This window comes from Virgibacillus salexigens (genome assembly GCF_014905415.1).
GTDB classification, from domain to species: domain Bacteria; phylum Bacillota; class Bacilli; order Bacillales; family Amphibacillaceae; genus Virgibacillus; species Virgibacillus salexigens.
The window spans coordinates 57,672-173,014 of the sequence record NZ_BNEO01000004.1 but is presented as its reverse complement, the minus strand read 5'-3'; the positions used below and the strand labels follow the sequence as shown (position 1 = coordinate 173,014).

97 protein-coding genes, 1 tRNA gene, 1 pseudogene, 2 riboswitches and 1 other annotated feature (2 of these 102 cut by a window edge) are annotated in these 115,343 nt (G+C 36.5%); of the genes and pseudogenes, 30 read left to right on the top strand and 69 right to left on the bottom strand.

Going from position 1 to position 115,343, the window contains the following annotated elements; translation table 11 throughout:
- The 4 genes from JKP73_RS16545 to JKP73_RS16530 form a co-directional block, all read right to left on the bottom strand.
- Positions 1–2,423, bottom strand: partial view of an ATP-binding protein gene (locus JKP73_RS16545; protein ID WP_200411555.1) — the 5' portion only. Its footprint begins 547 nt before the window's first position; only the first 2,423 of its 2,970 coding nucleotides appear in the window; it begins with the start codon at positions 2,421–2,423; its stop codon lies beyond the left edge, outside the window.
- A gap of 9 nt (positions 2,424–2,432) precedes the next feature.
- Positions 2,433–3,668 carry a metallophosphoesterase family protein gene (locus tag JKP73_RS16540; protein WP_231378705.1) on the bottom strand — a complete coding sequence of 412 codons (1,236 nt, stop codon included), beginning with the start codon at positions 3,666–3,668 and terminating at the stop codon, positions 2,433–2,435.
- Positions 3,669–3,838: 170 nt separating this feature from the next.
- A complete protein-coding gene (locus JKP73_RS16535) occupies positions 3,839–5,089 on the bottom strand; it encodes an ABC transporter permease (RefSeq protein WP_021292196.1) in 1,251 nt (416 codons plus the stop codon).
- The gene (locus tag JKP73_RS16530) at positions 5,082–5,978 is read right to left on the bottom strand and encodes an ABC transporter ATP-binding protein (protein ID WP_021292195.1); all 897 of its coding nucleotides are present in this window, start codon (positions 5,976–5,978) and stop codon (positions 5,082–5,084) included. Before JKP73_RS16530 ends, JKP73_RS16535 begins: the two co-directional genes overlap by 8 nt.
- Positions 5,979–6,162: 184 nt before the next feature.
- Here JKP73_RS16530 and JKP73_RS16525 point away from each other — a divergent pair, with 184 nt between their 5' ends.
- Entirely contained in the window at positions 6,163–6,348 is a 186-nt protein-coding gene (locus JKP73_RS16525) for a YhzD family protein (RefSeq protein ID WP_021292194.1), read from the top strand.
- 265 nt (positions 6,349–6,613) lie between these two features.
- On the opposite strand, the gene JKP73_RS16520 is transcribed toward JKP73_RS16525, so the two are convergent.
- A complete protein-coding gene (locus JKP73_RS16520; RefSeq protein ID WP_021292193.1) occupies positions 6,614–7,387 on the bottom strand; it encodes an enoyl-CoA hydratase in 774 nt (257 codons plus the stop codon).
- A 386-nt stretch (positions 7,388–7,773) separates the two neighbouring features.
- Between JKP73_RS16520 and JKP73_RS16515 the strand changes: the two genes are divergently transcribed.
- A complete protein-coding gene (locus JKP73_RS16515; RefSeq protein ID WP_021292192.1) occupies positions 7,774–8,226 on the top strand; it encodes an SgcJ/EcaC family oxidoreductase in 453 nt (150 codons plus the stop codon).
- A 147-nt stretch (positions 8,227–8,373) separates the two neighbouring features.
- Here JKP73_RS16515 and JKP73_RS16510 read toward each other — a convergent pair whose 3' ends face one another.
- Complete coding sequence (locus JKP73_RS16510; RefSeq protein ID WP_021292191.1) at positions 8,374–8,745, bottom strand: YlbF/YmcA family competence regulator; 372 nt, start codon at positions 8,743–8,745, stop codon at positions 8,374–8,376.
- A gap of 160 nt (positions 8,746–8,905) precedes the next feature.
- Here JKP73_RS16510 and JKP73_RS16505 point away from each other — a divergent pair, with 160 nt between their 5' ends.
- Positions 8,906–9,802, top strand: coding sequence for a PucR family transcriptional regulator (locus JKP73_RS16505; RefSeq protein ID WP_021292190.1), 897 nt, complete (start codon positions 8,906–8,908; stop codon positions 9,800–9,802).
- A gap of 91 nt (positions 9,803–9,893) precedes the next feature.
- Complete coding sequence (locus tag JKP73_RS16500) at positions 9,894–10,991, top strand: ABC transporter ATP-binding protein (RefSeq protein WP_021292189.1); 1,098 nt, start codon at positions 9,894–9,896, stop codon at positions 10,989–10,991.
- A 46-nt stretch (positions 10,992–11,037) separates the two neighbouring features.
- Here JKP73_RS16500 and JKP73_RS16495 read toward each other — a convergent pair whose 3' ends face one another.
- Positions 11,038–11,235, bottom strand: a complete 198-nt coding sequence (locus JKP73_RS16495) for an alpha/beta-type small acid-soluble spore protein (RefSeq protein WP_021292188.1) — start codon at positions 11,233–11,235, stop codon at positions 11,038–11,040.
- Positions 11,236–11,492: 257 nt separating this feature from the next.
- Positions 11,493–12,878, bottom strand: a complete 1,386-nt coding sequence (gene fumC, locus JKP73_RS16490) for a class II fumarate hydratase (RefSeq protein WP_021292187.1) — start codon at positions 12,876–12,878, stop codon at positions 11,493–11,495.
- Between the two features lie 256 nt (positions 12,879–13,134).
- Between fumC and JKP73_RS16485 the strand changes: the two genes are divergently transcribed.
- Positions 13,135–14,049 (top strand): zinc dependent phospholipase C family protein, encoded by a 915-nt coding sequence (locus tag JKP73_RS16485; RefSeq protein WP_021292186.1) that lies wholly within the window; start codon positions 13,135–13,137, stop codon positions 14,047–14,049.
- Positions 14,050–14,193: 144 nt separating this feature from the next.
- On the opposite strand, the gene JKP73_RS16480 is transcribed toward JKP73_RS16485, so the two are convergent.
- Both JKP73_RS16480 and JKP73_RS16475 read right to left on the bottom strand, forming a co-directional pair.
- Positions 14,194–15,489, bottom strand: coding sequence for an MFS transporter (locus JKP73_RS16480; protein ID WP_021292185.1), 1,296 nt, complete (start codon positions 15,487–15,489; stop codon positions 14,194–14,196).
- A 179-nt stretch (positions 15,490–15,668) separates the two neighbouring features.
- Positions 15,669–15,902: an IDEAL domain-containing protein gene (locus tag JKP73_RS16475; RefSeq protein ID WP_021292184.1), complete on the bottom strand. Its 234-nt coding sequence runs from the start codon at positions 15,900–15,902 to the stop codon at positions 15,669–15,671.
- Positions 15,903–16,136: 234 nt separating this feature from the next.
- Between JKP73_RS16475 and JKP73_RS16470 the strand changes: the two genes are divergently transcribed.
- Positions 16,137–17,012, top strand: coding sequence for a cation diffusion facilitator family transporter (locus JKP73_RS16470; RefSeq protein WP_031335764.1), 876 nt, complete (start codon positions 16,137–16,139; stop codon positions 17,010–17,012).
- Positions 17,013–17,049: 37 nt separating this feature from the next.
- Here the strand turns inward: JKP73_RS16470 and JKP73_RS16465 are convergent, their stop codons facing one another.
- On the bottom strand, positions 17,050–17,340 hold the full coding sequence (locus tag JKP73_RS16465) for an AzlD domain-containing protein (protein ID WP_021292182.1): 291 nt from the start codon (positions 17,338–17,340) through the stop codon (positions 17,050–17,052).
- On the bottom strand, positions 17,340–18,059 hold the full coding sequence (locus tag JKP73_RS16460) for an AzlC family ABC transporter permease (RefSeq protein WP_031335763.1): 720 nt from the start codon (positions 18,057–18,059) through the stop codon (positions 17,340–17,342). The genes JKP73_RS16465 and JKP73_RS16460 overlap by 1 nt, the downstream gene beginning before the upstream one ends.
- Positions 18,060–18,563: 504 nt before the next feature.
- Between JKP73_RS16460 and nhaC the strand changes: the two genes are divergently transcribed.
- Complete coding sequence (gene nhaC / locus JKP73_RS16455; protein ID WP_021292180.1) at positions 18,564–19,943, top strand: Na+/H+ antiporter NhaC; 1,380 nt, start codon at positions 18,564–18,566, stop codon at positions 19,941–19,943.
- Between the two features lie 59 nt (positions 19,944–20,002).
- Here the strand turns inward: nhaC and map are convergent, their stop codons facing one another.
- Positions 20,003–20,755: a type I methionyl aminopeptidase gene (map, locus tag JKP73_RS16450; protein ID WP_021292179.1), complete on the bottom strand. Its 753-nt coding sequence runs from the start codon at positions 20,753–20,755 to the stop codon at positions 20,003–20,005.
- Between the two features lie 141 nt (positions 20,756–20,896).
- Here map and JKP73_RS16445 point away from each other — a divergent pair, with 141 nt between their 5' ends.
- Together JKP73_RS16445 and JKP73_RS16440 are read left to right on the top strand one after the other, a co-directional pair.
- Positions 20,897–21,622: an ABC transporter ATP-binding protein gene (locus JKP73_RS16445; protein WP_021292178.1), complete on the top strand. Its 726-nt coding sequence runs from the start codon at positions 20,897–20,899 to the stop codon at positions 21,620–21,622.
- Positions 21,612–23,258 (top strand): putative ABC transporter permease subunit, encoded by a 1,647-nt coding sequence (locus JKP73_RS16440; RefSeq protein WP_021292177.1) that lies wholly within the window; start codon positions 21,612–21,614, stop codon positions 23,256–23,258. The genes JKP73_RS16445 and JKP73_RS16440 overlap by 11 nt, the downstream gene beginning before the upstream one ends.
- A 40-nt stretch (positions 23,259–23,298) precedes the next feature.
- Here the strand turns inward: JKP73_RS16440 and JKP73_RS16435 are convergent, their stop codons facing one another.
- The 8 genes from JKP73_RS16435 to JKP73_RS16400 form a co-directional block, all read right to left on the bottom strand.
- The gene (locus JKP73_RS16435) at positions 23,299–23,430 is read right to left on the bottom strand and encodes a YjcZ family sporulation protein (protein ID WP_021292176.1); all 132 of its coding nucleotides are present in this window, start codon (positions 23,428–23,430) and stop codon (positions 23,299–23,301) included.
- A gap of 273 nt (positions 23,431–23,703) precedes the next feature.
- Positions 23,704–24,462, bottom strand: a complete 759-nt coding sequence (locus tag JKP73_RS16430) for a (S)-benzoin forming benzil reductase (protein ID WP_038245666.1) — start codon at positions 24,460–24,462, stop codon at positions 23,704–23,706.
- 95 nt (positions 24,463–24,557) lie between these two features.
- On the bottom strand, positions 24,558–25,928 hold the full coding sequence (locus JKP73_RS16425; RefSeq protein WP_021292174.1) for a dipeptidase: 1,371 nt from the start codon (positions 25,926–25,928) through the stop codon (positions 24,558–24,560).
- A 119-nt stretch (positions 25,929–26,047) separates the two neighbouring features.
- On the bottom strand, positions 26,048–27,181 hold the full coding sequence (locus tag JKP73_RS16420; protein ID WP_021292173.1) for a bifunctional cystathionine gamma-lyase/homocysteine desulfhydrase: 1,134 nt from the start codon (positions 27,179–27,181) through the stop codon (positions 26,048–26,050).
- Positions 27,182–27,243: 62 nt separating this feature from the next.
- Positions 27,244–28,161, bottom strand: a complete 918-nt coding sequence (locus tag JKP73_RS16415; RefSeq protein ID WP_021292172.1) for a PLP-dependent cysteine synthase family protein — start codon at positions 28,159–28,161, stop codon at positions 27,244–27,246.
- Between the two features lie 15 nt (positions 28,162–28,176).
- The gene (locus JKP73_RS16410; protein ID WP_021292171.1) at positions 28,177–28,638 is read right to left on the bottom strand and encodes an S-ribosylhomocysteine lyase; all 462 of its coding nucleotides are present in this window, start codon (positions 28,636–28,638) and stop codon (positions 28,177–28,179) included.
- Positions 28,639–28,663: 25 nt separating this feature from the next.
- Positions 28,664–29,302, bottom strand: coding sequence for a class I SAM-dependent DNA methyltransferase (locus JKP73_RS16405; protein ID WP_021292170.1), 639 nt, complete (start codon positions 29,300–29,302; stop codon positions 28,664–28,666).
- 137 nt (positions 29,303–29,439) lie between these two features.
- Positions 29,440–30,060 (bottom strand): YhcN/YlaJ family sporulation lipoprotein, encoded by a 621-nt coding sequence (locus JKP73_RS16400; RefSeq protein WP_021292169.1) that lies wholly within the window; start codon positions 30,058–30,060, stop codon positions 29,440–29,442.
- 164 nt (positions 30,061–30,224) lie between these two features.
- Between JKP73_RS16400 and JKP73_RS16395 the strand changes: the two genes are divergently transcribed.
- On the top strand, positions 30,225–30,461 hold the full coding sequence (locus JKP73_RS16395) for a YhdB family protein (protein ID WP_021292168.1): 237 nt from the start codon (positions 30,225–30,227) through the stop codon (positions 30,459–30,461).
- A 67-nt stretch (positions 30,462–30,528) separates the two neighbouring features.
- Here JKP73_RS16395 and JKP73_RS16390 read toward each other — a convergent pair whose 3' ends face one another.
- From JKP73_RS16390 to JKP73_RS16370, 5 genes are all read right to left on the bottom strand, one after another.
- Complete coding sequence (locus tag JKP73_RS16390; RefSeq protein ID WP_021292167.1) at positions 30,529–31,755, bottom strand: anti-sigma factor domain-containing protein; 1,227 nt, start codon at positions 31,753–31,755, stop codon at positions 30,529–30,531.
- Positions 31,752–32,480, bottom strand: a complete 729-nt coding sequence (gene sigI, locus JKP73_RS16385) for an RNA polymerase sigma factor SigI (protein WP_021292166.1) — start codon at positions 32,478–32,480, stop codon at positions 31,752–31,754. The genes JKP73_RS16390 and sigI overlap by 4 nt, the downstream gene beginning before the upstream one ends.
- A 656-nt stretch (positions 32,481–33,136) precedes the next feature.
- Positions 33,137–33,607 (bottom strand): thioesterase family protein, encoded by a 471-nt coding sequence (locus JKP73_RS16380; protein WP_021292164.1) that lies wholly within the window; start codon positions 33,605–33,607, stop codon positions 33,137–33,139.
- Positions 33,608–33,622: 15 nt separating this feature from the next.
- Positions 33,623–34,606, bottom strand: a complete 984-nt coding sequence (locus JKP73_RS16375) for a 3-hydroxyacyl-CoA dehydrogenase NAD-binding domain-containing protein (protein WP_038245667.1) — start codon at positions 34,604–34,606, stop codon at positions 33,623–33,625.
- Between the two features lie 6 nt (positions 34,607–34,612).
- Entirely contained in the window at positions 34,613–35,509 is an 897-nt protein-coding gene (locus JKP73_RS16370) for a beta-keto acid cleavage family enzyme (protein WP_021292162.1), read from the bottom strand.
- Between the two features lie 476 nt (positions 35,510–35,985).
- On the opposite strand from JKP73_RS16370, the gene JKP73_RS16365 reads away from it, so the two are divergent.
- Positions 35,986–37,575, top strand: coding sequence for a BCCT family transporter (locus tag JKP73_RS16365; RefSeq protein WP_038245668.1), 1,590 nt, complete (start codon positions 35,986–35,988; stop codon positions 37,573–37,575).
- Between the two features lie 58 nt (positions 37,576–37,633).
- On the opposite strand, the gene JKP73_RS16360 is transcribed toward JKP73_RS16365, so the two are convergent.
- From JKP73_RS16360 to JKP73_RS16345, 4 genes are all read right to left on the bottom strand, one after another.
- Positions 37,634–38,341 carry a PRC-barrel domain-containing protein gene (locus JKP73_RS16360; protein WP_200411553.1) on the bottom strand — a complete coding sequence of 236 codons (708 nt, stop codon included), beginning with the start codon at positions 38,339–38,341 and terminating at the stop codon, positions 37,634–37,636.
- A 63-nt stretch (positions 38,342–38,404) separates the two neighbouring features.
- Complete coding sequence (locus tag JKP73_RS16355) at positions 38,405–39,226, bottom strand: S1C family serine protease (RefSeq protein WP_031335755.1); 822 nt, start codon at positions 39,224–39,226, stop codon at positions 38,405–38,407.
- A 21-nt stretch (positions 39,227–39,247) separates the two neighbouring features.
- Positions 39,248–41,275, bottom strand: coding sequence for an ABC transporter ATP-binding protein (locus JKP73_RS16350; protein ID WP_021292158.1), 2,028 nt, complete (start codon positions 41,273–41,275; stop codon positions 39,248–39,250).
- Complete coding sequence (locus JKP73_RS16345; RefSeq protein ID WP_038245673.1) at positions 41,254–43,023, bottom strand: ABC transporter ATP-binding protein; 1,770 nt, start codon at positions 43,021–43,023, stop codon at positions 41,254–41,256. The genes JKP73_RS16350 and JKP73_RS16345 overlap by 22 nt, the downstream gene beginning before the upstream one ends.
- A gap of 480 nt (positions 43,024–43,503) precedes the next feature.
- Here JKP73_RS16345 and JKP73_RS16340 point away from each other — a divergent pair, with 480 nt between their 5' ends.
- The 3 genes from JKP73_RS16340 to JKP73_RS16330 are packed head-to-tail and all read left to right on the top strand — an operon-like array spanning position 43,504 to position 47,268.
- Positions 43,504–45,009 carry a spore germination protein gene (locus JKP73_RS16340; RefSeq protein WP_021292156.1) on the top strand — a complete coding sequence of 502 codons (1,506 nt, stop codon included), beginning with the start codon at positions 43,504–43,506 and terminating at the stop codon, positions 45,007–45,009.
- Positions 45,010–45,017: 8 nt separating this feature from the next.
- Positions 45,018–46,139: a GerAB/ArcD/ProY family transporter gene (locus tag JKP73_RS16335; protein WP_021292155.1), complete on the top strand. Its 1,122-nt coding sequence runs from the start codon at positions 45,018–45,020 to the stop codon at positions 46,137–46,139.
- Positions 46,129–47,268, top strand: a complete 1,140-nt coding sequence (locus JKP73_RS16330; RefSeq protein ID WP_200411552.1) for a Ger(x)C family spore germination protein — start codon at positions 46,129–46,131, stop codon at positions 47,266–47,268. The genes JKP73_RS16335 and JKP73_RS16330 overlap by 11 nt, the downstream gene beginning before the upstream one ends.
- Before the next feature lie 61 nt (positions 47,269–47,329).
- On the opposite strand, the gene murG is transcribed toward JKP73_RS16330, so the two are convergent.
- Positions 47,330–48,403, bottom strand: a complete 1,074-nt coding sequence (gene murG / locus JKP73_RS16325) for an undecaprenyldiphospho-muramoylpentapeptide beta-N-acetylglucosaminyltransferase (protein WP_038245685.1) — start codon at positions 48,401–48,403, stop codon at positions 47,330–47,332.
- 101 nt (positions 48,404–48,504) lie between these two features.
- Here murG and JKP73_RS16320 point away from each other — a divergent pair, with 101 nt between their 5' ends.
- Positions 48,505–49,878, top strand: coding sequence for an MATE family efflux transporter (locus JKP73_RS16320; RefSeq protein ID WP_021292152.1), 1,374 nt, complete (start codon positions 48,505–48,507; stop codon positions 49,876–49,878).
- Between the two features lie 246 nt (positions 49,879–50,124).
- On the opposite strand, the gene JKP73_RS16315 is transcribed toward JKP73_RS16320, so the two are convergent.
- From JKP73_RS16315 to JKP73_RS16275, 9 genes are all read right to left on the bottom strand, one after another.
- Positions 50,125–51,312 carry a NupC/NupG family nucleoside CNT transporter gene (locus tag JKP73_RS16315; RefSeq protein ID WP_021292151.1) on the bottom strand — a complete coding sequence of 396 codons (1,188 nt, stop codon included), beginning with the start codon at positions 51,310–51,312 and terminating at the stop codon, positions 50,125–50,127.
- A 290-nt stretch (positions 51,313–51,602) separates the two neighbouring features.
- Complete coding sequence (locus JKP73_RS16310; RefSeq protein WP_021292150.1) at positions 51,603–52,895, bottom strand: NCS2 family permease; 1,293 nt, start codon at positions 52,893–52,895, stop codon at positions 51,603–51,605.
- Between the two features lie 182 nt (positions 52,896–53,077).
- A complete protein-coding gene (odhB, locus tag JKP73_RS16305; protein WP_160807365.1) occupies positions 53,078–54,337 on the bottom strand; it encodes a 2-oxoglutarate dehydrogenase complex dihydrolipoyllysine-residue succinyltransferase in 1,260 nt (419 codons plus the stop codon).
- On the bottom strand, positions 54,330–57,182 hold the full coding sequence (locus JKP73_RS16300; protein WP_160807366.1) for a 2-oxoglutarate dehydrogenase E1 component: 2,853 nt from the start codon (positions 57,180–57,182) through the stop codon (positions 54,330–54,332). The genes odhB and JKP73_RS16300 overlap by 8 nt, the downstream gene beginning before the upstream one ends.
- Before the next feature lie 498 nt (positions 57,183–57,680).
- Positions 57,681–58,154, bottom strand: a complete 474-nt coding sequence (locus tag JKP73_RS16295; protein WP_021292146.1) for a tRNA (cytidine(34)-2'-O)-methyltransferase — start codon at positions 58,152–58,154, stop codon at positions 57,681–57,683.
- A gap of 47 nt (positions 58,155–58,201) precedes the next feature.
- Positions 58,202–59,044: an amidase domain-containing protein gene (locus JKP73_RS16290; protein ID WP_200411551.1), complete on the bottom strand. Its 843-nt coding sequence runs from the start codon at positions 59,042–59,044 to the stop codon at positions 58,202–58,204.
- A gap of 60 nt (positions 59,045–59,104) precedes the next feature.
- Positions 59,105–60,235 carry a tRNA epoxyqueuosine(34) reductase QueG gene (queG, locus tag JKP73_RS16285; RefSeq protein WP_160807367.1) on the bottom strand — a complete coding sequence of 377 codons (1,131 nt, stop codon included), beginning with the start codon at positions 60,233–60,235 and terminating at the stop codon, positions 59,105–59,107.
- Positions 60,236–60,251: 16 nt separating this feature from the next.
- Positions 60,252–61,955, bottom strand: a complete 1,704-nt coding sequence (locus JKP73_RS16280) for an ABC-ATPase domain-containing protein (RefSeq protein ID WP_038245693.1) — start codon at positions 61,953–61,955, stop codon at positions 60,252–60,254.
- A gap of 165 nt (positions 61,956–62,120) precedes the next feature.
- Positions 62,121–62,194 (bottom strand) — tRNA-Gly (locus JKP73_RS16275).
- 290 nt (positions 62,195–62,484) lie between these two features.
- Here JKP73_RS16275 and dat point away from each other — a divergent pair.
- The 3 genes from dat to JKP73_RS16260 all read left to right on the top strand — a co-directional run bounded on the left by dat (position 62,485) and on the right by JKP73_RS16260 (position 66,071).
- Positions 62,485–63,360 (top strand): D-amino-acid transaminase, encoded by an 876-nt coding sequence (gene dat, locus JKP73_RS16270; RefSeq protein WP_038245694.1) that lies wholly within the window; start codon positions 62,485–62,487, stop codon positions 63,358–63,360.
- A 123-nt stretch (positions 63,361–63,483) separates the two neighbouring features.
- Entirely contained in the window at positions 63,484–64,005 is a 522-nt protein-coding gene (locus JKP73_RS16265) for a DNA topology modulation protein (RefSeq protein WP_021292076.1), read from the top strand.
- Between the two features lie 62 nt (positions 64,006–64,067).
- The gene (locus JKP73_RS16260) at positions 64,068–66,071 is read left to right on the top strand and encodes a S9 family peptidase (protein WP_160807368.1); all 2,004 of its coding nucleotides are present in this window, start codon (positions 64,068–64,070) and stop codon (positions 66,069–66,071) included.
- A 326-nt stretch (positions 66,072–66,397) separates the two neighbouring features.
- Here the strand turns inward: JKP73_RS16260 and carB are convergent, their stop codons facing one another.
- From carB to JKP73_RS16225, 7 genes are all read right to left on the bottom strand, one after another.
- A complete protein-coding gene (gene carB, locus JKP73_RS16255; RefSeq protein WP_200411550.1) occupies positions 66,398–69,622 on the bottom strand; it encodes a carbamoyl-phosphate synthase (glutamine-hydrolyzing) large subunit in 3,225 nt (1,074 codons plus the stop codon).
- Positions 69,601–70,698, bottom strand: coding sequence for a carbamoyl phosphate synthase small subunit (locus JKP73_RS16250; protein WP_021292073.1), 1,098 nt, complete (start codon positions 70,696–70,698; stop codon positions 69,601–69,603). Before JKP73_RS16250 ends, carB begins: the two co-directional genes overlap by 22 nt.
- Positions 70,699–70,973: 275 nt before the next feature.
- Complete coding sequence (locus tag JKP73_RS16245) at positions 70,974–71,930, bottom strand: alpha/beta hydrolase (protein ID WP_234447129.1); 957 nt, start codon at positions 71,928–71,930, stop codon at positions 70,974–70,976.
- 530 nt (positions 71,931–72,460) lie between these two features.
- A complete protein-coding gene (locus JKP73_RS16240) occupies positions 72,461–72,952 on the bottom strand; it encodes a DinB family protein (RefSeq protein WP_031335724.1) in 492 nt (163 codons plus the stop codon).
- 93 nt (positions 72,953–73,045) lie between these two features.
- The gene (locus tag JKP73_RS16235; RefSeq protein ID WP_160807370.1) at positions 73,046–75,229 is read right to left on the bottom strand and encodes a YhgE/Pip domain-containing protein; all 2,184 of its coding nucleotides are present in this window, start codon (positions 75,227–75,229) and stop codon (positions 73,046–73,048) included.
- 280 nt (positions 75,230–75,509) lie between these two features.
- Positions 75,510–76,352 carry an SAM hydrolase/SAM-dependent halogenase family protein gene (locus JKP73_RS16230; RefSeq protein WP_021292069.1) on the bottom strand — a complete coding sequence of 281 codons (843 nt, stop codon included), beginning with the start codon at positions 76,350–76,352 and terminating at the stop codon, positions 75,510–75,512.
- A gap of 52 nt (positions 76,353–76,404) precedes the next feature.
- Positions 76,405–76,674 (bottom strand) — a binding site (T-box leader).
- Between the two features lie 791 nt (positions 76,675–77,465).
- Positions 77,466–77,972 carry a DNA-deoxyinosine glycosylase gene (locus JKP73_RS16225; RefSeq protein ID WP_021292068.1) on the bottom strand — a complete coding sequence of 169 codons (507 nt, stop codon included), beginning with the start codon at positions 77,970–77,972 and terminating at the stop codon, positions 77,466–77,468.
- Positions 77,973–78,053: 81 nt separating this feature from the next.
- Between JKP73_RS16225 and JKP73_RS16220 the strand changes: the two genes are divergently transcribed.
- Positions 78,054–78,989, top strand: a complete 936-nt coding sequence (locus JKP73_RS16220) for an NADP-dependent oxidoreductase (RefSeq protein ID WP_160807371.1) — start codon at positions 78,054–78,056, stop codon at positions 78,987–78,989.
- Between the two features lie 709 nt (positions 78,990–79,698).
- Here the strand turns inward: JKP73_RS16220 and JKP73_RS16215 are convergent.
- Positions 79,699–80,679 (bottom strand): phosphotransferase, encoded by a 981-nt coding sequence (locus tag JKP73_RS16215; RefSeq protein ID WP_021292065.1) that lies wholly within the window; start codon positions 80,677–80,679, stop codon positions 79,699–79,701.
- Between the two features lie 169 nt (positions 80,680–80,848).
- On the opposite strand from JKP73_RS16215, the gene JKP73_RS16210 reads away from it, so the two are divergent.
- The gene (locus tag JKP73_RS16210) at positions 80,849–81,802 is read left to right on the top strand and encodes a DMT family transporter (protein ID WP_021292064.1); all 954 of its coding nucleotides are present in this window, start codon (positions 80,849–80,851) and stop codon (positions 81,800–81,802) included.
- A 37-nt stretch (positions 81,803–81,839) separates the two neighbouring features.
- On the opposite strand, the gene JKP73_RS16205 is transcribed toward JKP73_RS16210, so the two are convergent.
- The gene (locus JKP73_RS16205; protein ID WP_038245700.1) at positions 81,840–83,279 is read right to left on the bottom strand and encodes an MDR family MFS transporter; all 1,440 of its coding nucleotides are present in this window, start codon (positions 83,277–83,279) and stop codon (positions 81,840–81,842) included.
- A 211-nt stretch (positions 83,280–83,490) separates the two neighbouring features.
- Here JKP73_RS16205 and JKP73_RS16200 point away from each other — a divergent pair, with 211 nt between their 5' ends.
- On the top strand, positions 83,491–83,979 hold the full coding sequence (locus JKP73_RS16200; protein ID WP_021292062.1) for a superoxide dismutase family protein: 489 nt from the start codon (positions 83,491–83,493) through the stop codon (positions 83,977–83,979).
- 242 nt (positions 83,980–84,221) lie between these two features.
- On the opposite strand, the gene JKP73_RS16195 is transcribed toward JKP73_RS16200, so the two are convergent.
- From JKP73_RS16195 to JKP73_RS16185, 3 genes are all read right to left on the bottom strand, one after another.
- Positions 84,222–85,517 carry a nucleobase:cation symporter-2 family protein gene (locus tag JKP73_RS16195; RefSeq protein WP_021292061.1) on the bottom strand — a complete coding sequence of 432 codons (1,296 nt, stop codon included), beginning with the start codon at positions 85,515–85,517 and terminating at the stop codon, positions 84,222–84,224.
- Positions 85,514–86,101 carry a xanthine phosphoribosyltransferase gene (locus tag JKP73_RS16190; protein ID WP_160807373.1) on the bottom strand — a complete coding sequence of 196 codons (588 nt, stop codon included), beginning with the start codon at positions 86,099–86,101 and terminating at the stop codon, positions 85,514–85,516. The genes JKP73_RS16195 and JKP73_RS16190 overlap by 4 nt, the downstream gene beginning before the upstream one ends.
- Before the next feature lie 153 nt (positions 86,102–86,254).
- A riboswitch (purine riboswitch) is annotated at positions 86,255–86,356 on the bottom strand.
- 74 nt (positions 86,357–86,430) lie between these two features.
- A complete protein-coding gene (locus JKP73_RS16185) occupies positions 86,431–86,802 on the bottom strand; it encodes a VOC family protein (protein WP_160807374.1) in 372 nt (123 codons plus the stop codon).
- A gap of 155 nt (positions 86,803–86,957) precedes the next feature.
- Between JKP73_RS16185 and JKP73_RS16180 the strand changes: the two genes are divergently transcribed.
- Positions 86,958–87,716 (top strand): arylamine N-acetyltransferase family protein, encoded by a 759-nt coding sequence (locus JKP73_RS16180; RefSeq protein ID WP_021292058.1) that lies wholly within the window; start codon positions 86,958–86,960, stop codon positions 87,714–87,716.
- Positions 87,717–88,253: 537 nt separating this feature from the next.
- Here the strand turns inward: JKP73_RS16180 and JKP73_RS16170 are convergent.
- The 6 genes from JKP73_RS16170 to JKP73_RS16145 all read right to left on the bottom strand — a co-directional run bounded on the left by JKP73_RS16170 (position 88,254) and on the right by JKP73_RS16145 (position 93,048).
- Complete coding sequence (locus JKP73_RS16170; RefSeq protein ID WP_369759896.1) at positions 88,254–88,511, bottom strand: sporulation protein; 258 nt, start codon at positions 88,509–88,511, stop codon at positions 88,254–88,256.
- Positions 88,512–88,514: 3 nt separating this feature from the next.
- Positions 88,515–88,655: a small, acid-soluble spore protein L gene (gene sspL / locus JKP73_RS16165; protein ID WP_021292056.1), complete on the bottom strand. Its 141-nt coding sequence runs from the start codon at positions 88,653–88,655 to the stop codon at positions 88,515–88,517.
- 60 nt (positions 88,656–88,715) lie between these two features.
- Complete coding sequence (locus tag JKP73_RS16160) at positions 88,716–90,317, bottom strand: fatty acyl-CoA synthetase (RefSeq protein WP_021292055.1); 1,602 nt, start codon at positions 90,315–90,317, stop codon at positions 88,716–88,718.
- Positions 90,318–90,661: 344 nt separating this feature from the next.
- On the bottom strand, positions 90,662–91,273 hold the full coding sequence (locus JKP73_RS16155; protein WP_160807375.1) for a 3'-5' exonuclease: 612 nt from the start codon (positions 91,271–91,273) through the stop codon (positions 90,662–90,664).
- 29 nt (positions 91,274–91,302) lie between these two features.
- On the bottom strand, positions 91,303–92,001 hold the full coding sequence (locus JKP73_RS16150; protein WP_200411549.1) for a CBS domain-containing protein: 699 nt from the start codon (positions 91,999–92,001) through the stop codon (positions 91,303–91,305).
- Between the two features lie 129 nt (positions 92,002–92,130).
- On the bottom strand, positions 92,131–93,048 hold the full coding sequence (locus tag JKP73_RS16145) for an aldo/keto reductase (protein WP_160807376.1): 918 nt from the start codon (positions 93,046–93,048) through the stop codon (positions 92,131–92,133).
- A gap of 136 nt (positions 93,049–93,184) precedes the next feature.
- A riboswitch (SAM riboswitch) is annotated at positions 93,185–93,287 on the top strand.
- Between the two features lie 89 nt (positions 93,288–93,376).
- On the opposite strand from JKP73_RS16145, the gene JKP73_RS16140 reads away from it, so the two are divergent.
- On the top strand, positions 93,377–94,480 hold the full coding sequence (locus tag JKP73_RS16140; RefSeq protein ID WP_021292051.1) for a 5-methyltetrahydropteroyltriglutamate--homocysteine S-methyltransferase: 1,104 nt from the start codon (positions 93,377–93,379) through the stop codon (positions 94,478–94,480).
- A gap of 259 nt (positions 94,481–94,739) precedes the next feature.
- On the opposite strand, the gene rbsB is transcribed toward JKP73_RS16140, so the two are convergent.
- The 5 genes from rbsB to JKP73_RS16115 form a co-directional block, all read right to left on the bottom strand.
- Complete coding sequence (gene rbsB / locus JKP73_RS16135) at positions 94,740–95,684, bottom strand: ribose ABC transporter substrate-binding protein RbsB (protein ID WP_160807377.1); 945 nt, start codon at positions 95,682–95,684, stop codon at positions 94,740–94,742.
- A 36-nt stretch (positions 95,685–95,720) separates the two neighbouring features.
- Positions 95,721–96,656: an ABC transporter permease subunit gene (locus tag JKP73_RS16130; RefSeq protein WP_021292049.1), complete on the bottom strand. Its 936-nt coding sequence runs from the start codon at positions 96,654–96,656 to the stop codon at positions 95,721–95,723.
- On the bottom strand, positions 96,653–98,134 hold the full coding sequence (locus JKP73_RS16125) for a sugar ABC transporter ATP-binding protein (protein WP_160807403.1): 1,482 nt from the start codon (positions 98,132–98,134) through the stop codon (positions 96,653–96,655). The genes JKP73_RS16130 and JKP73_RS16125 overlap by 4 nt, the downstream gene beginning before the upstream one ends.
- A gap of 241 nt (positions 98,135–98,375) precedes the next feature.
- On the bottom strand, positions 98,376–99,350 hold the full coding sequence (locus tag JKP73_RS16120) for a LacI family DNA-binding transcriptional regulator (protein WP_021292047.1): 975 nt from the start codon (positions 99,348–99,350) through the stop codon (positions 98,376–98,378).
- A gap of 341 nt (positions 99,351–99,691) precedes the next feature.
- Positions 99,692–101,137 carry a carbon starvation CstA family protein gene (locus JKP73_RS16115; protein ID WP_021292046.1) on the bottom strand — a complete coding sequence of 482 codons (1,446 nt, stop codon included), beginning with the start codon at positions 101,135–101,137 and terminating at the stop codon, positions 99,692–99,694.
- A 303-nt stretch (positions 101,138–101,440) separates the two neighbouring features.
- Here JKP73_RS16115 and JKP73_RS16110 point away from each other — a divergent pair, with 303 nt between their 5' ends.
- Both JKP73_RS16110 and serA read left to right on the top strand, forming a co-directional pair.
- The gene (locus JKP73_RS16110) at positions 101,441–102,589 is read left to right on the top strand and encodes a pyridoxal-phosphate-dependent aminotransferase family protein (protein ID WP_021292045.1); all 1,149 of its coding nucleotides are present in this window, start codon (positions 101,441–101,443) and stop codon (positions 102,587–102,589) included.
- Between the two features lie 35 nt (positions 102,590–102,624).
- The gene (gene serA / locus JKP73_RS16105; protein WP_021292044.1) at positions 102,625–104,211 is read left to right on the top strand and encodes a phosphoglycerate dehydrogenase; all 1,587 of its coding nucleotides are present in this window, start codon (positions 102,625–102,627) and stop codon (positions 104,209–104,211) included.
- A 108-nt stretch (positions 104,212–104,319) separates the two neighbouring features.
- Here the strand turns inward: serA and JKP73_RS16100 are convergent, their stop codons facing one another.
- Complete coding sequence (locus JKP73_RS16100; protein ID WP_038245708.1) at positions 104,320–105,099, bottom strand: HAD family hydrolase; 780 nt, start codon at positions 105,097–105,099, stop codon at positions 104,320–104,322.
- Between the two features lie 147 nt (positions 105,100–105,246).
- Here JKP73_RS16100 and JKP73_RS16095 point away from each other — a divergent pair, with 147 nt between their 5' ends.
- Complete coding sequence (locus JKP73_RS16095) at positions 105,247–106,341, top strand: branched-chain amino acid aminotransferase (RefSeq protein WP_021292042.1); 1,095 nt, start codon at positions 105,247–105,249, stop codon at positions 106,339–106,341.
- A gap of 165 nt (positions 106,342–106,506) precedes the next feature.
- On the opposite strand, the pseudogene JKP73_RS16090 reads toward JKP73_RS16095, so the two are convergent.
- Positions 106,507–106,659: pseudogene (locus tag JKP73_RS16090) on the bottom strand (winged helix-turn-helix transcriptional regulator); the annotation flags it as partial.
- A gap of 127 nt (positions 106,660–106,786) precedes the next feature.
- Positions 106,787–107,689: an ectoine hydroxylase gene (gene thpD / locus JKP73_RS16085; protein WP_160807378.1), complete on the bottom strand. Its 903-nt coding sequence runs from the start codon at positions 107,687–107,689 to the stop codon at positions 106,787–106,789.
- Between the two features lie 257 nt (positions 107,690–107,946).
- Between thpD and JKP73_RS16080 the strand changes: the two genes are divergently transcribed.
- From JKP73_RS16080 to JKP73_RS16070, 3 genes are read left to right on the top strand one after another with little or no spacing between them, the layout of a single operon-like run.
- Positions 107,947–108,744, top strand: coding sequence for an ABC transporter ATP-binding protein (locus JKP73_RS16080; RefSeq protein WP_021292040.1), 798 nt, complete (start codon positions 107,947–107,949; stop codon positions 108,742–108,744).
- Positions 108,722–109,483 (top strand): ABC transporter permease, encoded by a 762-nt coding sequence (locus JKP73_RS16075; protein WP_021292039.1) that lies wholly within the window; start codon positions 108,722–108,724, stop codon positions 109,481–109,483. Before JKP73_RS16080 ends, JKP73_RS16075 begins: the two co-directional genes overlap by 23 nt.
- A 15-nt stretch (positions 109,484–109,498) precedes the next feature.
- Positions 109,499–110,491: an aliphatic sulfonate ABC transporter substrate-binding protein gene (locus JKP73_RS16070; RefSeq protein WP_200411548.1), complete on the top strand. Its 993-nt coding sequence runs from the start codon at positions 109,499–109,501 to the stop codon at positions 110,489–110,491.
- 480 nt (positions 110,492–110,971) lie between these two features.
- Here the strand turns inward: JKP73_RS16070 and JKP73_RS16065 are convergent, their stop codons facing one another.
- Together JKP73_RS16065 and htpG are read right to left on the bottom strand one after the other, a co-directional pair.
- A complete protein-coding gene (locus JKP73_RS16065) occupies positions 110,972–111,901 on the bottom strand; it encodes an MBL fold metallo-hydrolase (RefSeq protein WP_160807379.1) in 930 nt (309 codons plus the stop codon).
- A 140-nt stretch (positions 111,902–112,041) separates the two neighbouring features.
- On the bottom strand, positions 112,042–113,925 hold the full coding sequence (gene htpG / locus JKP73_RS16060) for a molecular chaperone HtpG (protein WP_038245711.1): 1,884 nt from the start codon (positions 113,923–113,925) through the stop codon (positions 112,042–112,044).
- Positions 113,926–114,140: 215 nt separating this feature from the next.
- Between htpG and JKP73_RS16055 the strand changes: the two genes are divergently transcribed.
- A complete protein-coding gene (locus JKP73_RS16055) occupies positions 114,141–114,518 on the top strand; it encodes a YndA family protein (protein WP_021292034.1) in 378 nt (125 codons plus the stop codon).
- A gap of 41 nt (positions 114,519–114,559) precedes the next feature.
- Here JKP73_RS16055 and JKP73_RS16050 read toward each other — a convergent pair whose 3' ends face one another.
- Positions 114,560–115,343, bottom strand: the 3' portion of a protein-coding gene (locus JKP73_RS16050) for a NupC/NupG family nucleoside CNT transporter (protein WP_021292033.1). The gene runs 428 nt beyond the window's last position; the window shows 784 of its 1,212 coding nt (coding positions 429–1,212); the start codon falls outside the window, past its right edge; the stop codon is at positions 114,560–114,562.

The window sequence follows — 115,343 nt, the reverse complement described above, 5'->3', positions numbered from 1 at the left end:
ATAGAGGTAATCTCAGCATTAATATCTGCTAAATCCTGTCTTTTTTTGTCAAGATCTGTAGTACACTGTTTCATTTTTTCTTGTACTTGGTCACGTTGAAGTTGTAATGTATGTTCATCCCTGACATTCTGTAGCATATGTTGCCAATCTTGTTCTGCATCAATGGCAGATAGCTGTTGATACAGCGAATCTTTTTTTTGTAAAAGATCTTGTTTTTCTTTTAATTCCCTGCTCTTCTCATAAAAAGCTTCCTCACTATTTACGCCAGCAAGCTTATATAATTTTTCTATTTCCATTTGATGAGGCTGCAGTTGCTGTTGGAGCTGTTGTTGTTTCTCAACAGCATCCTTTTTATACGTTGTTAAATACGTCATTTGCTTCGTTGTTTCATGATGATTATCTAATAGTTGATGAATCCACTCAAACTTTTGTTTAATTGATTTATTTTTCATTTCCCGATTTGCTTGCTCAAAAAACGTATTTACCTGTTCCTGGATTTGTTCTAATTCGCATATTATTTTATTGAAATTTGCAGCTATATCTTGAACTTGCTTATCCATTCGTATCACGGACTTTAAACGATAGTATAATTCTGGCCAAAATGAAGTTTCCATATTACTCAAAAAGGGGTACTCCAACTGTTGGTCCTGAACCTGCCTAGCTATTCGCTTTTCTCTCTCTGCTGTTTGATAGGTTTTTTCTTCCCATTTTAAGTATTGAATTTCTAGCCCCTTTAATTGTTCTTCAATGGCATCAATTTGATTTCTATATTGGTGTTGTTTCTCAAGATCAGCCATTATCATTTCCCGTTCGCTTTCATTTATCTCGTTCGTCCTTATGGGCATGTCATCTTCGTGCATGAACGCATGATCCATTTCATGTATGGAATGACGTTGAAAAAACCATTGACCCATACCTAAAAGCACTAGAAGTAGTGAACTAAAAATTGATACAGTATGTGTTCCTAGTATGCCAAACATACCAACTATCATTCCAATAAAAACTAACCCTATCAGTATGTAATTTGCTGCTTTTCGTTTGCGGACTCGTTGCTTAGCCCAATCATTTTGTTGTTGTTCTTTAAACGTTTTTAGATAATTTTTGGCAGCAAATTCATCTACAGCTTGCAGCTTTTCTTGCCACTCATGAATCTTATTATCTGAATGTAATTTTTCCTGTAGTACGGACTTTTGCTGCTGCAAATGGTGACGTTGCCGATCGATTTGATTTTGCTCTGTTTGTAATTGTTCTTTTTCCAAAGATATTTGTTCGGAATCGACCTTTATTTGCTTCCATGTTTTTTCTGTTTGAAAAGACAGGGCCATTGATACAAGCTCTTCCCTGCTAATATGGAGATCTAGTTCCTCTAACTCTTTATCCACTTGTATTTGCTGTTTATCCTTATCTGCTTTATGTTTATTCTGTTCACTTATTAAGTGATCGTATCTTTTCTCTGCTTCTATCATTTTCTCTGCTTGATCTAGAATACTCTTTTCGAGTTGATGCATTTGCAGGTTTTTAATTTTCTGATCATATTTCTTTTCATTATCTTGTAAGATAGCAAGTTCACTCTTTAATGGAAGCATTTTTTCTTTCCATTTTTCTAAACGGGTTATTCCATCTTCAGGGAATGGAATATGTTCAGGAAAATCTTCCAATTGTTTCGATATCGTTTTATACATTTGAATCGAAGGCTGGGCATGTTGCATTTTCCCCAAGAATAAACGGTCATTCGTTAACTTTTCCAACTTTTCTTTCGTAGCTGTAATTGCTGTTTTCATGTTATTGGCTTCTGTTTTCTTTTGATAATAACTTGCTTCCAATTGTTTGTATTGATCTAAACGGATTTGCATATCTTGTAACTTGGATAGCTGCTGATTAATCTTTGGTTTTTTTCCGTATGGCTTAAATAAATCACCCATTTTGTCATCTAATCGTCTTTCAATTGCATATAGATTCTTAGATCCCGTTAATCCAATCCCGAGAATAACTTCACCTAATTCATTTTCATTCATCTCGGAAACCTGTGACAGGTCGTTTGCAGAAAAGGAAAATACAGATTGATAAGAAGCATATGTCATTCCTTGCAATCGGTTCTTTAACCATTGTTCATCTTGTTGTATACCGTCAGATGTATAACATTTAGCTGCACCGTTATCAACTTCGTGAAATCGTTCAATTGTAAACCTAATCCCCTTATCTTGCACCGTCAGTCTGCCACCCAATTTGCCACTTGTTTTCGGTCGATAGAATTCTCTTTTTTTAGGAGGAAGACCGAACAACATAAATAAAATAAAGGTATGTAGGGTTGATTTTCCAGATTCATTCTCACCAAATATATAAATAGCATTGTCACTAGAAAAATCAATCGTGTAGTCAACCCACTTCCCAAAACCAAAGATCGTTGCTTGTTCAATAAACATCGGTTACCCTCATTCCTTAAAAAACTCATGAATCAATAATTCTTTTGCTTCTCTTTTTATCTGTTGTTCCTGTTCATCTGTTAAACGTTCGATAAACCTTCTAGCTCGCTTTTGCTGATATAGTTCTGTTACAAGCGATGAAATGGTTTGGTTATCTGCTTCATGTAATAATTCACTAATGAAATGTTCCCCTTTATACCATTCAGGGTTTATCGTAGTAGTTTTCAAGTGGATAGAATAACGAAATAGATATATCCAATGATCCTTCTGTATACATGATTCATTAATTAAATCTATTACTTCTTCTATTCTGCCTTCTTTATCCCACTCTACTACCTGGTTACCTGTACCTTCCAAGTGAATATCGATTAATTGAGGCACAGAAAATGATTGCTTTGTCAGTTCATCTAAGATCTTTTGTTCTATTTCTAATACTGATTTACATTCTGACACATTTATCGTTAGCGAATTTATTTGGAATGCTTGAAGTGGAATAAAAGACAGCTCTGCTTTTGCATGTGACAATACAACATGGTAACAGCCTTTAGCTCCAGTTTCTTTTCGATGACGCCCTTGGGTATTTCCTGGATATACAATAGGTGGATCTTCCTTTAAAATTTCTCGCTGATGAATATGTCCTAGTGCCCAATAATCAAAGTCCTTTCTTGATAAATCCCGTACTTGAAATGGAGCATATACATCATGATCTGTATTACTTTGCACACTACCATGGAGCATCGCAATATGAAATGGAATCGATTCGTTCTGTTTTTCGTATTCCGATGTTTTATTTGCATGTACACTTCGATTTACATAGCTAAAACCATATATAGCTGCCATGGCTTCACCATTTTTTTCATAGACGATTGAATCAACCGTGTCTTGGGAAAAGATGGTAACATTATCTGGATACGTTACTGGATGCTTATTCCCTTTTATGTAATCATGGTTACCATAGGATAAATAAACAAGTATTTGATGTTGTTGAAGCAATTCAAAAGCCTGCTTTAATCGTATTTGTGCTTTAATACTTTGTTTTTCATTATCAAATAGATCTCCCACCAGTAAAACAAAATCAACCTGATGATGAATTGCTGTTTGCACTAATTCATCCAATGCGGAAAATGTACTTTCTCGTATCATCTTAAATAAGTTGCTTGGTGTTTGAGATAATCCTTTAAAAGGGCTGTCCAAATGCAAATCTGCTGCATGGATAAATGATACTTGTTTTAACAATAACCACACCTCCATCTCCCATTATTTTATCAAACCCCATGACAGAATGCACGTTCGTACGCCTGGGGCCACTATTGGATCTGTTTCTGCATTAACATAAAGCTCTTCATAAAAAAGGACGTAGAAAACAGAATGTTTTCCTACGTCCTATCCATGTAGCTTAATACCATACTGCACTCTTATTCCTTCTTTGATAAAGCGAGTGCCTTTTTAAAATCTTTCAACGAGTTAGACTTGCCATACATTAATACGCCGCCTTTATAAACTCTAGCTCCTACAATAGCCAATAAAGTGATTGTAGCTACTAAAATACCGATAGATAGAGCAATTTCCCACACAGGAATATCTAACATACCTACACGTAAGAACATAATCATTGGAGCAAAAAAAGGTATAAATGAAGTGATTTTAACAAGATTGGATTCAGGTACACTTAATCCAAATATTGCAATGAAAAAGGCAATCATAACAAGAAATATCATCGGCATAATTAATTGCTGTACATCTTCAATTCGACTTACTAATGAACCTAACATAGCCGCAAGGGTAGCATATAATAAGTAGCCTAGGATAAAGAACACAATGGCATAAATGTAAACAGAAACGGAAGTGTCACCAATTCCAAAGGTAGAGAATATCCCTTCTGTCAGTTCATCCTGTTTTGTGGTAATTAATGTATACCCTACGATTAAAAACAGACTGATTTGTGTTAATCCGACAAATGCAGTACCGATAATTTTTGCAAACATATGGGTTACTGGAGAAGCACTTGAAACCAATATTTCCATCACACGTGATGACTTCTCCGTCGCGACATCTGTTGCGATCATATTTCCATAGGTAATTACAGCCATATATAGTAGGAATAGCATGATATATACAATGCCTCGGGCTTGATTTAACTCATCACTTGTTTTTGCTGATTTATCCAATGCAACGGTTTCAAATTGTACTGGTGCATTAATGTTTGCTAAGGTTTCAGTATCAATATCAGCCTGAGTTGTCGCATATGTAACTTTCAGTTGTTGGATATGCTGCTGAATGGCTGCTTGATTGCCTATTTCAGAAATATTATTTGCATAATAAATAGCCTCTGGTAATTGCTGTTCATTCATGTCTAACACAATCAGCGCCTGATATGTTTCATCTTTAACAGCTTGTTTTGCCTCTTCTTCCGAACCATCATATTCACTTAATTTCACTTCTTCACTTGACTGGTTCATGCTTTGCGATAAAGGATCATATAATTCGTTCGAATAATCAATTACAGCTACCTCATCATCTTCTTTACTGGAAAAAGTTTCTATAATTGATTGTATATTAACCAGCCCTACAATTAATAATAGTGTAATAACTGTACTAATAATAAATGATTTCGTCTTGATTCGAGTCATAAATGTATGCCCAAGAATAATCCAGAACTTATTCATACGAAGCACCTACCTTCGCAATAAAGATATCATTAAGAGACGGTTCTTCTAGTTCGAATTTGCGGATAAAGCCTTTATTCTGTAATTCCTGAAAAACCAGCTGTGATACATCCTCATTTTCAATTTCTAGGCGGCACCCCTCTGTTGTCTTACGAAACCCTACAACACCAGGAAGGCGTTCCAAAAATTCTAATGGAAATGCAGCATGCACAATTAGATTTTTCTTGCCATAGGAACGCTTGATGTCCTGTAATGAACCCTGCACAACTTGTTTCCCCTTTTGCAATATGCAAAGATGTTCACATAGTTCTTCCACATGTTCCATGCGGTGAGAAGAAAATACAATTGATGTTCCATACTCTTTCAAATCAACAACAGCTTCTTTAAGCATTTCTACATTAACTGGGTCAAGTCCAGAAAATGGTTCATCTAGAATTAATAATTTCGGTTGGTGAATAACAGCTGAGATAAATTGTATTTTCTGCTGATTCCCTTTCGATAACTCTTCTACCTTCTTGTTCAAGTATTCTGGAACTTTAAAACGGTCTAACCAGCTATTTAGCTCTTTTATAATCTCCGCTTTCTTCATACCACGAAGTTTTCCAAGATAGACAATCTGTTCTTTAACTGTTAACTTTGGATACAACCCCCTTTCTTCAGGTAAATAGCCAATTAAGTGACTTTTATCATAATGAATGGATTGTCCATTCCATGAAATGTCACCAGTTGTGCTATCCAACAGCCCTAATATCATACGAAAGGTTGTTGTTTTACCTGCTCCATTTCCTCCAAGAAAACCATACATTTCTTTTTCAGGGATCTCTAATGAAAGATGATCTACTGCGGTATGATTTCCAAACTGTTTTGTTACATTAGTCAATTTAAGCATGGTCTCTCCCCCTTTTCTATTTGTAGTACGTAAATGATTGGAATCATGTTTCGTACATTCTTTCTTTTCCCCAGCTTAACGTGCTGCGAAAGAAACAGAATATAACCATTTGATTAGGAAGGTTTTTGTTATTATATGTCGAATATATATAGTATTGAATTCACTTCAAGGAGGAGCGTAATATATGAGAAATTACACACTTACCGTTTTTGATCCATCTGGAAAAAAGCTCTTAGATGAAACAATTAATGCTGCAAATGATGAAGAAGCAAAGCAATTGGGAACAACCAAGCTAGAAGCGGAAGGCTACTTAGAACACACGCATCGATGTGTATCACCGGAAGCTAAGCTAGTTCTTTTTCATAGATGATATGAATACCTCCCCTTTTGCAGGAGTAATTCCTTCAAAAGACTGTAACAAACCATATGTAGATTACTTGCTTATCCGATAATTACAGAAGAAATGAATTCCATTGACCGGTTAACCAATCCTACCAAGCAAATGAAATAGACATAATTCCTACGAAGCAACTCGAGTCTTATTTAACGGAAATTACTGAAACCGTTCTCGTAGAAGCATACCTGTTTCAGGTTTTAAAATAGACAGAAAAATGGTTAACCGGCTTTAGATTTACTTATTTTCCTTGAAATACAGGTTCTCTTTTATCTAAAAAAGCCTGTACACCTTCTTGATGATCTTCTGTATTCTTTAAGCTCCACTGCGCTTGCTTTTCTTCTTCAATATAATATTTCAATTCATCCTTTTGCCTGGAATGGTAGATGCTTTTCGTCGCCAGCATAGCAGCTAGCGGGGTAGACAGTAGTTGATTCGCAAGCTTTATAGCATGCGTCAATACTCGTTCCTCCGTAACAATATCAACAAGCCCCATTTTTTTAGCCTTTACACCATCTACCTGTTTACGTCCCCAAATAAATTGTTTTGCTTGCTGTGTTCCGAGCCGTTCTTTTAGTAGAAAATGTCCTCCACCATCTGGAGCAAGCCCAATTCCAATAAATAGCATTCCTAGTTTTGCATCTTCTTGGGCAATCACAAAATCTGCTGTTAAAGCAATGCTTAATCCCAGTCCTGCAGCTGAACCGTGAATAGCTGAAATCACAATTTTGTTAAGCGTATATAGCTTTAAAGCTACCTTGCCTATGATATCCATTATTTCATTAAAGTTCTCTTTTGTAGCAGAATCTTTCATCATCGAAATATCTCCACCAGCACTAAAAGCATTTCCTTCTCCAGACAAAATGACAATTGCATCTTCACTTTGTTCTACTTTTTCAATCGTTTGTAATAATTCTTCCAGCATTTCTTTATTCATAGCATTATAACGGTCAGCACGATTAAAATGTATATATGATACACGGTCCTTGCTTTCATAAATGAGTGTATGGCCCATAATCCTCTCCCCTTCTTTTTTAAACTGTATATAAATTTCGAGATGAGTGAAACATTCTCCTGCCTATATAACAATAAGGTTAAAATGAAGATCTGCTATTATAGGTAAACTATTTATTCACTTCCGGTTAGGTTATACTTGCGTTTGATACAATGCAGTTATAATGGAGATTCATGAAAAAATTCAGCCATTAATAACCTTTATCTTTTGTTTCAGCCTACTCTATATCATAATCTGGTGTAACAAAAAAATTGAAATGGCTAATCATACTATTCATTATCCGTTCCCTAAAGCCAAAAAAAACTTGGTTACAAACATACACGCTTTGCTGTGGGATAAGTTTTAATTAAAATTAATGATATATCTGTTTTAGGAGGAATTAAAATATGGATACTTCTTTATACGATGAAGTTCAGGAAGTTTATCAAGAATTAATAAAAGCTTGGAATAACCGCGACGCTTCAAGAATGGCTGAATCGTTCGCAGAACAGGGAGTTCAAATTGGATTTGATGGGAGCAAGGTAATTGGAAAAACAGAAATCATAGCACATGTAAAACCTATCTTTGAAAATCATCCAACTGCTCCTTTTGTAACTAAAATTAAAAATATACGTCCAATAGGAAACCATGCTGCTATTCTACATGCTATTGCAGGGATGATCCCACCAGGAGAAGAAGATATTGAACCCAATTTAAATGCCCACCAAACGATGGTCGTATCTAAAGTAAATAGTGATTGGCATATTGAGCTCTTTCAAAATACTCCGGCTCAGTTTCATGGGAGACCTGAATTAGTTGAACAAATGACTGAAGAATTAAACAAGGTAAAGAAGGACTAGAATTATTTACAGACCTACATACCCATATGCTAACCTTCGACTATCCAATAACAGCTTATGAAGCTTAACTATATTAAATAGTATAATAAAGACAAAAAAGCTTGTAGAAAATTTTAATAATTTGTCTACAAGCTGTTCTTCTTTTATCTATTCAGTTGCTTGGCTATTTTGTTCTTCCTGTGTACCATAAAGCTCTTCTAATGGTTTTGTAATAATACGGCTCACATCATTGATCACAACATTTAAGCGTTGCTCTTCTTCCATCAATTTAGAGATATCTCCATGCTGTTGTACAAGTTCTACAACTTGTCTAGCCTTAGTTACCTCTTCTTCTGTGATTTCTTGTCCTTGCATTTGTTTTTCTTGCAAAGCCATTTGTGTATCTCGGAAATTATCAAACATCTGTTTTGCAGATGGATCATTCATTACCGCATCATAGGCAGTTTTCAAGTTTTTAAATTCTTCACTCTCGCGAATCGCTTTTTCTAAATCATAAGCACTATCATAAATGTTAGGCACGATTTATCCTCCTTCGTATTTCTTACTCCCATTTACTATATCAAACGATGGGAATTGTGTATAGCGATTCGAGATTGTCATGTTTTTGAATATATTATTTTTTTCATTAACCAGGATTGCTATAATTAAAAAAAGAACTTTTAAAAAAGAGGTTTTGCAGATGCTACATCAACTAAAAAAAATATTTCCATCACTTATAGTAAACGATGATAAAATCAAGCTCCCACAGCAAATGTATAAATGGTATATCACAGATAATGGGATTAAAATAGGTATTTCAAAAAATGAATTAACAAATAGAGATACCGCATTATTGGAAACATTTATGACTCCATATCATGCGCAAATACCGGTGCCCTCTGATAAAGAGTTGCAGTGGAAAGAAGTCATTGACCAAACCTCTTCCATGACACATCAAACAGCTTCTTCCCCTTTTCGATTCGTTTATTTTTCGATGAACGAACAACAAATTGAACCAATTACCTTTAAAGAGTCAATTCAAGCCTTGTTCAATTATAAAATCCCTATATTATGGGAGAATGAACAGGAAGGAATACTTATTGAAGAGCAATCCTCCATTACGGGTGAAAATATCCCTTACGAACAAATCATAGATGTGATCATGAGCGATCTTTATGTGAATATTCATTTTTTTGTTGGACCTTATTTAAATCAATATCAAGAGGCAAAATCTCAATACTTAACGATGTTTCGGTATGCCCCGATAGCTTTAACCTATTCCGATAAGCCAGTAACGAATTATCAAGAGGCAATTCCTTACATTTTACTTGAGCAAGTGGGTTCTCCCTTTCGAAACGAATTAGCAAATACGATACTACAAGAATTCACAGCTGATACAGAACTATTACAAACCATTCAAATGTTTTTGAAATGCAATCTCAATGTTTCTGTTACTGCAAAGGAATTATATATGCATCGTAATAGTCTCCAATATCGCTTAGATAAGTTTATTGAAAAGACAGGAATTGATATTCGCCAATTTCATCAAGCTGTCACAGTCTATTTGGCACTTCTAGCAAATATGCACAAAGACTAATTGAATATTTGTGCATGTTTACCGTTTCGATCAACCCAATCTTTTTTTATACTATAATTAATCAAACGCTTACAAATTGGGGGAATAGAAAATGGCAGAATTACGTATGGAGCATATTCAAAAATCCTATGATAAAAAAACAACGGCGGTAGATGACTTTAACTTACATATCCAAGATAAAGAATTTATTGTTTTCGTTGGTCCTTCTGGATGTGGTAAGTCGACTACATTACGTATGATCGCCGGTCTTGAAGAGATCACTGATGGGGAATTGCATATCGATGACAAAAAAATGAATGATGTAGCTCCAAAGGACCGGGATATTGCAATGGTTTTCCAAAACTATGCCTTGTATCCACACATGAATGTATACGATAATATGGCATTCGGTTTGAAACTACGTAAATTTAAGAAGGATGAAATTGAACAACGTGTTAAAAATGCTGCTAATATTCTTGGCCTAGAGGCTTACTTGGACCGTAAACCTAAAGCGCTTTCAGGCGGACAACGTCAACGTGTAGCCCTTGGCCGTGCCATCGTTCGAGATGCAAAAGTATTCCTAATGGATGAACCATTATCAAACTTGGATGCAAAACTCCGTGTGCAGATGCGTGCAGAAATCCAAAAACTTCATCAACGCCTACAAACTACTACCATTTACGTTACGCATGATCAGACAGAAGCAATGACAATGGCCACACGACTTGTTGTAATGAAAGATGGGGTAATTCAACAAATTGGGGCACCAAAGGATGTATATGATAATCCAGACAATGTCTTTGTTGGAGGCTTTATTGGATCTCCATCAATGAACTTTTTTACTGGAAAGTTAAATGGAAGTAATTTTGAAATAGGAGAAAAGAAAATTGCTATTCCAGAAGGTAAACTGAAGACATTACGAGAACAAGGTTATGAAGATAAAGAAATTACATTAGGAATAAGACCAGAGGATATTCATGATGAGCCTATATTCATCGAGTCTTCACCAAATACCAAAATCACTGCAGCAATTGAAGTAGCTGATTTAATGGGAGCAGAAACGTTTCTCTATTCAAAAATAGACGAACAAGATTTTATTGCACGTATTGATTCTCGTACAGATATTAATGTTGGCGAGAACATCGATTTAGCATTTGATATGAATAAAGCCCACTTTTTTGATATTGAAACAGAACTTCGCATACGTTAAACAATGAGGGGAAAAGCTGATCAGCTTTTCCCCTTATCCATCATTATTAAGCTTTTGGACCTAGTTGTTGTTGTGCAGTTTGAACAAGTCTTTTAGTGATTTCTCCACCAACAGACCCGTTAGAACGAGAAGTTGAATCAGGACCTAAGTTAACACCAAATTCTTGAGCAATTTCGTATTTCATTTGATCAAGAGCTTGTTGTACTCCAGGTACGACTAATTGGTTTGAACTGTTGTTAGCCATAATTATCACCTCCTGTACTACTAGTGTGAGCAGATTACGAAAACTTATCATAAGTTTTAACTGGTAAATTGTAGATGTTAGCTAAAGGGATTGTTTTTATGGAGTGTTTGTTTATAAAAACAATTTTTCAAACTATCGGTGTTCAAACTTCGCTTATGTAAGACTCGAGGAACAAACGAAATCCAAGCGTAAATAAATAAACACCTCAAAAGTTAGCGTTACGTTCGCTAACTTTTGAGGTTCATTACAAACTGAGTTTATTTTGGATATGTCATCTCTTTTGGATTTACATATTGATCGAATTCTTCTTCTGTAAGTAAACCAAGTTTTACAGCTGTATCTTTTAGAGTAGCATTATCATTAAATGCAGTTTTAGCAATTTTAGCAGCATTTTCATATCCTATGTGTGGATTTAAAGCGGTTACTAGCATTAAGGAATCTTTTAAGTTTTTCTCAATTTGTTCTAAATTCGGTTCAATCCCTTGAGCACAACGTTCATCAAATGACAGAATACTATCGGATAGCAACTGACATGATTGTAAGAAATTGTAGGCAATCACAGGCTTAAACACATTTAGCTCAAAATTACCTTGACTCGATGCAAAACCGATGGTGGCATCATTTCCCATTACCTGAGAAGCGACCATCGTGACAGCTTCACTTTGTGTTGGATTTACTTTTCCAGGCATGATCGAGCTACCTGGTTCATTAGCTGGAACAGTTATTTCCCCAATTCCACATCGCGGCCCACTAGCAAGCCAACGTACATCATTTGCAATTTTCATCAAATCTGCTGCTAACCCTTTTAGAGCCCCATGAGCGTAAACCGATTCATCATGACTCGTTAAAGCATGAAATTTATTCGGGGCAGATACAAAGTTTTTACCTGTATGTTCATTAATAGCTGCACAAACGCGCTCTGAAAACTCCGGATGTGCATTTAATCCTGTACCGACAGCAGTTCCTCCAATTGCTAGTTCTTTGATATAATGAATACTTCCCTCAATCATCGTTTCTGATTTTTCTAACATACGATGCCATCCGCTAATCTCCTGTCCAAGCGTTAATGGAGTTGCATCTTGTAGATGGGTTCGACCAATCTTAACGATGTCATTGAATTTTTCCATCTTGACTTTTAACGTATCTTTAAGCGTACGTACGGCTGGGAGAACTGTATCTTCTAGTTTAAGAACAAATGCAATATGCATCGCTGTTGGATAGGTGTCATTTGAACTCTGTGATTTATTGACATCATCATTTGGGTGTAAGGTTAAGTCACTTCCTTGGTCACGTAACCAATGATTACCTACATATGCAATTACTTCATTTACATTCATATTAGACTGTGTTCCACTTCCAGTTTGCCAAACAACTAAAGGAAAGTGGTCTGTTATTTCATCATTTATAATTTGCTCCACTGCTGCATGAATAGCTTCTGCTTTTTTGGCTTCCAGTAACCCGAGTTCTTTATTTGCATGTGCAGCACTTTTTTTAAGTATCGCAAACGCTTTAATTATCTCTACTGGCATTGTTTCATTTCCAATTGGAAAGTTCTGTTTACTTCGTTGTGTTTGCGCTCCCCAATATTTGTCAGCAGGTACATGTATTTCTCCGATTGTATCTCGTTCTACACGATAATCCATTTAGATTCCTCCCTATGTCCATCTTTCTTTATCTATTGTATCAGAAATTTGTCAGAATAAAATAATGAAAGCAATTTCATGTTATTGCTTGTTGATTGACACAAAATTGTACGTGCTGACCTATTCCTTTATTGATCAAATATCTTTTATAATATGTTAGAGAACCATGCACTTGTGGAAGACACTTATATAAATAGCAGTTATAATAATGCAAAACAGAAGTCTTCTTATAGAAGCACAGAAGGGGGATTTCGTTATGCCTAATATTTGGACACATATTCTTTTTTGTGAAGAAATTGTTGATGAGATAACACAGACAAAAACAATTTCTAACCATGAGACAATCATGAAACTTGGTGCACAAGGGCCTGATCCCTTTTTCTATTATAAATTTTGGCCATGGTTAAAAGATGAGTCTGTTCAAAAAGTTGGCACTGCACTGCACACACGATACTGTGGAGATTTTTTAATCGATTTAATTAAAGCGGCTAGTACGTTGAATGGAAGCGTAAAAGCTTATGTTTTTGGATTCATCACCCACCATATATTAGACCGCAACACGCATCCTTATATCCATTATCGTGCAGGATATGAAGGCAGCAAACATCAAAAATTAGAAGTGTTTATAGATACATTGATGATGGAAAAATACCAAAACCTTAAGACATGGAAAACTCCTGTCTATAAAGAAATTGATGTTGGTATTTCGATTGATGAAGATATTCGTCATCTTCTTCATCGATTGGTTACAAAGTATTTTCCAGAATTCAATTTTAGTACCACACGATATATTCAAAAATCATACCGTGATATGAAATTTGCATTAAAGCTGTTAGCGGACCCATATGGATGGAAAAATGCACTTCTAAAATCAACCATTGCTTCCTACTCTCATCAACCGATTAGAGATGAGAAAGACTATCTTAATTTACACAATACAACCTGGTTTCATCCTGCGACGAACAAACCTTGTACACACAGTTTTCTTGACCTCTATCACCAAGCAAAGGTTGAAGCCATAGAAATATTAACAACTGTTAACGAGTATTGGAATTCAAGCAACGAATCGCTTTTGACAAAATTAACTGGACAGATTGGCAATATCTCTTATGATACCGGTAAATCACTTCACTTAGAATTAGAAAATAGATACAGTGAACCGATTGTATAACATAAACAGATGTTACTCACAACTAGGAAGTGCCTGAGGGGATAAACACGCTCTGAATAACTAGACCCCGAATCTCGACAAAGAGGTTCGGGGTCTTAACTATGTCTATTCTCTAATGTTATCGTTACATTTCAAGCGCTTTATTTATTTTGAGATAATATTAATTTTCTCATTCACCGCTGTTTGTCTTTGGGCATCCTCTATACCTTTGTCTATATCAACAAACTTTAATAATAAAATGCCTCCAACAAAAAATACGACTAACGAAATAATCCCTAACCTGCTTGATCCAGTCAACTGCCCGACAAATGCAAATAAAAATGGACCAAATATCGCTGCAAACTTTGAGGAAATTCCGTAGAATCCATAGAATTCAGCATGTTTATTTTCAGGAACCATCCTGCCGAATATAGAACGACTAAGTGATTGAGCCCCACCTTGGACCATTCCAACACATATTGCTAATAAGTAAAAATGAATGGCGGATGTCATAAAATACCCTAATATAACGATTCCTATATAAATATATAAGGAGAGACTTAGAGCTTTCTTTGCACTTATTTTTGTTGCCAGCCATCCAAAGAAAAAGGTACAAGGAATACCAACAAATTGAGTAATCAGCAATGCTGCAATTAAACTATTCCCGTCAATTCCTATATCTCTTCCATAGATGGTTGCCATCTTAATTATTGTTGAAATGCCATCATTATACATCCAAAAAGCAAGTAGGAAAATTAATAATTGCTTATAGTGCTTTAAATCTTTTATAGTTGAAGCAACGCGTGAAAAACCAATTGCCGCATACGACCTTTCACGATTCACTCGCTGCTTTTTCTCCTCCTTGATATTTCGAAAAAGCGGTAGTGAGAACAAAAACCACCATAGACCAACTGTTGCAAATGAAACCTGACTAGCTATGGTTGCATTAGCTAAGCCGAACCATTCATATTTTAAAATCATTAAAATATTTATAGCTAATAATAAGCCGCCGCCAATATATCCCCAAGCAAATCCTGCTGAGGAAACTTTATCAATTTCTTCTTCTTTGGCAATCTCTGGTAAGAATGCATCATAAAATACATTACCACCAGAAAAGCCTATCGTACCTATAATTAATAATAATGAAGCAAATAGATAGTCCCCTTCTCCAACAAAGGCTAATAAAATGCTTGCTAACATCCCCATGTAAGCGAAAAACCGTAGAAATTTTTTCTTTGCTGCCGAATAATCACTAATGGCACCTAATATTGGTGCAAGTATTGCTACGATTAACACTGCAATCGATTGAGAATACCCCCAAAAGCTGGCAGCTAAATTTTCATCGACGCCAACTGCAGCGACATCATAGTAAAAGACAGGAAGTACAGCCGCCATGATCGTTGTAGCAAAAGCAGAATTACCAAAATCGTACAGTACCCAGCTTCTCGTTATCTTCCTCATAAAATCCCCCCCTGTTTATCTTAAGAATATCAAATTAAGGTACAATCAAGAACTACTTTACAAAAAGTTTAAAAACAGGTGTACTGATTTATCATAAGCGTACCGTTATGTAAAAAGTCCTACCCATACACTAAAAAAAGCACCTTACCAGATAGGCAAGGCACTATATCTGTTAATGCTTATTCCCAAATAAAGTGTCTATAATGCTCACTTAATTTCAAAAAGCTATCCTCGTTACCTTCATCAATGGAACGATTTATTCGTTCCTCCAAAAATGCTTTATTATAATTAAAGCATAATTCATCTAAAAGCAGCCGGGAGGAAAACCTTAGCTCAAACGGAATTTCTCGTTTAGCTTTAATTCCTTTTCCACTATACCGATAAAACTGATAAACTGTCTTCTGCTTTTTCATGGAACACTTCCCCCTTGTTCCTTTTTACTATTATCTTAAATTTTTAGAATAATTGCAATAGGTAAAAGCAAGAAAAGTTAAATTCTTTTTAAGTAATTTTTACCTAACGAAACATCCTTACCTCCACTCAATACATATTGCTCAACGCTTTATTGTTTCTCTAGACTTACCATAGCACGCTTTGGTAGACTGTTTAAGTACAAATAAGGCTGTTAGATGGAGGCCCTTTACATGGTGAATTACTCAGATAACTTAAAAAAAGGTGAAAAAGGTGCATGGATAAGTATTTTCGCTTATATTAGCTTAGCTATTGGAAAATTAACCATAGCATCGTCTGGAAACTCAGACGCCTTACGAGCAGACGGTTTAAATAATACAACTGATGTCATTGCATCAATTGCTGTTCTAATCGGATTAAAGATTTCTCGGAAACCACCCGATGAAGATCATCACTACGGACATTTCCGGGCAGAAACAATTGCCTCCTTATTTGCAGCTTTTATTATGATGTTTGTAGGTATTCAAGTTATAATTGAAACATGCAAGACAGTCCTAAGCGGAAGCTATGCTCAACCTAATATGATAACTGCATGGACAGCGTTAATCGCAGCTATCGTTATGTTTGCTGTCTATTTCTATAATTTACGACTTTCCAAAAAAATACAAAGCAGCTCCCTTTATGCAGCTGCCCAAGATAATCGATCCGATGCGCTGGTTAGTATCGGAGCATTTATTGGTATTATTGGTGCTCAATTTGGTATTTATTGGCTCGATCCACTGGCTGGACTAATTGTGGGGCTAATCATTTGCAAAACAGCGTGGGGCATCTTTAAAGATTCTACACATACGTTGACGGATGGTTTTGACGAAAAACAAATCGAAAAAATAAGTAAAACTATCGAAAAAGACCCTGACGTAAGAAAGCTTGTAGAAATTAAGGGAAGAATACATGGAAACCAAGCATTCATCGATATTACGATCCTAGTAGATCCTAATCTCAATGTAGAAGAAAGCCACGCAATTACAGAACGTCTCGAAAATTATCTATATAAGAAACATAGTATTTCAAGGGCGCATATTCACATTGAACCCTATGTAACAAAAAACTAACGCATGAGTAGTCTAAACTCATGCGTTTGGCATTTCATTAAGTCAATAAAAACACAGTTGTAATTGCTGCAGCAACAACCAATATAACATTAACACCGATATATGCCAGGATAATTGCAACAACTCCACCGATAACCCCTATTAATGGTTGCTCTGGCTTAACGGACATAATTCCTGGAAAAATAAGAGCGCCTAGCGCTGCATAAGGAATGGCATTCAACCAACGATTCACCCAATCTCTAAATTGTAATTTATCTACTATAAAGGCAGGAACCATTCGTGGTAGCATGGTCACCATTGCCATACCGATAATAATTAGCAAAATCATCAGCGCTCCTCCTTCCATAAGAATATCCCGCTCATCCCGCCAATTATCGTTCCAAACACAATGGACCATCCAGTGCCTAAGCCTAATTGCAGACATAATCCATTAATTAACATAGCTAAAATTGCAATCACGGCTACCCGTTTATCTTTTTTCACAGAAGGAACTAGTAAACCAATAAACATGGCATAAAGGGCAATCCCCATACTTTGACTCAATTTTTCAGGAATGACTTCCCCTAAAATACCACCAGCAAAAGATCCAAATACCCATGATAAATAGGCAGTTAAAATGATGGTTGTATAGAATAATGCCCCTTTATCCTTATTCGCCTCTTCCGGATGAAGAGAAGTGACAGCAAAGGTTTCATCCGTTAACCCCATAGACATAGGAAGTTTCCATCTTATATCCATCCCCCTTAATCGATTCATAAAAGAAAGGCTCATTACAAAATGCCTGAAATTAAGTACAAAGGTTGCAATAATTATTTCTACTGCACCCGCACCGACCGCTATCATATTTGCTCCCATAAATTGACTTGCTCCAGCAAATACAAGCACACTCATTAATGTTAACTCTGTAATTGACATTCCGGCTTGTTTAGCCAATACACCGTACGTTAAGGCTATTGGTAAATACCCAACCATAATAGGGAAGCCTTTTGCGAATCCTTTTTGAATGATATCAATGGTTCCGTTTGTTCTTCCGTCTGCAGCTTTTATGTTCAAGACCTTCCCTCCCTTATATAATTCCTGTAATTATATCCTATATTATCAATTTTAAAAAGATTCAATTCCCCATTTTTCATGTTGACAAATTGGAATTTCCCAGTTATATTCAATATTAATCTTTAAAATAATATAGTGAAGACCTTAGAATGCATAGTAAATAGCTTCTGAGCAGTAACGAGAGACAGAGTGCTTGGTGAAAACTCTGGCAGGAAAACTATTGAATTACACATTCTTTGTAATAGGTCATAAGATAACGAGAGGCTGGTAATATTTTTCCAGCAATCAGGGTGGTAACGCGGAGAAAGCTTCGTCCCTATAGGGGCGAAGCTTTTTTTATTTTAGTTCCTTTTACATTGTTTGCAGAATAAGTCACTTATCTATTCTGAAGCATTCCATTGTTGTTAAATCGCCCAATGAGAATACCGGAGTTAAAAAGCCAACCATTTTTTAGAAATCGTTCTCTATTTATATCTAATACATGAAGGAGGAAAATCGATGTTTCCAATTCAACCTAAACACCGTCCGTCATTATCAGAATCCATTATCTTTTTCGTTGTCATTATAGCTCTTATAAGCTATTTTATTATTAAATTGGGAACCAATCCTCATATTCCAATTTTACTTGGTATTTTCATACTAATGGCATATGGGATAATCAAAAAAATATCTTTTCAAGACCTTCAGAATGGATTAATTGAAGGTGCGCGAACAGGCATGGGTGCAGTATTCTTATTCTTTCTTATTGGTATCTTAATCAGCAGCTGGATGATAAGTGGAACGATACCTGCTTTAATTAATCTTGGTTTTTCTTTTATCGGTGGTACTTGGTTTTATGCGATTGTATTCGCCATCACTTCTATCATTGGTGTATCAATGGGAAGTTCTTTAACTACAACGGCGACAATAGGTGTTGCTTTTATTGGTATGGGGAGTGCATTAGATGCCTCTATAGCTATTACTGCAGGAGCAATTGTCTCCGGGGCATTCTTCGGTGACAAAATGTCCCCATTATCGGATACAACTAACCTCGCTTCTACAGTTGTCGGTGTTGATCTGTTTGATCACATTAAGCATATCAGTTTGACAACAATACCGGCGTTTATTATTTCGTTTATACTTTTTGCCCTTCTGTCACCAAATGAAACGGTGGGGATGCAGAATGGGGAAGCTTATCAACAAGCTTTAGCAGAAACGGGCCTCATCCATTGGACTTCCTGGCTACCACTTATGGTCTTAATTATATGTACGTACTTTCGAATACCAGCGTTTATATCGATTGCAATAAGTAGTTTATTTGCTACGATTTTCGCAGCTTTTACAAGTGGACTAGCCTTAAGTGAAATATGGGGAATTTGGTTTAATGGCTATTCAGCATCTACAAATTTCGAGCCTGTTAATGAACTATTAACAAAAGGCGGAATTAACAGTATGCTTTTTACAATTTCACTTGTTATTCTAGCCTTAGGCTTTGGCGGCCTATTATTTGTTACAGGGATTATCCCAAGTCTTTTAACTGCATTACAGGAGAAATTAAGAAATATTCGATCTATTATTGTTTCCACAGCAGCCACAGCAATAGGTGTAAATGTATTGATTGGGGAACAATACCTTTCTATCATGCTTACTGGTGAAACATTTAAAACAGTTTATGCAAAGTCAAAATTGCCTAAAAAAGTATTATCTCGTACGCTTGAAGATGCAGGAACGGTTATCAATCCACTCGTTCCCTGGAGCGTATGTGGTGTATTTATCGCAGATGTTCTAGGTGTTCCAGTTTTAACTTATTTACCGTTTGCCTTCTTCTGTCTATTAAGTCCAATAATTACGATGATCTTCAGTGGTAAATCATTTGAAACAAAATCAAAAAAAATATAAAAAAAAGGCAGTTTGGAGTAAAAGATGCTCTCCGAACTGCCTTTTCCTATCCTACAAAATTATTTATCCTGATCTGTAAGTAGTAATGGCCCTTCTTTCGTAATAACAATGGTATGTTCGTATTGTGCAGAACGCCCTTCGTCAATTGTTCTAGCCGTCCAATTATTACGATCCATTTGACTGTGCCAAGATCCTTCATTAATCATTGGTTCAATGGTTATCACCATTCCCTCTTTGAGACGTAAGCCTTTATTAGGCAGTCCAAAATGGGGAATATGTGGATCTTCATGAAGTGTCGGTCCGATTCCATGACCAGTAAAATCACGTACTACTGAAAAACCTTCTCCTTCAGCATATTGTTGAATGGCATGCCCAATATCTCCTAGGCGGTTTCCCGCTTGCGCCTGTTCCACACCTTTATCAAGTGCGGTTTTGGTTACCTTCATTAATCGAAGACCTTTTTCATCTACATTCCCAACCGCGTACGTCCAGGCTGAGTCTGCTAAACCACCATCTAAATTAACAACCATATCGATAGTAACAATATCTCCATCTTCTAACTTTTCTTCTCGAGGGAAACCATGGCAGATTTCATCATTAATTGATGCACAAATTGCATAAGGATATCCATTATAACCTTTCTGCTCAGGTGTTGCCCCATGTTCTTTTAAAAAGTTCTCCGTAAACTCGTTTATCTCCATTGTAGTAATACCAGGTTTAATTATTTTGGCAATTTCTTTATGACAGTTAACAAGAATATCTCCTGCTGCCTGCATTTTTTCAATCTCTCGTTTACTTTTTCTCGTTATCATCTAATACTTCCTCTCTTCATACAAAATCTCCAATATATATATGTTAGAATAGCTTTAACGTACATGAAAGAAACAATACCCAACATAAAGTGTACCATAGTTTAATCTATTCATAAAAGCAATTAGAAATGAGGCGTAATCATGATTGAATTAACAAATATTCGTAAAGGTTTTCCTGGCAATAGCCGTGCCATTGACAACCTTTCGTTTACTGTCCCAGATGGAAAAATCGTTGGCTTTCTCGGCCCTAATGGAGCAGGGAAATCTACTACCATCAAAATGATAACTGGGATTCTGCCTATTGACGAAGGAAGTATTACTTTAAATGGATACAACATTAACCACCATCCGATTGAAGCAAAAAAATTATTCGGTTATGTTCCTGACCAACCAGACATGTTCCTACGATTAAGAGGAATCGAATATTTAAATTTTATCGGTGATATTTATGAGGTACCTGAACAGTTAAGACAACAACGAATCGAAAAGCTTACAAAGCAATTTCAAATTGATAAATCACTACATGATTATATCCTAAATTATTCACATGGAATGCGTCAGAAAATCATTATTAGTGGCGTATTACTACATGAACCTGCTATTTGGATCCTAGACGAACCATTAACAGGACTAGATCCAAAGTCCGCATATGTACTAAAAGACTTGATGCGTCAACATGCTGACAAAGGAAATACTGTCTTCTTTTCAAGTCATGGACTAGAAGTTGTAGAGCAGATATGTGATGTAGTTGCGATTATTAATAATGGGGAACTGCTCTTCTATGGTGATATGGACCAATTACATAAAGAATATCAAACCGATCAATCACTCGAAAATGTATTTTTGGAGTTGACAAATGATGAGTAAAACCTGGCTTTTAATGCGGATCATGCTAAAAATGCAATACTCGAAAGCTGGTAAGAGCCATTCGCAAATGTGGATTTTATTAATTGCATTTATCTTTTGTATTCCATTTGTGTTCTTATATATTGGGTTAATTAGGAGTATTGTTACAGTTCTTTTCGAATCCTTACAGCCGATAGGGCAGGAAACCGTTATTCTTGGGTTATTGTTTATTAGTATCCATGCAATCCTATTCTTTATGAGTTTCTTCACCATAATGAATACATTTTACTTTACAGAGGATATTCAATCGTTCATTCCTTTTCCCTTTCAGCCATATCAATTATTATTAGGTAAGGCAACTAACCCATTTTTATATTTATATTTAACGAATGGATTCCTGTTTCTTCCTTTTTACTTCATTTATGGGGGGGTGAGCAGTGCCTCTATATTCTATTACATACATGGGATTTTGAACTTTATACTATTGCCGTTCGTCCCTTTTTGTTTTGCAGCCATTATACTTATGATTGTCATGCGTTTTGTAAATGTTGCTAAAAACAAAGATCGTTCAAAAGTAATTGCTGGAATTGTATCTTTAGCATTTATTATTTTTATAAATGTCCTCATCCGTCTAAACACGGATACAGATAAGATAACCAATAACTTTGCGGATTACATTCAAAAAAACGATGGCTTACTAAACCAAATTACTGCATACTATCCACCAGCTTACTTCCAAACGAAATCCTTAACTGGGGCTGGAACATGGGAAGGAATACTCTGTTTACTTGCTGTTATTGCATTTACAATTGGATTATTCAGTTTATTCCTATGGGTAGGTCAGCAAACCTATCTAAAAGGAATGTTTGGAGCAGGAAATTCGAAAAAGCAAATAGTTGCTAAAAATACATTTAAAAAAGCTATAACACAACGACCAATTTGGGTTTCATTTATAAGAAAAGAATTACGAACGATTTTTCGCACTCCTTCGTTTTTACTGCAATGTGTGATACAGAGCTTGTTTGGTCCGATTTTTATCTTAATTATCCTATTGATGGATTCATCCAATGAAGCTTTTGCTGCCTTTTTTGATAACTTGTCAAGCAAACAAACGATTTTACTTTTGTTTTTAGCATCAATTATTTTACTAGGTACGAACGCAACTTCTTTGTCTTCCATTTCAAGGGAAGGAAAGAATTGGTTTGTACATATGTATTTTCCGATAAGTATAAAACAAATACTGTTTTATAAAATAATGACAGCTTGGCTGCTTAACTTAATATTGATAGGATTATTGCTAATCATCGGAAGTTTTTTATTCCAATTGTCTCCCTTATATATTGGAAGTTGGGCCATTTTAATGTTCATTGCTAGCTGGTTAACAAGTACTTTTGGAACATATCTGGACTTCAGCAATCCAAAATTAACTTGGACAGACGAACAAGAAGTCTTTAAATCAAGATTTATTAGTTTGATTGCGCTCTTTATCTATTTTGGAATGTTTGGTGGGCTTGTATTAATTATTTGGAATTCAGCTAGTATTCATGGTCTATTTCTAACATTTCTTAGTATCATGATTGCCTTAGTCCTTGTCAATGGTTTGGTATTAAAGCTAATTCAATCAAAAATTCGAGCAAAACATCAACACTATATCTAGAAATAATAAAAAAATGCAGGGGAAAACCCTGCATTTTTTATTAGCAACAGCCGCCATAGCCACCGCCGTAGCCACCACCATCTGAATAGGCAGTACCAATAATGATTAGTAAAATAAACAATACTACAAGTAGCGCGAAACCGCCGCCATAGCCAAAACCGCCTTCACTCATGCATTTCGCCTCCTCTTTCACTGAATAATTCATTTTATGCTAAAGATAAAATAATGGGAGGGAAATTAGCTTATATGGGCTTTAAATTTTACATGCTCCATCTAAATATGCAAGCAGTAGCGTTACCTATCATTTCCCACTGTTGTAATGAATGAACGATGCGTTGACACCTAAATGTCTTCCCCTCTACTTGTCTTATTTGTTTACACAAAAAGGCTTCTCGTTAGCGAGGAATCAAACTTGAAAAAATTCTCTACCTAACTTTAAGAAATATTATAAGTATTGGTTCACGTGATATATTTTTCCATTCGTGATTTTAGACTCATCAACCATAATATCTACAAGCACTCCACCAACCTTCTCTGTATTTTTCAATTGGTTTTTGTCCTTGTATTCCTTAAACTTCTCCACTGCTGCAAAGGATTCTTTTGAGCTCGAGCGAATTGCTTCTTGCATAGCCGTATCCATTATACCTGGACTAAATGCAATAACTTTGTTTTTCGTTGCTAACTTTTCTTGCTCTAACGCGACGGTTTGCGTATACATATTAATACTAGCTTTTGAACTGCAATATGCACTCCATCCATATGATGGCTTTTCCGCTGCACCTGATGTAACGGTAAGTCCAATCATCGGTACATTTTCTGCATGCGCATATTTTAAAAATATGTTCGTAGTTGCCATAGGTGCTAATACATTTACTTGAAAATGATATGCCAAGTCAGATGAGGAAATATTCATTGCATGATCAATTGGTTCAATTGCTGCGGCATTGTTAACTAAATAGATACTCGTCGGTTTCTCTTGTGTAAGTTTCATTGCGAGAGATTCGATTGTTTCATTGACTGCTTCCATATCACCTAAATCACAGCTAATATTTGTGTAATTCACCTTTTTATCGGATGCATAGGCCTCTAAATTAGAGGATTTATTACGTGAAATACCAACAACATGAACTCCTTGATTCATAAATTTTTTTGCTACACTTTCCCCTAAACCTCTTGAGACTCCTGTTACTACCGCATATTTCATACGTTATCCTCCTTTTCATTAATAAACTACAGTTGGAAATAACGAAAAGGGTCCTTGCCGCTAGAGAAAGGACCCAAATATTTATAATCCTGCTTTTATTGATTACCTACTTCATTCCAATAATATATAAGGGTTTCCATCCCTTTATCAAAACTATCAATTGGAAAGCTTTCATTTGGCGAATGAAGCCGATCGTCTGGTGTTCCAAAACCTAACAATACAATTGGCATTTGATAGATTGCTTCGATCCACTCCACCACAGGAATGGATCCACCCATTCTAACAAAAACAGTCTCTTTATTAAATGCCTTCGTGTAGGCAGTTGCAGCTTTGGTAATTAATGGATGGTTTGGTTCTACTTTATAAGCTTTCGCAGATAACTTTTCCTTTTTAACATCTACTGTAACTCCTGCAGGGGCAACATTCATTACATGTTCCTCTAACAGCTGTTGAATTTTAACAGGATCTTGTCCAGGGACTAACCGGCACGTAATCTTAGCTGTAGCTGTTGAAGGAATAATTGTTTTTGTTCCTTCTCCTTGATACCCACCGTACATACCATTAACTTCAAATGTAGGACGACCCATCGTATGTTCTTTAGCCGTGTAACCTTTCTCTGAAGCAGTCTCGTTAACTCCTGTTGCTTCAGAATAGCTTTCTCCTGGAACCTGATCAATCAGCTTTTTTTCTTCTTCCGCAAGCGGCTCTACACCGTCATAAAAACCCTCGACGGTAATCACTTCTTCTTCGTTCTTCATGGAGGCAAGTATATGACTTAGAGCCATCAATGGATTCCGAATTGCACCGCCATACATTCCTGAATGTAAATCGTGGTCCGGGCCAGTGACATTGATTTCGATTCCGGTAAAGCCTTTCAATCCATATAAGATGGTTGGTTGATTCTTAGCGACCATACCAGAATCGGATATAACGGCAAAATCTGCCGCGAATTGTTCTTTTTTTGAGTGAAGCACTTCATATAAATTCTCGCTGCCTATTTCTTCTTCTCCCTCTATACATACTTTAACATTCAGCGGGAGCTTCCCCTCCGCTTTCAAATACGCTTCAAATACAGCAAGATGCATAAACACTTGTCCCTTATCATCACTAGCACCTCGAGCATATAATCGGCCATCTCTTACTTCTGGCCGAAATGGATGACTATCCCATAGTTCAAGAGGATCTGCTGGCTGTACATCGTAATGGCCATAAAAAAGTACAGTTGGCGCATTGGAACCAGCCCTGTTGTATTCGCCATAGACGAGAGGATGACCCGAAGTTGCTTGTTTCTCAGCAAAATCGAAGCCAATATCATGTAAATACGTAACGATAAAATCCGCAGCATGATGAATATCTTCTTTATGTGCACGATCCGTACTTACACTCGGAATTTCCAAAAAATTTGATAATTTGTTTAGTAATTGTTCTCGATTATTTTTTAAATACACGAGCGCTTTTTCACTCATTCGAAAGCCTCCTACTTGAAAATTCTAATATGTATCATTTTACCATATACATTTACAAAACACCTATTGGACAATACCGCTGACATAATAAAAAAGGCAGCAATAGCTGCCTTGTCTATCTATTCCAGTGCCTGTTCCAAATCCTCAATTAAATCTTCACTATCTTCAATACCTATGGATAAGCGAATTAAGCCATCTGTAATACCCAGCTCTTGCCTCCGCTCCCTCGGGATCGATGCATGTGTCATTTTTGCAGGGACTGAGATCAAACTTTCTACCGCTCCCAAACTTTCTGCCAAAGTAAAGTAGTTTACTTTTTCAATCACTGTCTCTGCTGCCTTACTACTTCCAACATCAAATGAAACCATCCCTCCAGAGCCTTTTGCCTGCTGCATTGCTATTTCATGGCCTTGATGTTTCTTAAGTCCAGGATAATAAACCTTCGTTACCTGTGGATGACTTTCAAGAAAAGCTACAAGTTTTCTCGTATTTGCCTCAATTGCCTCCATGCGTAGACCTAGAGTTTTAATCCCTCGCATTAATAGCCAAGCATCTTGTGGCCCTAATATTGCTCCCACAGAGTTTTGGATAAAATGAATTTGTTCAGCAAGCTTCTCGGAATTAACAACTACAAGTCCAGCTACTACATCACTATGCCCACCTATATATTTCGTTGCACTATGCAATACTATATCAGCACCCAAATCTAATGGTAATTGCCAATAAGGAGTAGCGAACGTATTATCCACAATAAGGAGTAAGTCGTGTTTTTTGGCAATAGCGGCCATTTTCTGTAAATCGGTAATTTTTAAAAGCGGATTCGTAGGTGTCTCAATAAACAAAGCCTTTGTATTTGGTTTTATCGAATCTTCTACTTTTTTTGGATTACTTGTATCTACAAATGTATGACTTAAGTCAAATCGATTCAATACATTTGTCATCATCCGATAAGAACCACCATAAACATCGTCTGTTAATAGTACATGGTCACCAGTATTAAATAACATCATTACTGATGTTATTGCTGCCATTCCAGAGCCGAAAGCAAAACCTGCCTGACCATTTTCTAAATCAGCAATTACCTCTTCCAGCGCATTCCGAGTAGGATTACCGGTCCGAGAATATTCATATCCGCGATGTTGACCAACGTTGTTTTGCTCATAGGTACTTACTTGATATATAGGTACTGAAACCGCACCTGTTTGCTTATCACCAGTAATACCACCATGAACCATTTTTGTTTTTCTTCGCATTCCGATTCTCCTTCATACATTAAAGCAGCTGAGTTGAAAACCGCTTTTCTTATTCTTTTCTTTTATCTAGGATAAATATCCTTGCTTAAATAACGATCACTTCCATCTGGAAATACTGTCACAATCGTTGTGCCTGGAGAGGCAAGCTCTGCTTCCTTCAGTGCGGCATACATTGCAGAACCAGAAGAACTCCCAACGAGTAATCCTTCTTTTTCCGCCAAGGTTTTAACTAAATCAAAAGCATTATCATCCGGTACAGTATAAACCAGATCTATCAGGGAATGATCCATATATTCAGGAAAAAATTCCATTCCAATACCTTCAGTCCGATGAGACCCAGACTCACCACCGCCAATAATTGAACCTTCTGGCTCTACAATAACCGCTTTTAATTGTTTATTCCTTTCTTTCATGTATCTGGTCGTTCCCATAAACGTTCCAGCAGACCCTGCTCCAGCAACAAATATATCTACTTTCCCTTCTAAGTCTGACCAAATTTCTGGAGCCATTGTTTGATAATAGGTAGTTGGATTAGCTTCATTAGTAAATTGCTGTGGAGAGTAACTATTCGGTATCTCCCCTAATAACTGCTCCGCCTTCTGTATTGCACCTTTCATTCCTAATTCCCGAGGAGTAGAAACAATCGTTGCTCCTAAAGCTCTCATCAGTGTTTGTTTTTCAGTACTAAAATGTTCTGGTACACATAAGATAACGGAAAGATTATGTGATATTGCCGCAATCGCTAAACCAATACCGGTATTTCCAGCTGTCGGTTCAATAATGGTACCACCTGGATGGATTCTCTCTTTCGTTAAGGCATCCTGAATTAACGCAACTCCTAATCGATCCTTAATGCTTCCTCCAGGATTTAGAAACTCTAATTTAGCATATAAATGGACATCCTTTGGTAATGAAAAGTTCGTTAACTCAAGTAATGGGGTATCTCCGATAATATGCTGAATCGACTTGTAAACTGTCATCCATTTCTCCTGCCTTTAGAATACTTGATGCCATTCGTTCCGATGATCTAACATTTCCTGGGCAATTTTTTTTGCCCCTTCTAAGCTATGATTTGCTGCCCAGCCACATTGTACCTCATTGCAAGCAGGTACTTCCCGGGCTTCTAGAACGTCGTTTAAGGTGTGTTCAAAGGCCTCTAATACTTCCTCATATTGATCACGATTCATAATAGATAAATAAAAGCCAGTCTGGCATCCCATAGGACCAATATCTAATACATTATCCATATGATTACGGATATTCTCTGCCATTAAATGTTCAATGGAGTGTAATCCATCCATATCCATATGTTCCTTATTAGGTTGTTTAAACCGAATATCATATTTATATACTTTATCCCCATTAGCCCCTTCTGTAACGCCAACTAAACGAACATATGGTGCCTTCACTTTTGTATGATCAAGATTAAAACTTTCTACATTCATTTTTTTTGCCATGATAACCGCTCCTTTTCGAAATATACTATTTTTTCGTAGCTACGATTAACCAAACGAAGTCATTCATTTGTTTCATTGCTATATCAAAATTATACAAGGTGAAGATACTTTTTAAAACCGTTACTGTTGGATAATACTCCCGTTGTAGGTCTTCTGCAAGATCCATATAACCATGTTTTTTTGCATGATCTATTTCCTTGTGTTTTTTTTCTTCAGTAATGAACACGGTGTCTCCAAATACTACTTTTCCACCTATTGGCAGCAATTCTGAAAACTGTTTAATAGCACTCTCCTTTTCCGTATCCGTTAAGTGATGAAACGCATAGGTGCTTACAATGGTGTCTACCTTTTCTGTGAAAGCTGGAAAGTGAAGGAAGTCCCCTTCGACTATTTGGACATTTGGAAGTTTTTTATTAGCAATTTCACGCATCGCTAACGATGGTTCAACTCCGACAAACTCATGCCCTGCTTCAATGAGCTTTTGAGATAAATTCCCAGTCCCTATTCCAAACTCTAACACGCTGCCTTCCGTATAGGAAACCACTGTATCTAAAATATGATTGTAGTTAGCAAAGACACGTGCATATTGCGGATCCATCCCTGCCACACTGTCATCGTATTGATTTGCCCAATCATCAAAAATCGATAGAAACTCTCTCCCCATGTTTTTCAGCTCCAAAAATAAATTAATCCTTACTAAAACACTATGGATAGTAAGAATTATATGTATAATTATATAATAAGTTCCTATTTTTTAAAAGAAAAAACGAGTAGCCTTGAAATTGGGCCACTCGTTTATCATTAACGATTTTGCGGGAATAAGCGTTCAACCATATTACCGAATTGATCAAAAAACCCTTCTACTGGCTCTCCATTATCCACATCTTCCGCATAATTTTGCGTTAAGTTAAGAAAATCCGGGTTAGTTGAGACATATACATTATCTATGTCTTTATCAACAGACTGAACAATTTCTTTAATTTTTGATTTTACTGCATCCGTAACTTCATTTCCGTTATCCGCATTATTTGTGTTTGTATTATTTGTATTCGTATTATCTGCTGTATTTTTATTCTCGGTATTTGCATCATTCTTGTCTAGACCTGCCGCAACGTAAGCGTTGTTATCCGTAGTTACAACGTATGCACGATCAATTTCATCAATTTCATTGGTTATTTTGTCAGCTGCTTCTTTTGAAACATCATAACGATCAGCATTATTATTTTCCTGATCTCGCTCCGATGTTCTTCTCATCTCATAATCACGGTCACCTGCCATGCCATCGCCAGTATTATTATATCTTGTTTGTTCTGCGTTTTCTTCCGCTCCATTGTCTGGATTATTGTTGTTATCATCTGTATTGGCACATCCCATTAGCACAATACCAAGTACAGCAAGAATACTAACTAATTTTATTTTCATGTGTATTTACCTCCTTTGTTTTGCCCTTAGTATGATTCAAGGTTGAGTTATTATACTTTTTTTATTTAGCCTTTTTATGGCAAATACACCATTTTTGTTTCAGACAATATATATATAATATGGGGACACTATGGAATAACCCTTACAATTTAAGGAGGGGTAAAATGGATATTCCTGATTATGATAAAGCACTTTACTATACGCTTTGGGGACATTGGGACGATTTGCTTGTACTTATGGTACGAACAAATGATGATCTTCTCTCAAAAAAAATTCAACATTTTCTGCACGCTTTTCATTATTCACTTGATGAACGAACAATTATGGAATCTCATGACAATCTGCTTTATTACTTGGATCATGCAATGAAATATGAATCCACAGTTACGATGAAAGTATAAAAAGTAACACAGACCTTACCACATGGTCTGTGTTACTTCATTTGTTTATTCTACTCGTTAATTCGATTTAATCATCGTACTCTCTTTCATCTTCATCATCTCTATCCTCTTTATCATCATCTGTATCTTCTTCATCATCACCGTATTTATGTCTATATCCATGGCTTTTCTTCTCTTCTCGACCACAATTGTAGTCGCTTTCATCTTCATATTCATTATCATGATGGCGCTTTTGATACCATTGCTTATCTTTCTCCCATTTATGATTGTCCCTATCCGTTTGTTTATGTTCATTCTTTTTTGTATTTGTAGGTTTCTTTTTAGATTTCGCTTGGTCTTTCTCTTCTGTCTGTTTGGTATCTTCATTTTTACTACTATTTTTTGCTGATGACGTTGATGGAGCCTTCGATTGTATTGGATTTTCTTGCTGCTCTTTATTATTTTCTGATTGTGGATTATTCTTTTGTTTATCCTTAGCATTGGTTTGATCCGTCAATGAATCTTGTTCTGACACCTTTTCAGAATTACTTTCGGAATCACTTTCTTTTTTAGAATTATAAAATGAATTAATAATAGCTCTATCCTCATCATCCAATTTCGTTTCTGAATCAGTGTTTTTAGTTAACGTATCATCCTTCTCTTGTATTGCCGCAGCCATCGCTTCATTCATAGACATGTGATTATCTTCTGCTTCCTGCCTGATTTCATCTGGAACATAATAAGTTGCAATATCCCATTCGGAACCTTCTACTTGAAAATAGCGTTGCATTCTCTCGATTATAGATGAACCTTTATTATTTTGAATCAAGCTTACTCCTACTAACATATGTTTTTGATTATTAATTAAGCCAGTCTCTTCACTTTCAACCATAATCATATGTATTACATCTTCCAATGCTTTTCCCTGATATTCACCTAGCTTGCCTACAATGTTTTCAGCATCATTATTAATAGGACGAATGGATTGGACTTGCAAATCTTCACTGATTTGTAATTCTACACTGGGATTTATATCTATTCCAACATAAGCATATGTTTTTTTATTATCCATAAGAAAATAAAAAGGCAGCACAAATAAAAGCATGATACTTACTAAAGCAAGTAAACGCATTGGCATATTCATTTTATGACCACGAGACAAGAAATGAAAACGCTTTTGTGCTGGGATTGGTTTAAAAGTAACTTCAGCTCCAATTTCAACATTCTTAACAGGGATTGCCTTATAGAATACACCTTCTTCTGTAAGAACAATCATATACTTTCGATGCTGTTCCATGATGATCCCTTTCTTCACTGACCCACCCCCTTCAAATAGTCTTTAAGATATAGATAGTCTTCTGTAAGTACAATAAAAATCGCTAATATATATTTTCGATTACGTTCTAGTGTTTTCTTACTTACATCAACGTTTTTTACCAGTTCTTTAATTGGCAACTTTCGTTTCGCTATCACATACTCTTTTAACTCAGGCTTTTCACATAATACCCTTGCTGTTCGTATCGCTGATTCACGGGCATCTCTATGTTTCGGCGATACCTCTGTTAATTCAGCTAAACTCATTTTATATAGTTTTAGCTTTTCTTTAAAATCAAGTATTTCTTGTTTACGATACCATGAATCCTGCTCTAATTGATACTGTTCCTTTACTGCGAGAATTTCTGTAGGGTTTTCCATCTGTTCCGCATCATATGTTTCATCTAAAGAAACTGCAGCTGGGCGTTTTTGAACATACCGAATGTAATCAATTACCTTCCGTTTAATCACCAGTTTTGCAAAGGATAAGAAGGAGCTACCCCTCTCTGGTGAATAGGATAAAATTGCTTCATTAAAAGCTGAAAGTCCAATACTGAATTCATCATCCTTTTTAGGATCAATATACCGTTTACAGACTTCTGAAACACATTTTGCAATAAAAGGTTGATATGTTTTTAATAGATAATTTTGGACAGTCTGGTCTCCTTGCTGGGCTGAAAGTATCATTTCTTCTAAGGGAATATCTTTTAATGATTTACTCACCATCAATTAAAAGCCCCCCTAGCCATTATAATTTTCGAGTTGTTTGAAATATTTTTGGCCGTACTATTTCCATATTCACATTCATTCCATTTATAATCATTCATTAATTTATTAGTCACGATGTATTCACCATCTTTTATTATTAGTTTCAATAAAATATATCTTCGGTCTGTCGGGTTTTTTCTTTCAACCCTACTTATTTCAGTTAAAGCAATTGATTCTCGTTACGGGTATTGCTCCCCGTTATTACACGTTTAATAGGTTTAATTATTCATTCTAACAAGCTATATATACCCGTTCATTTTTTAAATTTTTATTACGTTTTGAGGCTAGTCCCCAAAATAAGGTTGTTACACTACGAATATTATGATGTATCTTGTCGTAATTTCATATGACAAGTCATTTTATCTTAACGTAACGAATACCGTGTGGCTACCACAAACCCGTTACATTTTCTTTAAATAATAATTACTCTCTTCACCTATTATGTAATAATTTCTTTACAATGTCTTTAATCAATTTTTACCTGTGACTTTTTGCTTATATTGTATGATTTTATGAATAATAAGAATATAATGAAACGATCATTTTATAAAATACTTTAAATATAAGAAGCTGTCGAGAAGTGTCTCGACAGCTTTGATGAAACAACGTATTATTTATTTTTTCCTTATTCCTATTACCCTTCCAGCTTCTTTCGGCTTTTCAGCCGGTGTATACATAGAAGCAAGTTCTTTAACTTTTGACAATATTTGATCAGGAAAAGGTGACGGTTTACCAGTCGCTTGATTCATACCCATTAACATTTGTTCACTCGAAGCGGCTCGTTTCCCATTCAACCCCATTAATTCAAAGAAAACATGTATACGTTTTGCATCATAATCCAGCAATTGTACATGTACTTCGAGTGGCTCATTATACTCCATTTCTGCTAAATAACAGATATGTGTTTCTAATGTGTACATGGTGTATTGTTCTGTTTCACGAAAGGAATCATCAATACCTGCAAGCTTCATTAATCGATCGACAGCCCAGCTAAATACACGCCCATACTCTGCATCGTTCATATGCCCATTATAGTCAATCCATTCTTTTCTTACCCGATCTTCTAAAATTACTTTTGACGTCACTTCCAAACCCTCTTTCTATAATTCGCCTTTAATCGTTGCTGCTGGCCAATATTTCTTTACTAAATCCTGCAGTTCAATTAAAAACTGATCACGTCGTTCTTCTAATTCTTCCATCGTTGTTCCTGCAGTTTGTTGTTCACAACCACTAATAACTTTTTCAGAGAGCTCCTCAGTTAATTCTGGAGCTTCTAATTTTGTCCATGGAAGTTTAAGAGCTGGACCAAATTGCTCGAGTAAATGTGCCATTCCTTGTTTACCTCCACCCATATGCAAGGTCATGAAAGGACCCATTAATGCCCAGCGTAATCCTGGCCCATATACAATGGACGCATCTACTTCATCAGTCGTTGCTACTCCATCATTAACAATGTGCAATGCCTCTCTCCAGATAGCTTCCATTAATCGGTCAGCCACATGTCCTTCGATTTCTGTTCGAATAACGAGTGGCTTCATTTCCATACCATCATAGACACTTTTAGCGACATTAATTGAAGAAGAAGACGTTTTTTGTCCACCTACAAGTTCAACTAAAGGCATTAGATAAACTGGATTAAATGGGTGTGCAACAATTACTCTTTCTGGATAAAGGCTACAATCAGCTTGCAATGTACTTGGAAGAATACCTGAAGTACTAGATGCAATAATTGTTTCTTCTGGTGCATATTTGTCAATTTCTGCTATAACCTGACGCTTTAGTTCTTCTCTTTCAGGAACATTTTCTTGAACAAAGTCAGCATTTGAAACAGCTTTTCCCAGATCACTTTCGAAAGATAAATTATCTAAAGAAGCTCCATTTGTTAGCCCCTTTTTTTCCATGGCTGGCCATGCCCTTGAAACAGCTTCGCGTGTGCGTGCTTCTGCTTTAGGATCTAAATCACTAGCAGTTACATGATAGCCATTTGCTAAGAATCTAGTTATCCATCCATTCCCTATGACACCAGTCCCGACGACGGTTATATTTTTTATCTTTGTTGTTGTATTTGAAGTTTGTACTGACATCTCTGATTATTCTCCTCTTTCATGTGGATTTCTTAAATTTAAATAATTACGCGCTTCCACGGGACTCATTACTTCATGACCTAAACCATGAATCGTTTCTACTGCTTTATCTACGAGTTCTTCGTTCGTAGCAAGCTGACCTTTCTTTATATACAAGTTATCCTCTAGACCAACACGTGCATTTCCTCCTTGGATAACAGATTCAGCAACCATCGGTAGTTGCATTCTTCCGATCCCAAAAGCAGCCCATTTTCCATTTTCAGGTAAACGACTTTTCATGTAGGCAATTGTTTCAGCATCAGCATCTGCTCCCCAAGGAATCCCAAGACAGAATTGATATAAAGGATCCCCTTCAATTAACCCTTCTTTCATTAATTGATTTGCAAACCGTATATGACCCGTATCAAAACATTCAAGTTCTGGTTTAACACCACTATCTTTTATTAGTTGAGCCTGCTTACGTAACCAATTTGCCGGACTAATGTAAATTTGATCACCAAAGTTCACACTACCACAATCTAAGGTACATATTTCAGGAAGTAACAAACCAACTGGTTCATGACGTTCCTCTGGTGTTTGAATATCCGTTCCTAGTCCCCCTTTTGTTGGGTCTGCATCACTAGGTATCCAATCGCCACCACCACCGGCAGTAATATTTATAATAACATCTGTTTCAGACGCACGAATTCGCTCTACAACTTCTTGAAATAATTGAACATCATGACTCAATTTTTTCGTTTCTGGATCACGTACATGGATATGTGCAATGGTCGCACCTGCCTTAGCTGCTTTAATTGCTGAATCTGCAATTTCTTTTGGCGTTACCGGTACATGCGGGCTTTTTTCAGCTGTCTCGCCAGCACCTGTTATTGCACAAGATAATATAACTTTTCGATTATTCATTCTTCTTCCTCCTATCTATTCTGATGCATATGTTCGACTACTTCGCCACTTCCAAAAAATAAATTGATTTCCATCAGGATCTCATTTTGTACCTCTATTTCGTTATTGTACTACTATCTGATTGTCTCTCTTTACCTACTGGATAAAATGGAAGTAAAGGGAACCAGCTCAGTAACCGTTAGGATTTTTCTCAACAAGAAATTTATTACTTCATCATCGTGACGACATATCAATCTTTGTTTTACGTAGAAACTGTAACATGCATGTACAAAAATAAAAAATATCAATTCAACTAGAATATGGGAGCATATGAGAGAATGAGCTAACTCAACCATTATAAACTTTATAAATAATAAAATTTATAAAGTTTATAAGTTATTTGATGTTTGTGTGGGCTAGTTTGGTTTGCTAAGATAATAAAGTCCTTTAAATCGGAAAATTTTATATTTATGATAGGAAAGGTGTTTGATTACTATATGAATTTTAAACTAATCGATTGGCCAACCTTCTTAGGGGCCTTATTTATATTATTAGGTGTTTCTCTGCCTCTGATTTTCTTTCCAGAAGCTGGGGCTGAAGTAATTAATCTAGCCAATTCTTTCATGACTGGTAATTTTGGAATTCTATATTTAATATTAGGGCTTGGATGTTTTCTGTTTCTTGTATTTGTTGCATTTAGTAAGAATGGACGAATCAAATTAGGGAATAAAGATGACAAAAAAGAATTTAATACGTTCTCATGGGCAGCAATGCTATTTGCTGCTGGGATCGGCTCTAGTATCCTTTATTGGGGAATGATTGAATGGGCTTATTACTATCAAGGGCCGCCATTTGGAGTAGAACCTAAATCAAATGAAGCTATTCAATGGGCATCTACGTATGGAATTTTTCATTGGGGGCCGATTGCTTGGGCCATCTATACTTTACCTGCTCTCCCTATCGCATACTTTTACTATGTACGAAAAAAGCCTGTTTTGAAAATTAGCGAAGCTGTCCGACCAGTATTAGGAAAGTATGTTGATGGCCCCGTAGGCAATATCATTGATATATTGTTTATGTTCGGTCTTATGGGTGGTGCTGGAACAACGTTAGCATTAGGAACGCCTATGATTGCAGAAGGAATCCATGACCTAACCGGTATACCAGTTACATTAGGCTTAAAAGCAGTCATCATGTTGTTATGTACCGTAATCTTTGCCGTCAGTGCCTATTCTGGGTTACGTAGAGGAATTAAGGTATTAAGTGATGTTTGTATTTGGTTAACGATTCTATTAATGGCTTTTGTATTTATCTTTGGACCAACTGTATTTATTAGTGAAACGACTTTTTCTAGTATTGGTATTCTTGCAGATAATTTCTTCCGCATGGCTACATGGTTAGAGCCATTTAGAGACTTGGCCGGATTTTCGGAAACTGGATTCCCAGAATCATGGACGGTTTTCTACTGGGCATGGTGGGTTGTATACGCACCATTCGTTGGTTTATTTGTTGCACGTATTTCCCGAGGCAGAACAATTCGTGAGATGATTCTTGGTACGATGATATATGGTACGTTGGGCTGCATTTTATTCTTTGGGATTCTTGGTAACTTTGGACTTTACCTTCAACTTTCTGGCACATTTGATGTCATCGGGTTTATGAATGAAAACGGAGCACCAGCTGCTATCATAGCAATCCTCCATCAACTTCCTATGGCAAAAGTTGTTGTGGGCGCATTTACCATATTAGCTGTTCTATTTTTAGCAACAACCTTTGATTCTTCTTCTTATATCTTAGCCTCTGTGGTGCAAAAACAAATGAAAGGTGAACCAATGCGATGGAATCGTTTATTCTGGGCATTCACTTTATGTCTGTTACCGCTTGTTCTAATGTTTATCGGAGATCTTGAGGCATTACAAACAGCAAGCATCGTTGCAGGTTTTCCACTCATATTCATCATGTTCCTATTGTCATGGTCGTTTATCAAAGCATCCAATCATGATCTTAAATCATCTAGAGAGTTTAAAAATCCAACCATTCACATTAGTAAAAAAGATAAGGATGTAAATCCAAAATCAAAGAATTAATTTTAGAAAAAAGGACTACGGTAGATTGTCTCTACCGTAGTCCTTCTGATATTACATTTTATAAATTTGGCAATATAGTAGCTTTCGATTTATATACGGCATTTGTCTTGGCTTCTGCTAATGTCTCGTTTAAATAAATATCTTCTTCAAACCAATCCACTGTTTCAATCTTATCAATTGGATAAATCAAGTATGCTTCTTCTGTATACGTATCGCTATCTTGTACTACCATATATCTTAGTTTCCAATACTCTGTATCGAATACCATATCGATAACCGTTCCAATCTTTCCATCATTCGCGTGTACTTTATATCCTAATGTTTCATCTTCGCTTCGCAAATCATACGCCTGCATGTCATGTAAACGTTGTTCTTGTATTTCGGATTGCTCATTTGATCGAGGGGAGGTAAAAGGTTCATCTATGTTTCCCCAAATCATATTTCCTGTCCAATATCTTGCCCAACCATAATAACTAATGAGCGAATTTTCTACATCTTTTGTAATTGCATGTTCTTCAGGTATTGTAGGACTATTTCGAATGGTATCTTTATCTAATTCTACCTCTACAAGTTCTTCCCTTTCATTAAGCGTTCGGAAGGAAGTTGGAGAAATAAGCACGCGCCTGCCTAGGAGCCACTTTCTTGAATCTATAACCGCATATCGTATCGTCCATTTTTGATCGTCAAAATACAAATCCTTGACTTTCCCCATTTCTCCATCTGATGCATGAATATTGTAGGCTTTCAAATCAGATGTAAAGAACATTTCATTTTCCTCCTTCAATGTTTACTGATCTCATACCCTTTTTTTGTTCCTTCCAAACAGCCCTTACCTTTGATAATCATAATAATAATCAATTGAATAAAATAATCCCACTTTTCCATGGCTTTTATGGTCTAAAGTAGCAAAAATGATGCCTATTACCTTTCCGTTGTTATTTATTACTGGACTACCGCTATTTCCTCTGTATACAGGAGCATCAAGCATAATAACCTTACGATCCCAAGAAGGAAGTTGTGTTTCACCAATAACGGTTCCTTCATTAGCTATTCCATGAAACTGAAGTGGGTTACCAATAAACTGGATAGCATCATTTTTTTGAATATCTGCATTTTTCGCTAACTGTAAATATGGCATATTTTCAGAATCAATATCCAATATTGCTAAATCAATGGATGGGTGAATCTCCTTAACATGAGCCGGATAAAGTTTGTCATTAGGAAAAGCAACGATGATTTCGCTTGCTTCCTCCACCACATGGTAATTTGTCAGAATCAACCCATCTGACGAAATAGAAAAGCCCGTTCCTTTTGAATCTCCAGTTTCAACGGTAACTACGGCCTGCTGATACGTTTTGATATCCTCTTCTTGAGATAACTGTGCTGAAGTAATTAAGAAATCAATGGCTGGAATTGAAAAAGTACGCGGGATTATTGCAATCACATTTAATAATAGAACTGACGCGATTAACCAAAACGCCCATTTAGGAAATGGACGTTTGGGTCTTTTTTGTTTTTCTTCTTCTTTTTCTCTTGCTAACGCTTGCTGTCTTTCTTGCTCAACTAATTCAAATAACGTTTCATCATCAATTTCTTCATACAAATCTTCATCTATTATATCCCGTTTCCGCTTATCTTTAGAGCTCATCATTCACCCCAAGTTTGATTGACGTTAGACAGCAGAATTTGCTTTTAATCCTTGCTGCATCTGATACATTTGATAATAATATCCAGTTTCTTTCATTAATTCGTTATGATTTCCTTTTTCCATAATTTTACCATGATCTAATACAAAAATAATATCAGCTTGCTGGATCGTTGATAATCGATGGGCAATAACTAATGTTGTTCTACCTGCTTTTAATACTTCTAAAGCCTGTTGGATAACCATCTCGGTTTCTGTATCTATATTTGCTGTCGCTTCATCTAAAATTAAAATAGCAGGATCGAAAGCAAGAGCTCGTGCAAACGATATAAGTTGTCTTTCTCCTAACGAAAAAGTTGTTCCTCCTTCAGTAACTTTTTCCTCATATTGATTCGGTAATTTTTCAATAAAGCGGTCGGCACCTACTGCTTTTAACGCTTTTATCGCTGTTTCTTTGGTGATTGTTGGATCATTCATAGTCACATTGGAGGTAATCGTACCCGAAAATAAGAATGGATCCTGTAAAACAATCCCCATATGACTTCTAACTTGTTGCCTTGACCACTCTTGTGTAGAGATACCATCAATTGTGATTTTTCCTGTCTGTGGATCATAAAACCGAAACAACAAATTCATGATCGAGCTTTTGCCGGATCCAGTATGACCAACAAATGCAGCAGTTTGCCCTGGCTTTATTTCAAAGGAAAGTTCATTCAATACATAGTCCTTGTCATTATAAGCAAAGGAAACCTGATCAAAATGTACATGCCCGCGATATCGTTTGACTGGTTTATCAATAACGGCTTCACCTTTATAGTCCATTAATTCAAACACACGGTTTCCCGCTACTCTCGCTTGTTCAATTAATGGTAACTGGTTTACGATATCTGTAACTGGTTCAAACAATCGGTTAAGGTAATCAACAAAAGCGTACAACAATCCAATTGATATCACACTAGTTGGCTCTAAAGAAAAAGAACCAAAATACCAAATAAAGCCTACAAATGCCAAATTACGGAAAACTGTAACCAGATTATAAGATGTTAACGCACTTAACTTGACTAACTTCCGCTGAAACGTAAAATGACGGTTGTTTAACACCTCAAAATCCTCTTTTGTTTTCTTTTCCCTCCGGAAAGCTTGAATAATTGACATCCCTTGAATCGCTTCATTTATATTTCCATTTATTTCACTTATGGTTGATCTAATAACAGTATTATATTTTGTCCCATAATGTTTATAAAGTTTCATCCAACCATATAGTAAAGGAATAATAAGTAAACATAATGCTGCTAATTTCACATCCAAGATAAACAAGGCTATAAAAATTCCACCCATATAAATAACACTTGTAACGACAATAGATAAAACACGTTCATATAAATCTCGAATAGCCTCGGTATCATTGGTAATACGGGCAACTATTTTCCCTGCCGGCTGATCAACATAATAATTAATCGGAATCCCTTGAATATGCGTAAATAAATCATTTCTCATTTTTTTAACAATATGATTGGATGCTTGCTGTAATAAAAAGGTCTGATAAAACTGAAAGAAACCAGCAATAATTAGCAACAGCATATATAATCCTAATAAATATAGGATCGGTCTTTGCTCAGGTTTAAAAAAGGGATATATCTCAGAAAGCGATAACTTATCTCCCATTACCTCCATTTGTTGACTTCCAGTTGTAATCGTTATGGAATTTCCATTGATCGTCCGTTTGCCCTGTAAAGTCACTTCTTTATCAACGAAATAATAACTGGAACCAATTCCTAAAACGGTTGATGCTCCCTCAATTGCCTTATCTTCCTCTTCTAACCGATCACTTCGTTTATAGTAATCCCCTTTATAAGTGACTGTGTTTCGGTCATCATTTGATTCGACCTGTTGCCAAATGCCTTCGACACCAAGGATATGATCATCGATTACTTTTTTAGCAATTAATGGACCTGCTAATTCTAATGAAACAGCAATAATTAAACAAATGAGACCAATAATAATTCCTTTTTTAAATTGCCATGCGTACGCGACTAACCTTTTCTCTGTTGACATGAATTGGTCACCTCTTTGTCTGCTAATTGTTGTTGTTGATATTGTTTTTGATACCACCCATTATTAAGATTTAATTGATCGTGTGTTCCTTCTTCAATAATTTTTCCATCTTCCAATACAATAATATGGTCAGCATGTGTCACTGCGGAAAGACGATGAGCTGCAATTAAAGTTGTTTTATTTTGCCTTTCTTGCCGTAAATGCTCAATTATTTTTGCTTCTGTCTTACCGTCTACGGCAGATAGCGAATCATCTAATATTAATATCTCAGGATCTTTAATAAAGGCTCGCGCTAAAGCCACGCGTTGTTTTTGTCCGCCAGATAATGTAACACCGCTTTCTCCGACTTGTGTATCTAAGCCATTCGGCAACTGCTTCATATCATTAAGAAAATGGGCTAATTCCATTACTCGATATATTTCCTGATCTGTTGCAGCCTCTTTTCCAAATTGAATGTTCTCACGGATAGACTTAGAAAACATGACCTGATCTTGAGGAACATATCCAATCCAAGAACGAATTGTTTCTAAGGAAAGATCCTCTATATTCTTATCAGATATTGTTATTCTCCCTTCTACCCCAGCATATTGGCGTAGTAATAACTTAAATAGCGTTGTTTTTCCAGCACCTGTTTTTCCTACTATCCCAATTGTTTGCCCTTTATTTATCGTTAATGAGATATTCTTTAATTGCTTGCTCTCCGTCGAGGGATAAGCAAAGGATACCGAGTTATATTGCACCGTCATAACGTCTGGTACATGAATAGGATGTGCTGGCTGTTGAATATCAGATTGATAATCAAGCGTATGACTAATACGATCTAAGGAAGCATTCCCACGTTGCAATATATTAATTAATTCGCCAACAGCAAACATTGGCCAAATAAGCATGCCTAAATAGACGTTAAATGTTACTAAATCCCCAAGTGTTAAAATATTATCGAAAACAAGAAAAGCTCCATAGCCCAGTCCAATTGTATAAGACAGTCCTACTAATATTTTCATTGTAGGTTCAAATAAAGCATCTATTTTAGCTACTTCTATGTTTTTTTCGTATACATCCATTGTCATCGCATGAAAACGTTTTGCATCCTGCTTCTCCTGAACAAAAGCTCGTATTACTCTTACTCCCCGAATCGATTCGAGCACGTCATTATTCATTTCCCCAAAAGCCGCTTGCGCTTTTGTAAATCGATTATGAATGGCTGAACCATATTTATTCATTACGATTGCCATTATTGGTAATGGGATTAAAGCAGCTAACGTTAACTTCCAGCTAATGGTGAATCCCATTATTGCTACAATCATTAACATAAATATACTCGAATCAACGAGCGTAAGTACGCCAAAACCAGCTGTTAAACTAATCGCCTTTAAATCATTGGTACTACGTGCCATCAAATCACCTGTACGATATTTACCAAAGAATGTTGGCGTCATCCTTAAGAAATGATCCATCAATTTACTTCTCATCCATCTTTCTAAAATGACTGCACCACTAAACAATGTATAATCCCATAAATAGGAAATAGCATAGTGAACAATAATTAATACGAGATAACCAACGATAATCGCCATTAATAACTGGGAAGTTAATGTCTCAAATTGAATATGATCAATTGTATAACCTGCCAATTTAGGTGGTATTAAACCAATCGCACTTGCAATAATTAAAGCTAAAATTGCAAAGAGGTATCGTTTCCAATAATGTTTAAAAAACCAAGTTAACTTGATAAATACCTCAAACATTCCCTACACCTTCTTCTCTTTTTTCTTTTACATAAAAAATTCTTCCGCTGATATTCTCTGTCCTACTCAAACATGTCGGATCATTCACCCATAAAAAAACACACATCCGTCCATGACGAATGCGTGTTTTATTGAGATAAGTAATGGTTACATAGACAACTTACCCATAAAAAAAGTCACAGACATAGGTGACCTTTTAACGATACGGATAAACAATCTAAGAATATTACATTCTTCCGCTTGAGGTCACAGAGAATATAGAATTGGTTAATAATGATTGCTGGGTAATTTGTTTTCGCATGATACGTGACCTCCTCTTTTTTGATTCTCAATTATTATAGTATTAAGAAAATTTTTAGTCAACATGTTTTTTGCAAATTTTGAAATTAATTTTAATGACGCGTCAACACTTTTCTAACATAATATCTCTCGCTTGCAGACATACTAACTTATATAAACCGTACGAATGGGATGGTATGTATGAGAAAAGCAAGAAAAAAAAGCAATGATAACTCTATCTTTCCAACAAATCTAGAAGATCTTAAAAGGCAATTACAAACCAAATTTGATCACAATTCAGACTTAAACTATACCATCTACCAACATCAAAATCAGCAGCTTGCTGTTTTTTATGTTACCTATTTAATAGATACGAATAAAGTCGAAGCATCTCTGCTTAAGCCTTTATTAGATAGTAAACAATCCTGGGATAATACGAAACTTCTCAATCAAATTCCACTCAGTTCTGGAAAAAAAGCTAAGACAATGGATGACATATTAAAAGGAATCCTAATGGGAGAAGTCTTCATTTATATTGAAAATGAAAAAGAAATAGTCTCCTATCCATTAAAGAAAGAGGAAAAAAGAGACCTTTCAAAGGCTGAAACAGAGTCACTAGTTCTTGGTCCACAGGTTGCCTTTACAGAATCACTCGCTACCAATATGAATCTTACGAGAAAAGGGATATTATCAAACGACCTGGTATTAGAAAAGATTATCGTCGGTGAACAGTCTCCTAAAGAACTACGATTAGCGTATTTAAAATCCGTCGCAAATCAGGATGACATCAATACGATGCGCCAGCGTCTAGTTGAATTGGAAGTGGATGAAATTGAAGACAGTTCCGTCTTGATCCAACTAATTGAAGACTCTTCATCTAGCATCTTTCCACAGTTTTATGAGACGGAATTACCTGATCGCTTTTCCTATTCCATTTCCAAAGGACGAGTTGGTGTACTTGTTGAAAATAGTCCTACTGGTATTATCGCACCCATTACGTTATTTAGCTTTTTGGAATCAACGGAAGATTTATATATGCGATGGAACATTGGATCTTTTTTTCGTATTCTTCGTTTCATAGCAATGGTTATATCCGTTTTGTTGACGCCTATGTATGTAGCGGTGGTTACCTATCATTATGAGATCATCCCGATGCCCTTGCTCATCACCCTTGGTCAATCACGTGCAAATGTTCCGTTTCCTCCAATTTTTGAAGCAATGCTGTTAGAGCTATTGATCGAATTACTACGAGAGGCCGGCGCAAGATTACCTACCAAAGTAGGTCAAACCATGGGTATAGTCGGAGGTGTTGTCGTTGGTACTGCTGCTGTACAGGCAGGACTTACTAGCAATACGTTAATTATTTTGGTTACATTAAGCGCACTAGCTTCCTTTACAGCACCTAGTTACTTAATGGGTACAACCATACGCGTATTACGTTTTCCGATGATCATTCTTGGAGGTGTCCTAGGATTAATCGGAATTATGTTTGGAATTTGTTTTTTAATTATACATTTGCTTAAATTAACTTCATTGGGAAGACCATATTTATCTCCTGTCTACCCATTCAATTGGCAGGATCTAAATAAGACCTTATTCCGACTTCCATACAATATGCAAACGAAACGATTTGTTTCCTTTCGCTTAAGAGACCTGTACCGATTTGACAAAGATAAGGCGAGAAAGAAGAAAGACATAGATGAGTAGGTGAAAATGTGGAGATTAATCTGAATATCAAACCAAATTTACAGATAAGATCCTTTTACCTGTTTTTTGTTATCGTATCCATTCAAATTGGTGTAGGCATTATGGGAGTGCCACGAATCATATTTGAAGCCTCTGGCCGTGATGCCTGGATATCTGTCATCCTTGCATTTTTATATATTGTTCTTCTGCTTTCAGTGATGTTCCTGATTTTAAAACCGTATGACAATGCAGACATTTTTGGTATTCAAATTGACATTTTTGGGAATTGGATAGGCAAATTATTAGGTACGATCTATATCGCCTATTTCGTTCTAAATTTATTTACGGTATTAATTACCTATATTGAGGTAGTTACTATTTTTATTTTTCCTGATCTTAATAACTTTTTTATGGCTATTTTATTGGTTGCTTTGATCTTATACAGTACAATCGGTGGAATTAGAGTAATTATTGGTGTCTGCTTCTTGTTTTTCATCCTATCCCACTGGTTGGTATTGTTACTTGCCCAACCCATTTGGGAAATGGATTGGTCGCATTTCCAACCAATGTTTCAATCATCGTTAACGGAGCTGTTAGAAGGGGCTCGACAAACAGCCTATACATTTAGCGGCATTGAGCTTCTATTTTTACTTTATCCCTTTGTCCAAAATAAGAAATCAGTAAAGCTCCCGGTTTATTTAGGAGCTTTATGGTCGGCTTTACTTGTAATGGCAGCGACAGTGGTTGTAACTGGTTTCTTTACACCAGAAGAAATAAAAGCTAGAGAATGGTCAGTACTTGGTCTATATAAGATTCAATCCTTCTCTTTTGTAGAACGATTTGATTATATTGTTGTTGCAGAGTGGATGATGGTCACTCTCCCTAACATGATATTATGCAGCTGGGCAGTCATCTATGGGATAAAACGACTTTATAAAATCCCACAAAAAACTACCTTATATGTACTTGTTTCGTTATTAGCAATCGCTAGTATATTTACAAAAGAACATTATGTTATTCAAGCGTTAATTAACTTTTCAGCCAAACTTGGTTTCTGGATTATATATATTTATCCCTTCCTTTTACTTATTCTGGTCTACGTAAAAAAGCGGATCTTTCAAAATAAAGGAGCTGTTAATCATGAAAAATAAGCTCATTATGCTGCTCTGCTTTATTCCTATTCTTCTATTAAGTGGTTGTCTGGAAACGAAACCAATAGAAAGATTAGCGATTATAAATGCTAGAGGTATTGATTTACTGGCTGAAGGATTAATTGATACGACACTCGTAATGTTTCAATTTGATACACAAAGTCCAGACATTTCCAAGATTGCTTCCGGCTCAGGGAAAACAATTAAAGAGGCTAGATATGACGCAAACACCAAAACCAGTTTTACATTAACACCAGGGCAAATACGTTTGGAATTATATGGTAAAGATGTAGCGGAAAAGGGAATCATTTCATACTTAAATACCCTAGTGCGTGATGCACGCACATCGGATAGGGTACTGTTAGCAATTACTGATTCTTCTGCAAAGGAAATTATTACCCAAGGACAGCAGGCAACCAATATAAATGTCGGCTTATTTATGAGTGGGTTAATCAAACAGAAAATTGAGAATGACAGTATTCCAAAGCCAGAACTATATGATTTTACACATGCCTTTTTTGAAAAGGGGCAAGATCCCGTACTACCTCTTATTAGTTCTGCAGAAGGGACGCCAGCATTGTCATCAATGGCCATGTTCAAAGATGATGTTTATGTTGGGAAGCTTTCGCTAGATCAAGCAATATTAATTAATATGTTTTTAAAAACCATCCATTCTACCCCGTTTGATATTGGGGTAGATGCAAAACCGCTTGAAAAGTATTTACAAAACTTTCTTTCTGGTCAAGATAATGAGACGATCCAATTAAATGGGAAGGTTATCAAGGGAAGAACGAATACAAAAATAGTCGATCCCAAACAACTTAAATTTCAAACGGATGTGACCATCCAAATGAATTTACTTGAGCTGTCCCGAGAATTAGATTTAGCTAATGAAGAAGTTACTTCAACACTTGAAGAACAAATTGAAAAACAAGTAAAAAAGCAGTATGAAGAATTATTAACACAAACACAAAAAATGAAAGCAGATCCATTTGGATACGGAGAAATTTACCGAATTAATAAAAATAATGGGGAATTAAAAAGAGATCAATGGCATGAGCTCTACCCTGAAATAGACGTGGATTACAAGGTAGATGTAAAAATCGTTGAATACGGAACGATTAGATGATGCTGCATAGGTAAAGGGAGCTATCCACAAGCTCCCTTTGTAATTTATTTATCATGCCTTTTTATTTTTTTCTTACCTCGGATATGATTTCGATTACACGATCCTTGGCTTTTTCTGTTTTATATTGTTTCATTGCATCAACCATTACTGGCGCTGATTTTGTTAATTGCTTGATTTCTTCTATTAGTGCCTCATCTGTTAAGGCTTCCTCTTCTAAAACTCTGGCATAACGCCGCTCTGCAAATGATTTTGCATTAATAATCTGATCACCACGACTAGCCTGACGAGATAATGGAATTAACAGCATTGGCAACTGTAAAGCTAAAAATTCAAAGATAGCATTTGAACCAGCCCTAGAAAGCACAAAATCACTTGCAGCAAACATATCTTTTAATTCCTCATTAATGTATTCAAATTGCCTATAACCTGGTTCGTTAATTTCTGTATCCATTTTACTATGACCACAAATATGAATGATTTGTAAAAATGGTAGTAATTGCGGAAGACAATTTCGAACGGTTTCGTTTATTTTTTCAGAGCCGCCACTGCCTCCCATAATCAAAAGTACCGGTTTTTCACCTGATAAGCCCGTTATATCCAGACCATTTTGTCTACTGCCTTGAAATAATTCATCACGTATGACTGCACCAACGTATTCAGATTTTTTCTCCGGAAGGTACGAAAGGGTCTCTGGAAATGTTGCTAATACTTTTTGTGCAAATGGCATGGCAATTTTATTGGCTAAGCCCGGTGTATAATCAGATTCATGTACCACTGCTGGAACACCAGTTAGTTTAGCTGCCAGCATGACAGGAACAGATACAAATCCACCTTTAGAAAATATTACAGATGGTTTCCGTTTCCTTAAGATATTTATTGCTTGTAAAGTACCTTTTAATACTTTAAATGGATCTTTTATATTTTCCTTCGATATATACCTTCTCAATTTTCCCGTAGAAATCGGATGGTATGTGACTTCATCTAGCTCGCTAACCAAATTCCGTTCGATACCTTCTTTAGATCCTATATAATCAATTTCCCATCCCTGTTCTTGGTAGTATGGGATTAGCGCTAAATTTACAATTACATGGCCTGCTGTTCCTCCACCTGTAAACAGTATCCTTTTTTTATTCATATGATGTTAACGTCCCTTCTTTCAAACTGCTTCATAAAACGGTATAATATTTTTGTTCCTCTTCTATCCTATTAGAAAATACTCGAAAAAGGAAGAGAATTATGTATCCAACAACAACCATCAAAGAAAAATTTAAGCTATTTGGTATTATTTTAATCCCGATACTCATTACCCAAGTAAGTATGTATTTAATGAACATATTTGATACTGTCATGTCAGGTCGCGCTGGTGCAATAGATCTTGCAGGAGTAGCAATTGGCTCTAGCCTTTGGGTCCCCATATTTACAGGAATTAATGGGATCTTATTAGCCATCACTCCAATTATTGCTCAACTAATTGGTGCGAATTCAAATAACCAAGTTTCTCATAAAGTTCAACAGGCGATTTACTTGTCTACCATACTCGCAGTTATCGTATGTATCATTGGCGGGATACTGCTAAACCCGATATTGAACATGATGGATTTAGAAAGTGGTGTACAACGTACAGCTAAATATTATCTAATTGCACTAGGAACAGGGATTATCCCGTTATTTATTTTTAATACCATTCGCTGTTTTATTGACGCACTTGGTCAAACACGTATCTCGATGTTCATCATTTTACTATCGTTACCTTTAAATTTATTTTTTAATTATATCTTTATTTTTGGCAAGTTTGGTGTCCCTGCCTACGGTGGGATTGGAGCTGGTATAGCAACATCCGTAACGTATTGGTTAGTAGGTATCATATCATTAATTGTTATCTACCATATCCACCCATTTCGCAGATTTTCCATTTTAACCAATTGGGTTAGACCCTCTATTGCTGTATGGTGGGATCAATTAAAGATTGGAATTCCGATTGGTTTTGCTATGTTTTTTGAAACGAGTATTTTTTCAGCCGTAACGCTTTTTATGAGTGTATACAGTACCTATACGATCGCTGCGCATCAAGCAGCCATTAATTTCGCTTCTTTACTATATATGATCCCGCTTAGTGTTGGTATGGCTCTAACGATAGCAATTGGTTTTGAGATTGGAGCGAAACGTTTTAAGGACGCAAGAACCTATGGCTATATCGGAATTAGTGGCGGGATTTTTATTGCATTATTTGCAGGGTTTGTAATATACATTACCAGAGATTGGGTTGCTGCCTTATATAACTCAAACCCCGAAGTAATTGAATTAACCAAGCAATTCTTATTTTATGCGATATTCTTTCAGTTGGCTGACGCCTTTGGAGCTCCTATACAAGGGGCGCTTCGTGGATATAAAGATGTCAATATAACCCTAATAATGGCCTTGATTTCCTATTGGATTATTGGTCTTCCTGTTGGATGGCTATTAGCAAACTACACAGCTCTCGAACCATTTGGATATTGGGTCGGTATTATAACCGGCTTGACTTGTGGAGCCATTGCATTATTGGGGAGACTGCTTTACTTACAAAGGAAATATGTACGTTTGAAAGGAGTAGAGACAGAGAAAATATAAAATTGATATTACCACTGTTGCAGAACTATCTAGATTCTGCAACAGTTTTTTTGCCAGGTTTATTAAGGAAGGCTGGCTAATTCCACGTTCTAGGCGACCGCGACCTCGGCAAGACTTGCATCCTTTAGGCCCGCTGCTAGATTACGTGGTTAGTTGTCCACCATTATAGAATTTTATACAGTCCTAAACAATAAAAAAATACGCTTGTCCATATTGGCTCAAGCGTACGTAAACGAAGATATATTATTATAGGAATAAGCCAACAATAGAAGCTGATAAAATTGATGCCAATGTCGCACCAATTAATAATTTCATTCCAAATCCAGAAACACTAACTGCTTTTTTAGCATCGATCCCTTTCACTGTTCCTGCAATAATCCCAATCGATGAGAAGTTCGCGAAACTGGTTAGGAATACAGATACAATACCGATTGTTTTTTCTGACATGGATTCTAACATTGGTTGAAATTGCAGCATAGCAACAAATTCATTTGTTACAATTTTTGTTCCCATAATCGAACCAGCCTGAACAACTTCACTCGGTGAAATTCCCATAAGCATTCCAATAGGAGCTAAAACATAACCTAAGATTTCTTGAAGCGTAACTCCGGCAAATATCAACTGAATTAACCAATTGACTAATTCTAATGAAGCGATGAATGCGATTAACATAGCGGCTACAATTAAGGCAATCTTACCACCTTCAAGTGCACCATTACCCATTGCCTCAAAAATGCTTCGATCATTCGTTACATCCTTGATGTCTACCACATCTTCTTCCTTTGGTACTTTTACAGGTGCAATAACTGAAGATATCATTAACGCACTTAACATATTCAAAGGAAGTGCTACCAATACATACTCAGCTGGTAATATTTGTAAATATGCTCCAACAATAGAAGCAGATACAGATCCCATTGCAGAAGCACTTACAATATACAATCGATTATCATTTAAATGATGGAACTGTGAGCGAATAGCAATTAACGCTTCTGATTGTCCAAAAAATATACTATTAACGGCGTTAAATGATTCTACTCTAGGTAAACCCGTTATTTTAGAAATTAACCCACCGAAGTATTTAATAAGTGGTGGAAGAATACGAAGATAAGTTAATACAGATAGCAACGTTGCAAAGAAGATAATTAATAGTAGAACATTGAAGAAAAATACGCCGCCTTCTTCTGTAACAAACCCACCTACTACAAAATTAATACCTTCCGTACCAAACTCAATTAATTTATTAAAACCTGCCGAAATACCAGTAATAACTTTCTGACCAATCTCTGTTCTAAACATGAACAGGGTAATCAAAAGTTGTAAGACTAACATGATTCCAATGCCTTTATAATTTATGTTCTTTTTATCATTCGACATTAAAAAAGCTAGTCCCAGGACAATGACAATTGCCAATAATCCTAGAATTATTCCCACACTGATTGCCTCCCTTTTTTGTAACTGTTTTCATTCTTTTTGTTTCATAGGTCATTGTACCAAGTTGTCTGACGTCATGCAAGAGATTGTTTTTTCTGTCAATTTAAAAAACTACACTATTTTGTTTTCCTATTCGTTTGTAAAAAACGTCGATTTCAAGGCTTAAGGGTGACGCGACTATTTAATATAATCGAATTACTGTTGCACCGTCTCTCGGTTGATCTGTAGCCACTTATTTATAATTAAAAAAGCCTCAATAACCTAGGAGTTATTGAGACCATTGTAACGAATTAATGGGTAGGAAAAAAAGCCATCTGGATAATAAAAATTACACCAAACAAATAAAGTAGCCAATGGACTTCTTTTCCCCTTCCGCATACCAACTTTAATAGAGGGTAAGTGATAAATCCTATGGATATTCCAGTGGCAATGCTAGAAGTAAGTGGCATGGATAGAATAATAGCAAACGCTGGAAAAGCCTCAACAAACGATTTCCAATTTATTTTTGCTAATCCTTCCATCATAAAACAACCAACTATGATTAGTACTGGTGAAGTAATTGCTGGTATATTTGCCACTGCACTAATAATGGGAGTAAAAAATATCGACAGTGCAAATAACAAAGCTACAATTACAGAAGTTAAGCCAGTTCGACCACCAGCAGCCACTCCAGAAGTAGATTCAATGTAAGCAGTTGAAGGGCTTGTCCCAAACATAGAACCAACGGTAGTTGCAGTAGCATCAGATAATAGTGCAGCCTTTGCACGTGGCATATTCCCATTTTTCATAAATCCTGCTTGTTCAGCTACACCAATCATTGTTCCCGTTGTATCAAATATTGTTACGAGAAGAAATGCAAAGACAATCGTATATAGACTTTGACTAAACACACCGGCAATATCAAGATCAAAAAATACAGGTGTTGGTGGAGTTGATATGTATCCTTCACTGAACGATAATTGTCCTGTAAAAATAGCTATAATTGTAGTTATTAGCATACCAATAAATAAGGCACCCTTCATGTTCCAGACAAATAAAATAAGGGTAATAAACAAACCGATCAATGTTAATAATGTCATTGGCTGATGTAAGTCCCCTAATCCAACAATGTTGGCTTCATTTGGAGCAACAATACCAGCCATTTTCAACCCGTTAAATGCAATGAATAAGCCAATGCCCGAAGTAATACCATACTTTAGTGAAGACGGTATTGCTTTTATTAAAGTTTCCCGCAATGTTGTTAAACTAAGTAGTATAAATAAAATACCAGCCACAAATACAGTACCAAATACAGTTTGATACGAGAGACCTTCTGCTGCAACGACACTGGCAAAATATGCATTTAACCCCATCCCAGGAGCAATAGCAATTGGATAGTTTGCAAAAAATCCCATACATAGTGTTCCAACTACTGCCGATATAATCGTTGCCATAAATACTTGTTCAAATGGTACCCCCGCTGCAGACAGAATAGCAGGATTAACAACGATAATATAAACCATTGTTAAAAATGTAGTCAAACCGGCAACTATTTCTGTTTGGATATTTGTATTGTTTTCCGTTAATCTAAATAAATTCTTCAAAGATAGCACCTTTCTTTCCGAATAAAATCGACAACATTTAATATAATATTCGTTTTTAAGTTTTAATGCAAGATAAAATGCTTTGTATCTTTTACATGAAAGAATTAGCCCTATTTTAACCAATAATTAAGATCTTACCACAAAAAAAGCCTTGCTTTAAGCAAGGCTTTTTAAACATTTCATTATCCTTCAAGTAATAAATCATAAGGATCTTCAAGCAATTGTTTCACACGAACTAGGAACTGTACAGCTTCTTTTCCGTCAACAATTCGATGGTCATAGGATAGAGCAATATACATCATTGGGCGTACTTCGATGCTATCGTCTGGCATAACCATTGCACGTTTTTGGATATTATGCATGCCGAGAATTCCAACTTGCGGAGCGTTCAGAATTGGCGTAGACAACATAGAGCCAAACGTTCCACCATTTGTTATCGTAAATGAACCGCCTTGCAGTTCACTCATTTCCAGCTTCTTATCACGAGCCTTTTTACCGAGATTACCAATTTCTTTTTCGACACCTGCAAAATCTAAACGATCAGCGTCGCGCACAACTGGAACAACTAAACCATCATCTGTAGATACTGCAATACCAATATCGTAGAATTTTTTAATAACAATTTCATTGTCTTGTATCTCAGCATTTAATAGCGGAAATTCTTTCAAAGCACCTACAACTGCTTTAGTAAAGAAAGACATAAACCCTAATTTAACACCGTGTTTTTCAATAAATTTTTCTTTTCTTTCACTACGGAGTTTCATTACGTTCGTTAGATCAACTTCGTTGAATGTTGTTAACATCGCAGCTTCATGTTGTACATCCACTAGACGTTTAGCAATTGTTTGGCGACGACGAGACATTTTCACCCGCTCAACTGGCTTATCAAATTCTGTTTTTTCTTTTGATTTTTTATCCTCTTTTGCTGGTTTGGTATTTTCCTTAGAACTGCTAGCAGCTGCATCCACATCCTCTGGACGAATCCTTCCTAATGGATCGCGTGGACTCACTTTACTTAAGTCTATGTTTAATTCACGAGCACGTTTTCTTGCTGCTGGAGAAGCAATGACATCTCCTTTTGATTGTGTTTCTTCTTTATCCGCTTGCTTGTCTTCTTGTTTTGGTTCCTCTTTTTTCTGCTCATTCTCTTTTGCTTTTGATTCGGCAGGCTCATTTTCTTCTTGTGAAGTATCCCCACCTGCTTCGCTATTTTCGTCAATTTTCGCGATAATGTCACCAACCTCTACATCATCACCCTCTTCACGGATAATTTCGGTAATAACTCCTGAGAAGTCGGAGTTGACTTCCACATTTACTTTATCCGTTTCTAACTCTACTACTGGGTCACCTTTTTCAATATTATCCCCTTTTTTAACCAACCACTCTGCAATGGTTCCTTCGGTAATCGATTCAGCTAGCTCTGGTACTTTAATTTCATTCATTGGAATCTCCTCCTTTTGATGGGCTAATCGCTTGTTGTACGATTTGATTTTGCTCTGTTTTATGCACATTTGGAACACCAACAGATGGTGCTGAACGATTTGGTCGTCCAATATAACGCAATGACTGATCATCTTCTAATAATTCCCTTAAATAATCATCTACAAAATCCCAACTACCCATGTTTTTCGGTTCTTCCTGAACCCAAACAATTTCTTCAAGATTTGGCAATGCCTTTAATTCTTTCTCTAATTGTTTCTTAGGAAATGGATAGATTTGTTCCAATCGTAATACACGTAACCAATCAAATTTTTCTTCCGAATGTTCCATCGCCTCTTCTATATCAACCATTACTTTCCCGCTTCCAATTAACAGGCGTGTAGCATTTTTCTTGCTTACTTTTAAATTAGGCTGTTCGCGCAATGGCTGGAACTTACCTTCTGTAAATTCTTCTGCAGCGGATGCAATCCGTTGATTTCGAATTAAACTACTTTTTGGTGTCATAACAACTAAAGGTCTTGCTTCTTCGCGATTTCTTAAAGCTGCTTGCCTGCGAATTAAATGGAAGAACTGTGCAGATGAAGTTACATAAGCAACAATCCAGTTATTCTCTGCCGCCATTTGTAAGAAACGTTCTAAGCGAGCGCTTGAGTGTTCTGGACCTTGCCCTTCATATCCATGAGGAAGCAGCATCACCATATTGGATTTCTCTCCCCACTTTGCACGAGCAGCGGAAATAAACTGATCAAATACTACCTGCGCTGCATTGGCAAAATCACCAAATTGCGCCTCCCATAAAACTAACGTATTTGTCGCCTGAACACTATACCCATACTCATAGCCTAACACACCTGCTTCAGATAACGGGCTATTACGAATATCAAAAGATGCATGAGCATCTTTTAACGTATGCATTGGACTAAATTTTTCATTCGATTTCACATCATGAATAACCAGATGACGATGTGCAAATGTCCCACGCTCTGTATCTTGACCAGTTAAACGAATAGGAATGCCATCTTTCAAGATAGATGCATATGCCAGTGCCTCTCCAGTGCCCCAATCCGCTTTTCCACCTTCTTCTAAGGAGTTTTGACGGCGTTTGAGTATTTTCTCAAGCTTTTTATAGCTATTAAAACCTCCCGGACGATGCATTAATCCTTCATTTAACTCTTTTAATGTATCTAAGTCAACTGCCGTTTCAAATTGATCCAAGCCATTGGTTAAGGCTTCAGGCATTGGTTTTGAAACACATTCACCCGTTTCATTTTCTTTCATATTATTATATATTTCACGTAATTCTTGTTCTGCTTTATCTTTAATTTCTTTAAATTTATCAGCACTTGCAATTCCTTTTTCTTCGAGCACTTTAGCAAAAACATTGGCAGCCGTTGGATGCTTATCAATTTCTTCATAAAGACCTGGTTGTGTCATTCGTGGTTCATCCATCTCATTATGACCATAACGGCGGTACCCAACTAAATCGATTAGAAAATCTTTATGGAATTTCTGGCGATATTCGTAAGCAATCTTCACAGCAGATACACATGCAATTGGATCATCTGCATTAACGTGTATAATAGGTATTTCAAATCCTTTCGCCAAATCACTTGCATAACGAGTTGATCGTCCATCTACTTGATCCGTCGTATATCCTACAAGGTTATTCGCTATTATATGAAGTGATCCTCCCGTAGAATAACCTGGTAATCCACTCATGTTTAACGTTTCGGCAACAACTCCTTCGCCGATAAAAGCCGCATCACCATGAATAACTACAGGAACTGCCTTATTCGTGTCTTGCTTTGGATAACCGCTTTCTGTCCGATCATCTTGAGCAGCACGAGCAAATCCCTCTACCACTGGATTAACAAATTCTAAATGAGATGGATTATGAGCCAAACGAATTCGAGTTGTATTCTCATCGCCTGGTTCTTTGGTTGCACCATAATGATACTTCACATCACCAGTCCAACCATAATTAATTCCCATTGAACCTTCAGATGGAATAAGCTCCTTGTTCGGAGAGTGGTGAAATTCAGAAAAAATCTTATCATATGGTTTTCCCAAAACATGGGCTAATACTGCTAAACGTCCCCGATGCGCCATTCCCATCATAATGTTTTCGACCTTATCATTTCTTGCATATTTAACAATTTGGTCGAGCATCGGTACCATAGCCTCTAAACCTTCAATAGAAAATCTTTTTTGGCCAACAAACGTCTTTTGTAAAAAGCTCTCAAACCCTTCTACATGTGTAAGGCGTTCAAGTAATTTAACCTTTTCTTCATTCGATAGTTCCAATCGGGCATTTCCCGATTCTATCAAATCCAACAACCATTTGCGTTCGTCATCATTATTTACATGATCGTACTCAAATGTAATGGTACCTGAATAATATTTCTTCAATTCTTTAATAACATCTAACCCGTTTTCAACATTACTTGGTGCTTTTTCCCATAACCATGCAGCTGGCATACTTTTTAGATCTTCATCCGATAAACCGTAAGTTGATGCTTCTACTAATTCAGATTTTCGACCTCTATGACCAACTGGATATATATCTGCTTCCAAATGTCCGAAACGACGAATAGCCTCAACAAGTTTCATTGCTGAGGTGAGTTTTTTTACGTCATTTATAGATGTAGCCTGAGACGGTGCCTCGGCTGAAACAGTTGATTGGGATAACCATTGTGGGGCTCCATGCTCATCGAACATTTTCTTAATGGATGGATCTACTGCCTCTGGATCCTCTTTATACAATTCATATTGTTCTTCTACATACCCCATGTTTGGACCATGAAATTCTGACCAGAATCTCTCATTAGATTCTTCGCGCTGTGCCACCTTTTATACCCCCATTAGAAGTTAGCTTCCCGTTATGAAACGGTATACATTATTCATTCTACATTATAGAACTGACTGATGTTTACTTCAACTAATATACCCTATTTTATTAGTTGAAACAACACAATGTTCCAACGTTGATTATAGTTTAAATTTTCAAATGATTAACTCTATTAAAAAAGGGAAGGATGAACTATATACCAATCCTCTTAGCTAAAAACCATAATTATTCATTGTTTTCCTTCCTTATATTCACATTTTATTAATAATTAGTTATAATAGAGGCAACATTAAGTACTAATGGTCTCTTACATAGAAGGAGGATATGTACATGAAATTAGCTCTATTAATGGGAGTAATCCTTGTATTTGTAACATCATTTTTCACATCAGGGTATGATTCAAAACCTGGTGTACCTAAAAAACAGCAATAAAGTAAGCGCAAACGATTCGCTACAGAAGGTAGCTTTCGTTTGCGCTTTTTATTTTCTAATTTTTCTTATGTCAAGTCAGGAAATCCTTGTTGACGTAATGCTTCATAAATAATAATAGCAGCTGTATTGGATAAATTTAACGATCTTACCTTATCACCCATGTGTATTCGGAGACAACGATCTTCCTTTCCGTATAATAATTCATGTGGAATCCCATTTGTCTCTCGGCCAAAAACAAAAAATAATTCTTCCTGGCAATTACTGAAATCATAGTCTGTGTAATGCTTTTTTCCAAAATTTTCTATATAATAGTATGACCCACTTGGGTATGTTTCATAGAGTTCATCAAGTGAATCATACTCTTGTATATCGACATCTTTCCAATAATCTAGACCAGCTCTTCTCACCATTTTGTCCTCTGTCGAAAATCCAAGTGGATGTATAAGATGTAATGTGGCATTTGTTGCTAGGCAAGTTCTAGCAATATTCCCTGTATTTGCTGGAATTTCTGGCTGATATAAAACAACATGTAAACTCACTTTTCATTCTCCTTACCTACGTACTGCTATTTAGTATATCACTTTTTCTAATAAATCCTGAAAAATTTATATTTAATTTCTGGTGTCCATGCAGTGGAATCCTCATAGGACCAGTATCGATTACGGCTATTGTCGGTATGTGCATTTACAAGCGGCATTCCATACGCATCTTTTGCAACAACAATTGTATTATGATTCCACCGGCCATCTCCTTCAAAATCATAGCAGATAATATCGCCTGGTAGGAGGTCTCCGGCAGATTCCACTTCTTCACCTCTGAGACCTTGTGTCGAACCACTTAAATACCAGCGTAGCGAATGAGCTACAGCCCAACTGAAGCTCCAACTCCCGTTTCCGTACCACCATCCTCTTTCTCTTACAGGTGCACCTCGCATTGGAGCTCCACCAGCAAACATGCATTGAGATACATAATTCGTACAATCCACTTCAAACTTTTTATAAGCAGGATTGTAACTATTCCACCATCTTTCTGCATATTGAACTGCAGCATGACGATCATAGGAAAAACGCGTGGATGTATCACTGCCGATAATATCATCAGGGCTTATGTTTTGTTGTATTTCTGGTTGTTTATTTATTATAAGACGATGGTCACTAATCTCTCCTTGATTGATTTGAAAAGTATATGGATAGACTGATTCCTCCAAGTATAATTGTTCCTGTTGTTTCACTAATAAGGATAAATGCAAATGATAATTATAATGTGTAGCTTGATCATAACGGATTTTTCTATACAGATGGCCATTTCCTTTAATATGAACAATGGAAGCATTTCGTTCTTCGAGCAATGCTTTTTTCCGTTTCCACCAGTCATTATTCCACTGATCTGATTCAAACATGTGGATCCAGTAATCTTTTAATTTTTCCATAAAAAATCCCCTCCATAGAAAGTATATGGAGAGAATGCTTGTCAAACAGCCAAAAATTTCTTAGTTTTGAAAGGCAAGTCCTTTTTCCATTTCAAACAATACTTGCTCATCTGTTTCTTGTTCCATTGCTATCTTTATTGCATGAAATGCTTCCTCCGTACCGATTTTCCCTAGCGACCAGGCTGCAGTACCTCGAATAACCGGCCGAGGATCCTTCGTCATCACATCAATAATCTCTTTTACTGCCGTTTTATCTTTGTAATGCCCAAGAGCAATTAAAGTATTACGCTGAATTGGTTTTTTCCCTCTCCACGATCCAGATATATGCCCAAATGTCGCTTTAAATTCTCTATTTGACAATTTTAACATTGGAATTAGTTTTGGCTTTGATACCTCATGTTCCGGTTCAAACTCGGGATGAATATGAAAGTCAACCTTGTGATTTTTAGGACAAACTACCTGGCATGTATCACAACCATATACACGATTTCCAATCTTGGACCGGAATTCATCTGGTAAGAAGTCTTTTGTTTGGGTTAGAAAGGCAATACAGCGTTGTGCATTCAATTGTCCCCCCTGTACAATTGCCCCTGTAGGACAAGCATCAATACATTTTGTACATGAACCACAGCTATCGTCAACAGGTTCATCTGGTACAAAAGGAACATTAGTAATTAGTTCTCCTAAATAGACAAAAGAACCAAATTCCGGAGTGATAATCGATGTATTCTTTCCGCTAAAACCGATGCCCGCTCGCTCCGCAACAGCTCGATCGGATAATTCCCCCGTATCAACCATTACTTTATTTTTCCCGTCAGGTACTTTATCTTGAATAAAAGCTGCCAGCTTATTTAAACGCTCTCTCATCACGATATGATAATCAACGCCCCATGAAGCTCTGGCAAATAAACCTCGTCGTTCCTCTTTTGTACTCCGAGGAGCATCTTTCATTCTTGAAGGATAAGCCAATGCAATTGATATAATCGATTTTGCCTCTGGAAGTAATTGTGTAGGTTCCGTACGTTCCTCAATTGTACCTTTCTCAAATCCAGATTGGTAGTTTAACGCTTGCTGTCTTTTAAGCCGTTCTTTTAACTCACCAAATACATCTGCAGATGCAAAACCGATTTTATCGATACCTATCTGTTTACTATAATCAATAATTTCTTGTTTTAGTAGATCTGTTTGCATAAGCTTCTTCTCCGTTCTACCTCTGCTTTATAATAGCTGTACGCATCCGATTTAATACTGCTGCAATTTCGAATCTACGTGGACGCGCAAGATCGCCAGGATGCTGATTAGGAAAAGCAGTAATTGACCCTAACCCCTGCTTATCCATTCGTTCTTCAATCTGATCTAGCAATGTACACAACGCAATATCATTCATACCTTGTTTACGGTCTAGATGTTGAATCATTTCAGCTATCATCCTAGTTTGGGAGGCATCAACCAACTGTTCTGTATCTGTAAATGATATATCTGTCTTCCCCATCAATATATGTGTGCGGCCCTTGGCTTGAACTTTTACTCGTTTTCCTTTATTTGTCTGTAAGGATGATTGCTGAAAATAACGATTTCTAACTTTTCCAAATGTCCCCTCTAATGAAGTCTCTCTTTCTAATGGATATTGTTGCATAATTGCTTTTGCATCTATTGTAACATTTGCAGGTATATAGTTTTCCATTCGAATTACTGTATCAGCAGTTGCAAAATAGTCACCTGAACCCCCCATTACTAGTATTGTTGAAACGCCTAATTCATCACGTAGTTGCGTTATTTTATCAATAAATGGTGTTATTGGTTCTTTATTTTGATGAACAAGCAATTGCATTCGATGATCACGAATCATAAAGTTAGTTGCACTTGTATCTTCATCAATTAATAATGTAGATGCACCTGCTTCCAAAGCTTCCATTACATTTGCTGCTTGTGACGTACTGCCACTAGCATTTTCTGTGGAGAAAAAAGTAGTCTCCTGTTCATGAGGGAGATTATTAATAAACGGAGAAATATTTACTCCACTTACTTTACGCCCATCTTCAGCGCGAATTTTTACAGCATTTCTATCCGTTAATACAAATTCTCGGCCATCGCCCGCTACATGCGAATAAACACCACGTTCAATTGCTTGAAGTAGTGTACTCTTACCATGATAGCCACCGCCAACAATTAATGATATACCTTTTTCCACGGCCATTCCTTTTATCGGTTCATCTGTATGAGGAATTTCGATTTCCACTTGGTTTTCTGCAGGACTTTGAAATGGTACAGCTTTTTTTAACGGGCGATTACTTATACCGCTCTCTCTTGGTAAAATGGAGCCATTTGCTAAAAATGCAACCCAATTATTTTCCTTCATTTGCTGACGAACCGCATCTTGTTGATCTGCCAATTTGATGGCTTGATTAATTGCTTCATCTTTTAACGTATACACGGAATTCCTTATAATCGATGGTAATGCTTGGCTAAATAATTTCTCTGCTTCTTTCCCATTAATCTTCCTTCCATTGGCTGGCAATCCAACAGAAATGCAAATAACAATTGATTGTGTCGTAATTTGTACAGCACTTCGTTCCAATATTTCTTGTCCTGGACGATCGAATAGAATCAATCCACTCTTACCAGAACCTTTTATAAATGAAGCTTCATTAGTCACTGCTTCCCCTATTATTCTTCCGAAAGCGTCTTCTGTAGCAATTTTTCTAGAAGTAGTCTCCAACCATTCTGGATAAACATATCGCTTACGCTTAGGGATCGTTATGCGTAATTTAGAAGGAGTGGCAAAAGGGTCTCCTTGGACATAATCAATATCTAAATCGTAGTTTTCATGTTCGTAATGACCTTGAATACTTTTATAAGCCTTATAACCTTTATTATCAATTCGCTTTAATATAGACAATAATTTCTTCATATAATCACCTCAAGTAGCCAAGTATAGTCGTTTCAACGTAATATTCTACGTCCAAGATTGTACATGCTTAACTTACATAAGTAAAACAACTTTAGTTTTCTAAATAAATTAAAAACGCAATACTTCGTACCTTCCATTACGAAATACTGCGTTAAGACATATGTATGGAGCGGGTGAAGGGAATCGAACCCTCGTCATCAGCTTGGAAGGCTGAGGTTTTACCATTAAACTACACCCGCAATGTATGTAAAAATTATTTATCATTTTTTCGAACGCAGTGTTAATTATAGCAATTAGGTTTTACGAAATCAAGAGGTTTTTTAATTTTTTTCGACAAAAATTTAATAAAATAATAACAAAGCTTACAGCTATTTAAAAAATATTTCTTTTTTCTACTGTTTTCCCCCTAGAGGCAGGTATTACTCCTTTTAAGCGCTCGTTCTAAAAGTTTGAATTTCCAATGAGAAAGGATTTACATTGTGTTTTAGAAGTTATAGAATAGTCATAAGTTTTAGGGAGGAGAGAGAGAATGGCTATTTATCCAATTGTATTAACACAGCAAACATTTACTCATCAAGATAATTTAACCTATCCATTTGAAGAACGTGGATTACAATTTGGAGATGGTATATATGAAGTAATCCGTATATATAATGGTTCATACTATTTACTGAATGAACATGTTGATCGTTTGTTTCGTTCGCTAGATGCAGTAAAAATTAAACTTCCTGCTACGAAAGAGGAAATTACAGATTTGTTACTCCATTTATTAGAAAAGAATGAAATGACATCCGATGGGAAAGTATATTTACAAGTAACGCGCGGATCTGCTCCAAGAGATCATGTATTTCCTGCCGATGTACCAGCAAACTTGTATGCGTATGTACAAGATTTACCTCGTCATCTAGAAAACCTTCAAAAAGGAGTCTCTACTATTACGGAGCCAGATGTGCGCTGGGAGAATTGTTATATAAAAAGTTTAAATCTGTTACCTAATGTACTTGCCAAGCAAGAAGCAAAAGAACAAGGCTGCTATGAAGCTATCTTACATCGTGATGACCTTGTAACTGAATGCAGCTCATCAAATATTTATATAGTAAAGAACGGCGTTATTTACACGCACCCAGCAACCAACCGAATCTTACATGGTTGTGTTCGTATGCGCGTTGAAAAGTTCGCAACCGATCTTTCTATTTCTTTTAATGAAAGTGGCTTTACCAAAGATGATCTGTTTGATGCAGATGAAGTTTTCTTGTCTAGTAGCACTTCTGAGGTTATGCCTGTCATCCGAATTAATCAAAAACAAATTCAAGATGGTACACCTGGGCCGATAACTCGTAAATTACAACAAGAATATGAACGTGATGCGAATATAACAGAAAACAATATAACGCATTCCCTTTAATTTATCGAAAAAGCACCTTGCATCATTTGTGAGGTGCTTTTCTATTAATTGCGATTAATGGAAACCCCCACTGTAAAGATACTTAATTAAATTCAGTTTTTCCCGTTTAGGAGGTTTTACTTCATGAAGAGAATAATGATTATTGGTAGCGGAGGTTCTGGTAAGTCAACGTTAGCAAAACAATTGGGTAAGCTACTTCATCTCCCTGTCCATCATATGGATGCAATATTTTGGCAACCTGGATGGGTCGCTATTGAACGAGAACAACTCGTAGAAGAAACAATCAACATTATGAAAACAGACAATTGGATTATTGATGGGAATTACAGTGCATCAATGGAGATACGTATGCAACAAGCAGATACGATTATTTTCTTGCATTACCGAACAATACAATGTCTGTATGGCATCATAAAAAGACGGATTCAACACCGTAACAAAACCCGTCCAGACATGGGAAAGGATTGTAAGGAAAAAATTGACCTCGAATTCTTCAATTGGGTACGTACATTTAATAAGAAAAAGGCTCCGCTAATTTATCAACGCCTTTCTAAATATAAGAACAAAAACATTCTTATCTTCAAAAACAGAAAAGAATTAAATAACTTCCTGAAAAATCTAAATCATCACCGTAGTGTCGATTGATTCGAAAGTCGAAATAGTTTAAACTATTAAAAAATCATTTATTTTAATAGAGGAGGAAAATAATGAGTAAGCATAGACGCAAGCTGACTTCTGAAGACATATTGAATCTAGAAGTATTTAGTGACCCACAATTCACACCCGATGGCCAAGCGTTCACCTATGTATCTACCACAATTAATGATAAAAAAGACTATCAGTCTCAACTTTTTTACCAAAGCTTAAATGACAACAATGCAATTCCTTGGACATTTGACAACGATAAAAATACACATCTTCGATTTTCTCCTGATGGGAAGAGAGCAGTATTTCAATCTACTAGAAGTGGTCTCCCTCAATTATGGTTGATCAATACCGATGGAGGGGAGGCACAGCAATTAACTACCTTTAAGCATGGTGCGACAAACCCTACGTGGACAAAGGATGGACAATTTATTCTCTTTAGCGCATTATTAGAAAACGATGATGATATACATAATCAACAGGAAATGACGAAAGAAGAGAAGCAAAAAATAAAATCTGCTAAACAGGAGCACCCCCTCGTTGTTAATCGCTTAAAATATAAATCAGATGCAAAAGGATTTCATGATAATAAAAAGACACAGATCATTCGCATGAATATCCAAGATGGTTCTGTTACTCAATTAACGCAAGCGGATACGGATCATGCCTTTCAAGATATCTCTCCCGATGGGAAAACCGTTTTAATAGCAGCAAATTTAAATGATGAAGCGGATCAAGAGTCGTCTAACGATCTCTATTTACTTGACATCGCAACTCAAAAGATGAACAAATTAACCACTAAACATGGTTCCTATCAGCAAGCTTCCTTCTCTCCGGATGGAAGCAAAATCGCTTGTTTTGGGCACGATTTTGCATATAAAGGAGCTACACTAACCGAATTATACATTTTCGACTGTCAATCCTTAGAACAAACCTGTCTTAGTACCAATTGGAATTTCCAGCTTGGTGATGCGATGATAGGCGATACCCGTCTAGGTACATCAGAAACTGGTCCAACTTGGAATCAGGATGGCTCCACCATTTTCTTTATTGCAACGAGAGAAGGTGCAACCGAATTACACCAAATCGAATTGACAGCTAACCACCAAGTACTATACTCGGACGATAATCATGTTTTTGGTTTTACCTATGACGTTGTAAATGATCAATTGATTCTTGGAATCAGTACTCCGACTGATCCTTGTAATTTTTATTTATTAAATGAGGATTTAAGTCTTTCACAACTTACCAATGGAAATAAAACAGTAAAAGATCAGATTGCATTTGAAAAGCCTGAAACCTTGTGGATTAAAACAGAGGATAATGTAGAAATTCAAGGATGGCTTATTCGGCCATATCATTTTACAGAAGGAAAGAAGTATCCGATGATCCTGGAGATTCACGGTGGTCCTCATGCTATGTATGGCCAAACCTTCTTTTTCGAACTACAATTACTTGCAGCACAAGGATATGTCGTTCTATATACAAACCCAAGAGGCAGCCATGGTTATGATCAACATTTTGTGGATGCATGCCGCATGGACTATGGCGGAGGGGATTATCATGATGTGATGCAGGCTGTTAACCATGCTGTTCAAATGTATAGCTTTATAGATAAAGACCGTCTAGGTGTTACAGGAGGAAGTTATGGAGGCTTTATGACAAACTGGATTGTTGGGCATACGAATTGTTTTAAAGCTGCTGTTACGCAACGGTCGATATCGAATTGGCTTAGCTTCTACGGTGTAAGCGATATAGGTTACTTCTTTACAGAATGGGAACATGGTTTGAACTTATTAGACGATCCATCAAAATTATGGGAAATTTCCCCTCTGAAATATGCAGCAGATGTAGAAACACCTTTATTAATCCTGCATGGAGAAAATGATTATCGTTGTCCAATTGAACAAGGGGAACAGTTATTTATTACTTTAAAGCATTTAAAGAAAGAAGTAGAATTTGTGCGTTTTCCAGAGGCTAATCACGAACTGAGCAGAAGCGGAAAACCAAATATGCGAATTGAACGACTCAATCATATTTGTCGATGGTTTGAGAAATACGTATAGAATAGGTTAAGGGTAGGTAACTCGAAAGCCGAAAGTGTTCTAATGAGGGATGACGAAACTCGTCCTTTGCGGACAATGTCGGCAAACCCCTCTGCTAGGGTAAGGAAGCTGAAACCGCACCCGTGGAAAGCGACGTATCCTGACGGAGCGATGATAGAACCAGTTTTATGTAAATAAATCATCCGAACGGATTCGAGTGAAATCGTTCGGATGATGATAGAAATAAGCTACTTTGGTCCTCGTCTCTTTAACTTATGGTCTGCTTTCTTCTCTTCCTTTTACTGCACTTATGTATCAGTTATAAAGAATTATAAGAAGTGAGACTTTTAACGAAGAATAGATGCTTTCTTAGGAATACGATTAAGATAATCTTGTAAAGCATACACATCATCGTTAACAGCAGCAGATCCAACTAGGTACATTGCTTTAAATTTCTCCAAACTTGTATAGCATGGTATTTGATAACGTGTAGCAAGTTCTCGAATATAAAAACCTATTTTCTCTTTCTCCCTTCCTTGTTCAGGAATATTTACGATCATGTCAGGCTTTTCTTTTTCAAATGATTCGTAAATACGCTCTCTATCTTTCAGAACCGAAGCTGCGGGTAAACCATGTGAAATTAGATAGTTAGCAGTCCCCTTCGTTGCTATAATAGTAGCTCCCTTTTCAGCACAGTTTTGAAAACAGGCAAGGCTTTCTTCCTTCATACGATCAGCAATTGAAGCAAAAATAATTGGATTAGATGGACGATTATTTGAAACTAATTTTGCAAAAGCCTTTTCTTTACATTTGGACATCGCTATTGCTTCACCAGTCGATTTCATTTCTGGACCTAAAAGGTGATCAACTCCCTTTAACTTTCCAGCTGAAAAAACAGGAGCCTTGATAGAAATATAATGCGGTTCGCTACAAAGGCCAGTTTGGGGTGCCAAGTTTTGTATTGTTTGACCCAATTGTACATTTACGGCAAGTTCAATCATTGCAATATCTGTTACTTTGCTAATAAAAGGAACTGTTCGTGACGAACGAGGATTTACTTCTAATACAAAAACGGTATCATGAAAAATGACAAATTGAATATTCATCATCCCAACAATCGGAACTGACTGAGCAATGGTTTGTGATATATTTGTGATTTTCCGTTTTTCAGAATCACTTAAAGAAAATGGCGGAAACACTGCCATGCTATCACCTGAGTGAACTCCAGCTTTTTCTACATGCTCAAATATCCCTGGAATAATAATGTCTTTTCCATCGCTAATAACATCAACTTCACACTCCTTCCCGGGCAGATAAGGATCGATCAGTAGTGGCCAACAACGATCATTGGTGTCATATTGTATTCGCGTAACAAAATGATACAATTCTTCTTGGTTATAGCAAATAAACATGGATTGCCCACCAATTACATAGGAAGGGCGAATAAGCACGGGAAAACCTAATTCTTTCGTAGATACTGTTAATTCATCTATATTCTTAACAATATGCCCTTTAATATGGTCAATAGATAAGCTATCTAATAGTTGATAAAATTGTTCACGATCTTCCATTTGATCGATATTTTCTGGTGCTGTTCCTAAAACCTCAACCCCTTCTTTTTTTAAACCATTCGCTAGGTTGATAGCCGTTTGACCTCCAAATTGAACGAGTACTCCATCCACTGCTTCTTTATATACAACCGATAATACATCTTCTAAAGCTAATGGTTCAAAATATAATCGATCAGCAACTGAATAATCTGTGCTCACCGTTTCAGGGTTATTATTCATCACAATTGCTTCATATCCAAGCTCCTTTACCGCTATGGCAGCATGTACTGAACAATAATCAAATTCAACGCCTTGTCCGATACGAATTGGACCAGAACCCAATACAAGAATTTTCTTTTTATCATATTTTACTGACACTTCATCCTGCCCATGCCAAGTAGAGTAATAATAAGGAGTAATTGCATCAAATTCTCCTGCGCACGTATCTACTAATTTGTAGCTTGGTTTCATTTGCATGTACTGATATTTCTGCCGTAAGACGGTGGCAGTAGTGTTCAGTAACTCAGCAATACGTTCATCACTGATATTGAAACGTTTGGCTTGTTGTAATGTATCTCTCGAAATAGATGTAATGGTTTCATTTGTAATTAATTGTTCTAAATAAAAGATCCTCTCCATTTTCCGCAAATACCATGGATCGATTTGAGTAACTTGAGTCAGTTCCTCAATACAATAACCTCGTTCTAGAGCCTCATAAATAGCAAACAATCGTAAATCATTTGGTACTTCCAGAAGTTGCAACAGTTGCTTTGGCGTTTTTTCATGCATTTTAGGCCAATGCATACAATAAACATTCATCTCCAACGAACGTACAGCCTTATTTAAAGCTGCCTCAAATGTACGGTCAATTGCCATTACCTCGCCAGTGGCCTTCATTTGTGTACCTAACGTACGATCCGCCTCTGTAAATTTATCGTAGGGGAATCGAGGTAGCTTGACGACGACATAATCCAGCGCAGGTTCAAATGATGCATATGTATTTTCCGTAATTGGATTACTAATTTCATCCAATTGATATCCAAGCGCGCATTTCGTAGCAATTCTAGCAATTGGGTAACCAGTGGCCTTAGATGCTAGAGCAGATGAGCGACTAACCCTGGGATTTACTTCAATAATGCAATATTCATTTGAATTCGGATCTAAGGCAAATTGAATATTACAGCCACCAACAACCCCAAGTGCCCGGATGACTTTTAATGAAGAGGCACGCAGCAATTGATACTGTGTATCAGATAATGTTTGGGATGGTGCCACTACCATGGAATCTCCAGTATGCACACCTACCGGATCCATATTTTCCATATTGCACACAATGATACAAGTATCATTTGCATCCCGCATGACTTCATATTCAACTTCTTTCCAACCTTTAATACTCTTTTCAACTAATACTTGGTGAATGGGACTTAACTCTAGAGCCTTCTGCAGATGATTAAGCAGTTCCGATTCATCGTATGCAAATCCACCACCTTCACCACCAAGTGTATATGCTGGACGTAAAATAACCGGATATCCAATCTCGATAGCAAAGTCAACACCTTCTTGGACAGTTTCCACTACTTTTGACGCGGAAACAGGTTCATTTAAATCTAGCATTAACTGACGAAATAATTCTCTACTTTCTCCTTTTTGAATAGAGTCTACAGATGTACCAAGGATTTCAACCTGATGTTCAGCTAAGACGCCCTTATCATGTAAAGCTATCGTCAAATTTAATCCAGTTTGACCGCCAAGAGTACCAATCAATCCATCTGGCTTCTCCTTTGCGATAATAATTTCAAGCGTCGCTACATTCAACGGCTCCATATATACTTTATCCGCTATCTGTTTATCTGTCATAATTGTTGCAGGATTATTATTAGCTAAAATGACTTCAATTCCCTCTTCCTTCAATGTCAAACAAGCTTGTGTACCAGCATAATCAAACTCAGCCGCTTGACCAATCACAATAGGTCCTGATCCAATTACAAGTACTTTCTTTAAAGTTGTACGCTTTCCCATACCTGTTTCCCCCCTGATAATCTTGCTGTTTCGATAAAATCAGTAAAAATATATTCCGTATCACTGGGACCTGGATGTGCTTCTGGATGAAATTGAACCGATGTAATTGGTAATTTTTTGTGCTTCATTCCTTCTACCGAACCATCGTTCACATTTTTAAAAAGCAGTTGAAAATCTTCTGAATTTATACCATCAGCTAACACTACATATCCATGGTTTTGTGACGTCATATTCACTTTTCCTGTCACTAGATTTTTCACAGGATGGTTAGCTCCACGATGGCCAAATGGCATTTTTTCTGTTCTGCCACCAAAGGCTAAAGCAATTAATTGGTGGCCTAAGCATATTCCTAAAGTTGGATAATTTTCAGAAAGATGTTTGATTAGTGGAAAATGTGCATGTAAATCTTTGGGATCTCCAGGACCATTGCTAATGATAACTCCATCAGGATATAGTTCCTCAATCTCGTTATAAGAAGTTGAGTTCGGTACAATTGTCACCTTACAATGTTCATGAATTAAAGCTTCAACAATTGATTTTTTATACCCAAAGTCAATCAATACAATATGACAGTTTCCTCTACCCATTACAACTGGCCGTTTCACACTGACTTGTTCAACAAGAGTACGACTGTTCGGAATATTGAACTTATGTATATAATCAGGAAAAACCTTTTCTAACACAATTCTTCCTTTAACAGTTTGATATTTTCTAATAGTTGAAACAAGCGATCGCGTATCTACATGTTTAAGCCCTGGTATCGCAGCTGCTTTTAAATTCTGTGATAAAGTCATCTCCGATTCAAAATGGCTCGGTTCATCACAAACATCATTTAATATTACGGCAGCAGCTTGAACCGTATTACTTTCATAGTTATATGAACTTATCCCATAATTACCGATAATGGGGTAAGATAAAGTTAGTATTTGACCAGCATAAGATGGATCAGTAAGCATTTCTTGATATCCAGTCATACTGGTATTAAACACAACTTCACCAGCAACCTCGCTCTCATATCCTATCCAATCTCCGGTAAATGTTTCACCAGTTTCTAACACGAGATATCCTTTTGTCATTTATCTTTCACCCCTATACTATATTTTTTTAATTATTGACTATTATAGTTTTCCGCCATCAATTTATCAAGCATATTTATTAGTTTTATTTTATAATTATTCATAATAACATCTATTTTATGCGTTTTTTTGCATATAAAAGGAATAAAAATACAATAAGGGCTGAAAAACAGCCCTTTTATCCTTTATTTGCTTTTTGTACGAAAGAAAACGTTCCATTCATGGAGACATCGTATAAAAAAGGTTTCCTGTTGTTATCACAGGAAACCAAATGACTAATTAATATATTTTTCTAAGAAACGATTTAATTTATCAATATATTTTTCTTTATGGGTAACAAATGCTTCTCCATGGCCAGCATTATCAAATGTTATTAAATCCGCTTCACTTTTCGTATTTTCATATAATTCCTGACTCATCCTAGTAGGGACAAATGTGTCTGAATTCCCATGAATATAAAGGATTGGCGTTTCTGATTTCTTCACTTGATTAAGCGCAGAGGCTTCTTGTAAACCATAGCCTGCTCGCATTTTCGTAATAACACTCGTACTTGGTAAGACAGGAAACGCTGGCAAATGGAACATCCGATCCATCTGATAATCGAACATATCGTAAACACTTGTATATGGGCTATCTGCAACAATTGCCTTCACATTATCTGGTAATTCCTCACCACTTGCCATTAAAACGGTAGCAGCTCCCATAGAAACACCATGTAATATGATTTCCGTATCTTCCCCTTGCTCTTCAATTACTCTATTAATCCAGTCCAAATAATCAATACGATCATGCCAGCCGAACCCTATATAATCTCCCTGACTTTCGCCATGACCTCTTAGATCAGCCGTAAACATATTATAACCTAGTTCCTCATAATAATATTGCCCAAACATCCCCATATCCATAGCATTACCTAGATATCCATGTGCAAATATAACCGTTTTATTTGTTTCTTCCTCTGCCTCTAAGTAATATCCTTGTAATTGAAGGTCATCGTAAGATGTCATTTTCCAAGTTTCAAAATCTTGGTTGCGAACCCAATCCCTCCAATCTCCTTCTAGCATTTCATCTAAAGCTTCAGCTGAAACCTCTAAATCCGAATTGTCTTGAAGAAAATCTTTCACATTACGAGCGATCGCTAAATTATAAAAATAAAAACTAGCTATGATATCTATTACTAAAAGGATCGCAAGTAGTCCGATCCCTATCCGAATCCATGTTTTTTTCTTCAAACTCGCTCTCCTCCCTTTTAAAGCATTACCCTTTCTATTATACAGGAGAACAAGTTTCATCATAACCTTTTTTCATTGGTACTTGTTTACAATAAAGCAAACAAACTATATTCACTCCAATCTAAAAAGCTTCTGTACCTCTTTTTTCATGTGGAGCAGGACGATATGTAAAATAAAATCTAAAAAGGGCCGGACACAATTAAAAAAGGTAACCAAAAGCCAAATGATAAAACAGGAATGAAATGAAATAAACACTGATAAGGGTGCCGTTAACATACGAAGCAAAACAGCACGAGTGGAAGATCCCTCAGGAAAGTGTTCAGATGAGGGGCAACGAATCTCGTCCTTTGCGGATAATGACGGCATCCACCTGCCGAGGCAAGGAAGGTGAAACCGTGTCCGCGGAAAGCGAAGTATGTTGACGAAGCAATAATAGAACTTGTTTTATGTAAACAAGTAATCCGAACGGATTCGAGTGAAATCGTTCGGATTATGATAGGAATAAGCTACTTTTTGTCTCAGTCTCTATTCTAGTTCATCTTTGCTTTTACTTCCTTCAATTGTTCAATATGCCGCATTTCATGATAGCCAACAAACGGAATATATTGATATAAGCTTAGCTCACCAAAAGCAGGATGCGGATATGCTTTCTCCCTTAATGTCTTCTTATCTGCTGTCTTTTCTAAATTTTGTAGTCCTTCATGACTTGCCGCAAGCTTTTGTTTCATTTCTTCCAAGGTGGCAAATGCTTCACTTGGTATAGCAAATTCTGGAGCGTCTACTTTAACAGAACGATTAACAGTAAAATGAATGGGTTTCTCATCCACTGTTTTCGTATCACCAAGAATTATTTGTTGTTGAATTGTCTTTGTAATGGCTGCTTCCATTAAAAAAAGATGCTCAAGAATTTGCTTCACTGACCATTGATCAGTTGACGGTTTTAGGTTTAATTGTTCATCTGTTAGTCCACTTACTTCAGACAACAACGTTTCACGTGCCTGTTCGTTTATTTGCACCATCATCAACTCCTTCAACCAATTATAAATCGAAACGATAAAATTCGATAGCTTTTCGCTATTTCTTCCTTAACGAATTTAATAAAGCTAATTTAGCTTCTAGTGAAATAGCCCGGATTCGTCTGATTTCTTTTTTAGTTTATTTGTTTGTTTATTAATTATTGGTTTTAAGAAGGCGCCAATGATAATTGCTGCCCCTCCGAATATACATAGGAAGAGAATATCTTTGGTGGCCCTATCCCATACAATCCCCCCTACAGCTTCGCGCATTAAATCAATGCCATAGGAGAACGGTAAAAATGGATGGATAACTTGAAAGAATTCTGGCAGCAAGACGACTGGATAGGTGCCGCCTGCTCCAGCAATTTGTAACACTAATAGTACAATAACCATGGCTTTACCAACATCACCAAACACAGAGACCAGCGTGTAAATAATCATCATAAATACCATGCTGATAAGTAAACCAAATCCAATAAACCAATATGGGTGCGTAACGCCAACATTTAATAATAATAAATCGCCACTTGTGACAATGATTGTTTGCAATAAACCAATAGTTATAAAGGTAAATAGTTTACCAAAATAAATTTGTCTACCCGTAAAGTCATCTGATCGATGACTATCTGCTGATAGTAGAGATATCAATAATAAGCCGCCCACCCAAATTGCTAATACCGTATAAAAAGGTGTCATGCCTGTTCCATAATTTTCTATTGGAAATAATTTGTTCTCATTTAATTGAACAGGTTCAGCGAAGAAACCTTTTTCAGCTTCTGGATTATTCTGTAATAGTTGAATTATCTCATTAATATCCGTTTCTCCTTGTATTTCTCGAATCCTATCTGCTAATTCATTCACTTTACTATTTACATAAGGAAACTCTCCAAGTGCATATTCCAGTATATCTTCGCCTTCTCCTAAGCTCCCTTCCGTATTGGAAAGAATTCGCTCTACTTCAGGAATTGTATTTTGAATGTCTACCAATATTCCTCGTGCATTTGCTAATGTAGACTGTGCGCGATCAATTTCCCCCATAACCGTCGGTTCAATATTCTCTTTATATTCTTTAACAAAATCATCTATACTTGTTGAAACATTACTTGACAGCTCTTGTAATTCTGCAATTGTTTGTTGTACTTCTGCATGTTTATCCGTGATAAAAGCAGCAACTTCTTCATTTTTTGTTTGCACCTCATTTAGACGCTGTTGCAGCTCCTCTAACTGTTGTTGTGCTTGATCAATTTTTTCATTATTTGCACCATTCCCTGTATCTCCCGACTGATCATCCTGATTTTGCTCTTGCAATTGATCTAATGCCTGATTAATCGTCGTTATTCTTTGCATAGCTTGCGTAACCTGTTCATTCACTTGATCCGTAAGCTCTTCCCCATTACTAAAATCAATTTCTGAATGTTGGATATCCTGTATAAAATTATTTGTTTTATTAGCTATTTCTTGGACGCGATTTAAGTCTTCTTCAATTTTGGGTGCCATCTCTTCTAATCGCGTTTCTGCTTTATTAAGAAATTCGGTTGTATTATCAATCGTTTGCATTCCCTCGCCAGTGACACGTTCAGCTTCTGGTACTAATGCTTGAGCTTGATTAATAATATTCTGTGCACTACTCGCATCTGTTAATGACTGATTTAGCAAATCATGGATTTCCGGTAACTTTTTCTCCATCTCAAAAATATAATTTTCAAACCGCTTAATATCTGGTAAATCCTTCTCTAATTCAACACCAAGATTATTAAACATATCAAAAATGACACCATTCACAGTGGAAATAAAATTACTACTAATTTGTTCCACGATCACGGAAGCACCTTTTTCTGTGATTTTTGGAGCAATGGCGTTAACCTTCTCATTCACATAATACTCAACATCCGCTTTTTCTGGTTCATCTTCAACGACGGTGCCTAGTTTTTCTGAGAAATTTTTGGGGATAACAATAACTGCAAAATAGTCTCCGTATTCTACTTTTTCCATCGCAGTATCTCTATCTGTGAATTGCCAATCCATTGATTTATCTTCCTTGAGCGTTGCAACTAAATCATCTCCAACATGAATTTGCTGACCCCGAACGGTTGCACCTGCATCTTCGTTAACGACACCGATAGGAATTTGATCTGTCTGTCCATACGGGTCCCATGATGCCTTGATATTAAACCATGCATATAATGATGGTAATAATATCAATCCACCAATTAAAATAGCCGCTACCCAATTTGTAGCAATGTTTTTTATATCTTTTGAATAAATTCTAAAGCTGTTTTTCATACAACTCAACCTCTTTTTACATAATAAATGAATGACTATTCATCTTAGGGCAAAAAAACGATAATATAATGGATGATTATAACAACGTTGTAGAAGTAAATCCAGCCATTTTCAGGAAGATATTGTATTCACAATATTCTTTTTGTGATATGTAAATGAATGCAACCGGATACAACGGGATACTTATAGGAATATGTAAAAGACCTGCTTTTTATTAGCAGGTCAATATATTTAATATACTTATGTGGACAATCTCTATCCAGTTTCTTAAAATATGTGACTATACTGTTTTAGATATGCTTATCTTCCAACTAGCTCCTGTACCAATATGATATGCGTTTGCAAACGATCCTTGATTTAATGCAACACCGAGTTTGTCTAATGAATTTACATAGATTAATGGTTCCCCTAATTGAGTATCAGCAAAAGAACGTCCAAATGTCATGCTATTATTATATACTTCATGAGAATTGTTGGTAATTCTCACATTTAACAAGTCACCATACGCTATTCCTGCCGCTTCAAAAGATTCTCGATCAATGTTCGTCCAAAGGTTGCCAAACCGCACATCCAATATATCAATATGTCCGAATACTTCTCCATTTTCGACCGTTGGATTTGGCTTAGGTAAACTAATTACAGTGTCTACATCTATTTCTGGACCCACTTCTTCAAAATTTATCACAGAAGACGCCAATCTTGCTCCTGTATAGACATACACATCACGACCATGAAATGTATAAGAATCTCCAGATTGCGGTAAACGGTTTACATTTTCATCAATAATTCGTGCTTCTCTTATTCCAATATGTTCTTTTATATGGGTTAGTGTCCCATTATTAGGTGTTACAATATAATGATTATCTGTCGTTTTTATAACGATACTCAGTCTGTTCGTCCCTACCCCAGGATCTACGACAGATACAAAAACGGTGTCTTTCGGCCAATATGAAATTGTTTGATACAAACGATAAGAAGCATTCCATATATTATACGGTGGTATGTCATGGGTCAAATCAAAGATTCGAACTTCAGGATCCACTGAAATTGCTACCCCATACATAGCACTAACTGCTCCATCACTCACCCCAAAGTCTGTTTGTAATACAAGTTGCTTAAACATGTGAACCCCTCCAATATGATTAACTAAAAAACCACGTCTTTACCGTAGAATCGATAAGGACGTGGTTTGTAACATGGTACCACCTTATTTCACTATTTAATTACATAAATAGCCTTTATAAGTACACTAGCTATATTAGCATGGATACTATGATATTAATAACGAGTACCAAATCCCGTCGCAACCTACTTATAATAAAAATTATGTTCAGTTCGAAGCTCTATGAGACCATTGTTCAAGTTTGACGTTTAACTTCTTCTCAGCAAACGAAGCTCTCTGAATAAACAATTCAAACCCTACTTTTCTCTGTCATCGCCTTTTAATTGCTAAATTTACAAATAGTATACGTAATATAGAAAAATAAATCAAGTATCAATTTTTCAAAATATTACAGGAACTAAGCAAATATTCACATCCCGTAACATAATTATCGTCGATTAATACTACCAATATAATCTCTGTAACCCTTTACACATACTTGTTTCACAGGGCTTCTAACCCATGGAAAGCCTGTCCATGAATAGGCAGTTTATACTCAAAAAACTGAAATCTGTGAATTTTATACCATTTCCTAATAATTTCCACAATTATTACATTATTTATAGTATAATGGTGGGGACAGGATATGCAGGGTGTAAGATGGAAGCTTAGTGAAAAGGCTTCTTATACTTGGCGACTGGTAATCCCCTAAGGGAAAGGGGCTGAAAAAAATTGATACCAATTGACAAGACACTTGAGCTGATGTTCTCGTTCGCCACGCTTGTATTGTTGATTGTAAATAGCCGAGAAAACAAGTAAGCACCCTGTCGACGATAGTAACAAGGATCAGGTGAGATGCGTTTGTATCCTATGTTGCAATGTCGCCGTTCCTTGCGGATATCTCTGTCTGAGTCGCAAGTTGCCGCTTGCGACTCATTTGCCGTCCCCAACCTCTATCTCGCCATAACCTTTACTTAAAAAACAACCAATGTAATCTTATTACGTTTCCATCAAAAATATTCATAATCAAGTTAAATGTAATGAATTATCTAAGTATTATTATTATACCCTATTTTGACATAGATAATCGACATAAATATTGATTTTTTGAGGGTTATTCGCTTTGTTTTTGTACTATTCGCTAAGATATGAAAGAATAACTTTCCATTCTTCCAGTTTTCCTGAAAATGACTTCGTGTACCTCCCAGGAATCGGACTTGTTGAAGGTAACTTAACTACATCTACTGGTTTAATTAACGCCGTTGAAAAATACTTCCTAAACGTTTGATACGATTTCCCCCCGTTACAAGCGATTAATTTAATTGTTGGGTACTTATCTAACAACTCTAAAATATTATTAGGGACTTCTTTCTTGATATTGGCATCGAGACTACCTTCACGATAACAATTTGCAATTGTATCCCACAAGGCGATTTGATGCTGTTTGCAGAGTTTTATTTTTTCATGGTAATCCTCTTTTAAAGGTTTATCAAATAAAGTAAACATGATTTTCCAAAAATGATTTCGAGGATTTCCATAGTATTCTTGCTTTTCTAATGAAATCCCACCTGGCATCGATCCTAAAATAAGAACAATAGGATCAGAAGGTAAGATTGGTTCAAATGAAGTTAACGTTTCCAAAAAAAATCACCTCTTATTTATGATTAACGAAAATAGAATCGGGAAAATGATAAATAGTACGCTATGAAAGAAGGGTTAAAAATGAAAGCAATTGTTATCACTAATTATGGTAAATCGGAACAACTTAAAGAACAAGAAGTACCCTTACCTACTATAAAGAATAATCAAGTTTTGGTTGAATTGCACGCAACAGCCGTTAATCCAATTGACTGGAAACTTCGTGAAGGCTATTTAAAGGAGAAGTTTGATTTTGACTTCCCTATTATCCTAGGCTGGGATGCAGCAGGGATTGTGAAACAAGTAGGAGAAGAAGTGACTCAATTTCAAGTTGGAGATCGTGTATTTGCAAGACCCGCCACAACAGCTAATGGCACTTATGCAGAATACACAGCAGTAGATGAGAAACGATTAGCCAAACTACCTTCCTCCATCACGTTCGATGAAGCGGCTGGTGTTCCATTGGCTGGATTAACTGCTTGGCAATGCCTTGTAGACTTTGCCAAAATCAAGCAAGGAGACAACGTATTGATTCATGCTGGTTCAGGCGGTGTAGGTAGCTTCGCTATCCAAATCGCCAAGTATTTTGGTGCGTATGTGGCGACAACCGCTAGCGAAAAAAACGAAGCGCTGGTAAAAGAATTAGGAGCAGATCATTTGATTAACTATCAAACAGAAAACTTCGAAGAAATTTTATCAGATTATGATATCGTTGTGGATACAATGGGTGGAGATATACAGCTGAAGAGTTTTCAAATTTTAAAAGAGGGAGGAAAACTTGTTTCTATCGCGGAACCACCTGATGAAGATATAGCACGTGAAAATGGTATTGTTGCAGGATTCTTATGGTTAGAAGAAAACGGCAAACAATTAGCAGAAATTGCGGAACTTCTTGAAGAAGGAAAAATAAAACCTACCATTGGCCATACTTTCCCTCTTACGGAGGAAGGTCTACAGAAAGCCCATCAGCTTAGTGAAACACATCATGCAAAAGGAAAAATAATTATAAAAATAAAGTAGTTTTGAGACACAAAAGTAATTAAATAAAGAAAAAAACCAAACGAATGATACTTGAATATTCGTTTGGTTTTTTCTGAAACGCTGATGATTACTATGGATACCGTTGTAAGTATTGTAAATAAAATAAAGGGAACTCCAGCTGCAATAACAAGTATCTAGAGATGCAGACAGATGATCGATTTTTGTATACCGACTTAGCTCCAGACCGCGCCCGCGAAAAGCATTCCATATTTTTCATGGCGTTTTTTCAACTGTAGAGATTAATTAAATTCAATCCTACGTATTGGTGTTAATAATTTATCTATTATTGTGATTTTTCACGTTTTTTCAGTATATCCGTATCTTGTATTTTTTTGAGTACTCTATGGTAATACCTTATAAGCTGATCCCGATAATTCTTGATAAAAAGTCCATCCCAAAATAGTAGATAGATATTTGCTAACACAATAGCTAAAGCAAACAGGTTTCCATTCCAAATTTGTGAAAAAACATAGCTAATCGAATGAACACCCTCTGGTCTTCCCACTGAAAACAAAAATGAAAATAACGGGGCGGCGAACGATAAGATAATTGCTGTGTAGGCATATGAAATCGACCTATTTTTAAAATTACTGATTAAAGCTGTAGTTAATGTAAAAACCAAGAAAATAAAATAAAAGACCCAAATCCATGTTGGTAAAGACACCAATTTGTTATCACTCCCTTTAACTTATCTTATTCTATTCTCTTCCCTATTTCGATCCGATTGAATCTGTAGTATGAATAATTCGAGAGACGATTTATTTATCCAATTACTCCCCCAGACATCATCATTTTCCAGCATTGCCCCAAGCAGCCAAATTCTTCTAGCCGTTATAAATAGCGGCAAACTTTGAAAATCATCATCGGATAAATTTCTTTCCTCTAAATAAGCAGACAGAAAAGCATTCCAGCAAGCTTTTTCTTCACTTTGATAATTGCTTCTTATATTCCACCAGGCAACTGCAATATCATAAGCTCTATACCCAATTGCACTGCAGTCAAAATCAAACACTTCGAGATTCCCTTGGTTTATATGCATATTATGATTGTGAAAGTCACCATGACAAAATCCAACTTCAAGTTTCTTATTAGATAGTTCTTTTTTTATATTCTTTACTGCATTTGCTATTTCTTCTTCAGCTTCCTCTCCTAAATATGCTTTAATTAATGGGTTGATTCGTGATAACGGTTCATCGAGCAAATGGGATTCATCTAATTTAAATCCCCGATAATTTGATGAACGAAAGTCGTCGGTTAGACTATGCATCTTACCAAGTAATTCCCCAATTTTCCCAGCATGATTTGGCTGGATAGTGGGACGTTCTCCTGGAGAGTATGTAAAAAGCACACCATACCGCGTCCCTTCAGGGGCTTCTATGGTACTAATCATCGTTCCATCACTTTTAATTATCGGATAGGATACAGGAAATCGCCTTTGTTTCAGGTGCTGTAGCCCGTCCGCCTCAAACTGAATAGAGGAATAATCCCTCCATCCATGACGGTAAACGCGGTATATATAGTAATCATTAGCTGTTTTTATTCGATATGTATCATTTAATCCTCTTGTCAGAAAGATACATTCATCCACGTGGCCAATGTCATAGGTATGCATTAATCCCTTTATGGATGCCTCAGTTATTAACGTATGTTTTGGTTGGACCGCTGTCATATCTATACCCCCAAAAATCATCAAACATTGTTATTACTAACTTCTCTAACAAGCGTAACGTGTCTTAATAAAATTTCACAAGCAAAATTAGTTCATTTTTTTTATAAATTTTCACACAAAACACTTCGGTATTTGTTATGATGGTACATATCTGTATCGAGGTGACGTCATGAAAGCAATACTGATCGGTATATTTGCGGCATTGTTCTTTTCGGTTACATTCATTTTAAATCGTTCGATGGAATTAGAAGGGGGCAGTTGGGCATGGAGCGCTTCCCTTCGCTTTCTATTTATGCTTCCTATGTTATTCATTATTGTTGGCTATCAACAAAATGTCAAACCTGTCCTTACACATATAAGATCTCATCCATGGCCATGGATTCTATGGAGTACCGTCGGTTTCGGCTTATTTTATGCACCCTTAACCTTTGCTACAATATATGGACCAGGGTGGCTAGTTGCAGCGACATTTCAATTAACGATTATTGCAGGATCTATCCTCGTTCCATTATTAAATCAAAAAGTGAAACAGCGTATTCCTTATCGTGCAGTAGTTATCTCTTTCATTATTATCGTTGGGGTGTTCTTTATCCAATTTGAACATGCATCTGCTGTATCATGGTTAAGTGTTATTTTATGTGTCGTGCCAATTCTTATCTCAGCATTTGCTTATCCATTAGGAAACCGAAAAATGATGTTAATGGTGAAAGGGGAATTAAATACCTTTCAACGTATCCTCGGTATGACAATTGCATCCATGCCATTTTGGATATTCCTATCAGTTTTTGGGTTTTTATCTCACGGAGCCCCTGATTCAAGTCAACTTGTGCAGACATTCATTGTTGCCATTTCATCTGGCATTATAGCTACAGCTCTTTTCTTTTATGCCACAGAGCAAGTACAGCATGATAACCATAAACTCGCTGGAGTAGAAGCTACACAATCTGGAGAAGTAATTTTTGTACTAGGTGGAGAATTATTATTTTTAAGTGTTCCCATGCCAGGAGCATTATCTTATATTGGTATTTCATTCGTAATTATCGGAATGATTTTACATAGTTTGCTATCTATTATTAGTGACCGAAAACAAAAATGGACGCCAAAAAAAGCAGGAATAAATTAGAAAAGGATGATTCTCACCGCTGAGATCATCCTTTTTTCTAGGCTTCCTTTTGTCGTACAGCATTTGTTTTATTCTCTGTTGGTGTTTTATCTTTAATAAAAAAAGCTAGGACTAAACCAATAAACGAAATGCCCGTTGCTACATAAAAAGCGATATTCACACCATGAATTTGATCTATAGCAGTAACTTGACTACCACTATTTAATGTAGAAGCAGTCATGATTGTGATTAATAATGCCGTTCCAATCGATGCAGCGACCTGTCTCATTGTATTTGTCATGGCTGAACCATGTGGAATTAAACGATTGGATAATTGATTTAATCCAGCTGTTGTAGAAGGCATCATAATCATCGATATCCCAAACATTCTTAACGCAAATACAACCGTTAAATAAGCGAAAGAGGTATCTGGCGTCAAATTAGTATAAAGAAACGATGTTATCGTCAGTAATAAAAGACCAATAATAACAAGATACCTCGCGCCAAATTTATCAAAGATCCTACCATTAATTGGTGACATAATTCCCATCAGTAAAGCTCCAGGGAGGATCATTAATCCAGACTCAAAAGCAGAGAAACCTGCCATGTTTTGCATATATATAGGAAGTATCGTCTCTGCAGAAATAAGTCCAATAAATCCAATCATCCCTATGATCATCGTTATGGTGAAAATTTTATTTTGAAATACTCTAAATTCTAAAATGGGCTGTGCTAATTTAAATTGACGGGTAATAAAAATGCCTAATGAAATGAAACCTACTAGTAAAGAAATAATTACTACTCGATCAGACCAGCCGATATTTCCCGCACTGCTGAATCCATATAGAATACCGCCAAAACCAAGTGTTGAAAAAATAATAGAAAGGATATCAACTTTTGGAAATGTACGCTTTGTAATATTTTTCATTACAAAATAAGCGACAATAATATCAATGATTGCTAAAGGTAACACAATATAAAACAATGATCGCCACGGAAAATGCTCGACTAGCCACCCTGAAATAGAAGGCCCTAAAGCCGGAGCAAAACCGATAACCAATCCAACTGTTCCCATTGCCGTCCCTCTTTTTTCAACTGGGAAAATTAACAGGAATATCGTCATCATTAAAGGCATCATAATTCCAGCACCTGCAGCTTGAATAATCCTACCGACCATCAATAAGAGAAAGTTTGGTGATAATGCACATATGAGCGTCCCTAATGCGAATATGCTCATTGCTGTAATGAACAAGCGTCTAGTTGTGAACGTTTCTATTAAAAAGGCAGTAATCGGTATCATGATCCCATTTACTAGCATAAAGATCGTAGTCACCCATTGTGCCGTGTTCTCAGTTAATTGTAAATCCGTCATGATATGAGGGATCGCTGTCGCCAGCAGCGTTTGATTTAATATTGCCAAGAAAGCTCCTGTTATGAGTACGATGACGATTGGTAGTTTATTTATTTCTCCTAAATTGTCTATATCGTTTTGTTTCATTTTTTCCCCCCTATTCGTTGAAATTTAAAGTATAATCCTCTTAAAAAGTACCTTTCATTTTAACAGATATATCTTTTTTTACAATAAGTTAGCCTGCGTTATCCATACATGGTTAATCGTATTTGATTATTACCGTTTACGCGAGAACAGCTTTATGGGCAAGAGCATAGAATGAATAAAAACGAAGTGAGTATGTAAAGGGGAGTACAACATGTATTATAACTATTACCCACATCGAGTGGACCAAGTTTTCGCTGAAATTAATGGTGGCCCTTTAGCTCCTGAAATTAACGGTTTCGTAACGTTTCAACAAGTCTACAACGGAACCATGGTTTGTGCTCAAATCGAAGGGCTTCCGCCATATCAAGCCGGACAAGGAGACGGAAGACCGATCGGGCCTCATGGATTTCATCTTCATGAAAACGACAGCTGTCAAATAGGTGATCAACAAAACCCTTTCCAAGAGGCAGGAGAGCACTGGAATCCAACAGATCAACCACATGGTAACCATGCTGGTGATTTCCCTGTTCTATTTTCCAACAATGGCTTTGCGTATATCTGCTTCTTCACCAATAAGTTTCTTCCAACTGATGTTATCGGAAAAGCAATCATCATTCATCAATCGCCTGATGATTACCGTACTCAGCCAGCGGGTGATGCAGGAAAACGATTAGCTTGCGGTGTTATTCAAGGCAGGTAATCTAACTTTTAAGCATTATACAGAATCTGAAATATAAAAATGAATAGGGGCGAATAACAGCTACCTAGCAACATATAAAAAGACGCTCTGTATCTAGCTTAACTTAGCTAGATACAGAGCGTCTTTTTCCATAACCAAGAGAACGACATACGTCATCCAGTTAAAAAGCCTGTAGAAAAACACAGGGGGTTCTCTACAAGCTGAGTACAGATGGTATTCTGTTATTGTCTTATCTTTTACGTTTAAGATGCCTCTTGTTCTTTTAATACTACCGACTTATTTTCTTTTCGTTGCGACAGCATATTAAATAAAATATTTAATAAAATTGCTGTTATACTTCCAGCAACAATGCCGTTACTAGTTAAGATTTGAATACTATCAGGAAGTTTAGCAAATAACTCCGGAACCACTGTTACACCTAAGCCCATACCAACCGAACAAGCAATAATCATTGCATTTTCGGATGATTCTGTAATTACTGGGCCTAGCATTTTAATTCCTTGTGAAATCACCATTCCAAACATTGCAATCATAGCTCCGCCTAATACTGCCGACGGGATAATTGTGGTTAATGCAGCAATTTTTGGAATCAGACCAAGAACAATTAACATACATCCCATAATGATAATAACCTTCTTTTTCTTTACACCTGTTATTTGCATTAGTCCTACATTTTGTGAAAAAGCGGTATATGGGAAAGCATTAAAAATTCCACCTAATAAAATAGCTACCCCTTCCGCTCGATATCCTTTTGCTAAATCTTTTCCTTTTAATTTACGATTCGTCATATCTCCAAGCGCAAAATAGACACCTGTTGATTCGACTAATGATACGATAGCTACAAGGATCATGGTAATAATCGCTGACCATTCAAAAGTTGGTGTACCGAAATAAAATGGATGAGGCATATGAAAATAGGAAGCTTCTGCAACAGACTGTAAATTTACTTTTCCCATAATAGAAGCAACAATTGTTCCTGCAATTAATCCTAATAGAATAGAAATAGATTGAATAAATCCTTTTGTGAATCGATATAACAGAATAATAAAAAATAAGGTGCCAAAAGATAAACCAATATTCGCTAAGGAACCAAAATCGCTTGCTCCTTCTCCGCCTCCCATATTGTTAATTGCAACAGGGATTAATGTTATCCCAATTATCGTTACTACGGAACCAGTTACTACCGGAGGGAAGAAACGTACCAAACTACCAAAAACACCGCTAATTAATATAACCACTAAACCCGATACAAGAATAGCTCCATAAATTGCCGAAACACCAAACTGACCGCCTATCGCAATCATTGGTCCTACTGCAGTAAACGTACAACCTAGAACAACTGGAAGACCAATTCCAATAAGACGATTGTTAAGTACCTGTAAAATCGTAGCAACCCCACACATCAATATATCGATTGCCACTAAATACGTTAATTGTGTAGAAGTTAATCCGAGCGCTTCACCAACTATTAGCGGAACGAGGATAGCTCCTGCATACATAGCAAGCAAGTGTTGAAACCCTAAAGTTGCGTTTTTCATACGACTTTTTCCTCCTTCATAAACGTCACTTTCCCGTCGGTGAGCTCTGCAATGTTCGCAAGTGTTTCTACCCGATACCCTTGATTACGAATTTTTCTTCCACCTTCTTGAAATCCTTTTTCTATCACAATTCCAATTCCAGCAAGTTGGGCATCTGCTTGTTGTAGAATATTAATCATGCCTATTACTGCTTGTCCATTTGCCAAAAAATCGTCCATGATTAATACGGTGTCTTCACTCGTAATAAAATCCTGAGAAATAGAAATCTCATTGGCTTCCCTTTTAGTAAACGAATATACTTCAGCAGAATACAAATGATTAGTTAATGTTAATGATTTTCGTTTGCGGGCAAAAATCACCGGTACCCCCATCGTTAACCCCGTCATAACAGCTGGAGCGATTCCCGACGATTCTAATGTTAAAATTTTTGTTACTCCAGCATCAGCATAACGATCAGCGAATTCCCTACCAATCTCTTGCATCAATTCTGGATCTATTTGATGGTTCAAAAACGAATCAACCTTTAAAACGGATTCTGACAAAACTTTTCCTTCTGATAAGATCTTTTGCTTTAAAGCTTCCATGAAAATCTTCCTTTCTAGCAGTGATGTTGGACAATAATAAAAAAGTTCGAAAACCAGTTTCCGTAAGAACCATGAACGGAAGCTGGTTTTCGAACTTTTTAATACAGTCGAAATAGCGAAAGAAATTGCATTGCAATAAGCACATACAATATCCCTCTTCCAGTACGTTTTCATAGTCGGTTCATTTACGGTAAACCGGTAGAAACTTGCAGGCCATATCCCCGCGATTATATGAAAAAATAATTATTTGAATGTAATTAGTATAGCATGTGAGTGTGATTTAACAACCCCCTCCCTAATAAAACTAACATTCCAATAATTTTGATAGGCTATATTTTCCATTCTAAAAATTCAAGGCGATTACCGAATGGATCAACTACATAAAATCGATTTGCTCCAGGCAATAATTGATCTTCTATGACATTAATTTGACTCAATACGAATCGGTTTTTTAACTCCTGTATATGTTGAACACGAATAGCTGGATGTGCCTTTCTAGAAGGTTTAAACGGATCTTCTATACCAACATGTATTTGTAGCGATCTTGCTTGAAACCAAACACCGCCATTTTTTCGTAATGGTTCTGGCTTATCGATCAGCTCCATTCCTAAAATCCCTTGGTAAAATGCAATTGCTTGCTCCTCTCCATTACATGGAGCTGCTAGTTGAACATGATCAAAACATTCCAGTTGAAAAGACAATGTAATCCCTCCCTGGTAATAGATTAAGTGAATGTGAGAACAAATGCTAATATCCGTTTCAAATCCAATATGATCAGATTTTATTATATATAGGTTGAATAGGTTTCATAGTACCTAGCTATGTTTTATGATTAGTGTGAGAGAGGTGATTTATAATGAACGAATTTACTCATAAACTTTTTCAACGTATCCACTATGAGCAATCAAATCGAATTGATTTCAACAATATATCCACACTCATGCACCAATTTGCCAGGCATATTCCCTTTGAAAACATTGATGTTATCAATAAACGGGCATTGACTATTAACCGCACCAATTTACAACAGAAAATAATAAATCAGCAGCGGGGTGGACTCTGCTATGAATTAAATCCGTTTTTTTACTATTTACTAAAAGAATTGGGATTTGATGTACAAATGATTACGGCCACGATTACTGTACCTAAAAACGGGATCAAAGGGACACATATTGCCAACCTTCTATCTATTAACCAACGGAAGTATATTGTTGATGTTGGATTCGGTTCGCATCTAGCATTGCAGCCAATTCCGCTTAGCGGCGAGATAATCCATGCAACAACAGGAGATTTTCAAATCACTCAAAAGCATACAGATAGAGGTGATTATCAACTAGTGAAATATCAGAATGATCTCATTCAAGCAGGATATGCATTCTTTACAAACGCTGTAGACGAAAATGATGTTAATCAAGTAAGAGAAACCATTACTTCTCATCCTAATTCTCCATTCAATCATAGCGTATTACTATCTAAACTAACGGAAGAAGGGCACATTACACTAACAAAAGATACATTCACGGAAATAAAAAATGGGAAAAAGAATAAACTAAAATTAGATACGCATTCGTTCAAGCAGTTATCTGAAGAGCGTTTTGGAATCACAAATATATAAGCTTTTCATATGGATACCAACCAAGCGCTTGACGCTGTTCTAATAAGAGCAACCTAATCACTGACCGCTAAAAAGCGAGATTCTCCTTAGAATTTGCTGCATAACGATCATCAGTATGGCACCTGTTCGATTTTATGCTTTGTTTTCAGCGAATAAGTACGAGAAGACTCGTTAGGCTCGTTGGTCGCATCAGCCATACCACAGTCGTAAAATTTATAATTACTAAGGAAACCAAAAAGACCAGTTTCATTAGAAACTGGTCTACTTTATTTACGTATAATAGTAACAGGCCACATTTGCCGTATTATCTAATAAAAAGTTTTAAACCACCACTTCGCTAAGTGGGTGTTTGCAGAAATTGTCCTGCCTTCCGTTCATGGACGGCTCGACATTAGAATTCCGATGTAAAACTCCCTATTCATTCATTAGAGGTTAAAACTTAATTAAATACGTACAACGTAGCTTGTAATATTTATATTATACGTTATGAAATGAATAATCAATGGTAAAATTATCCTAAATTCAAAGAAGGATTATTCAAAATAATTGTTCGTAGACTTCTGTTAATTCTTTTACGCGATTATCGAATTGTACTTCTTTTGCATAATTTATCTCATTTTCCAATACATCATTTAAATACGTTAATTCTTCTTCACTCAACTGTTTAACAAAGGCTACTTCACTTGCAAAATGACCTTGTTCCATTTTTCCTACGATCGTTTGACAATACGCATTATCCATGTAGTTAGACAAGGATTCTCTAAGATATTTTAATGTATGGTCGATCTTCTTCACCTCTTAAATTTTTGTGTTCTTTTTCTTTGCTCGTTGTTCTAATTGTGATTTAGGTTGTTGATCTGCCGTATCTTCTGATAAGCCTTGTGGATTTACACTTGTTTGTGCATTTCGTTTTTGATATGGTTCTTTTTCTTTAGTCATAAAAAACACCTCCATTTATAGTCTGACAAAAATACTGTAATGTATGCCTACGATAAAGAATTACTTTTTATTTAATATTTCATACTGATCACGTAGTGCACGCTTAAGTACTTTTCCACTCGGGTTCTTTGGCAATGCATCTGTAAAGGTCACATACTTAGGAACTTTAAATCTGGTCAAATGCTCCTTACAAAATTGCTCAACCACTTCTTTCGATAACGTTACATCTTTTTTGGGGACAATAATTGCCGTAACCGCTTCAATCCAGTATGGATCCGGAATACTTATAACAGCGACCTCTGATACTCCTTCCAATTGATAAATTACTTCTTCTACCTCTCTACTTGAAACATTTATTCCACCCGTATTAATCATATCTTTCTTACGATCAATAATCGTAATATACCCTTCCTCATCCATCTTTCCTAGATCACCACTATGGAACCAACCATTCCGAAAGGCTTCACGAGTCTTAACTGGATCATATAAATACCCCTTCATTGCATGTGGTGTTCGATGCACAATCTCACCAACTTCTCCACGGGCAACTTCCTCATCCTGGTCGTTCACAATTCTTGTTTCAACATATAAGGATGGCGTTCCAGCTGAACCAATCTTTCTTAACTGGTCTTCCGGTTGCAAGACAGTGGCTAGTGGTGCAACCTCTGTTTGACCATATAAGTTCCAGAATTTTGCGTTTGGCAATCGACTCGACAATTCTTTTAGTATTTCTCTTGGCATAATTGCTGCGCCATAATAACATTTTCTTAGTGTAGATAAATCTCGCACCTCAAAATCAGGATGACGGAGTATCGCTATCCATACAGTAGGAGGACAAAATAGCTGTGATGCACCAGTTTCTTCAATTGTTTTAAGAATCAACTCCGGAGTAGCTTTTTCAAGGATGATACTACTGCATCCAATATATATACTCGGACCTAAAAATACATGTAATTGCGCGCTATGATATAGTGGCAATGCATGAATCATAATGTCATCGCTTTCCATTTTTCCACTGAAAACACAACTTGCGTATTCGTTCATGATGCTTTTATGCGTGAGCATAACCCCTTTTGGCCGTGATTCTGTACCACTTGTATATAACACATGACAGAGGTCATCATCAGCAATTTCAACTTCAATCTTTGCATTAGAATTGTGCCCATCTTGTATATCCTTTAAGTTCTTCCATCCTTCTACCTGGTCTTCACTGTTCTCCATTATATACCGATATTTAATTTCTTTCGCTTTTTCCTTCGCTGAAATATCTAGTACATCCGCGTACGCTTTAGATGCGATAAATCCCGAAGCTTTCGCATGTTCAATAATGTAAGCTGTATCCGTTGTACTCAACATATAATTAATTGGGATCATCACTGCCCCAATACGTGCAAGAGCAAAATTGACTATCACAAAGTCCAAGCTGTTTTTCGACATGACAATGATCATATCTCCTTTACCCATCCCATCTCTCTTAAAACCATATGCTGTGAGAGTTACTAGTGTATCTAATTCCTTGTACGTAACTGTCACCCCATTGTAAGCGATTGCGTTTTTATCTGGCATTCTAGCTGCTGTCCGTGAGAGTATATCACTAAGCGTGTTCCGTCTTGCACGTTGAATCATTTTCATTTCATCATGTACATTTGCCTGCGTGTTCATTTACTCACCCCTCAAATGATAAAATTTATATAAAAAGATAGAATTTTCTTTTTTTTAGTTTAATTCAGATATTTAATAAAAGCAAGAAGCTTGGTTTTAAACAAAGCAAAATCCCAATTACTTCGGATGGTAGTTGGGATTTTAACGTTATTTTTTTGAAATATCTTACTGCCAAAAGGAATGAAATAAGGATAATTTTTGAGGAACAATAAGCCGTCCGAAGCTTGATGCGAGTAGGTATTGTTTGTTTACCAAAGTTATCGTTTCGGCGGAAAGCATGGCTTATTTCTTGCAATTATGATGATGCCGATGCAGCTACTCGTTTTAGTTATTCCTCCATCCATTTAAATATATATTCGTTTAGGTTGATTTTTCTTTTTTTTCTTTGGAGTAACATATCCTCGCTCATAAATTCTACCAGTTTGTAAATTGCATCTATCTAAAAATGGTTCTAATGATTTGGCTTCACTTTCCCTAAACGCATGATGAAATAGTGCTGCTGCTACTCTGGCATCCTCAAGCGCATGATGATGATTAAACGTCATCTGTAGAAAGTTCGCTAGTGTATGTAACTTATAATTAGTTAAGTCGGGCCAAAATTGCTTGGACAATCCAACGGTACAAAGATAATTCATTTCAGGATAGGGTAATCCAAAATAATCAAGTGTTTGCCGAATAACACTCATATCAAAACTAGCATTATGCGCAATTACTAAACCACTTCTTAAATACGATTTGATCGATGGCCAAATTTCAGGAAACGTCGGTTCACCCACGACATCAGCTTCATTAATTCCATGCACGTGAATATTCATAGAATTAAAATGCATAAGTGGATTAATTAAATGATAGAATTCATCAATAATTTTTCCATCCTCTAAAACTACTATCCCCACTGCACATGGACTAAATCTTTTTTCATTTGCTGTTTCAAAATCAATCGAGACAACCCTCATATTTCTCCTCTTCTTTCTTTTATTCAATATTAGGATATTTCCAAAATATCCCACGCGGTAATCATACCCAATAATTGTTTGGAAGGTTTACCATTTTTGGTAATGAGCAATGCTTCTAGTCGCCTTCCTTTACTTGTATGTTCTTTAAAAATTTCTATGGCCTCATATATTGTCATTCCATGATGTATAAAACGAGAATTATCTTGTTTTTCAAATGGCAAGATCTCTTCTAGTTGACAACTACTCTTAGCAAATGACTCTTCTTGCTTTTTACTAGCTAGCCAGTTCGTTATCCCCTTTTGGGTTAATAATCCTTTGTACGTATCTCCTTGATAAATAGGAAATTTAGATAACTGTTTTTCATGAATAATTGTTAAAAGTTGATTTAAAGGATCGTTACTCTGATAACAAAGTACTTGCCTAGAAAATAAAGGAGTTACCCGTTTTGGCTCATTTAATTCTATTTCAATTTCTTCAATTCTCTCCACAATTGCATCATGCGGTTCTGCAATGGCATGTGTCATATCTAATTTATTATGTACGATAGCATTTCGTAGTTCTGCAAACTCCAAAAGATTATCACTATATTCGCGAACGAGGGCGTTAGAATTTCTAAGTATTTTTACAGCCTTAGAGAAACCTACATCTTTCTTATGAATTAATAACGCACGTAGCATTTTTTCTATTCGGTTGAATGCAGTAAGAAAACGCTCTGAGTTTTGATACATGGTTGTACTCCTCATTTTCATAGTAAGATGGGAAATAACGCCTTTTTTTCAGTAGATTGATTCATGGGTTTCGAAAAAAATAGAATGAAGCGGTTCTTCATCCCGAAAATGAAACATTGTGTTTATTGACTATGGCAGTTTATTTCCTGCTGCTTGATAAATGTCATACCACTCTTTTCGAGTAATCTGAAGGTCAGATGCTGTTGCTATTAGTGACAAACGCTCTTGATTCATCGTACCTACAACAGGTTGAATTCCTGCAGGGTGACGTAGAATCCATGCAATAGCAATTGCTGTTTTTGTTACTCCGTATGTTTCAGCTATTTCCATAAGCTTTGTATTTAATTCAGGGAATTTTTCATTATCAATAAAAACGCCCTCAAAGAATCCATATTGAAATGGTGACCAAGCTTGTATTGTCATATGATTAATTCGAGAATAATCTAATACACTTCCATCTCGATTTATTCCATTTACATGCTGCGTGTTTACTTGCAGACCTGCATCGACCATTCCAGAATGCATAATACTGAATTGTAATTGATTAACAATTAAATCTTGTGCAACGTATTGCTTTAATAATTCTATTTGTAATGGGTTATGATTACTCACACCGAATTGTCTAACTTTACCACTATCTTTAAGAACTTGGAATGCCTCTGCCACCTCTTCAGGTTTCATTAACGCATCCGGACGGTGGAGTAATAATACATCAAGGTACTCTGTCTGGAGACGTTTAAGTATTCCATCTACTGATTCTACTATATGGTTTTTAGAAAAATCAAAGAACCCCTCTCGTATTCCACACTTTGATTGAATTTTCATTTTTTCTCGTACCGAAGGACGCATTTGAATAGCTTTAGCAAATATTTCTTCGGAATGCCCTCCGCCATAGATATCTGCATGATCAAAGAAGTCGATTCCAAGACCCAATGCATGGTGAAGTAATTTTTCCGCTTCCATTACAGACAATTGAGTTAGCCGCATACAGCCAAATGCAAGGTTAGAAACAAATAGGTCACTCTTTCCCAACTTTAATTTGCGCATACCACTCATCTCCTCTTCTATTTTATAACTCTAGCATATCATGAATAAAGAAAATTTGAAGTTTTAAAATAATAATGTTGACAAGACAATGTATATACGGTAATCTTATTTTCAATAATTAAATTAATCGTATAACTTCTTATCCAGAGAGGTGGAGGGACTGGCCCTTGGAAGCCTCGGCAACAGACTTTTCATACGTACTGTGCCAATTCCAGATGCATGCTGCATGAAGATAAGAAGAGGACAAGCTAATGTATATCAAAGCCTCTTCTTATCTATAAGAAGAGGCTTTTTAGTTATACAAACAAAAAGAAAGAAGGTATGTAAAATGACAACCACTCTTATTAAAGCTCCATTCAAGGCAGACCATGTAGGAAGTCTACTTCGACCAGAGAGACTGCATCAAGCAAGAAGAGATTATCAACAAGGCACGATAACAAAAAAGCAACTACGTGCGATTGAAACTGAAGAAATTAATTACATCGTTGATAAGCAAATTGAAGTTGGCTTAAAGGTAGTTACAGACGGTGAATTCAGAAGAACTTGGTGGCATTTAGACTTTTTGGAACATTTAAACGGCATTGAAGGATATGTCCCATCATCTGGCTACCAATTCAAAGATGTCGAAACAGAAAAATACGATGTACGTAACACAGGTAAGATTTCGTTTCATTCAGAGCATCCGTTTATACAGGATTTTATTGCGTTCAAAGAAATTGTTGGTGATCGTGCAGTACCTAAACAGACAATACCGAGCCCAAATCAACTTTTCAATAAAGGGATTCGAAATTCGGAAATCTACCCAAACATCGAAGATTATGCCAATGATGTAATCAAAGCATATCAAGATGCAATTCAAGCATTTTATGATGCCGGTGTTAGATACCTTCAATTAGACGATGTCTACATTGCAGGATTATCAGCACCTTCTATCCCATTTAATGATGGCGATTATTCAAGGGAACAATTAATTGATTTAGCTCTTCGCGTTGTTAATGGTGCATTAGAAAACAAACCAGATGACCTAAAGATTACCACCCACTTATGTAGAGGTAATTATCAATCAACTTGGGCTTTTGAAGGCAGCTATGCTTTAATCGCACCAACATTATTAGCAAAGGAGAAAGTAAATGGCTTTTTCTTCGAGTATGATGATGAACGTTCCGGTGACTTTACGCCTTTAAAGCATATTCCTACTGGAGGGCCACAAGTCGTATTAGGTGTTGTAACTTCGAAGACAGGAGAACTTGAAGATAAAGAAGCGATTATCGCTAGAGTAAAAGAGGCAGCCAACTATGTACCTTTAGAGCAATTATGTTTAAGTCCACAATGTGGATTTGCTTCTACCCATCACGGCAATATCTTAACTGAGGAGGCACAGTGGAGGAAACTAAAATTCATTGTAGACGTTGCGAAAGAAATTTGGGAGTAACGATTCCTTACACCAATTATATCTATAAGCGTAATTTTATCGAAGTTTGAAATCGTTTTGCTTTTCGAAGAATATGGCCTTAGCTAACCCGGATAAGCAAAGTTCTTATCCGAGTGGAGCATCATGAGCCTTGTTGTTTCCGCAGAAGCCGAAGGGTTTCTACTGCTTCTTATCGATATATCAGTGGCTGCCTCCTTTCATAAAATCGTTTATGGAAGGAGGCATCATTCTAAATTTGATACCGCTTTTCGGAGGAATTTTATTCGGTTACCATTTGTAATTCAACCGGAATGAAACCTTCTACTTTTTCGCCTTTGACAATCTTTCCAACAGCAGCAATTGCTCTTTCACCGATTAAACCTGGCTGCTGTGCGATGGTTGCATCCATCGATCCTTCTTCTACAGCTGCTACTGCGTCATCAGTAGCATCAAACCCGACAACAACTACGTTATCTAATAAGCCCTGCGCCTGCAGTGCTTCCACTGCACCGAGTGCCATCTCATCATTATGCGCAAATACAGCATGGAAGTCTCCAACACTTTGTAAGATATTTTCCATTACGGATAATCCTTCGGTACGATCAAAATTTGCCGATTGACTAGCAACTACTTCGATGCCTTCTAATTCATCGACAATATGATGGAAACCCTCTCCCCTTTCTCTAGTAGCCGATGCACCAGCAATCCCCTGTAACTCAACGATTTTTCCTGTTTCTTTAAGTTGTTCAGCAATAAAATCTCCTGCCATTTCCCCTCCTTCAACATTATCTGAAGCAATATGAGTTACCACCTCTCCTCCACCTGCACTTCGGTCAACTGTAATTACAGGAACATTCGCGTCATTTGCCAATTCAATCGCTGAGACCACTGCATTCGAATCCACTGGGTTAATCAATAAAACATCAATGTCTTGCTGTAATAAATCTTCGATATCACTCAATTGTGTTGATGGATCATTCTGTGCATCGAAAGTAATTATTTCATATCCCGATTCCTTTGCACTTGCTTCTGCACCATCTCGCAATGTTACAAAAAATGGGTTATTTAAAGTGGAAATGGATAAACCCACTTTTACATCTTCACTCGCTTTTTCATTATTCGATTCATCTGAACCATCAGATGCTTCTCCAGGTGCTTCTGTTGAACATGCCACGAGAAAGAGAAATAATCCTAAGGTAAAGCTTACAAGTAATTGTTTTTTCATGTCCATTCCTCCTAATTACGTATAAATTATCACTACTTACGATGTTTTACGATCTAATAATACAGCTAGTAGAATCACCCCACCTTTGACAATTTGTTGATAGAAAGATGGAACATTCAATAAATTTAATCCATTATCTATAACACCTATAATTAGAGCACCAATTAAGGTACCGACAATTCTTCCACGGCCTCCCGCAAGGCTTGTCCCTCCAATTACAACCGCTGCAATGGCATCCAGCTCATACATGGATCCGGCTGTCGGTTGGGCAGAATTCAATCGACTTGTAATAATAATACCTGCTAAAACAGAAAGCATACCAGTTAGTGAATATACCCAAATTTTAACGCGATCTGCTTTTATTCCTGATAACGTAGCAGCCTCTTCATTACCACCTACGGCATATACTTCCCTTCCAAATACAGTTTGTCGAAGAATAAAATAAAGAACAATAAATACAATCACCATTACTATGGCAGGAAAGGGAATTCCAAAAACATACCCCTTGCCGATCATCTCAAAGGCAAAGCTATCCGATAGTCCAGTGATTGGTCTTCCATCTGTGTAGACTAATGTTATACCTCGATAGATTGTCATTGTGGCTAATGTTGCAATAAATGGCGCTACTCTTCCCTTTGTAATGATCAATCCATTGACCGTTCCTAAAATGAGGCCGATTATTAAGCCAATACATACAGCTAGGATCGGGTCTATTCCACTTGTTAATAGACCTGCTGTCAATGCACTGCCTAGTGCTAGAATCGATCCTACCGATAGGTCAATTCCAGCGGTTAATATGACAAATGTCATCCCAAATGCAATTAACGCATTAACGGAAACTTGTCGTAATAAATTAAAAATATTCGTTAATGTAAAGAAATTATCGCTCATTATTGCTAATACGCTAGTAATAAGAATTAACCCGAAGAGTGGTCCCAATGTTGCTAATTGAAGGCGACCTAGCTTTTTCATGCTCTCTCGCCTCCTGTTGCTGCAGTCATAATTATCTCTTGATCCACATCGTTCCGATTAAAGATGCCAATTGTTCTTCCTTCATGTAAAACCATGATACGATCACTAATTCCTAACACCTCTGGTAATTCGGATGAAACCATGATGATAGCCACACCCAGCTCCGTTAGCTCATTCATAATATGATAGATTTCTTTCTTTGCCCCAACATCTACTCCTCTTGTCGGCTCATCTAAAATTAATAGTTTGGGTTTAATACCTAACCATTTTGCTATAACTACTTTTTGTTGATTACCCCCGCTTAAAGATTTTACTTCTTGTTCTTTACCAGTCATTCGAACTTGGAGTCGATTCATTAAATGATCAATGAAAGCTATTTCTTGTGATTTTCGGATAATTCCTACTTTTGATATCGTTTTCAAATTTGGTAATGCGATGTTTTCCCGAATGGATGACTGCAATACTAGCCCCTTTGCTTTTCGGTCTTCAGTAATAAATCCTATCCCTGCCTTCACTGCGTCATTTGGATGTTTAATGACTAACTGTTTACCATGTAATTTTATAGTTCCTTCATTCTTTTTACGAAATCCAAATAAGACTTCCATTACTTCGGATCGTCCAGCTCCCATCAAACCAGAAACACCGAGTATCTCTCCTTGTTTTACATCAAAACTAACATCTTGAAAATATCCTTTTCTAGACAAATGATTTACCTCAAATATTACTTCTCCAAGCTTTCCATTCCTTACTGGAAAACGTTCTCCAAGTTCTCTACCCACCATCATTTTAACTATTTCCTCAAAGGATGTTTGTTCGGTGGCTTTAGTACTAATAAATTCACCATCACGTAGAACGGTAATTTGATCACAAATTTCAAAGATCTCTTCCATTCGATGTGAAATATAAATAATGCTAACACCTTGTTGCTTTAGAGTGGAAATAACATAAAATAGGTTTTTAATCTCTCTTTCTGTTAAAGCAGCAGTCGGTTCATCCATAATAAGTAAATCCGCATTAGCTGCTAATGCTCGAGCTATTTCTACCAGTTGCTGCTTACCTACAGATAAATCACTAGCAATATCGTCTGGAGAAATATTGGATACTCCCAGTCTCTTTAAATTTCGTTCGGTATGTAGTTTCATCTCCTTTTTATTTAGAATACCAGTTTTTTTGTACGTTATTTCTTTACCTAGAAACATATTCTCTGTAACTGTTAAGTAAGGAATAATATTTAATTCTTGATGAATAACCACAATACCTTGTTTCTCTGCTTGTTTTGGATCAGAGAAATGTACCTCCTTGCCCCGAACTTTTATCACCCCTTGATCACGGGTGTGTATACCAGTGAGTACTTTGATTAGTGTTGATTTCCCTGCACCATTTTCTCCCATTAATGCATGTATTTCTCCGTGGACTACTTGAAAACAAACGGAATTTAAAACGTGATTCCCAGCAAATCTTTTATCAATATTTGTCATCTCAATTATCTTGGTTGCTTTAGTCACTTCTATCCCCCCTTGTCCCTATAATGCCTACTCAAACACTGTATTCACATATGGTTGAATAACTTCAGTTATTAAAACGATTTGGTCTTTTAATGTGACCATGAGGAATATACAGATAATAATATGTAAAAACTCTATATTGCCGTGTTTTATCAAGAATGAAGATTCCTACGACTTATGCCTTTTGTTTACTATATTCCTAGTGTTTTTTTAATTATGTTGAATCTCTAACTACTAATTTTGTATCCAATTTTAATTGTTGTATTTCGCTATTTGGATGATTAATATGCTCTAATAATAAATGTGCTGCCTGTGCCCCAATTTGATAGATTGGCTGTTGTATGGTTGTTAATGAAGGAGTGGCTGTTTCAGCCATCGCAATACCATCAAACCCTACTACAGCTAACTGACCCGGTACTTTAATTCCTAACTTTTCAGCTGCTTTCAAAACACTGATGCCCATCAAATCATTCGCTGCAAAAATACCGTCAATTTCAGGATGGTTCACGAGTAATTCTTTCGTAATTGAAATCGTCATTTCATAATTATATTCTCCACAGACAACGTAACTAGATAAAAACCATTTTTCTTCTTTCACGACATCGAGATACCCTTTTAATCGCTCCATTGTATTAACTGCAAAATCAGGGCCACAAATATGGGCTATACGTTGGCATCCCGCATCTTTTAAATACTGTGTGGCTACTCTTGCACTTTCGCGATTTTTAATAGTGACGGACGATAATTTATCGCTTACAATCCGATCAAGCGCGACTACAGGCACATCTATATGACCAAGATGTTTCGGTTCTAAATTACTTGATACAATAATAAAACCATCCACAGATTTTTGCTGTAATGCTTCTAGATAAGCTTTTGCTTTTTCAGGATTGTCATCCGTATTACAAAGAACAAAGGTGTACTGATGTTTTTTTGTAACGTCTTCAACTGCACGTGCAAGTTCAGGAAAAAAAGGATTCATAATATCAGGAACGAATAGTGCAATTATTCTTGAGCTACCCTTATAAAGACTGCGTGCTATATCATTCGGTCGATAGTTTAATTGGGTAATAGCCGCTTTTACATGTTTTCTAGTATCTATATTTACGTATCCATTATTATTTAAAACTCTAGATACAGTAGCAGTAGAAACATTAGCTAAATTAGCCACATCTTTTATTGTTGCCATGTTTTTTAACCTCTTCCGGAATTAAGTTGATAGTTATATGTAACCCGTTACATGTTACATCTTAGAGCTCCTTGCAGAAATTGTCAATATTTTTTAAAATATCCCTATCTTCCAAAAAGATAAACTGGTATATCTTTACTCTGACAACCAGCATTTATCTTTTCCTACTCAGTAAATATGAAACGAAGACAAAAAATTGGGGTTATTCCTATAATCATCCGAACGATTTCACTCGAATCTGTTCGGATTACTTCATTACATGGTTCTATATTCCTCCGCCAACATAACTCGCCTTCTGGACGTAATAAAAAAAGAGAGGGACTCCCTCTCTTTTACGTGCATCAGCTTGCAATCGTTTTTGCTAGTTTTTGTTTGTTTTTTGTATGATGTTGAATTAACGTATAGATAAACCAACTTAATACGATTGCCCAAATAATTGTCCCAAGTATCATTGAAATGGAATAGTCTAACTGGAATCCTTCCGGAGCATAGAAGATATATGTGCTAACAACTGCTGTCATAAATAATGCTGGTATACTACAAATCCAATGGAACTTATTATGTTTTAATAAATACATAGCGCCTGTCCATAACATAAATGTAGCGACTACTTGGTTTGACCAGCCAACATAACGCCATAAAAATGTATAATCAATTAAAGATAAACAAAAAGCTGGAAGTGCTACTGGAATAACAAGTAAAATGAGTGATTTTTTCCCCATTATATCCTTTTTTGCTATCTGATTAATTAAATCAGCTAGCATCATCCTAGATGAGCGTAGTGCTGTATCCCCTGTAGTAATCGGTAGAATCATAACACCAAGAATTGCTAAAACACCTCCGAATGAACCAAGTGTAGCAACACTTATTTCATTTACTACCCCGGCAGGACCACCACTATTTAATACAGCCTGTAATCCATTTGTTCCGTTATAAAAAGCCATTCCTGCTGCCGCCCAAACTAATGCAATAATCCCTTCACCGATCATAGCCCCATAAAAAACCTTACGTCCTTCACTTTCTTTTTTTAAGGTTCGAGCAAGAATTGGACTTTGTGTACTATGGAATCCTGAGATTGCACCACAAGAGATTGTTACCATTAAAAGTGGCCAGATAGGCAATTGGCCAGGATGCAAGTTGCTAAGCGTTAAATTCGGTACCGAATAATCAAAAAAGAAGATCCCTATTCCAATGGAAACTGCCATAAAAATGAGAATCGCACCAAATATTGGATAAATTTTACCAATAATTTTATTTATTGGCAAAACAGTTGCTAGTAGAAAATAAGCAAATACGACTAAAATACATGTTACAAAATTAAGCGGCGTGATTTGCGTCATCAATTGGGCAGGTGCTGCTGTAAAAGCTGCTGCAACCAAGATCATTAATAAAATGGATAATAACGTAATAAAAGCTCTAGCATATTTCCCTAAATATTTACCAACCAATGAAGGGAATTGCGTGCCACCATGACGAAGTGATAGCATCCCTGACATATAATCATGTACAGCCCCTGCGAATATACAACCAATAACAATCCAAATAAAAGCAACGGGACCATATAACGCTCCCAAAATGGCACCAAAAATCGGACCGGTTCCAGCGATATTTAAAAGCTGTATAAGACTAGCTTTCCACCAACTCATAGGCATGTAGTCAAACCCATCCTGTTTTGCATAGGCAGGTGTAGGTTGTTGATCATTGACGCCAAAAATTCGTTCCACCACCTTTCCGTATACAAAATAACCGATTAGTAATAGCAAGATGGATGCTACAAAAGTAACCATCGCTTTTCCCCTCCTTATCCGAAAATCTAATAGATATAGATTCTCTCGTAGTGTTTTTTGAAATTTTAAAGAATATTCTATATCGGATGTTGGTTTTATGCAAGCTATTTTATGAAAATTTATTTTATTTCCATATCATGGAATTAACAAATAGATTCTTTCCCGAATAAGAATAAGATCTTACACCTTTTTCAGTAATTTAACTATTATAAATTCATTAAATTTATTGACAATACACAAACTTCTGCTATGCTGAAGAATATTATTTCAGATGAAACCCCAAGGAAAGGAAAGGAGAAAATAATGTATACGGATCATCAAATACTTAGAATCCCAGGGCCTACCCCTATTCCCCCTAGTATACAAAGAGCGATGACCCAGCCCATGATTGGTCACCGTAGTCAGGATATGAAAGATTTACTTCACGGTGTAAAAGATAAGCTCAAACCGATCTTTGGTACAAACGAAGATGTATTAATATATACAGCAAGTGGGACAGCTGCGTTGGAAACAGCTGTGGTGAATGCAGTTCAGCCCGGAGATGAGGTTATCGTCATTGTATCAGGCGCATTTGGAGATCGATTTACAAAAATATGTGAGGAATATCACATAAAGGTTCACAAATATGATGTGAATTGGGGAGAGGCTGCGGATCCCGAGCAATTAACACAATACTTAAAATCAATCCCTACGGTAAAAGCAGTATTTGCTACTTACTGTGAAACATCTACTGGTGTTTTGAATCCAATTAAGCAATTAGCAAAGGTTGTTCATCAAGAATCGGAAGCTCTATTTATCGTGGATGGTGTATCTTGTATTGGGGGGACGGAAACAAAAATGGATAAGTGGGGACTTGATATCGTTGTAACTGGATCACAGAAAGCAATGATGCTCCCAGCAGGCTTGGCATTTGTTGCAGCAAGCAAACGAGCGTGGAAAGTGATTGAGAAAAACAGTCATCCCCGTTTTTATTTAGATATGCGAAGATATCGAGACAAACTACAGGAAGATGCAAGTCCGTTCACACCAGCAGTCTCTCTATTATTAGGGCTAAAGCAAGCACTGCAGCTAATTGAGGAGGAAGGATTATCTACTGTATTTCAACGACATCATTTAATGGCAAAAATGACAAGAGATGCCTTTCATGCGTTAGATATTCCGCTTCTCACAACTGATATGGATGCATCGCCAACCGTAACAGCTGTAAAACCAAATGATTTTTCATCAGAAGATCTACGAAGAGAACTTCGTTCAAAATTCGGACTAACGATTGCTGGTGGACAACAGCATTTAAAAGGTAATATTTTCCGAATTGGGCATATGGGATATTGTTCACCAGCTGATGTGTTACAAATTATTAGTCTAGTAGAAGTCGGCTTGCAATCGATAGACAAAACGATTGAACTTGGTACCGGTGTTAAAGCGGCTCAAACTGCTTATTTAGATATTTAATCGAAAATATATTTTCACACAAGGAGGCAGACAAAATGGCTTTTAAAATCCTAATATCAGATCCATTAAGTGAAGAAGGGATGTATCCCCTGCTTCAGGCAGAGAATATTAGTATTGAACTAGCTACAGATTGGTCACAGGAAAAATTGGCAAACCAAATTACAGAATATGATGCGTTATTGGTAAGAAGTCAAACTCAAGTTAACCGGGAATTAATTACGAAAGCCACCAATTTAAAAATTATTGGACGCGCAGGTGTGGGGGTAGACAACATTGATCTTGATGCCGCAACGGAACATGGAATAATCGTTGTTAATGCACCAAATGGCAATACGAATTCAGCAGCAGAACATACAATGGCCATGATCATGGCTCTCTCAAGAAAAATACCTCAAGCTTATTTATCTTTAATGAACAAACAATGGGATCGGAAAAAATACGTAGGTACGGAGCTTAAAAACAAAACACTTGGCATTATTGGTCTTGGAAGAATAGGTGCGGAGGTTGCGTATCGTGCGAAAGGGCAACGCATGAATATCATTGCATATGACCCATTTTTAACAGAAGATCAAGCCAAAAAAATGGATATTCAATATGGATCCGTAGACGAAGTATTACACGCAGCTGACTTTATCACCATCCACACTCCACTTTTAAAAGAGACACGTCATTTACTTAATGCAGACGCGTTTCATGCTGTTAAGCCAGGCGTACACATTGTTAACTGTGCCCGCGGGGGGATCATCGATGAGGACGCATTGTATCATGCGATACAATCTAAAAAGGTAGCCGGTGCAGCTTTAGATGTATTTGAGGAAGAACCATTTTATGATCACCCTCTTTTGGAATTACCCGAAGTTATCGCAACACCTCACCTCGGTGCTAGTACGTTTGAAGCACAAGAAAGTGTCGCGATTGATGTCAGTGAAGATGTCATTCGCTTTCTATCTGGAGAAGCTGTACGTAACCCAGTTAATCTCCCTTCTGTTCCTAAAGATATACTTAGCCAAATTGAACCATATTTCCATCTTGCCGAAAAACTTGGTCACTTCCTTATTCATTTGGCAAATGAACCTGTTGAAGAGATCAATCTATATTACTCCGGTGATCTATCACAAACCAAAATCGGACCAATTACACGTAATACAATTAAAGGGCTATTAACCCGTCATCTAGGCGAACATGTAAATGATGTCAATGCACTTTATCTCGCTGAAAAAAGAGGCATCACTGTCAATGAAAATAAAACATCTTCCACACAAGGTTTTACCAATCTATTAAAAGTGGAAATCATTACGAAATCAGAAAAACGAAGTGTTGCGGGCACGCTATTGAATGGCTTAGGACCTCGTATTGTAAAAATGGATCATTACAGTGTTGATGTTACACCAAAAGGACACTTACTAGTCATTCATCATAAGGACCAACCAGGGGTCATTGGGAAAATGGGAAGCTTTTTAGCCACCCAAGAGATTAATATTGCAACGATGCAGGTCGATAGAGCAGATATCGGAGGCGAAGCCATTATGGTGATGTCAGTTGATCGACACATCGAAGAAAAGGAATTACGAGCGCTGGAGCAACTTGAAGAGATTCATGATGCCACGGCAATTGATTTATAATATATCGATAGGAAAGCAAGAGCTGTCAAATACCTACCTAACAACTGGCATAGGATCCTCAACAGATGCATCTTCCAGTTGTTAAGTAGTTTTTAGAGCGCTCTTGCTTTATTCTTTAATAATCGAAAGAATTTCAGATAAACGATTTACTTCATATGTCGGAATCTCGTTGTTATCGAGATTATTTCGATTAATCCATATGGAAGCTATTTCTGCACGTGAAGCCCCTAGAATATCTGTATGTAAATTGTCCCCCACCATTAACACTTCATCTTTAGCTACCCCAAGCTGTTTTAACATATATTGAAAAATACCTGGATCTGGCTTGCCTTTTCCGAATTCTCCAGAAATTACAATTTGCTCAAAATATCGTTCTAACTCTGCCGTCATCGCTAATTTTGTTTGTTGTAAATCAGGAGACCCATTTGTCAAAAGTGCTAACCGGTATTTCTTATATAGTTTGTCTAATACAGAAAAGGTGTCTTGATATACAAATGAATTCTTTTTACGATATGCTACAAAGGCATTTGCTAAGGTTAAGCCCAAGTGAGAATCATTAACCCCTATTGCCTGTAAACCATTCGTCCACACATCTTTACGATATTGAGGAGCAATTCGATTTAATTGTTTAAAGCTCTCCCCTTCATCGTTAAACTCCCCCCACAGCCCTTCAAATGGATTGATTCCAATCATTTGTGTGAATTTATAAGTGGGATAGGAAGCATAAAGCGTTCGCGCTTCCTGTCTTACTCTATTTTCCAGTTGGATAGGATCAATTACTGGATTTTTATCTTCTGCTAACTTACAAGTCTCTTTAAATGATTCGGAGACACTTCTGCTATCCCATAATAATGTATCGTCCAAATCAAATATAATTGCTTTTAGCATCTATACATCTCTCCTTCTGCCTGCATACGTTAATTAAAAGTATACAACATTTTAATTAAATTAAAAAAACTGAATATTTAGGGTTGCTTTTATTAGAAATATAGACTATTATAGTTATTAAAATTTTTACAGCAAGGGGATAGTGACATGGAAGAATGGACAATTGAAATTAATCGTTCTGCAACAAAAAAGGAAAAGCCAAACACAGATCAATTGGAGTTTGGAAGAGTATTTACAGACCATATGTTTATAATGGATTATTCTGTACCATTAGGTTGGCATGATGCACGCATCATCCCTTACCAACCATTCTCAATTGATCCTTCTGCAATGACATTTCATTATGGTCAATCGGTTTTTGAAGGATTAAAGGCGTATTACACGCCAGAGGGTAATATTCAGTTGTTCCGCCCTGAAAAAAACATGCAACGTTTAAACCGGTCAAATGATCGTCTTTGTATCCCTCCGATCGATGAAGCGTTTGTATTGCAGGCTATTAAGCAGCTGGTGTATTTAGATAAAGATTGGATTCCAACTGCTGAGGGAACTTCCCTTTATATTCGTCCATTCATTATATCTACGGAACCGTTTATTGGAGTTGCTCCATCACATCAGTATAGATTGATCGTTATTCTATCACCAGTTGGGGCCTATTATAAAGAAGGGATTAATCCTGTAAAAATCGCTGTAGAAAATCAATATGTTCGAACGGTTAAAGGTGGTACGGGTGAAGCAAAAACGGGTGGAAATTATGCTGCAAGTCTAAAAGCACAAGAACTTTGTTCTCAAAAAGGATTTACTCAAGTGTTATGGCTTGATGGTGTAGAGAAAAAATATATTGAAGAAGTTGGCAGCATGAACGTATTCTTTAAAATAAACGGAAAAGTATATACACCTGCACTTAATGGCAGCATTCTTGAAGGTGTTACACGTAATTCTGTAATTCAATTACTGCAACATTGGAATGTTCCTGTAATTGAAGAAAGAATTTCAATGGAAGTTTTATATCAAGCTTATTTAGATGGCAGTTTAGAAGAAGCGTTTGGTACGGGAACTGCTGCAGTTATCTCTCCAATTGGGCAGTTAAGCTGGGAGGATAAAGATTTATATATTAATGATGGAAAAACCGGAAAAATATCAAGAGATTTATATAACACATTAACTCGAATTCAATATGGCAAAGAAAAAGACCCCTTCGGATGGATTGATATTGTTAATGAAGCGAATGCAGTAAAGCAGTAATTGAATTTATATTTCCATTTAATAGAAGCATAACTAGTAACATTAAAAGGAGGAAGCAGCTTAATACTTCCTCCTTTTTTTATTACGTTATTTTTTCCTGTTTAATATTTCTAGTTGAATCCATTGTTCTCCTCATGCATACATAATATCAAGTACTTCTCAGAAGGTTTCTCCATATTCTGTAAGCACGTACTCTACTTTTGAAGGAACTCTCCGATAGATAATGCCATCAGCTTCTAGCTCTCTAAGCTATTGGGGCAGCACCATCCTTGTGACATTTGGCATTAATCGTTGTAATTCACCAAATCGTTTCGAACCCCATAAATAAACTGCACGATATACAATATCTTATTATTAAAAAACTAGCTTCCAAGTGATTGTCTTGGAAGCTGGTTTTTCTATCTAGGGATAGAAGTGGTTAAGAAGAAGGTTTTCTTATTCTATGTTAGTTTACAGCACTATACACTGGTTGTTTCTCTCGTACTGCTATATATTCCGGACGCTTTTCACCACCAGAAAACGGCTCCACTAAACGATTTTTAACACTATTATACACCATGAATAAATTATTACGTGGATATGGTGTAATATTGCTGGTTGAACCATGCATTGTGTTACTTTCAAACAATGTAACAGATCCTGCCTTACCAGTTGGAACAGAGATACCCCCGCCTATTCTTGTTAGTTCACGAAGGCTTTCTTCATCAGGTACGCCCAGCTTCTGCTTCTTCAATGATTCTTTATAGTTATTATCAGGTGTTTCACCTACACAACTCACAAAATAGTTATGGGACCCTGGTATAAGCATCAAAGGTCCGTTAAACGAATAGTTATCTGATAGAGCAATAGATACACTGATGGCTCGCATCCGTGGCATTCCATCTTCTACATGCCATGTCTCGAAATCAGAATGCCAGTCAAACTCCTTTCCTTTAAATCCCGGTTTATAATTAATTCGGGATTGATGTACATACACATCGCTTCCCAAAAGGTGACGAACAATATCAAGAATGCGTTTGTCATTTGCCACATCTTGGAAATAGTTATCATCCTGATGAACGTGAAAAATAGAACGGATGTCATTGCTTTCCGGTTCGCGTATTACTTTATCGGAAGCCACATCTTTGATTGAATCCTGCAGTTCAAAAATCGCTTTCTGCATATCTATCACTTCGTCTTCAGAGAAAAAGTTTTTAATCTGCAGAAATCCATTTTTCTCATAGGAATCAAGCTGTTCTTTTGTAATAGGGGCTTGATTATCTTTGGATCGATCAGTATAGATTACAGGATCCTTCCTTTTCAAAATCTTCGGTTGATTATTTTGTCTTGAAGGATAAAGATCTTCCATGATTAGCACTCCTCCTATTCGAATTTTCACAGTAAGCTTTGTATAACTCCTATCCCTATTGTTGGAAAACCTCCTTACATTAACGACGTCTACCCGTATAGATTACCTATTAAACTCCTAATATAAAAATTTTTAGAATTATTCTATAATCTTTCATAGAACATTGACGTTTTTGCCTACTGTTGCGTATAATAATAACAATTCAAATCAATTCCAAGTTTTTTTATAGGAATTAACAGATTAAGGAGGTCATTGTATTGTTTCTTCAAATGGAAAACATCGGAAAAACGTTTATTGATCAAGAGAAGCAATCCTCTTTTGAAGTCTTTTCCGATATTCGAATTACAATTCCGGAAAATCAGTTTGTTTCCATTCTTGGTCCATCTGGCTGTGGAAAATCCACATTATTATCTATAGTTGCTGGACTAGAAAATACAACAGAAGGTTCTATTTCATTACAGGGAAAGGAAATAAACAAACCAGGTCCAGACCGCGGAATGGTGTTCCAACAACCTTCTCTCTTCCCATGGCTTGACGTGAGAGGCAATGTTACCTTTCCACTTAGAAAAAGATTATCTAAACAAGATGCCGACAATCATGCGGATCGTTTTTTAAAAATGGTGCAATTAAGCAAATTTAAAAACCATTATATATATGAACTATCGGGAGGAATGCAGCAACGTGTTGCAATTGCTCGCGCTTTAGCAATGGATCCTAAAGTGCTGCTGATGGATGAACCTTTTGGAGCGCTTGATGAACAAACACGCCATATTCTCCAAGACAAATTATTGGATATATGGCAGGAAACACAGAAAACCATTCTATTTGTTACACATAGCATTCAAGAAGCAATTAAATTATCTGACCGAATTATCGTAATGGGTACTCGTCCAGGAAGGATTATTTCAGATATTCCAATTGATCTACAGAGACCGCGTGAACGCGAAGATCGTAATGTTATTGAATTAGAGCAACACATTATGGAACTTTTAAAAATAGAAATAAATAAAGTGTTAAAGGAAGAGTTATCGGATGAATTTCAGCATAGCAGTTAAGCGGATGATCTTTCTCGTTGTTGTTTTAGGTATATGGCAAACGATTTATTCTTTAAACATTTTTGAAGCAATTGTATTCCCCTCCCCAAGTACTGTTGCTACTACATTATATGAAGGCTTTGCAAGTGGGGAGTTTGTAGAAGCTTTAGGAGCTAGCTTTAAACATCTTTTAGCTGGGATGTCATTAGCCATTGTAATCGGAACGATTGTCGGTGTCATTCTTGGTAAATCGAAACAAGCGGATGAAACAGCAGGAATGTATTTAATTGCACTTCAAAGTATTCCAAGTATTGTATGGGTTCCTCTCGCGATCATGTTATTTGGATTTACGGAGTTTTCTGTCATTTTCGTTGTGGTACTAGGAGGAACCTTTGTCATGGCGATTAATGTTCGTTCAGCAATTCAGAACGTATCACCACAGCTTATTCGAGCAGCTAGAACGATGGGGACAAAAGGAATGGAATTATTTTATCGAGTAGAGATACCTGCTGGCATCCCCTACTTTATGACAGGTATACGACTTGCTTGGGCATTTAGCTGGCGTGCATTAATGGCTGGTGAATTGTTAAGTAATGGTCCAGGTCTAGGATATTCGCTAAGCTACGCGCAAGACTACGCGAGAATGGATCAAGTGATTGGTATCATTATAATTATTGGAGTAATCGGAGCATTTATGGATCATTTTGTATTTTCAAAGTTAGAACACACAGTAAGAAAGAGATGGGGACTATTAAGGTGAAAGGATGAATAACGAATGAATAAAATCGTAGAATTTATTTTCCTATTTTCATTAATTGCGAGCGTGTTAGCAGCTTGCGGAAATAATGAAACGGATGGTGAACAAAAAGAGATAACAATTGGTTACTTCCCAAACATTAATCATGTCGCTGGAATGGTAGCCGAGGAAAAAAATTTATATGCGGAAACATTACCAGATGGAACAAAAGTAAATTATCAATATTTTCCTGATGGTTCTGCCTTTATGACTGCATTAGAAACAGGTGAAATTGAAGGTGGTTTAGTTGGACCTGGTCCAGCTATGAATCATTTTGTTAGCGGTGCAAAAGCTAATATTGTCGCAGCTGGATCAACCGGAGGAACAGTGATTATGGCTCGAAATAATGCTGGGATAGAAACGCCCGACGACCTAGCTGGTAAGACATTTATTTCACCTCGCGTGGGATGTACGCATGATGTCCAATTCGAAGCACAAATGAAAGAAGAATACAACCTTACCTCTGATCGAGTCAATGGAGAAATGAAACATGTTACAGGCAAACCAGCAACCTACCATAGTATGTTTACTTCCGGAAAAATTGACGCCGCTACTGTCCCAGAGCCATGGGCTTCTGTCATAGAAGCAGAAGGCAGTGGAGAAGTGCTGATTGACACATCTGAAGTTGCCTGGGGAGAATCACTTCCAGCTGCCGTCTTTGTTACCTCGCAAGATTTAACAAAGAATAACCCTGAACTTGTTCAACATATCGTTGATGGACATAAAAAAGCGACTGAATTCATTCAAGAAAACCCAGAGGAAGCTAAAACAATAGCCATTGATAAAATTAACGAGATAACAGATCAAAAACTCTCGAAATCAGTCATTGATAATGCTTGGAAACGAATTGACTTCACTTACAATATAGAAGCGGATGTCTTACAGGATTTCTCTAATGCTTCCTATGATTTAGCATTTCTAAAAGAAAAACCTGACTTAAAAGGATTAGTTGACAAAAGTTTCATAGAATAACCAATCATCTCCCTGGAAAGAGCCTATCATGGACTTCCAGGGGATCTTTATTATTTCTTTCATAAGATAAGCACAAGGATGATTCCCCGTTTTCAGTTATTCACATATAATTACCTAGCCAACCGCTCCACTTTCTGCATTCAAGCATAACTGCTTTTTCACACCTTGATAGAGACGAAGATAAAAGTATCTTATTCCTATAATCATTGGAACGATTTCACTCGAACCGTTCGGATGATTTGTTTACATTTAATAGGTTGTCTATCGCTTCGTAACAATGCTTCGCTTTCTTCAAGAGTCTACGTATGTTGACTGCACGTGTAAACGGATGGACGAAGAAGACTTGTATTTAATGTTACGAGTAACGATTGATATTACTACCCTTCAATCGGGAACAGAGCTCGTCTTAACGCATGAACTCGATTCAAACTGAAACTGGCTGGAATAACTGAGGACGCAGCTCGAATGACAGAACCACTTTTAAATAGCTTTAAAAGTAACTTTTCCATCCACTTCTTCTCTTCTCACTTTATCCATCGATTCCAAATAGAGTAACCTCGTTAACGTAGCCATAAATGAACTAAGTATTAAAATAATGTTTGTTGTACCATAAATCTCATAGCAAACTTGATGAGCGGTTTTTGCTTCATCTTTTACTGATGCAAATACTTGCTTTAAACGAGTAACATGTCTCTTCCTTAATTCTTCAATGCGATCACTCAAATGATAAATCGGATCACCATGACCAGGCAAGGCAATCGTGGTTGGGTAGTTCGTTAATAAGGATAAGGAATTAAAATATTCCTTCAAGGGATTAGCTTCTTCCCCAGTCCATAAACCAATTACAGGAGAAACATCTTTTAATATATGGTCTCCAATAATCATAAGCTGTTTATTGCGCTGATAAAAACAGAAATGATCCCAAGCATGACCTGGAGTCCATATTGTTTCATATTTCTCATCACCCAGTTTAATGTTTTCATCCTTCGTGAATATTCCATTCGGTTCAAAATTATAAATATCTGATTCATTTTCGCTTTTTTCCGGGAAATTAGAAACCCCATGTTTTCTTACCAGACAGGCTAATTTCTTCTTTGTATTTGTTTCTCTCCGACATTTCATTTCCTGATAGCTATAATCGGAAACATAGACAGGAATCTCATGAACTTGTTGAAACCATTTTGCAAGCCCAATATGATCCTGATGTGTATGTGTTAATACAATTTTTTCTATCGGAATGCCCTTATCTAATACATCATTCCATGTTCCTTTTGCTTCTTTCGAATTTGTTCCTGTATCAATAACTGTATACCCATGGGCTCCTTTTATTAAATAAGAATTAATCTCTCCCATCCCTTTTGGGAATTTCACCACTAATTTATGTATTCCCTCTGTTACAGTAACAAACATTGCCTTCCCCTCTTTTGATAAATCTGTAATTTCACAATTTACTGTGTTCTTCTATTATAGTTGACTTAGGTCAAATAATAAATAAAACAGCTCTTCCCTTTTATAAGGGAAGAGCCCTATGTTTTTTTATCATCAGTGAATTACGAAATCATTACTTTGCAAATATCGTTCGTAAATTCTACTGGATCATTTACTGGCATACCTTCAATTAGTAAAGCCTGATTATATAATAGATTTGTATAGAGGACTAGCTTGTCTTTATCTGTTTCATGGGTAGCTTTTAAGCTTTGAAAAATTTCATGATGAACGTTTATTTCTAGGATTTTATCCGCTTTTACTTGCTGATTATTCGGCATTGTATTTAGTACTTTTTCCATTTCTAATGATATATCTCCATCTGCAGTCAAGCAAACTGGATGAGACTTCAAGCGCTTCGAAGCTCGAACATCTTTTACTTTTCCTGATAAATGTTCTTTCATGAAATGAAATAGTTCTTCATTTTCTTCTTGCTTCCCTTGATCCGTTTCTTCATTCGAATCTTCATCTATACCAAGATCGCCACTGGAAACGGACTTAAATTCCTTTTCTTGATAATTCATTAACATTTTAATTGCGAATTCATCAATTTCCTCTGTGAAATATAAAATTTCATATCCTTTATCCGCTACAATCTCAGTCTGTGGGAGTTTTTCAATACGATCAATCGATTCACCCGTGGCATAATAAATATATGTTTGATCTTCAGGCATTCGTTTTACATATTCATCAAGTGTTACCAGTTTCTTTTCCGTTGAAGAATAAAACATTAATAAATCCTGAAGTGTTTCTTTATTTGCACCAAAATCACTATAAACGCCGATTTTCAATTGCCTTCCAAAGGAGTCATAAAATGTTTCATATTTTTCTCGCTCCTCTCTTTGCAAATGAAGCAGCTGGTTTTTTATTTTCTTTGTAATATTTTTAGCAATGACTTTTAATTGGCGATCATGCTGGAGCATTTCTCTTGAAATATTTAGAGATAGATCTTCTGAATCGACCATCCCCTTGACAAAACTGAAGTAATCCGGAAGCAATTCACCACATTTATTCATGATGAGCACGCCATTCGAATATAACTCTACGCCTTTTTCGAATTCCTTGGAGTAATAATCAAATGGCGTATTTTCTGGAATAAACAGAATAGCATTATAACGTACAGTTCCATCTACATTGATATGAAGGGATTTTAATGGTTTATCAAAACCATATCGTTTCTCTTGATAGAAATTCTCATAGTCAGCTTCCGTTAATTCCTTTTTATTTTTTTTCCAAATTGGAACCATACTATTAATGGTTTCTTCCTCAACATAGTCTACATATTCGTCACTTTCATCATCTGTTGGTTTGCTTTTTGTGATATCCATTTTAATCGGATAACGAATAAAATCGGAATATTTTTTAATAATTTCCTTTAATTGGACTTCATCTAGATAAGCATCATAGGATTCATCTTCCGTGTTTTCTTTTATTTTTAACGTAATTTCTGTACCAATCTGTTCTTTGTCACAAATAGAAATGGAATATCCTTCCGTACCTGTTGATTCCCATTGATGTGCTTGTTCTTCATCCAAAGCTTTACTCTTCACTGTGACGTTATCAGCTACCATAAACGCAGCATAAAACCCTACACCGAATTGTCCGATAATATCGTGTCCATCCTTGATTTCGGTATCCTTCTTAAATGCAAATGATCCGCTTTTTGCAATTGTACCTAGATTTGTTTCCAATTCTTCCTTCGTCATACCAATTCCAGTATCAATGACTTTCAACGTTCGATCCGCTTTATTAGGAATAATTTGTATGTAATAATCAGCTTGATTAAAAGCTAAGTTCTCATCTGTTAAACTACGGTAATACATCTTATCCATTGCATCACTAGCATTAGAGATTAATTCTCTTAAAAAGACTTCGCGTTGAGAATAAATAGAATTTACCATTAACTCTAGCAATCTTTTAGATTCCGCTTTAAATTGTTTTGTTTCCAAGACGATCTCTCCTTTATTCTTACTAATTTGATCTATCATATGTTTAAATACCATAAACTTTTTTTTCTGTCAATACAACAAGTAAAAACTCCCTTTAGTATAAAATAGGCTGGAAATTAGAGGAACCTGTAATAGATGTCCGAAACCATTTCCTCCCCATCATAATAAAGTAAAGAGAATTCATATTCAAAATTTATTACTTTAGGAGGTTGTTTATGAAACAGGTATTTATTATGTTACTAACAGTTGCAACAATTTTATTCGCTTCCCTCTCATCCGTACAAGCAAAATCACAACTAACTGGATGGGATTATGTTGGTTACTCTATCTTCTTTAATACTACTGGTATTGCAGAATCCACCGGCGGGGATTTTAAGTACTGCTTAGATGCAGGTCCTTCCGGCTGGTACAAGTTATGGGAAGATGACCCTGTAGGAGATGATTTTGTAGGAGAAAGATATTTATCCCATGGTGAATGTGCGATTTTTAGAAATATCGGCGGATTTGTAGATGGTTCCAATAACGAAGCTGAATTTTACGTGCAAAAAATTCACAGTACAAATGTAAAATCATATATGATTTTTTATGATTAAAAATAAGAGGCTGACCTAAAAGTCAGCCCCTTTATTCACCTTTAAATAAGCAATCCTGCAATTGCTGCACTTAATAAATTGGCTAATGTACCACCAATAATAGCTAAAAAAGCAAACCGAACTAAATCGTTTTTTCTAGACGGAGCGAGTCCGCCAATTCCTCCAATGAGCATACCCATACTAGCCAAGTTAGCAAAGCCGCATAAAGCAAACGTTATAACTGCAACCGTTTTATCTGAAAAATGGTTAATTTCAGCTCCAAAATTGCTAAACGCAACAAATTCATTTAATACGAATTTTTGACCAATAAAGGAACCTGCTTGTATCGCTTCATCCCATGGTACACCAATTAGAAAAGCTAATGGTGCCATCGCATAGCCAAGAATCTGTTCAATGGTCACAGCCTCAAACCCAAACCAGCCACTGATCCATTCAAGACCAAGGTTAACCAATGCTATTAGGGATATAAACGCAAGCAGCAATGCCCCAATGTTTAATGCAAGCTTGAGCCCGATTAATGCACCATTAGAGGCTGCATCAACGATATTTTTTGCCTCTTTTTCAGACTCAGCGATAATCGCTTGTTCTTCCGTTGTTTCTGTTTCCGGTACAAGTATTTTAGCAATAAGTAATCCTGCAGGTGCTGCCATAAATGCCGCGGCTAACAAGTAATCTAATGGTACACCTAATAGGGAATATCCAACAAGAACCGTCCCTGACACAGAAGCTGTCCCCCCAGTCATAACTGCAAACAACTCCGACTTTGTCATTTTTTCTAAATATGGTTTTACAACAAGTGGTGCTTCTGTTACGCCTACAAAGATA

Bases quoted from the DNA above. Each gene is read 5' to 3' on its own strand.
- JKP73_RS16535 (WP_021292196.1), bottom strand. From the start codon at position 5,089: ATGAATAAGTTCTGGATTATTCTTGGGCATACATTTATGACTCGAATC.
- JKP73_RS16530 (WP_021292195.1), bottom strand. From the start codon at position 5,978: ATGCTTAAATTGACTAATGTAACAAAACAGTTTGGAAATCATACCGCA.
- JKP73_RS16525 (WP_021292194.1), top strand. From the start codon at position 6,163: ATGAGAAATTACACACTTACCGTTTTTGATCCATCTGGAAAAAAGCTC.
- JKP73_RS16520 (WP_021292193.1), bottom strand. From the start codon at position 7,387: ATGGGCCATACACTCATTTATGAAAGCAAGGACCGTGTATCATATATA.
- JKP73_RS16515 (WP_021292192.1), top strand. From the start codon at position 7,774: ATGGATACTTCTTTATACGATGAAGTTCAGGAAGTTTATCAAGAATTA.
- JKP73_RS16505 (WP_021292190.1), top strand. From the start codon at position 8,906: ATGCTACATCAACTAAAAAAAATATTTCCATCACTTATAGTAAACGAT.
- JKP73_RS16500 (WP_021292189.1), top strand. From the start codon at position 9,894: ATGGCAGAATTACGTATGGAGCATATTCAAAAATCCTATGATAAAAAA.
- JKP73_RS16495 (WP_021292188.1), bottom strand. From the start codon at position 11,235: ATGGCTAACAACAGTTCAAACCAATTAGTCGTACCTGGAGTACAACAA.
- fumC (WP_021292187.1), bottom strand. From the start codon at position 12,878: ATGGATTATCGTGTAGAACGAGATACAATCGGAGAAATACATGTACCT.
- JKP73_RS16485 (WP_021292186.1), top strand. From the start codon at position 13,135: ATGCCTAATATTTGGACACATATTCTTTTTTGTGAAGAAATTGTTGAT.
- JKP73_RS16480 (WP_021292185.1), bottom strand. From the start codon at position 15,489: ATGAGGAAGATAACGAGAAGCTGGGTACTGTACGATTTTGGTAATTCT.
- JKP73_RS16475 (WP_021292184.1), bottom strand. From the start codon at position 15,902: ATGAAAAAGCAGAAGACAGTTTATCAGTTTTATCGGTATAGTGGAAAA.
- JKP73_RS16465 (WP_021292182.1), bottom strand. From the start codon at position 17,340: ATGATTTTGCTAATTATTATCGGTATGGCAATGGTGACCATGCTACCA.
- nhaC (WP_021292180.1), top strand. From the start codon at position 18,564: ATGTTTCCAATTCAACCTAAACACCGTCCGTCATTATCAGAATCCATT.
- map (WP_021292179.1), bottom strand. From the start codon at position 20,755: ATGATAACGAGAAAAAGTAAACGAGAGATTGAAAAAATGCAGGCAGCA.
- JKP73_RS16445 (WP_021292178.1), top strand. From the start codon at position 20,897: ATGATTGAATTAACAAATATTCGTAAAGGTTTTCCTGGCAATAGCCGT.
- JKP73_RS16440 (WP_021292177.1), top strand. From the start codon at position 21,612: ATGATGAGTAAAACCTGGCTTTTAATGCGGATCATGCTAAAAATGCAA.
- JKP73_RS16435 (WP_021292176.1), bottom strand. From the start codon at position 23,430: ATGAGTGAAGGCGGTTTTGGCTATGGCGGCGGTTTCGCGCTACTTGTA.
- JKP73_RS16430 (WP_038245666.1), bottom strand. From the start codon at position 24,462: ATGAAATATGCGGTAGTAACAGGAGTCTCAAGAGGTTTAGGGGAAAGT.
- JKP73_RS16425 (WP_021292174.1), bottom strand. From the start codon at position 25,928: ATGAGTGAAAAAGCGCTCGTGTATTTAAAAAATAATCGAGAACAATTA.
- JKP73_RS16420 (WP_021292173.1), bottom strand. From the start codon at position 27,181: ATGCGAAGAAAAACAAAAATGGTTCATGGTGGTATTACTGGTGATAAG.
- JKP73_RS16415 (WP_021292172.1), bottom strand. From the start codon at position 28,161: ATGACAGTTTACAAGTCGATTCAGCATATTATCGGAGATACCCCATTA.
- JKP73_RS16410 (WP_021292171.1), bottom strand. From the start codon at position 28,638: ATGGCAAAAAAAATGAATGTAGAAAGTTTTAATCTTGATCATACAAAA.
- JKP73_RS16405 (WP_021292170.1), bottom strand. From the start codon at position 29,302: ATGGGGAGAGAGTTTCTATCGATTTTTGATGATTGGGCAAATCAATAC.
- JKP73_RS16400 (WP_021292169.1), bottom strand. From the start codon at position 30,060: ATGAAAATAAAATTAGTTAGTATTCTTGCTGTACTTGGTATTGTGCTA.
- JKP73_RS16395 (WP_021292168.1), top strand. From the start codon at position 30,225: ATGGATATTCCTGATTATGATAAAGCACTTTACTATACGCTTTGGGGA.
- sigI (WP_021292166.1), bottom strand. From the start codon at position 32,480: ATGGTGAGTAAATCATTAAAAGATATTCCCTTAGAAGAAATGATACTT.
- JKP73_RS16375 (WP_038245667.1), bottom strand. From the start codon at position 34,606: ATGTCAGTACAAACTTCAAATACAACAACAAAGATAAAAAATATAACC.
- JKP73_RS16370 (WP_021292162.1), bottom strand. From the start codon at position 35,509: ATGAATAATCGAAAAGTTATATTATCTTGTGCAATAACAGGTGCTGGC.
- JKP73_RS16365 (WP_038245668.1), top strand. From the start codon at position 35,986: ATGAATTTTAAACTAATCGATTGGCCAACCTTCTTAGGGGCCTTATTT.
- JKP73_RS16360 (WP_200411553.1), bottom strand. From the start codon at position 38,341: ATGTTCTTTACATCTGATTTGAAAGCCTACAATATTCATGCATCAGAT.
- JKP73_RS16355 (WP_031335755.1), bottom strand. From the start codon at position 39,226: ATGATGAGCTCTAAAGATAAGCGGAAACGGGATATAATAGATGAAGAT.
- JKP73_RS16350 (WP_021292158.1), bottom strand. From the start codon at position 41,275: ATGTCAACAGAGAAAAGGTTAGTCGCGTACGCATGGCAATTTAAAAAA.
- JKP73_RS16345 (WP_038245673.1), bottom strand. From the start codon at position 43,023: ATGTTTGAGGTATTTATCAAGTTAACTTGGTTTTTTAAACATTATTGG.
- JKP73_RS16340 (WP_021292156.1), top strand. From the start codon at position 43,504: ATGAGAAAAGCAAGAAAAAAAAGCAATGATAACTCTATCTTTCCAACA.
- JKP73_RS16330 (WP_200411552.1), top strand. From the start codon at position 46,129: ATGAAAAATAAGCTCATTATGCTGCTCTGCTTTATTCCTATTCTTCTA.
- murG (WP_038245685.1), bottom strand. From the start codon at position 48,403: ATGAATAAAAAAAGGATACTGTTTACAGGTGGAGGAACAGCAGGCCAT.
- JKP73_RS16320 (WP_021292152.1), top strand. From the start codon at position 48,505: ATGTATCCAACAACAACCATCAAAGAAAAATTTAAGCTATTTGGTATT.
- odhB (WP_160807365.1), bottom strand. From the start codon at position 54,337: ATGAATGAAATTAAAGTACCAGAGCTAGCTGAATCGATTACCGAAGGA.
- JKP73_RS16290 (WP_200411551.1), bottom strand. From the start codon at position 59,044: ATGGAAAAATTAAAAGATTACTGGATCCACATGTTTGAATCAGATCAG.
- queG (WP_160807367.1), bottom strand. From the start codon at position 60,235: ATGCAAACAGATCTACTAAAACAAGAAATTATTGATTATAGTAAACAG.
- JKP73_RS16280 (WP_038245693.1), bottom strand. From the start codon at position 61,955: ATGAAGAAATTATTGTCTATATTAAAGCGAATTGATAATAAAGGTTAT.
- dat (WP_038245694.1), top strand. From the start codon at position 62,485: ATGGCTATTTATCCAATTGTATTAACACAGCAAACATTTACTCATCAA.
- JKP73_RS16265 (WP_021292076.1), top strand. From the start codon at position 63,484: ATGAAGAGAATAATGATTATTGGTAGCGGAGGTTCTGGTAAGTCAACG.
- JKP73_RS16260 (WP_160807368.1), top strand. From the start codon at position 64,068: ATGAGTAAGCATAGACGCAAGCTGACTTCTGAAGACATATTGAATCTA.
- carB (WP_200411550.1), bottom strand. From the start codon at position 69,622: ATGGGAAAGCGTACAACTTTAAAGAAAGTACTTGTAATTGGATCAGGA.
- JKP73_RS16250 (WP_021292073.1), bottom strand. From the start codon at position 70,698: ATGACAAAAGGATATCTCGTGTTAGAAACTGGTGAAACATTTACCGGA.
- JKP73_RS16240 (WP_031335724.1), bottom strand. From the start codon at position 72,952: ATGATGGTGCAAATAAACGAACAGGCACGTGAAACGTTGTTGTCTGAA.
- JKP73_RS16235 (WP_160807370.1), bottom strand. From the start codon at position 75,229: ATGAAAAACAGCTTTAGAATTTATTCAAAAGATATAAAAAACATTGCT.
- JKP73_RS16230 (WP_021292069.1), bottom strand. From the start codon at position 76,352: ATGTTTAAGCAACTTGTATTACAAACAGACTTTGGGGTGAGTGATGGA.
- JKP73_RS16220 (WP_160807371.1), top strand. From the start codon at position 78,054: ATGAAAGCAATTGTTATCACTAATTATGGTAAATCGGAACAACTTAAA.
- JKP73_RS16215 (WP_021292065.1), bottom strand. From the start codon at position 80,679: ATGACAGCGGTCCAACCAAAACATACGTTAATAACTGAGGCATCCATA.
- JKP73_RS16210 (WP_021292064.1), top strand. From the start codon at position 80,849: ATGAAAGCAATACTGATCGGTATATTTGCGGCATTGTTCTTTTCGGTT.
- JKP73_RS16205 (WP_038245700.1), bottom strand. From the start codon at position 83,279: ATGAAACAAAACGATATAGACAATTTAGGAGAAATAAATAAACTACCA.
- JKP73_RS16200 (WP_021292062.1), top strand. From the start codon at position 83,491: ATGTATTATAACTATTACCCACATCGAGTGGACCAAGTTTTCGCTGAA.
- JKP73_RS16195 (WP_021292061.1), bottom strand. From the start codon at position 85,517: ATGAAAAACGCAACTTTAGGGTTTCAACACTTGCTTGCTATGTATGCA.
- JKP73_RS16190 (WP_160807373.1), bottom strand. From the start codon at position 86,101: ATGGAAGCTTTAAAGCAAAAGATCTTATCAGAAGGAAAAGTTTTGTCA.
- JKP73_RS16180 (WP_021292058.1), top strand. From the start codon at position 86,958: ATGAACGAATTTACTCATAAACTTTTTCAACGTATCCACTATGAGCAA.
- sspL (WP_021292056.1), bottom strand. From the start codon at position 88,655: ATGACTAAAGAAAAAGAACCATATCAAAAACGAAATGCACAAACAAGT.
- JKP73_RS16160 (WP_021292055.1), bottom strand. From the start codon at position 90,317: ATGAACACGCAGGCAAATGTACATGATGAAATGAAAATGATTCAACGT.
- JKP73_RS16155 (WP_160807375.1), bottom strand. From the start codon at position 91,273: ATGAGGGTTGTCTCGATTGATTTTGAAACAGCAAATGAAAAAAGATTT.
- JKP73_RS16150 (WP_200411549.1), bottom strand. From the start codon at position 92,001: ATGTATCAAAACTCAGAGCGTTTTCTTACTGCATTCAACCGAATAGAA.
- JKP73_RS16145 (WP_160807376.1), bottom strand. From the start codon at position 93,048: ATGCGCAAATTAAAGTTGGGAAAGAGTGACCTATTTGTTTCTAACCTT.
- JKP73_RS16140 (WP_021292051.1), top strand. From the start codon at position 93,377: ATGACAACCACTCTTATTAAAGCTCCATTCAAGGCAGACCATGTAGGA.
- rbsB (WP_160807377.1), bottom strand. From the start codon at position 95,684: ATGAAAAAACAATTACTTGTAAGCTTTACCTTAGGATTATTTCTCTTT.
- JKP73_RS16130 (WP_021292049.1), bottom strand. From the start codon at position 96,656: ATGAAAAAGCTAGGTCGCCTTCAATTAGCAACATTGGGACCACTCTTC.
- JKP73_RS16125 (WP_160807403.1), bottom strand. From the start codon at position 98,134: ATGACAAATATTGATAAAAGATTTGCTGGGAATCACGTTTTAAATTCC.
- JKP73_RS16120 (WP_021292047.1), bottom strand. From the start codon at position 99,350: ATGGCAACAATAAAAGATGTGGCTAATTTAGCTAATGTTTCTACTGCT.
- JKP73_RS16115 (WP_021292046.1), bottom strand. From the start codon at position 101,137: ATGGTTACTTTTGTAGCATCCATCTTGCTATTACTAATCGGTTATTTT.
- JKP73_RS16110 (WP_021292045.1), top strand. From the start codon at position 101,441: ATGTATACGGATCATCAAATACTTAGAATCCCAGGGCCTACCCCTATT.
- serA (WP_021292044.1), top strand. From the start codon at position 102,625: ATGGCTTTTAAAATCCTAATATCAGATCCATTAAGTGAAGAAGGGATG.
- JKP73_RS16100 (WP_038245708.1), bottom strand. From the start codon at position 105,099: ATGCTAAAAGCAATTATATTTGATTTGGACGATACATTATTATGGGAT.
- JKP73_RS16095 (WP_021292042.1), top strand. From the start codon at position 105,247: ATGGAAGAATGGACAATTGAAATTAATCGTTCTGCAACAAAAAAGGAA.
- thpD (WP_160807378.1), bottom strand. From the start codon at position 107,689: ATGGAAGATCTTTATCCTTCAAGACAAAATAATCAACCGAAGATTTTG.
- JKP73_RS16075 (WP_021292039.1), top strand. From the start codon at position 108,722: ATGAATTTCAGCATAGCAGTTAAGCGGATGATCTTTCTCGTTGTTGTT.
- JKP73_RS16070 (WP_200411548.1), top strand. From the start codon at position 109,499: ATGAATAAAATCGTAGAATTTATTTTCCTATTTTCATTAATTGCGAGC.
- JKP73_RS16065 (WP_160807379.1), bottom strand. From the start codon at position 111,901: ATGTTTGTTACTGTAACAGAGGGAATACATAAATTAGTGGTGAAATTC.
- JKP73_RS16055 (WP_021292034.1), top strand. From the start codon at position 114,141: ATGAAACAGGTATTTATTATGTTACTAACAGTTGCAACAATTTTATTC.